The sequence below is a fragment of the Aquicoccus sp. SU-CL01552 genome (assembly GCF_040365005.1).
GTDB lineage: Bacteria > Pseudomonadota > Alphaproteobacteria > Rhodobacterales > Rhodobacteraceae > Antarcticimicrobium.
Genome location: NZ_BAABWV010000006.1, coordinates 57,672 through 165,797 on the forward strand (window position 1 = coordinate 57,672; position 108,126 = coordinate 165,797).

Sequence of the window (108,126 nt, forward strand, 5' to 3'; positions counted from 1 at the left end):
GCTGGTGCCGGTACTGACCCGGCTGACCGACAATGCGATCCCACGTTCATGGATGACCTGACATGCAATTGACCCCCCGCGAGAAAGACAAGCTGATGGTGGCCATGGCCGCCGAGGTCGCCCGCAAGCGGCTGGCGCGTGGCGTCAAGCTGAACCACCCCGAGGCGATCGCGCTGATCACCGACGCGGTGGTTGAAGGCGCCCGCGACGGGCGCAGCGTGGCCGAGATGATGGAGGCCGGCGCCCAGGTCATCACCCGAGACCAGTGCATGGAGGGCATCCCCGAGATGATCCACGAGGTCCAGGTCGAGGCCACTTTTCCCGACGGCACCAAGCTCGTCACCGTTCACAACCCGATCCGCTAAGGAGATACCCCATGAAAACCATTGCCCCGCTTGCCGCCCTGTCCGTCCTGACCCTCGCCGCCCCGGCACTGGCCCACGAGGGCGCGCATATGCACCCCCACGGGATCGGCGTCGGCACGATGCTGTTGCTTGGCTCGGTGATCGCGGCCGGGCTGGTCGCGGTCGCGGTCAAGGTCCGAAAATGATCCCGGGCGAGCTTTTCCCGGCCGAAGGCAGCCTGACCCTGAACGCCGGCCGCGAGGCGATCACGCTGATGGTGGCCAATACCGGCGACCGCCCGGTTCAGGTCGGCAGCCATTACCATTTCGCCGAGACCAACCCCGCGCTCGACTTTGACCGCGCGACGGCGCGCGGGATGCGCCTTGATATAGCAGCGGGCACCGCCGTGCGGTTCGAGCCGGGCCAGAAACGCGAAGTTCAGTTGATCCCGATGACCGGTGCGCGGAAAGTCTACGGGTTCAATCAACGGGTGATGGGGGTGCTCGACTAGATTCGGCCCCGGCCTCTGGTTGGACCCAACAGAGAGGTTAGCGGAAAGGACAAATCGCTATGTGCAATATCTGCGTAATGAACTCGGTAAAGGAAAAGATGCTTTCGCGGCGCCAGTTCTTCAAGGCGAGCGCGCTGAGCGGCGCGGCGGTGGCCACGCTGGGGATGACGGCGGCAAAGCCTGCATTGGCCGAGGCCATGGGCAAGGTGGTGGACATGACCCACACCTTCACGCCCGAGTTCCCGACCTTTGGCGGCGCGCCCGGGATTTCCATGGAAAAGACCGTGAAATTCGAAGAATCGGGCTACCAACTGTTTCGCGTCACCTATGACGAGCATTCGGGCACCCACCTCGACGCGCCGCTGCATTTCTCCGAGGACGGCGTTTCGATCGACGAAATGCCGGTCGAGAACTTCGTCTGTCCGCTCTGCGTCATCGACATCAAGGCCAAGGCGGCAGAGGATGCGAACTGCATGCTCGAACCCGAGGACATCGCCGCCTGGATCAGCGCCAATGGCGACATTCCGGCAGGGGCCTGCGTGGCGATGAACTCGGGCTGGGAGCACAAGCTGGGCGATCCTTCGTTCCGCAATGACGCGGACGGAAATTTCGCCTTTCCCGGCTTTTCCAAAAGCGCGACCGACATGCTGGCCGAGATGGGCGTTGTCTCGATCGGGGTGGACACGCTTTCGCTCGATCCGGGCAGTTCGGCGGATTTCGCCGTGCATTACGGCTGGCTGCCCTCGGGGCGCTACGGCATCGAATGCCTCGCCGGGCTCGACAAGCTGCCCGCCAAGGGGGCGACGATCTTCGTCGGGGCGCCCAAGATCGGCGGCGCGACCGGCGGACCGGGCCGCGTGATGGCCGTGGTCTGACGGCTGCACCTTCGGGGATGGCCCGGCGCTGGCCGGGCCGTTCCCACTCGACCCAATTCCTGACACCAAACGGATACCGGATATCGCCATGCCCACCTCCATAAGACGCGCCGATTACGCCGCCATGTTCGGCCCCACCATGGGCGACCGGCTGCGGCTGGCCGATACCGACCTGATCATCGAGGTCGAACGTGACCTGACCGCCGAGGCCGCGGGCCGCGCCCAGACCGGTGGTTCGGGCGACAACGCACTGGTCTACGGAGAAGAGGTCAAGTTCGGCGGCGGCAAGGTGATCCGCGACGGCATGGGACAAAGCCAGGTCACCCGCGCGGATGGCGCAGTGGACACCGTCATCACCAACGCGCTGATCGTCGACTGGACCGGCATCTACAAGGCCGACGTCGGCCTGAAGTCCGGCCGCATCGAAAAGATCGGCAAGGCCGGCAACCCCGATACCCAGCCCGGCGTCGACATCATCATCGGCCCCGGCACCGAGGTGATCGCGGGCGAAGGCCGGATCCTGACCGCCGGCGGTTTCGACAGCCACATTCACTTCATCTGCCCGCAACAGATCGAGGATGCGCTGCATTCGGGCCTGACCACCATGCTGGGTGGCGGCACCGGCCCGGCCCATGGCACGCTGGCCACCACCTGCACACCGGGGCCCTGGCATATCGGGCGGATGCTGCAGGCTGCCGATGCCTTTCCGATGAACCTGGCCTTTGCCGGCAAGGGCAACGCCTCGCTCCCCGCCGCGCTGGAGGAACAGGTGCTGGGCGGAGCCTGCGCGCTGAAGCTGCACGAGGACTGGGGCACCACGCCCGGCGCCATCGACTGCTGTCTCTCGGTGGCTGACGACATGGACGTGCAGGTGATGATCCACACCGACACGCTGAACGAATCCGGTTTCGTCGAACACACCGTCGGCGCGATGAAGGGGCGTACGATCCACGCCTTTCACACCGAGGGCGCCGGCGGCGGTCACGCCCCCGACATCATCAAGATCTGCGGCGAGGATTTCGTCCTGCCCTCCTCGACCAACCCGACCCGGCCCTTCACGGTGAACACGCTGGAAGAGCATCTGGACATGCTGATGGTGTGTCACCACCTCGACAAGTCGATCCCCGAGGACGTGGCCTTTGCGGAAAGCCGCATCCGCCGCGAGACCATCGCCGCCGAGGACATCCTGCACGACCTTGGCGCGTTTTCGATCATCGCCAGCGACAGCCAGGCGATGGGCCGGGTCGGCGAGGTGCTGATCCGCACCTGGCAGACCGCCGACAAGATGAAGAAACAGCGCGGCCGCCTGTCCGAGGAGACCGGCGACAACGACAACCTGCGGGTTCGACGCTATATCGCCAAATACACCATCAACCCCGCCATCGCGCACGGGATCAGCCACGAGATCGGAAGCATCGAGGTGGGCAAGCGCGCCGACCTGGTGCTCTGGTCGCCCGCGTTCTTCGGGGTGAAGCCCGAGATGGTGCTGTTGGGCGGCACCATCGCCATGGCGCAGATGGGCGATCCCAACGCCTCGATCCCGACGCCGCAACCGGTTTATTCCCGGCCGATGTTCGGCGCCTATGGGCGCAGCGTGGAGAACTCGGCCGTCACCTTCGTCTCGGACGCGGCGCTGGCCAGTGGCATCGGCGCGCGGCTGGGGCTGGCCAAGGACACGGTGGCGGTGCGCGGCACCCGTGATATCGGCAAGTCCGACATGAAGCTGAACGATGCCACCCCGAGGATCGAGGTGAACCCCGAGACCTACGAGGTGCGCGCCGACGGCGAATTGCTGACCTGCCAGCCGGCCGAGGTGCTGCCGATGGCGCAGCGCTATTTCATGTTCTGACAAAAGGGGCGAATGATGCGGATCTTCTCGAACGACCGACGGATCGGGGGTGCGGCATGAACGTGCTGCCCGTGGCGCGCACGGTGCGCCAACATCCCGCCGAGCCGGCGGACGATACCGTCACGCTGACCTATGACGACCGGTTCCTGCGGCGCAAGCGGCTGGTGGGCGATGGCGGGCTGACCTTCCTTCTGGACCTGTCGAAGACCACCTCGCTCAATGCCGGAGATGCGCTGATGCTGGCGGACGGGCGGCTGATCTCGGTCTGCGCGGCCCGAGAGCCGCTGCTGGAGGTGACCGGCCCGGACCTGCCGCGGCTGGCTTGGCACATTGGCAACCGCCATACCCCCTGCCAGATCGAGAGCGGGCGGCTGCTGATCCAGCGCGACCACGTGATCCGCGACATGCTTCAGCTGATCGGCGCCACCCTGCGCGAGGTCGAGGAGCCCTTTACCCCCGAGGGCGGCGCCTATGGTCTTGGGCGCACCCACGGCCACGATCACGGCCAGTCCCACGGCGGGCACGATCACGGCCATTCCCATGACCACGCCCACTGACAGCCAGGTCCTGAAGCTGGCGCAATGGTTGTCGCCCGCCTATCCGGTGGGGGCCTTCAGCTATAGCCACGGGCTGGAATGGGCGGTCTCGGTCGGCGATGTCTTTGATACCGACAGTTTCCGCGACTGGCTCGAGGACGTGCTGCGCCATGGCGCGGGGCGCTCTGACGTGACCTTTCTCGCAGCGGCGTTCGAGGCCGAGACGGCGGAGGCCGTGCTTGCGATTGATGCGCAGGCCCGCGCCTTTGCCCCCTCGGCCGAGCGTCTGCTGGAGACCGAGGCGCAGGGCCACGCCTTTGCCAAGACCACCGTTGCCGTCTGGCCGGAAGAGGACGTGCCACGGCTGTGCCATCCCGTCGCCCTCGGGCATGCCGCAAACCTGCATCGCCTGCCGCTCCTGCTGACGGCGCGGATGTATCTGCACGCCTTTGCCTCCAACCTGGTCTCGGCCGGCATCCGCCTGATCCCCATCGGCCAGACAGACGGGCAAAAGTTGTTGAGCGCGCTGACACCGCTGATCGAAGCCCTCGCCGAAAAAGCAATCGGCGAGTCGCCAGAGGATCTGTCCAGCACCGCGTTTCTGGCCGATATTGCCTCTATGAAACACGAAACCCAGTATTCAAGGTTGTTCCGCTCATGAAATCCCCAAACGGCCCCCTGCGCGTGGGCATCGGCGGCCCGGTCGGCGCCGGCAAGACCACGCTGACCGCCGCGCTGGCCCGCGCCCTGTCGCCCCACCTCTCCGTCGCGGTCGTCACCAACGACATCTACACGCGCGAGGATGCCGAGGCGCTGATGCGCCAGCAGGTGCTGCCCGCTGACCGGATCAAGGGGGTCGAGACCGGCGGCTGCCCGCACACGGCGATCCGCGAGGACGCCTCGATCAACCTTGCCGCCATCGCCGACCTGACCGAACGGTTTCCCGACCTCGATGTCGTGCTGATCGAATCCGGTGGCGACAACCTGTCGGCCACCTTCAGCCCGGAACTGGCCGACGTGACGCTTTACGTCATCGACACTGCCGCCGGCGAGGACATCCCGCGCAAGGGCGGCCCGGCGATCACCAAGTCCGATCTGTTGATCGTCAACAAGACCGACCTGGCCCCCCATGTCGGCGCCGACCTCTCGGTGATGGTCCGCGATGCGGCGCGCATGCGCGGCGATGGCAAGACCGTCTTCGCCGCCCTCAGAAAGGGAGAGGGCGTATCGGACATCGTCGCCAACCTGTGCGAGATCGGCGGGCTGCTGATCCCCGAAGACGCCTGAGCGGAACATCGCTCAGGCGCCGCCTGGTGCCGGCCAAACCACCCGGACACGCGCAGGCCCCACGTTGCAGGCAATGAGCGGGTTCCCGCCACCCGCCCGATCGTGCTAGGGTGTAGGAAGCCCGGAGGTGCCGCATGCCGTTTTACCGCCCGCACGTATTGTTGTTTCTGGTTCTTTCGCTTTCACTGGCCCTGCCGGCGGCGGCAAGCAACGATAACGGGTACGGCGGAGGCACTGACGGTGCCAGCGCAGGTGGCGCCGGCGCTGGAGGCGAAGGTGGTGGATCGACATCCGGCCTGTCGACACGGGCGACCGCGGCCGTGACGCGCACCCTGAAACGGGATTTCATGCGCTGTCAGAAGCTGACGGAGGTCTATCGGTTCGACTGTTACCGTATCGTCTATCGGCTGTCCGCTCGAAAACTTGTTGGAAACCAGGCCTATCGGCCGGCCCGTCAGGTTCTGGAGAGCGTCGAAAAGTCGATTGACAAGGTTGTCCGCACCTATGCCGACCCGACGGCCCCCCGCAAGCGGGCAGGGTTTCAAGCCTACCGCGCCATCAAGCCGGCGGCGGTGTCACAGGCCAAGCGCGATGTCACAAAGGTGCTGGCCGAGGCGGAAACGACGCTGTTGCGGTCGGCGGGCAAGGACAACAGCCATTTCGCCTCGATCGCCCAGGCGGTGAACTCCAACAAGGTGCTGTTGCGCTCGGCCTTGTTGGAAATCTTCAGGCCGGTGCTGGCCCTGCTAGATTGACGCACCCCCCTTGCATCCGGCGCGATTTTCTCCGATTTTTCCCGCGTCGGGGCCGTAGCTCAGTTGGGAGAGCGCGTCGTTCGCAATGACGAGGTCAGGGGTTCGATTCCCCTCGGCTCCACCAAATCTCGCTCTTATGTTGAAGAAACCACTAACGCCTTGAATGGAAAGGCGGTTTCAACGCCTGACAACCTCCACCAAGATTGCATCGCACAGGCTCTGCGGAAGTCGGCTTCAGCACAGTTCACCTCAAGGCGATTCCACTTTTTTCACGTATCGACCAAGGGTTCTCTCGACCTCATGGCATTACCCCGCCAAATCACGCGATCCTGGCGTGTGGCGCTTTGACATGCGTTTCTTCAATCCCCGCGGCACAGTCGGGATGTCAGGGGGCAACGCGCGCCGAGGTTGCCCCTTACGCGGCCTCGTGCATCAGGATCGCCGCCTCGGATCGCGTCAGGTTGCGGCGCGCGAAGGGGCCGTAGAGATGCGGGTCGGCTTCCAACCCCGGAAGCTGCCCGACCAGCCGCGCACGGTCCGCCCCGGCCAGCGTGGTCAGATCGGCGTTGGCGGGGTGAAAGCTCTCGGTCTCCACCCCGTTGGCGACCAGGATCTCGTGGTTGGGCAGCAGCAGGTGCACATAGCTCACCTCGCGCACCGAATGATCCTCGATCACCGTGGTGCCGTTGACCAGGTCACGGGCGGCAACCAGCACCTCGTCGGTGTTGAACAGGGCATGCGCCGCCCTGCCCCGCACCAGCATCCGGTGTTCGGGCGAGACCAGCAGGGATTGATCCGGGCGCTCGATCCCGAGCGCGCCGGCACACAGGCGCACCGGGCGCAGCTGCGGCATGACCTGAAGCCGCGCGCCGGTGATCCGACGGCGACCGATCCAAAGCACCGGCTGCGCACCGCTGTCGCGGGTCTGCACCAGGTCGCCCTCGCGCAGCGCCTCGACCGGGCGCGATCCCTCGGGCGTTTCCAGGCGGGTTCCGGGGGTGAAACAGATCACGCCGCCACGGGTTTCGTCCACCATGCGTGACGGCTGATCGGACAGGCTGTGGCGCACCACCCAGAGGTCGGTGTGCCGAGGCGGCATCTCGTCGAGGAACATCAACAGCGGCGGGCGCCCCGGCCCGGTCTCGATCACGGTCACGGTATAGCTTCGGGCGCCGTCGGTCGCGACAAAGGACCGCTCCATCAGCGGGTCGTCGACCTCGACTGCCGACAGGTCGGTGGTATTGCGCACCGCCGCGCCCACGAGGCGCCGCACCGTGCGCGCCGCCCGTTTGCGTATCTCGGCTTCTCCGTCCGCCCCGCCCAGCCGCAACAGCCCGTTCGGCCCGTCCACGCGCACGACATCGCCGCGCCAGGACCACGCCGCGCCCACCTCGAGCGCACTTACCGGCGGGTCATCGAGCCCGTCGATCTCTGTTTGCGACCAGGAAATGACGAACGTGCCACGAAAGCCCGTTTCCATCTGCCTGTATGCCTGCCTTGCTATTATTTTTTTCAAACATTAACAAACGAGGCCCGGCAAAGGAAGACCTTTTGATTTCCGTTGGTTAGATTGTATTCTTTATGTACCGCACGCGGGGCGCGGCACCGGTCTTCAGGACGACCGCTTGACGCGGCCCGGTCCACCCGACGGAAATTTCCAATGAAATCAAGGGCTCGGGATTATGCGCGCGGCGCGGCGTCAGGAGGGCAATTTGGCCACGCCCCCATGACGTGATCCAGGAGGATGGTGGGCGGATGGCCCACCTCCCTGCCCGCACCGACCGGCTCAATGGCTCGACTTTCCCCGCCGCTTCACCCCGCCGCGCTGTCCCGGTCGGCCGGCGGTGGAGCGGCCGCGCGATTGCACTGCCGCCTCGCTTGCGGCCTCGACCGCCGATTGTCGCGCCAGCGGGTCGTCGGCGATGGCAAGGTCCACCGCCTCCAGCCGCTTGACCTCGTCGCGCAGGCGCGCGGCCTCTTCGAACTCCAGGTTCTCCGCGGCCTTGCGCATTTCCAGCCGCAGCCCGTCCAGATGCGCCTCGAGGTTGGCACCGTGCAGCGGCTTGTCGACCTTGGCGGTCACCCGGTTCATGTCCACGTCACCCTTGTAAAGACCGGCGAGGATGTCCTCGACGTTCTTCTTCACCGTCGCCGGGGTGATGCCGTGTTCCTCGTTATAGGCGATCTGCTTGGTGCGGCGCCGCTCGGTCTCGGACAGGGCGCGTTCCATGCTGCCGGTGATCCGGTCGGCGTACATGATGACACGCCCCTCGGCGTTGCGCGCCGCCCGCCCGATGGTCTGGATCAGCGAGGTTTCCGAGCGCAGGAACCCCTCCTTGTCGGCATCCAGGATCGCCACCAGCCCGCATTCGGGGATGTCCAGCCCCTCGCGCAAAAGGTTGATGCCGATCAGCACGTCGAAGGCGCCAAGGCGCAGGTCGCGCAGGATCTCGATCCGCTCGATGGTGTCGATATCCGAGTGCATGTAGCGAACCTTGATCCCCTGCTCGTGCATGTACTCGGTCAGGTCCTCGGCCATCCGCTTGGTCAGGGTGGTGACCAGCGTGCGGAAGCCGTCGGCGGTGACGCGGCGCACCTCGTCCAGCAGGTCGTCCACCTGCATCTCCACCGGTCGGATCTCGACCTTGGGGTCCAGAAGGCCGGTGGGGCGGATCACCTGTTCGGTGAACACGCCACCGGTCTGCTCCATCTCCCACTTGGCGGGCGTGGCGCTGACAAAGACCGATTGCGGCCGCATCGCGTCCCATTCCTCGAACTTGAGGGGGCGGTTGTCCATGCAGGAGGGCAGCCGGAACCCGTGTTCGGCCAGCGTGAACTTGCGCCGATAGTCGCCCTTGTACATGCCGCCGATCTGCGGCACCGAGACGTGGGATTCATCGGCAAAGACGATGGCGTTGTCGGGGATGAACTCGAACAGGGTCGGCGGCGGCTCGCCCGGGGCGCGGCCGGTGAGATAGCGCGAGTAATTCTCGATCCCGTTGCAGACGCCGGTCGCCTCGAGCATTTCCAGGTCGAAGTTGGTGCGCTGTTCCAGCCGCTGCGCCTCCAGCAGCTTGCCCTCGCCCACCAACTGGTCAAGCCGCTGGCGCAGCTCTTTCTTGATGCCCTGGATCGCCTGCTGCATGGTCGGTTTCGGCGTGACGTAGTGGCTGTTGGCATAGACGCGGATGCGGTCGAAACTGCCGGTCTTTTCGCCGGTCAGCGGATCGAACTCGGTGATCGCCTCCAGTTCCTCGCCAAAGAACGAAAGTTTCCAGGCGCGGTCCTCAAGGTGGGCCGGAAAGATCTCCAGCACATCGCCGCGCACCCGGAAACTGCCGCGCTGAAAGGCGTGATCGTTGCGCCGGTACTGCTGGGTCACCAGGTCGGCGATCACCGCGCGCTGGTCGTATTCCTTGCCCACCTCCAGGTCCTGCGTCATCGCGCCGTAGGTCTCGACGCTACCGATGCCATAGATGCAGGAAACCGAGGCGACGATGATCACGTCGTCGCGCTCCAGCAGGGCCCGCGTGGCCGAGTGGCGCATGCGGTCGATCTGCTCGTTGATCTGCGATTCCTTCTCGATATAGGTGTCCGAGCGCGCCACATAGGCCTCGGGCTGGTAGTAGTCATAGTAGGAGACAAAGTACTCCACCGCGTTATCGGGGAAAAATCCCTTGAATTCCCCGTAAAGCTGCGCCGCCAGCGTCTTGTTGGGGGCCAGGATGATCGCAGGGCGTTGTGTTTCCTCGATGATCTTGGCCATGGTAAAGGTCTTGCCGGTGCCCGTCGCCCCCAGGAGTACCTGGTCGCGGTCGCCGTCCCGCACCCCCTGGCTGAGTTCGGCAATGGCCGTGGGCTGGTCCCCCGCCGGTTCAAACTCGGTCTCCAGGACAAATCGCTTACCGCCCTCCAGCTTGGGCCGGTCTTTCACGTCCGGGGCCGGCGCGTGCAGGAGGGGGGCGGATTTGTCGGAATGGGCATAGGGCATGGGCGGGAATCCTCTTCGATCCGGATTTTGGTCACATTTTGTTCCAGCGCAAGGGGCCGCGCGGAAAACCCGCACCCGCTTGCGGGACAAAACGCGCCTTGCCGCGCCCGGCGCACTGTCGCATATAGGGGCAACCGACCGGAAAAGAGAGGCTGCAATGCGCGCGCGGATTTACCGACCTGCCAGAAACGCCATGACCTCGGGCATGGCCAAGACCCGCAACTGGGTGCTGGAATATGCCCCGGCCTCGGCCCGTGATGTGGACCCCCTGATGGGGTGGACCTCCTCCTCCGACACCCAGGCTCAGGTGCACCTGCGGTTCGAGAGCAAGCAGGCCGCGCTGGATTACGCCGAGGCGCATGGCATCGACGCCCAGGTGGTCGAGCCGCACCAGCGCAAGTCCAACGTCCGCCCGCGCGGCTATGGCGAGAATTTCGCCACCGACCGCCGCGGCCCCTGGACCCACTGAGCCTTTTGTAAATCGCGGTAAGGTTCCCGCGAAGACGGTTTGGAAGCAACATACGGGGCGCCCGCCGGGCGCCTTTTCCATATGTTGATTTCGTTGCTTTGGCCAAGTGAGATGCCCACAACCACCGCGGCAAAGGCCCCCCGGACAGGGCCGAGACGGCTTGGAAAGCGGGCAGCTTGATAGGCCTCCTGCCAAGGCCCTGGCCGAAATGCGTTCCAAAGCGGCGATGTTGCACAAACTCGGGCTTCCGCGTGAGTCGTCCCTTTCGCTTGGACTCGGGCAGCGACTTCGATGAGGGGCAAGTGGCAGCGGGGATGGTCCTGACGTCGGACCTTCTTCGTCAGTTGTTTAGACATCAGAAAAAATTCAATCCCTGATTGTTTAGCCGAATTGAAGCTCGCGCTGTTTCTGATGATGTCCGCCATCAACAAACCCGCCGCGCACGCATATTTCGATCACGCTGCAAGACGGGGGTTTGCATCTGGCGTGGCCATCCTGTCCAATGCCGCAAGCCATGACTGCATTTCTCGCCCGACTTTCCTTTTCCCTCGTCACACTTGCACTGGCGGTCCCGACGGCACGAGCCGAGGAGCCGCTTCGGATCGGTGTTCTCGACTACCTGTCGACGGAGCATGCGCTCGATCATTGGCACGCGACCGAGGATGCCCTGAACCGGGCCTTGCCCGAGCATGACTTCCGCGTCGTTCCTTTGGACCTTTATGGCCTCGACGCTGCGCTGGCGGATCATGCGCTGGATTTCGTCATTACGAACCCGGGAAATTACGCCGCGCTTGAATACAGCCACCATATCAGCCGGATCGCCACCGCCGAGGGCGATTGGCCGGTGGCCTCGACCCTTGTGACGAACGGGGATCTTGAAACACTGGGCGATCTGGCCGGGCGGCGGCTTGCGATCGTCGCGCCCGAAGCCTTTGGCGGGTTTCAGATCGTCTGGTCGGACATGGCGGACACCGACAGCGCCCTTCCGCGACAGGTCGAACTGGTGATCACCGGCTATCCGATGCAATCCGCGGCAGAGGCGGTGCTTGACGGTCGGGCGGATGCGGCGGTGCTCAGGACCTGCATGCTTGAGGAGCTGCAGGGGAAATCCCCCCGTTTCGACACGCTGCATGCCTTTGCGGTGCAGGGGGATGTCTCTGCCGCCGTTGGATGTGCAAGTTCCAGCGCGGTCTATCCCGGTTGGCCCTTTGCCAAGGCGCCGCAGACCTCGGCCGCGCTTGCCAAGCAGGTCGCGGTCGCGCTGATGCAAATGGAGGGGGCGACCGGCTGGACCGTGCCACTTGATTATCAGCCGGTGCACGATCTGATGCGCAAGCTTCAGATCGGCCCCTATGTGCGTGTCGGTCCGGTGTCGCTGCGCGAGTTCGTTCAGGATTATCGGGATTGGCTGATCGTATTTGTCGTCGCGCTGATGTTCTGGGCGCTTTATTCCGTGCGGATCGAGACATTGGTGCGCCGTCGCACCGCGGCGTTGAAGGATGCCAATGCCGCGCTCAAGACCGAGATGGTGGAACGCAAACACGCCGAAGAGGCCGACCGCCAGCACCGGCGTGAACTTGAGCATGTCGCGCGCCTGTCCATTCTGGGGGAAATGGCCACCTCGATCGCGCATGAGCTGAACCAGCCCTTGAGTGCGATTTCCAGCTATGCGCAGGGCTGCCTGTTACGGCTCAAGGCCGGCAATTTCTCGGAAAGGGACATGACGCTTGCCTCGCAGGAAGTGGCAAATCAGGCGGAGCGCGCCAGCACCATGATCAAGCGCATCCGCGCCTTCGTCGGGAAACGCGAACGGCAGCTGGCCCCGGTTGCCGCTGACGCCCTGATCAGGGATTGCGCCTCGATCTATTCCGCCTCGGCCCACCGGGCGGGGGTGCATGTTCAAACGCAGATCGCGGAGGATTTGCCGAACCTGATGGCGGATGCGGTGCAGCTTCAGCAGGTGATCCTGAATCTTGTTCAGAACGGGATCGACGCCATGGAGCAGACCCCGCAAAACCAGCGCACCTTGACGATCCGCGCAGAGGCCCGCGACGACGGCCCCCGCGGACCGGGCGTCGCGATTTCGGTGCGCGACAACGGCCAGGGCATGACCCCAGAGGCGATGGACCATTTCGCCGAGGCTTTCTATACGACCAAAACCGAAGGCGTCGGTCTCGGCCTTGCACTCAGCCGGTCGATCATCGACGCCCATGACGGCTGGATGCGCGCAAGGCAGCCCGAAGACGGGATCGGGCTGCGCGTTGAGATCTGGCTCCCGGCAGGAGATCGCAGGTGAGTGAAGAAGGCAGCATTCATATCGTGGACGACGACCGCGCGGCACGCGAAGGACTTGGGTTTCTTCTGTCGTCCCTGGGGCTCGAGATCCGGCAACATGGCTCTGCCCTCGATCTGCTCGGCACGCTGGGCGATCAGGCCGAGGGCTGCATTCTGGCGGATGTACGGATGCCCGGCATGACCGGTCTGGAGTTGTTGGACGAGTTGAAAGCCCGCAATTGCCCGCTGCCGGTGATCATGATCACCGGCCATGGCGATGTGCCCATGGCCGTGCGTGCGATGCGCTCGGGCGCCATCGACTTTTTCGAGAAACCTGTCGATGGCATGGCCTTGGTCGACCGTATCAAGGAGGCCCTGAGCAAAAGCCGCCAACAGGCGGATGCTGCACGCACGGCGGCGGCCCTGCGCGAAAGAACGCAAAGCCTGACCGCGCGCGAGACGGAAATCGCCCGCGCGGTTCTGGCAGGCCGCCAGAACAAGCAGATCGCCGACGCTCTGGGCATCAGCCTGAAAACCGTGGAAATCCATCGTCATAACGTGATGGACAAGATGGGGGCCAGCTCGGCGGCGGATCTTGTGCGACTGCTTGTCGCGGCGGGTTGGGCCGACTCTTAGGGGTTAACCCCTAGGCGCTTCGGGTTTCCGCCGATACCGCCGCCCCCCGGGACACGACTATCCTCTGGTTGACCTTGAACAGAAAGGATCAGCCAAATGGACACGACACGCCGTGGCTTTCTTGGGACCGTCGGAAAGGTGACCATCGGGGCCGCCGCCTCGGTCGCGGGGGCCAGCCGGTCCGCAACGGCCGCCCCACAATCCAGCACGGCGGACGGCACTGCCGCCCATTGGGGGATGGTCGTCGATCTGCGCAAATGCATCGGGTGTCAGGCCTGCACCGTCGCCTGCATCATGGAAAACGATGTGCCCGAGGACGCCTTTCGCACCCATGTTTCCGTCTATGAACTGGTGAAGGACGGCCAGGACCCGGCAATGGTGATGTTGCCCCGTCTGTGCAATCATTGCGACGATCCGCCCTGCCTACCGGTCTGTCCGGTCGAAGCGACATTCAAGGCCGAGAATGGCGAGGTGCTGGTCGATGCCTCCAAGTGCGTCGGCTGCGCCTATTGCGTGCAGGCCTGCCCCTATGACGCGCGGTTCATCAATCACGAAACCCAGGTCGCGGACAAATGCACCTTTTGCTTCCACCGCACGCAGGCGGGGCTTTTGCCGGCCTGTGTCGAGACCTGCGTCGGTGGCGCGCGCAATTTCGGCGATCTGAACGATCCCGAAAGCGAAGTCTCGAGAATGCTGCGCGAGAACGAGGTCTCGGTGTTGCGGCCCGAAATGCACACCAATCCCAATGTCTACTACATCGGCCTTGATGACGTGCTCGACGGGCGGGTCGCAGGTGAAGCCGCGTATAAACCGCCGCTGGAAACCGCACATGGGGCCACTCATGAGGAGGGCGCGTGATGGGCTATCAGGTTCATGAACTTGTCGGCGCAGTGCACGAGGCGGCATGGCTGCCCTGGGCTGTGCAATATTTCTTTCTGATTGCCGTCTCTTCCACGGCGCTGCTGATTGCCTTGCCGGGGTTCGCCCTTGGTCGGGAGGGCGCGCTGCCCGCCTCGCGCCTGGCGTTGATGGTCGCGGTCACGACCGGGATCACGGCCCCCATCGCCCTGCTGGCGGATTTGCACCAGCCGTTCCGCTTTTGGGAATTCTTCGTCTATACGCACCGCACGTCCTGGATGGCCTGGGGCGCATGGGTGGTGCCCAGTTACGTGGCCTTGACGCTGGGTTTTGCATGGGCCGTGCATCGCCCCGCCTTTTTCCAGATGGGGCAAGACACCTGGCGTTTTGCATGGCTGTTTCGCCTTTTGAGCCTTGGGGGTTCGGGCAATGCCTTTGCCCCGCTGATCGGGATCGGCGCCGGCATCGCGGCCCTGGGCATTCTGACCTATACCGGGATGGAGGTCATGATCGTGCGGGCGCGTCCGCTTTGGAACACGCCCTTCCTGCCGTTGCAATTCGCTGCAACCGGGGCCGTGGGGGCGCTGGGCGTCATGCTCGTTCTGGAACGCAGCCTGAGCCGTGACGGGGATCTCGAGGCCGCGTTGAACCGCCGTCTGGCTATCGCACTGGGCCTCGTCTCCGTGCTTGGTGGGCTTTGGTTCGCCTTGGCGATTTCGGGCCTTTCGCCCCGCCATAGCGAGGCTTTGGCTTCGGTGGCCGGGTTTCCGACATGGCAGAAGATCGCCGCTTGGGGGGCCCTGTCCATTGTCGTGCCCTTCGTGATCGCGCTTGTCCTCCCGCGCCGGTCCGGCTGGGTCACGGGCCTGATCGCCATCCATGCCGCGTGGATGTTCCGCTGGACCGTGTTCATGGGCGGGCAAGCCGTGCCCAAGGTCGGATCCGGCCTTTACGACGCGCTGATGCCGTCCGGGCTGTCGGGGTTGATGGGGGTGATCGGCACCTTCGGGCTCTGGCTGTTCCTGCTCATCGCCTACACCACCTTCGTGCCATGGACCCTGGCCGGTCGACCCGACAACGCTCGGACCGCCGCCGACCCAGCCCGTTCCATCTGAGGAGAACAAGAAAATGACCAACCGTCGCAACATCCTCAAAGGGGTCGCCGCCGCAGGGGCCCTGGGCACATTCGGTGCGGGATACGCCGATACCGTGAAAAAGCTCGCCAAGGGCAAATGGTCCGGCGAGACCCCGCGCAACCAGCATCTGACCGGCAATTCGGTCCCCCCCGAGTTCGCCATCGACCCCGTGACCGGCGATGTCACGCCGAACCCCGATCAGGCGATGAGCTATACGATGTGCATCGGCTGCACGACCATGTGCGGGGTGCGTGTGCGCGTCGACAAGACGGCCAACAAGGTGCTGCGCGTTGCCGGCAATCCCTATTCCCCGATGAGCACGGACCCCTTCATCCCCTATGAGTCCTCGGTGGCCGAGAGTTTCGCCGCGATGGCCCAGGCGGGCAAGGGACAGGGGCTGACCAGCCGCTCCACCGCTTGCGGGCGCGGCAACGCCGTTCTCGAACAGGTGGACAATCCGCGCCGCGTGCTGCAACCGCTCAAGCGCGTCGGTCCGCGCGGGTCGGGCAAGTGGCAAACCATCAGTTTCGATCAGCTGCTCGAAGAAGTGGTCGAAGGTGGCGACCTGTTCGGCGAAGGCCCGGTTGCCGGTCTGCGCGAGATCCGCGATCTCGAGACACCCGCGCTTGAAGGCGCGCCGGAATTCGGCCCGCGCGCCAATCATCTGGTCTGGATGAACTGTGTCGATGACGGGCGGGACAGTTTCGTGTTGCGCTGGCTCAAGCAGAGCTTTGGCTCCAACAACTTCACCCGCCACGGCAGCTATTGTGGCGGGGCCTATCGCTCTGGCTCGGGGGCGATGTTCGGCAACTTCAAATCCATGCCGCACGCCAAGCCCGACTTTTCCAATGCCGAGTTTATCATTTTCGCCGGCACCGCCCCGGGCAACGCGGGCAACCCGTTCAAACGGATCGGCACCCTTGTCGCCAAGGCGCGCTCGGACGGTGATCTGAGCTATGTGGTGGTCGACCCTGTGCTCAACCATGCGCAGAACGGCCCTTCGGGCGAGCGGTCGCGCTGGCTGCCGATCAGGCCGGGCACGGATGGTGCGATGGCCATGGCGATGATGCGCTGGATATTCGAGAACGACCGCTATGATGCGGGCTATCTGGCGAACCCTTCGAAAGCGGCGGCAGATGCGGCGGGCGAGGCCAGTTGGTCGAACGCCACCCATCTTGTGATCACCGACCCCGACCACCCGCGCCACGGCCATTGCCTGCGCGGCTCCGACCTCGGGCTGCCGATCGAAGGCGAGGCCTATTCCGGTGCCGATCCCTTCATGGTGGCCTCGCCTGCCGGGGCCGTGCCAGCGGGCGCTGCGGCCGCGCCCTTGTTCCATGAGGGGATGGTCGAGACGGAGACCGGGCCGGTGGCGGTCAAGACCGCGCTCACCCTGCTGCGCGAAGAGGCCCTGTCGCGCGACATCGCGGATTATGCCACGGATTGCGGCATCCCCGAGGACAAGCTTATCGAACTGGCGCGGGAATTCACCAGCCACGGGCGCAAGGCCGCCGTCAGCAGCCATGGCGGCATGATGTCCGGCACCGGGTTCTATAATGCCTATGCGCTGATGATGCTGAACACGTTGATCGGCAATCTGAACTGGAAGGGCGGCACGATGATCGCCGGCGGCGGCTTCCCCGAGACCAAGGGGCCGGCCTATGACCTGAAGTCCTTCCCCGGCGCGGTGAAAGCCAAGGGGCTGCCATTCGGGCGCAACGTCCCCTACGAGAAAACCTCCGAATACAAGGCAAAGAAAGCCACGGGCGCTGCTTATCCGGCGGATGGGCCGTGGTATCCCAACGCGCCGGGTCTTGCGACGGAATGGATGTCGTCTCTGGTCAATGGCTATCCCTACAAGGCCGAGGCACTGATCTTCCGCAATACCAACCCGGTCTACGGCGTTCCGGGCGTGGCGCACCTGGTGGACAAGCTGAAAGACCCCGCCGTGGTCCCGCTGATCATCTCGATTGATCCGTTCATCAACGAAAGCTCGGCGATCTCGGATTACATCGTGCCGGACTCGGTGATGTACGAGACATGGGGCTTTACCAAGCCTTGGGGCGGGGTGGCGACGAAGGCCACCTGTGCCCGCTGGCCGGTGATCGAGCCGAAGATGGCGCAAAACGCCGAAGGCCAACGCATCGGCCTAGAGACATTCCTGATCGGTGTGGCCAAGCGCATGGGCTTGCCGGGCTTTGGCGACGAGGCCATTCCGGATGCGCAGGGCAAGATGCATCCGCTCAACCGCGCCGAGGACTGGTATCTGCGCGGGGCGGTGAATGTGGCCATGACCGGCGAACCCGTGTCTGATGCCACGGACGAGGATATCGAGTTGTCCAATGTCGCGCGTATTCTGGATGATCTGAAAGCCACGCTGAAACCTTCGGAATGGCGCAAGGCTGCGACGATCTATGCCAAGGGCGGGCGCTACGAGAACATCGAACACAGCTATCAGGGCGACCGGGCCAGCCATGCCTTTGACGCGCCGATGCTGGTCTGGAACGAGCAATTGGGATCGTTCCGCCGCGCCACCACCGGCACCGGGCTTCCGGGCACGCCGGCATGGCGCGCGCCGGAATTCGCCGATGGCACGAAAGTGAGCGACCACTACCCCCGCGAAGACTGGCCGATCCAGATCGTCAGTTTCAAATCCCCGTTGCAGAACTCCTACTCGGTCGGGGCGAAATCGCTGCTGCGGATCGTCGCCTCGAACCCGGTGAACGTGGGGCGGGCGCTGGCCGAGGCCCATGGCATCAAAACCGGCGACATGGTGCGGTTGACGACGCCCGGCGGCAGGCTTGAAAGCGTGGCCGTGGTGCGGGACGGCATCGCCGCAGACACGGTTGCCATCGAACACGGCTTTGGCCACCGGGGCTTTGGCGCGCAGGACATTACCATCGACGGCGCGACACTGGCGGCCGATCCGCGACTCGCGGCAGGCGTTTTGCTCAACGATATCGGGATGTTGGACCCGACACGGGAGAAGGCCGGCGTCTGGGTGGACCCGGTGTCAGGCACCGCCGTTCGGCAAGGGCTCCCGGCCCGGATCGAGCGTATCTGAAGGCGCGGAAATTCGATCTGCGCGTGCGGCCGGTCCGTTTATTTCCCTGGCGCCGGCCGCATTCTCAGAGCGGTTCCGGCTGAATCGTCCCGGTTTTCCGGATACCTGTTGCTTCTCGTCACGCGATCATATCGAGCGCGTGGCGCCGCGCGCAGAAGGTCTCTTCAGCCTCGGTCGGCGGGATGTTTCCAATCGGCCCGAGCGGGCGGCGGGTGTTGACCCAATCGACCCAGCCGAGGGTTCTTCCCCTGTTTCCGGCCGAGACCGGAGGGCGCGCCACCGAGATGGCTCTGGCAAGACGCCCCGCCCGAAACGGTGGGGCGTTTTGGGTAGTGGGGACTCAGAATGGGCCCCGCCTTACGCCCGGCCATGGCACAGCCGGTGCATTCAGCAGTTGGAAATCCTTCATAGTATGACGTTTCCTCCGCAATCCCGTGTATGAAGGCCCCGTGCACAGAAATGGATATTATCAAACCTTTCCGTGGCTTGGTGGCGGGGAGACAGGGATTCGAACCCTGGGAACGCTCTCACGCTCAACGGTTTTCAAGACCGCCGCATTCGACCACTCTGCCACCTCCCCGGCATCGCGGGGTGTAAGACGCGCGGCGCGGTCAGGCAAGGCCCCGCAGGGGAATTCTTGCCGAGTGCGCCGCGCCGTGCTTTTCATACCGCCGTGGCCGCGTTATGATCTGGCCAACGGTCGCTTCCCGCCGGCGGGTGGGGGTGGCTGCACGACCGGGACAACCGGCGCGGGGCGCACGCACGCTTGGGGGCGTCGGTCCGCCGACAGGCAAGGAACATGAAGATGGATCGAGTATTTCGTGCGATCGGGCGCCCGTTTTGTACAGGTGGCCGTCGCGTGCGTTTCGCGCTGTTTCTGGGCGTCGCCGGGGCACTGGCCGGCTGCGAGGAGGGCGCGCAGATGCCGGCCTTCCTGCAATCCAAGGACGCCGCCGAGGAAAGCGCGCCGGCCCAGAACACCCGCACCAAGCTGATCGAGCGCGACGTCGAGGCGCCCGAGGTGTTCCAGGTGACCGAAGCCGGTCTCTGGGACGGGCGGCCGTCGCTGGGCGGGGTCTGGGTCGCGCACCCGGACGTCAAGGACCCCGAGCGGGTGATCATCCGCAATTCCGCGAACGGCAAGTTCGTGATCGGCGCCCTGTTCCGGCGCGAGCGCGCGATTCCCGGCCCGCGCATCCAGGCCTCCTCAGATGCCGCCGCAGCGCTGGGGATGCTGGCCGGTGCGCCGGTCGAGTTGAACGTGACCGCGCTGCGCCGGGAAACCGTCGAGCCCGAACCCGCCCCCGAGGCGACCGAGCCGGACGCCCCAGAGGCCGCCGCAAAGGTCGAACAGACCACGCTTGACCCGGTCGCCGGAGCGGCGGCGGCAATCGAGGCCGCCGCGCCGACGAAGAAAACATCGAAGAAAACGGCGAAAAAGCCGGCGGCCAAAGCGAAAACACCTCCCGCGAAACCGGCCGCAGCCCAACCGGCCAAGCCGAAAGCCTCGAAGCTGAGCAAGCCCTTTATCCAGATCGGCATCTTCAGCGTGAAGGCCAATGCGGAACGGACCGCCAACCAGATGCGCGGGGCCGGCATGGTGCCCACCGTGCGCGAACAGGAATCGAACGGAAAACGCTTCTGGCGGGTTGTCGTCGGCCCCGCGCGGAACACCTCGGAACGCGCCACCCTCTTGAAGAAAGTGAAGGAAACCGGATTCTCGGATGCCTATGCTGTCACCAACTAACCCCCGCCTGACCCGGATCGCCGGGGCGCTGCGCCTGACCTCGGTCGCGTTCGCCGCCGCGCTTTTCGCCCTGCCCGCCTTGGCCTTCGAGACGCGCGGCAGCGCGGCCTATGTGCTCGACGTCGGCACCGGCACGGTACTGTTGTCGAAGGACGCGGACCAGCCGCGCCCGCCGGCCTCGATGTCCAAGCTGATGACGCTCTACGTCGCCTTCGAGGCGCTGCGGGACGGGCGGCTGACGCTGGACGAACGGCTGCCGGTCAGCGAACACGCGATGAGCTACAAGGGCTCGACCATGTTCCTCGACACCACCGACCGGGTCCGGGTCGAGGACCTGCTGCGCGGTATCATCGTGTTGTCGGGCAATGACGCCTGCGTGGTACTCGCCGAGGCGCTGAGCCCCGATGGCACCGAGGCCGGCTTTGCCCGCTACATGACCGAACGGGCACGGCAGATGGGCATGATGCACTCGACCTTTTCCAATGCCAACGGCTGGCCGGCGGCAGGGCACCTGATGTCCGTGCACGATCTGGCGATCCTGGCCACTCACATCATCACCGATTTCCCCGAGTATTACCCGCTATTCTCGGAAACCGAGTTCGCCTTTGACGGCCGCGCGCCCTCGAACACGCGCAACCGCAACCCGCTGCTGGGGCTGGGGATCGGCGCCGACGGGCTCAAGACCGGCCATACCGAGGAGGCCGGCTACGGCCTTGTCGGGTCAGCCAGCCAGGGCGGCCGCCGGGTGGTCTTCGTGGTCTCGGGTCTGAGCAGCAAGGAGGCGCGCGCCGACGAGGCCGAGGCCGTGGTTAACTGGTCGTTTCGCCAATTTGCCGAAAAGACTGTCCTCAACGCCGAAACGCCGATCGCCCAGGCCGAGGTCTTCATGGGACGCGACGCGACGGTAGGGCTGGTGGCGCCGGAGGACGTGAAAACCCTGCTGCCCGCCATCTCCGGGTCCGAAGTGCCGGCAGAGGTTGTCTATTCGGCCCCGATCAAGGCGCCGGTCACCCGGGGTCAGCAACTGGCCGAACTGGTGTTCGCCCCCGGCGACCTGGCCGAGGTGCGCTTTCCACTGGTGGCCGAACGTGACGTGCCGGTGGGCGGTTTCCTGGTGCGGGTGCAGACCGCGGCCAGCGCGCTCATCACGCGGTTCATCAACGGCCCCAAGGAGGTGATGTGACCGCGTCCGGCTGTTTCGTCACCTTCGAGGGGATAGACGGCTCCGGCAAATCCACCCAGGCCCGCCGCCTGGCCGAGGCGCTGCGCGCCGAGGGGCATGAGGTCGTGTTGACGCGTGAGCCCGGCGGTTCGCCCGGGGCCGAGGAGATCCGCCGCCTGGTGCTCGAGGGCGACCCGGACCGCTGGTCGGCGGAAACCGAGATCCTGCTGTTCACCGCCGCCCGCCGCGACCACCTGGAACGCACCATCACCCCGGCGCTGGCGGCGGGAAAGATCGTGATCTGCGACCGTTTCGCCGACAGTACCCGGATGTACCAGGGGCTGTCGCGTGGCGATCTGCGCGCGCAGGTGGACCAGTTGCATACCCTGATGATCGGGCGCGAACCGGACCTGACCCTGCTGATCGACATGGATCCCGAGACCGGGCTGGCCCGCGCCAGGGGCCGCCAGGGCCACGAAGAACGGTTCGAGGATTTCGGCCCCGAGTTGCAACGGCGGATGCGCGCCGGTTTCCTGGCCCTGGCCAAGGAATTCGCCGACCGTTTCCGCGTGATCGACGGCGCCCGCCCGGAGGCAGAGGTCGCCGCCGACGTGCTGGCCCGCGTGCGCGAGGCACTGGCATGAGCGACACGCCCCCGCCCCCCGACCAGATCGACGGCGCGCCACACCCCCGCGAGACCGTGCGGCTGTTCGGGCAGGACGCTGCCGAGGCCGCCTTCCTGTCGGCCTTCAATGCCGGGCGACTGCATCACGGCTGGCTGCTGACCGGCCCGCGCGGGGTCGGCAAGGCGACGCTGGCCTGGCGCATCGCGCGGTTCCTGCTGGCCACCCCCGAGGCCGAGGAGGACGGGCTGTTCGGCGCCCCGCCCCCGCCCGAGACGCTGGACGTGGACCCCGAACACCCGGTTGCGCACCGGCTGCTGGCGGGCTCTGATCCCGGGCTGGCCAGCATCACCCGCAGCGTCAACGAGAAGACCGGGCGGATGCGCGATGAGATCGTGGTCGAGGATATCCGCGCGCTGAACCGGTTTTTCGGGCTGTCGGCAGCGGATGGCGGGCGCCGCGTGGTGATCGTGGATTGCGCCGACGAGATGAACGTCAGCGCGGCCAACGCCCTGTTGAAGATGCTGGAAGAGCCGCCCGAGCGCACCACGCTCCTGCTGATCTCGCATCGGCCCTCGGGGCTGTTGCCGACGATCCGCTCACGCTGCCGGACGCTGCGCCTGTCGCCGCTGACGCCCGAGGACATGCGCGCGGCGCTGGAACAGGCCGGGGCCGAACCGCCGGAACATGCCGAGCACCTCGCGGCGCTGGCCGCCGGCTCGGTCGGTGCGGCACTGCGGATGACCGCCCTGAATGGCCTGGGGATCTATGCCGAGCTGATGGCGGTGCTGAACAGCCTGCCCCGCCTTGACCGGCCGCGCGCGCTGGCGCTGGCCGAGGCCGCCGCCCAGCGCGGCGCGGCGGACCGGTTCGAGTTGCTGCTCGACCTGATCGACACCGCGCTGGTGCGACTGGCCCGCACCGGCGCCACCGGCCAGCCCCCTGTGCCGGAGGCGGCCAGCGGCGAGGGCCAGATCCTCGCGCGCCTGTCGCCGGATGCCTATCGCGCGCGCGCCTGGGCCGATGCGGCGGCCGAGATCACCGCCCGCAGCCGCCACGGACGGGCGGTCAACCTTGACCCTGCCGCCCTTGTCCTAGATACGGTTTTCAAGATGCAGCACACCGCCGCAGGCTGAATCCGGCCACGGCAGGACGCGGCGCGCAGGAACCGAGCAGAAGCCGATGACCGAGACCACACAGACCCAGCCGCAGATCACCGACAGCCATTGCCACCTGGACTTTCCCGATTTCGAGGGACAGGTCGACGCGGTGATCGCGCGCGCCGCCAATGCCGGGGTCACCCGGATGGTGACGATTTGCACCAAGCTGCGCAACGAACCCGCCGTGCGCGCCATCGCCGAGGCCCATGCGCCCATCTTCTACGCCGCCGGCACCCACCCGATGAGCGTGGCGGAAGAGCCGATGGCCACGGTCGAGGAACTGGTCTCGTTGGCCCAACACCCGAAGTTCGTCGGCATCGGCGAGACCGGGCTTGATTATCACTACTCCGCCGAAAGCGCCTCGGTGCAGCAGGACAGCCTGCGCCTCCATATCGAGGCCTGCCGCCAGACCGGGCTGCCGCTGATCATCCATGCCCGCGCCGCCGATGACGATATGGCCCGCATCCTGACCGAGGAATACAGGAACGGCGCCTATTCCTGCGTGCTGCACTGTTTCTCCTCCGGCCCGGAGCTGGCGAAAACAGCTTTGGAGCTGGGCTTTTACCTGTCGATGTCGGGCATCGCCGCCTTCCCCAAGTCGAAGGAGCTGCGCGAGATCTTTGCCGCCGCCCCGATCGACCGCATCCTGGTCGAGACCGACTCTCCCTATCTCGCCCCGCCGCCGCATCGCGGCAAGCGCAACGAGCCGGCATTTTCCGCCCTGACCGCCCGCGTCGGCGCCGAGGTCTTCGGGCTGGACTATGCCGATTTCGCGGCCCGGACCCAGAGCAACTTCGACCGGCTGTTCACCAAAGTCGCCGCCTACGGGGCGACAGCATGACGGAGGGGTTGCGCTTTACCATCCTCGGCTGCGGCTCTTCCGGCGGGGTGCCGCGGCTGGGCGGGCACTGGGGCGATTGCGATCCCGGCAACCCGCGCAACCGCCGCCGCCGCTGTTCCATGCTGGTCGAGAGGGACGGACCCGAAGGCACCACCAGCGTGCTGATCGACACCAGCCCCGACATGCGCGACCAACTGCTCGATACCAATACCGGGCGGCTTGACGGGGTGGTCTATACCCATTCGCACGCCGACCATGTCCACGGCATCGACGACCTGCGGATGATCGTGTTCAACATGCGCGCGCGGGTGCCGGTCTGGGCCGATGGCGATACCCAGAACGCCCTGCTGGGCCGCTTCGGCTATGCCTTCGTCCAGCCCGAGGGCTCGCCCTATCCGCCGATCCTCGACCTGCGCACCATCAAGGGGGCGTTCGAGATCGACGGCCCCGGCGGTGCGATCCCGATCCTTCCGTTCCGGGTCGGCCACGGCTCGATCGACGCGCTGGGGTTCCGCATCGGCGGGCTGGCCTATCTGCCCGACGTGGCCGAGATCTATGACGACGCCTGGGCGGCGCTGCAGGGGCTCGATGTCTGGGTGCTCGACACCCTGCGCCGCGCGCCGCACCCGACCCATTCGCATTTCGCGCAATCGCTGGACTGGATCGCCCGCGCCGCCCCGAAACAGGCGGTTCTGACCAACATGCACATCGACATGGATTACGACACGGTCGAGGCCGAGACACCGGACCATATCACCCCGGCCTATGACGGCATGGTGATCCACCTGCCCGCCCCGAAACCGTGACCTTGACCGTGGTTTCGCCCCAGCTCCGCCCGCAGGCCCGTACCCGATGCTCCAGACCCTGATCGACGTCATCCTGCCGGTCTTCCTGGTGATCGGCGCCGGCTATGCCGCCACCCGGGCGGGATACCTGGCCAGCGACCATATCGACGGGCTGATGCGCTTTGCCCAAAGCTTCGCGGTGCCCTGCCTGCTGTTCGCGGCGATCTCGCATATCGACCTGAAGGCCGGGTTCAACCCGCGCCTGCTGGTCAGCTTCTACACCGGGGCGCTCACCTGTTTCGGGCTGGGCGTGCTGGGCGCGCGGGTGTTCTTCAAACGGGACTGGGAGGATTGCATCGCCATCGGCTTTGCCTGCCTGTTCTCCAACTCGGTGCTGATGGGCCTGCCGATCACCGAGCGCGCCTACGGGCCCGACAACCTTGTCGGCAACTATGCCATCATCGCCTTTCACTCGCCGTTCTGCTATGGCGTCGGCATCACCACGATGGAGATCGTGCGCAATCGCGGCAACGGCGGCCCCCGCATGGTCCGCGCGGTGCTGACCGCGATGTTCCGCAACGTGCTGATCCTCGCGATCCTGCTGGGGTTCATCGTGAACCTTTCCGGCATCCGCCTGCCCGGCGCCGTCGATGACGCGCTGGCGCTGATCATCCGCGCAGCACTTCCCACCGCGCTCTTCGCGCTGGGCGGCGTGCTGGTGCAGTACCGCCCCGAGGGCGATCTGCGCGCCATCCTCATGGTCTGCGCGCTGGGGCTGCTGGTGCACCCGGCGATCACCTGGACCCTGGGCCGCAGCCTGTCGGTGCCGCCGGACCTGTTCCGCTCGGGCGTGCTGACCTCGGCAATGGCGCCGGGGGTCAATGCCTATATCTTTGCCAATATCTATGGCCGGGCCAAGCGCGTCGCCGCCTCCTCGGTGCTGATCGCCACCGGTGCCTCGCTGTTTACCGTCTGGCTCTGGCTCTACGTGCTGGGATAGCCGCGCCCGGCGTGATCCCAGACAAGGGTCAGCCGACGATCCCGTAGCCTCCGTCGATCAAGTGAACACCGCCGGTCACGTTGGCGGCCTCGCGGCTGGCCAGAAAGACGGCATAGGCCCCGACATCCTCGATGCTGCTCAGGTGATGGGTGGGCGCGCGTTCGGCGGCGGCGTCCAGCAGCGCGTCGAACTCGGCCAGCCCCGAGGCCGCGCGGGTCTTCAGCGGTCCCGGCGACAGCGCATGGACCGAGATGCGCTTTGGCCCCAGCTCGGCGGCGGCATACCGCACCGAGGCCTCCAGCGCCGCCTTGACCGGCCCCATCAGGTTGTAATGCTCGACCACCCGCGTGGCGCCCTGGAACGAGACCGTCATGCAGGTGCCGCCGATCTCCATCAGCGGTTCGGCGCGGCGGATCATCCGCAGGAAGGAATGCACCGAAACGTCCATCGCCAGCCCGAAGCCCTTGGCCGAACTGTCGATCACCCGCCCGTGCAGGTCGTCGCGCGGCGCAAAGGCGATGGAATGCAACAGCGTGTCCAGCCGCCCCCAGCGCTTGGTGATCGCCTCGAACACCGCCGCCTCCTGCGCCGGGTCCTGCACGTCGAGCGGCAGGATCAGCTCGGCGCCCAGCTCCTCGGCCAGCGGCCGCACGTAAGGTTCTGCCTTGTCGTTGAGATAAGTGATGGCCAGATCGGCCCCGGCTTCGCGCAGCGCCCGCGCACAGCCATAGGCGATCGAATGGTCGTTGGCGATGCCGACCACCAGCGCTTTCTGACCTTGAAGGGAAAACATCGGCCCACTCCTGTGCTGTGTTTCGCTGCACTGCAGCACGACCATGTAACGCCGGACCGCCCCGCGTGCCAAGCCATCCGGGGCCGGGGCGGGCTGCGGCAAGCTGCCTCGCCCGTCTGTCGCTTGACTTGCCCCCGCCTGCCTGCCAAATGAGCGGTACACCATAACCCGCAACCGGGCGTTCCGTGGGCGCCAAACTGACGAGGAGTGCCAGACATGGCCCAAATCTCACTCACCTTTCCCGATGGCAATTCACGCAAGGTCGACGCCGGCATCACGCCCGCGCAGGTCGCTGCCGACATATCGACCTCGCTGGCCAAGAAGGCGATCAGCGCCACGGTGAACGGCCGGCACTGGGATCTGCAATGGCCCATCGAGGCCGACGCCGAGATCGCCATCCACACCATGAAGGACGAGCCGCAGGCGCTGGAACTGATCCGCCACGACCTCGCCCACATCATGGCCCGCGCCGTGCAGGAGATCTGGCCCGGCACCAAGGTCACCATCGGCCCAGTGATCGACAATGGCTGGTACTATGATTTCGACCGCGACGAGCCGTTCACGCCCGAGGATCTCGGCGTGATCGAGAAGAAGATGAAAGAGATCATCAACCGCCGCGATCCGGTCACCACCGAGATCTGGGAGCGCGCGCGCGCGATCGAGTATTACAAGGCCAACAACGAGCCCTACAAGGTCGAGCTGGTCGAGGCGATCCCCGGCGACGAGCCGCTGCGCATGTACTGGCACGGCCATTGGCAGGATCTCTGCCGGGGTCCGCACCTGCAGCACACCGGCCAGGTTCCCGGCGATGCCTTCAAGCTGATGAGCATCGCCGGTGCCTACTGGCGCGGCGATTCCAACCGCGAGATGCTGCAACGGATCTATGGCGTGGCCTTCCAGAACAAGGAAAAGCTGAAAGCCTACCTGCACATGCTGGAAGAGGCCGCCAAGCGCGACCACCGCAAGCTGGGCAAGGAAATGGACCTGTTCCACATGCAGGAAGAGGCCCCGGGCCAGGTGTTCTGGCATCCCAACGGCTGGACCGTCTACACCACGCTTCAGGATTACATGCGTCGCCAGCAGAAGCGCGACGGCTATGTCGAGGTGAACACGCCGCAGGTGGTCGACCGCAAGCTGTGGGAAGCTTCGGGCCACTGGGAGAAATACCAGGAGCACATGTTCATCGTCGAGGTCGACGAGGAGCACGCGCGGGAGAAATCGGTCAACGCGCTGAAACCGATGAACTGCCCCTGCCACGTGGAAATCTTCAAGCAGGGGCTGAAATCCTATCGCGACCTGCCCCTGCGCATGGCCGAGTTCGGATCCTGCAACCGCTATGAACCCTCGGGCGCGCTGCACGGGATCATGCGCGTGCGCGGCTTTACCCAGGACGATGCGCATATCTTCTGCGAAGAGGACCAGATCGCCGCGGAAACCGAGAAGTTCATCAACTTCCTCAGCGGCATCTACCGCGATCTCGGCTTTCCCAGCTACAAGATCAAGTTCTCGGACCGCCCCGACATGCGGGCCGGCTCGGACGAGGTCTGGGACCGTGCCGAAGAGGCGCTGCTCGCGGCCACGCGCAAGGTCACCAATGACATCGAACTGAACCCGGGCGAAGGCGCCTTTTACGGGCCCAAGCTGGAGTTCGTCCTGACCGACGCCATCGGGCGCGACTGGCAATGTGGCACGCTGCAGGTGGATTTCGTCCTGCCCGAGCGGCTGGACGCCACCTATATCGGCCAGGACGGGGCCAAGCATCGCCCGGTCATGCTGCACCGCGCCACGCTGGGCAGTTTCGAACGCTTCATCGGCATCCTGATCGAGGAACACGCCGGCAAGCTGCCGTTCTGGCTGGCCCCGCGTCAGGTCGTGGTCGCATCGATCACCTCGGAGGCCGACGATTACGTCGCCGAGGTGGTGACACAACTGCAGGCCGCCGGTGTCCGCGCCGAGGCCGATATCCGTAACGAGAAGATCAACTACAAGGTCCGCGAACACTCCGTCGGCAAGGTGCCGGTGATCCTTGCCGTCGGCCATCGCGAGGTCGAGGAGCGCACCGTCTCGGTCCGCCGCCTCGGCGAGAAGCAGACCAGCGTTCAATCGCTTGAGGATGTTACAGCCGCGCTCGGACGCGAGGCAACGCCGCCCGACCTTCTGTAACATTTGCCGGTCACAGCCTGTCATTCGGCCCGCTTCGGCGGGCCGAATTGTAACGTTCGGCCGCTTTTTGCCGAAAATCGCCCCCGATTCCCCCCGAAACCATCACATGCCCTGACGCCAACGTGACGCACGCCGTCGTGAGTTCACTGGGGCCGGGTCCCCGCGCTACAGTCTCCCTGCGACATCGAAAGCCACTTGCGTGAAACAGAGGAGACTCGCAATGAACACCACCATCAAGACTCTCGCCGTTGCCGGCGCCGTCGCCGCAGCCATGACCGCGGCCACCAGCCACGGTGCCTCGGCGCAGGCCAAGGAAAAGTGCTATGGCGTGTCGATGGCCGGTCAGAACGACTGTGCCGCCGGCCCCGGCACCACCTGCGCCGGCACCTCCAAGGTCGACTACCAGGGCAATGCCTGGAAACTGGTCGACGAGGGCACCTGCGCCTCGATGGAACTTCCGGCGATGGCTGACGGTTCCGCGCGCATGGGCTCGCTGGAGCCGCTCGAGCGCGACATGCCGGCCTCCTGAGCCGTTTCCCGGGTGGCGCGCCGTGATGCGCCGCCCGGTTTCCCTTTCCGCAGGAGATCCGCCATGCTGGACCAGACCGCCCGGCCCTCGCGCCTGCCCCATGCCGCCGGCGTCGGCTACAAGCCACAGCATTTCGCCGCCCTCACCGCCGATCCCGGCGCCGTGGGCTGGCTGGAGATCCACGCCGAGAACTACATGGGCGACGGTGGCCGCCCGCTGGCGCAACTGCGCCACCTGGCCGAAGACTTCCCGATTTCGGTGCATGGTGTCGGCCTGTCCATCGGCGGCGAGGATGCCCTCGACCCCGCTCACCTGGCGCGACTGAAGCACCTGTGTAACTGGCTGAAGCCGGCCAGCTTTTCCGAGCACCTGGCCTGGTCCACCCATGACAGCGCCTTTCTGAACGACCTGCTGCCCCTGCCCTATACCGACGCCACGCTGACGCGCGTTGCCGATCACATCGACCAGGTCCAACAGGTTCTGGGCCGTCCCATGCTGCTGGAAAATCCCTCCAGCTACCTCGCCTTTGCCGAGAGCACCTGGTCCGAACCCGATTTCCTGGCCGAGATCGCCCGCCGCACCGGCTGCGGGCTGCTGCTGGACGTCAACAACGTCTTTGTCTCGGCCACCAACCTCGGGTTCTCGCCACAGGGGTATATCGACGCCTTTCCGCTCGACCCGGTGGGCGAGATCCACCTGGGCGGCCACGACGAACAGACCGACGACCACGGCGCGCCGCTGTTGATCGACAGCCACGGGCGCGAGATCGCCGATCCGGTCTGGGCGCTGCTCGACCATACCCTAACCCGCTCCGGCCCACGCCCGGTGCTGATCGAATGGGACACCGACGTGCCCGACTGGTCGGTGCTCGAGGGTGAGGCCGCCCGAGCCCATGTCGCGCTGCACCGGGTGCCGGCATGACTGTCACCCAATCCGAGTTTCGCGCCGCCCTGACCGACGCGCAGCTGTCCGTCCCCGAGGGGCTGCGCGATGGTGCGGCCCGTCCCGCCGGGCGCCGCTTCGACGTCTATCGCAACAATGTCGCCGTCTCGCTGACCGAGGCGCTGCACGAGGGGTTCCCGGTGATCGCCAGGCTTCTGGGCAAGACCAACATGGACGGGCTTGCCGGGCTGTTCCTGCGCGCGCACCCGCCGCAATCGCCGCTGATGATGCACTATGGCGACGCCTTTCCCGGTTTCCTCGCGGACCTCGAGCAACTGTCGCATCTCGGCTACCTGCCGGACGTGGCGCGGCTGGAGCTGGCCCTGCGGCGCGCCTATCACGCCGCCGACGCCGCGCCGATCGACCCCGCCCGCCTTGCGCAGATCGCCCCCGAGGACCTTCTGAGCGCGCGGCTGGGGTTTGCCCCGGCGGTTACCCTGCTGCGCTCGCCCTGGCCGATTTTCGACATCTGGCGCTTCAACACCCAACCCGATGCGCCGCAACCGCGCGCGGTGGCGCAAGACGTTCTGATCACCCGCCCCGACTTCGATCCCGCGCCGCACCTGCTGCCGCCCGGCGCGGCGGCCTGGATCGCGGCGCTGATCGCCGGCGAGACATGGTCGGCCGCCGATGACGCCGCCCGCGCCGAGGTGCCCGATTTCGATCCCGCCGCCCCGCTGACCCTGCTGGTTCAGGGCGGCGCGATCACCCATCTGACCCTGAAAGGATAACCCGATGCAGGCGCTGCTCCGGCTTCACGACATGGCTTTCGACATCATCGACCGGGCCGCCGGCACATGGCTGATGCCGTTGCTGGCGCGCTTTACCTTCGCCGCGACGCTGCTGGTCTACTTCTGGTCCTCGGCGATGACCAAGCTGGGCGATGGGCCGCTGGGCCTGGTTCGCCCCTCGGTCGGCGCCTATGCGCAGATCTTTCCACGGCAGTTGGAGGCGGCAGGCTATGACGCCGGTCAGCTTTCCATACTGCACTGGCTGGTCGTCATGGCCGGCACCTGGGCCGAGTTCCTGTTGCCGACGCTGGTGGTGCTGGGGCTGGCGACGCGGCTGGCCGCGCTCGGCATGATCGGATTCATCACGATGCAATCGCTGACCGACATCTACGGGCACGGGGCCGATGCCGCCACCATCGGAGCATGGTTCGACCGGCTGCCCGACGGGGTGATCCTCGACCAGCGGCTGTTCTGGGGCTTCACCCTGGTCTACCTGGTGGTCCGGGGCGCCGGGGCGCTCTCGCTCGACGCGCTGCTGCGGTGGCGCACGGTCCCCGTGCCGGCCTGATCGGCGCGGTCGAAGGCGCCCTAGAAATGCGCCTTGGGTTCGTCAGGCTTGCCGGCGGCCAGCGCCAGCACCCCGCCCAACCCGACAAAGGCGATCGGGAACATGGTAAAGACGTTGAAGCCGAAGGCGTAATACATCCCCCCCGTCGACAGCAGCATCAGGATACCGCCCCAGAGCGCCCGGGCCCGCGCCATCGCGCCACCGGCAATCGCCAGCAACGGAGACAGCAGAGAGGCAGCGCGGATCACCTCGACATCGGCGACCTGCTCGGCCAGCCCCTCGATCTCGCCGAAATGCTCGACCGCCTGGGTATAGCCATAGCTGAAAAAGCCCACGATCATGCCGACGATCCCGCCGATCAATCCAAGGACAAGGGCCGCGTTGCGCATCCGTTCTCTCCTGTCATTTGTCCCGACATAAGCGCGGTGTCAGTCCACGCCAAGCCCCGCCCGCACCTGCGGCCCCCAGCCAAGGTGCAGCGTACCCTCCGCGTCGATCAGCGGCCGCTTCATCAGCGTCGGGTGATCGGTGAGCAATTCCAGCGGATCGCGGGCGCGCTCCGACTCGTCCAGCCCTCGCCAGGTGGTCGAGCGGGTATTGAGCAGGTCTTTCCCGAACTGGTCGAAAGCCGCGCGCAACACGGCCTCGGGCACCCCCTCGGCGCGGACATCGACGAATCGCGCGTCGGGCAAGGATTTCAATGCCTTGCGGCAGGTATCGCAGGTTTTCAGCCCGTACAGGATCATCTTTCGCCCCCATGCATTTCTGCGGAAATATCCGGCGGGGCTGCGAAAATCATCCCCTTTTTCTTGATTTTTATACAAGCCGTGCAATCCTGAGGCTGCGCTGCCGCCGATCAGACACCCGCCTATGACGCCATACGCCGGTTTTCTGTGAGACCGGCGCGCCCCCGTGCGATTGCGACGCGCGGGGACCAGTGCAAGTCAGAAGGAGACACGGGACATGCCGACAGGCACCGTGAAATGGTTCAATACCACCAAGGGTTATGGCTTCATCGCCCCGGACGAGGGCGGCAGTGATGTGTTCGTGCACATCTCGGCCGTCGAACGATCCGGGCTGACGGGTTTGGCGGACAACCAGAAGGTTTCGTTCGAACTTCAGGACGGGCGGGATGGCCGCCAGATGGCAGCGGATCTGAAACCCCTGTAGATCCAGCCTCTTGTTTCAAAAAGGAATTGCCCCGTCCCGACCGTCGCCGGGGCGGGCGCCCGGCCCGGTGTTGTCGGACAGTGTACCGGGGCATCCCGGAAATGGGCGCCGCCCCACCGCCGGGAGGATTGGCAGCAGCGCAACGCCCTGGGGCAGGAGGAGAGATCGCCCTTGGATGCGTCGAATATAGCAGATTTCCGGCATTCCGTGTAGCCCGGCGCTATACACCCTGCGCCAACACCTCCCGCGTGCGCGTGCAGCGCCGCCCACCATGGAACCCGTCAAGCAGGGCCGCGAACGCTGCGCCGCCCCCGGCCGCCTCGAACAGCGTTGCCGAGGATCGCAGCTTCATCGCGTCGACCGGACCGAGAATCGCCTCGGCCGCCGCACCTTGATGGGCCAACAACGCCTCGGCGCAGGCGCGCAGCCGCGGCCCCAGCACCGGATCGGCCAGATAGGCCCGCGCCTCGTCCAGCCCCGAAATACCGTAATACTGCGCCGTGGCCGACCGCCCCAGCCCGCGCAACTGGGGAAAGATGAACCACATCCAATGGCTGACCTTGGCCCCGGCGGTCAGCTCCGCCAGCGCGGTCTCATAGGTTTCGGCCTGGGCCTGGTGGAACCGGGACAGATCGGACATGGAAGAAGGATAGCGCGAAACCGCGCCGCCCCAAAGCCCCGGGGCGAACTTGGGCAGACGACCGCATCGACCGTCTCGCCTTTAAGGCCGACCTTGCCCTCCATGGCCCCCGTTTCACCGTTACCGACCGGGAGGTTGCGGATCGCCTCGCGGCCCGTGCCTGGTCGGTTTGATCGGATCAGGGGGCTCCCCTTCGGCCCGTGCGCCGGTCGCTGACACTGCGGTCAGGACATGCGCACGGCGCGGAGAGGCCCTGGCAGGACGCAACAGGATTCAACATTCTTTTTGGGTTTTGTTGGATTTATGTTGGTTATCACTTGGCTTTCCGTCGCTTTTCATGCCCTTTCAGGCAGGAACCGCATGGTTCTCGGGTCCAAACAGAGCGAGGCCATGGAAAGGCGATCGAACCACAGGCAGAAAGAGATTCTCGAAGAGCTGCGGCGTTCGGGCGGTTCAATGCGAATCCACGCCCTGGCTGAGCGGTTGCAGGTCACCGAGGAGACAGTGCGCCGAAACCTGCGCAGGCTGGCCGATGACGGGATCGTCGAACGCGTGCACGGCGGCGTCCGCCTCATCCGGGAAACCGGCGAGGCCGACTTCAACGCGCGTTTCCGGGAAAACCCCGAGGCGAAACAACGGATCGCCCGCCACGTCGCCGCCATGCTGCCGCACGAGGCCTCGCTGTTTCTGGACATCGGCAGCACCACCGCCCATATCGCCGACGCCCTGCGCGATCACAGGCGGCTGGTCGTCGTCACCAACTCGGTCTATGTCGCCTTCCGCCTGGCCACTCGCAACGAGAACCGCGTCTTCATGGCCGGCGGGATGCTCAGACCGCATGACGGCGGCGCCTTCGGGAGCGACGCGATGACCTTTGCCACGAACTTCAAGACGGATTTTGCGGTCCTGTCCTCGGCCGGGATCACCCCCAAGGGATTCATGCTGTTCGACCTGGACGAGGCGCGGTTCTCGCGCCTGATCATGCAGCAGGCCACCACCTGCATCATGGCCGCGGATTCCAGCAAGTTCGGACGCGAGGCCCCGGTGGATATCGGTCACCCGTCACAGGTCGATTGCCTTGTCTGCGACACACCGCCCCCGGCCGAAATCGAAACCGCCGCCCGAACGTCATGGGGCACAGAAATCCAGATTGCGAAATAGGAAAGCCGATGTCCCCCTCACTCGACCAGGTCCGCGAGATCGCCGAACACATCACCCAACAGGCCAGTTCCATTCCGATGGCGCATTTCCGCGCCCCGCTGGACATCATCGCCAAGGCCGACGCCAGCCCGGTCACCATCGCCGACCGCAAGACCGAGGCCTTCATCCGCGAGGAATTGGCGCGCCACTTTCCCACGCATGGAATCTTCGGCGAGGAATACGGGATCTCCGGCTCGCTCAAGGGCGAAACCTGGATCATCGACCCGATTGACGGAACGCGGTCCTTCATCACCGGCAGCCCGCTGTTCGGGATGCTGCTGGGCTATCTCGTCGAGGGGGTGCCGAAACTGGGGCTGGTCCGCATGCCCGCGCTGGACGAAACCTATGTCGGCATCCCCGGCCAGGGCGCAACCCTCAACGGCCAGCCGATCCGCTGTCGCGACACCACCGCGCTGAACGAGGCGATGGTCTACGTCAACGAGGCCGAGCGCATTCACGCCGCCGCCCCCGAGCTGTTCACGCGCCTTTGCAACGTGGGGCACACCCGGCGCATGGGGTACGATTGCTACCCCCACGCGATGCTGTCCGCCGGCCTGATCGACAGCGTCGTCGATTACGGGCTGGAACCCTATGACTTCCTGCCGCTGGTCGGCCTGGTCCGCGCGGCCGGCGGCGTCATCACCGATTGGGACGGCAAGGACTTGAGCCTGGAGTCCGATGGAAAGGTTGTGACCTCGGCCACGCCGGAACTGCATGGCCAGATGCTGGAGCTGCTCAACCGCTGACCGACCGGGGTCGGGACAAGCGGGTGATCTTTGCGGTCGACCACTCGAAATTCGTGGATGAGGAGGGCGCCGGATTGCTGGGCCTGGGCACCATCGCGCCACGGCCGGTCATCGTCACCGATCGCCCCCCCGCCAGGGGCGCCCCGCAAATCGCCGAACTGGCCGAGGTCATCGTCGCCGGCTGACACCAATGGGTCGGCCCGCCCCCAAACGCGAGCTCCCCCAACGGCGCGGGGTCATCACCCGCCGATGCCCCCTGCCCCCTCCGATTGACAGTCGAGCGCCACGCAACTTAAAGGAAAGTAGAGCAGGAGGGTAAGACCATGGCCGACGATTTCGCATATGGAATGGCGCGGGGAACCGTGAAGGTCCTCCAATCAGCGCTGGATAAAGCAAATGCCAAGATCCGCGATCTCACTGATCAATGCTGGGATCACTTTAGGACTACTTGGGAGTGGAATATCGTCGCAAAGGGGAGGGAGGCGGAAAACGAGTACCTTCTGAAACTTCTGTACGAGGCGCATGGAGGTCCGGAAAACAACCCGGCCCGAAAGCAGGCCTACAAGGACAGCGATCCGTTCCGAATACCGAACGGGCCGCGGGCCGGCCAGAGGGCTCAAATGCGGGACCACATACTCATGATGGGCATGGTAAAAGCTGCTAAGAAAGCTCCCGACAGCGTGCATTCAGTAAAGCGCATACGGTCTTTCATAAAAACGATACAAGTGTTCAAGTAAGGAGGGGATCCCCTCCTTACTTCCTTTCTGGGGAGGAACTGCTAGAATTTGGGTCACCACCTGCGCCGCCGCCATTATTGGTGGCTTTCAATTCACTCGCGGCACCTTTAGCAGCCGTACTACCAGTAACTTGCTGGATCCGGCTCTCAGCCTGGCTGTTGAGAATTCCGACAGCGTATTGGCTATCACGCTCTTCGTTGAGCTGTTCACCACCTTGGCCGAACCAACGGGTCACGCGATCAGGAACCTGAGTGATCAATTGGAAGGATCGAATGGCCAACCGGCCCCGCGCGACCGCCCGGATCAGTCCCGCCAATCGCCCCGGCACTTGCCCCCGTTCCACCCGGGCGGCGTTTCCCCGGGGGCAAACCCGACACAAGGGACGTCGCATCGCAGGCGTTTCTGCATCGCACCGGGCATCGCAGCCAGGCTGAACGCCACCGCACAAGGGCCGGCGATCCGGCCCCGTCACGAGGAGTCACGATTACTGTTCCGGGGGGTGATGGTGCGGTCGAGAAGACTCGAACTTCCACGGGTGTTACCCCACAGCGACCTCAACGCTGCGCGTCTACCAATTCCGCCACGACCGCACATCGGGCTGGTGTGCGGGCGATATAGACGAGCCTCCCGGTGATGTGAAGGGCAAATCGCACCGATCTTTCACCTCGGGGATGTTCCGGTGCATGGCCCTGTGCTAGCGGTGCCCGCGAACGCCCGAAACCCGCACCCGGAGCCCGCATGACCCAACCCAGCCCCGCCACCGCCCTGCAGATCGACATCGCCTCCGACGTGGTCTGCCCGTGGTGCATCATCGGCTTCCTGCAATTGCGCCGTGCCCTGTCCGACAGCGGCAGGTCGGTGCGGTTGCGCTGGCACCCGTTCGAGCTCAACCCCGAGATGCCGCCCGAGGGGCAAAACCTGCGCGAGCACGTGTTCGAGAAATACGGTGCCAGCCCCGAGGACAGCCGCAAGTCGCGCGAGACCCTGGTCGCGCTGGGGCAGGAGCTGGGCTTTCCCTTCCGGTTCAGCGACGACAGCCGCATCGTCAATACCTTCGCCGCCCATCAACTGCTCGACTGGGCCGAGGGCGAGGGCCGCCAGCACGACCTCAAGATGGCGCTGTTCCAGGCCTATTTCTCGAACGGCGAGGATGTCTCGGACCCCGCCGTGCTGGAACGCGCCGCCATCGCCGCCGGATTGGACGGGCCAGCCGCCCGCCGCGCGCTGGACAGCGGCGCCCATGCCGGTGCCGTGCGCGCGAAACAGCGAATCTGGGCCGAGCGCGACGTGCACAGCGTGCCCACCATGGTGTTCGGACAGAAATACATGGTCAGCGGCGCACATGGGGTGGACGGGTTCGCCACCCTTCTCACCCGGCTGGCGGACGAGGGGCTCTGATCCCCCTCACTGGTGGCGCAGCGCCTCGATCGGGTCGAGCCGCGCCGCCCGCCGCGCCGGGAAATACCCGAACACCACCCCCACCAGCGCCGAAAAGGCAAAGGCCCCCAGCACCACCACCGGGTCGGGGGTGAAGGGAATCACCATGAACCGCGCCGCCAGCGCCGCCAGCGACAGGCCCAGCGCGATTCCCATCAGCCCGCCCATCAGCGACAGCACGATCGCCTCGACCAGGAACTGCTGCAACACCTGCCGCGCCTGCGCCCCGACCGCCAGGCGAATGCCGATCTCGTGGGTGCGCTCGGTGACGCTCACCAGCATGATGTTCATGATGCCGATGCCGCCCACCAGCAGGCTGACCGCCGCCACCGCCGCCAGCAACCCGGTCAGCACGTCGGTGATCCCGGTCAGCATGCTGGCCAGCTGCTTCATGTCCATCACGTTGAAGTCATCCTCTTCGCCCGCCCCGATCCGCCGGATCTCGCGCAGCACCGCCTCGATCTCGCCCTTGGCCAGATCGGTCGAGGCGCCGTCGCGCACCGCCGCATAGATCATGTTGACGTTGCTGTTGCCCGCGATCCGGCGCTGAAAGGTCCGGATCGGGATCATCACGATGTCGTCCTGGTCGCTGCCGAAGCTTGACGCCCCCTTGGCCTCGAGCACGCCGATCACCTCGCAGGACATGGATTTCAGGCGGATCTTGTCGCCCACCGGATCGGTGTTGCCGAACAGCTCCTGCCGCACCGTCTCGCCCAGGATGCAGACGGCGCGCCCGCCCTGCTCCTCGCCGGTGGCAAAGCGGCGCCCCAGCACCACCGGCCAATCGGTCGCGTCCAGATAGGCATTGCTTACCCCCCAGACCGCGGTGCGATAGTTCACGTTGCCAGCGACCGCGCTCATCTGGCTCTGTTCGGCGGCGCTGGCGGTCTCGACCGCCGGCACCTCGCGAATCAGCCGTTCCACGTCGCGCAGGTCGAACGGGCGCTCGCTGGTGCTGGAACTGCGCGGTCCCATGGCGGCCTGCCCCGGACGGATCATCAGCACGTTGGTACCCAGCTTGGCCACGTCCTGCGTCACCTGCGCCGAGGACCCCTGCCCGACCGTGACCATGGCGATTACCGCCGCCACCCCGATCACCACGCCCAGCACGGTCAGGAACGAGCGCAGCGCGTTGCGCCAGATCGCCCGCACCGCCAGCCGGATCGTCTCACCCAGCATCGCGCGCCCCCCGCTCCGTCGGCCGATCCTCGGCGATCCTGCCATCGACCATCCAGATCAACCGGTCGGCATAGGCGGCCATGTCCTCCTCGTGGGTGACCATGACGATGGTCAATTCGCGCTCGGCCCGCAGCCGCACCAGCAGGTCCATGATCTCGGCCGAGCGGTGGGTGTCGAGGTTGCCGGTGGGCTCGTCCGCCAAGAGCACCTCGGGCGATCCGGCCAGCGCCCGGGCGATGGCGACGCGCTGTTGTTGCCCGCCCGACAGCTCCGAGGGCTCATGATCGGCGCGCTGCGCCAGCCCCACCTGTTCCAGCGCCTCCAACGCCCGCGCGCGCCGCTCGGCCGCGCCCATCCCCTTGTAGATCAGCGGCAGCTCCACGTTCTCCAGCGCCGGCGTGCGCGGCAACAGGTTATAGCCCTGGAACACGAAGCCCAGGTAATGCCGCCGGAGCAGCGCCCGCTGATCCTGGTCCAGCCCGGCCACGTCGACCCCGTTGAACAGGTATTCGCCCGATGTCGGGCTGTCGAGGCAACCGATCACGTTCATCGCGGTCGACTTGCCCGAGCCGCTCGGCCCCATGATCGCCACGAACTCGCCGGCGCGGATCGTCAGGTCGATCCCGTCCAGCGCCCGCACCTCGGCCTCGCCCCGGCCATAGACGCGGGTAATGTCGCGCAGCGCGATCACCGCCGGGGTGTCTCCGGGCACCGGCTCAGCCCCCCTCGCCGAGGATCACAAGCTCACCCGCGCTGAGCTCACCGCTGCGGATCTCGGTCAGGCTGCCGTCGCTTTGGCCCGGCTCCACCGGCACCTCCACCGGCGCACCGTCGCGCAGCACCCAGATCGACTTGCCGCTGGCCCGCGCGCCCGCGTCGGGCCGGTGCGGCATGATCATGCTCAGCAACCCGCCACCGCCTTCGCTGTCCTCTTCCACCTCCACCACCGGGGCATAGCGCAGCGCTGCGTTGGGCACCGCCAGCACACCCTGCAGTTCCGCGACGATGATATCGGCGGTTGCCGTCATGCCGGGCCGCAGCGACAGGTCGTCGTTGCGCACCGCCAGCACGGCGGTATAGCTGACCACCCCCTCGACCGTCTCCGAGGCATAGCGGATGGTCTTGATCTCGGCCGGAAAGCTGCGGTCGTCATAGGCATCGACCGTGAACACCACCCGGTCCCCCTCCGAGATCGCGCCGATATCGGCCTCGTCCACCGCCACCTGCACCTCCATCTCGGTGAGGTCCTCAGCCACCGTGAACAGCACCGGCGCGGTCAGCGCCGAGGCGACGATCTGGCCGACGTCCGCCGCCCGGTCCAGCACCACCCCGTCGATCGGCGAACAGATACAGGCCTTGTCCAGGTCGGCCTGCACCAGCCCGCGCTGCGCCCGCGCCAGCTCCAGGTTGGCCTCGGCCACCGTCACCTCGGCGGCGGCGCGGTCAAAGGCCGCCCGCTGCGCGATCAGGCTCTGGTGGCTGGTCACCCCGCGCGCGTCCAGTTCGGCGGCCCGGTCATAGTTGTCGCGCGCCTCGACCAGCGTGGCGCGGGCGCGCTCCAACTGCGCCTGCGCGGCGGTCACATTGGCCTCGGCCACCGCCAGCTCCGCCTCCAGCTTGGTGGTGTCGAGCGTGGCCAGAACCTGCCCGGCCTTGACCATGTCGTTGTAATCCACCGCGACCCCGCGCAACGTGCCCGACAGCTCTGACGAGATTTCGACCAGGTTGGTCGGCTCCACCGTGCCCGTCGCCGTCACCGTCACCACCAGGTCGGCCAGGCTCGCCGGCGCGGTGCGATAGGCCGCCCCATCCTCACCCGGACCCAGGGCGCGCCACAGGGTGACCCCGCCGACCACGACAACCGCCAGCCCCAGCCCCCAAAGCCATCCGCGCCACCGCCCCCGGCGCCGCCCAAGCCCCAGCCGCGCCTCGATCTCGGCCGCCTTCACCGTGTTGTCCTTCGCCTCACCTGTCGCCATCGGCCTCGCCCCGTTGCTCATTCCCTTTTGCCGCACCGTCGCACCGACCGCGTTGATCTGTATCACCTGCAGGTTCGGGCCTGACATTTCCCTCGCCCAAGGGTATCACCACCCCCCGACCCCAAGGCAAGCGAGGCGCAGAATGGTCGAATGGAAAATCACCGACGGTCTGACCGGCTATGCCGAGGCCGTGGCCTTCATGGAGGCGCGCGCCGCCGAGATCGCCGCCGGCACCGCCGAGGAATGCATCTGGCTGCTGGAACACCCGCCCCTCTATACCGCCGGCACCAGCGCAAGGCGCGAGGATCTGACCGATCCCGACCGCTTTCCGGTTTTCGAGAGCAAGCGCGGCGGCCAATACACCTATCACGGCCCCGGCCAGCGGGTGATCTACGTGATGCTGGATCTCAACCGGCGCGGCCGCGACGTGCGCCGCTTCGTGCAATTGCTGGAAAACTGGGTGATCGCCGCGCTGGCCGAGTTCAACGTCACCGGCCACATCCGCGACGGGCGCGTCGGCGTCTGGGTCGAACGCCCCGAGAAACCGCGCACGGTTACCGGCGCCATGGCCGAGGACAAGATCGCCGCCATCGGCATCCGCCTGCGCAAATGGGTCAGCTTCCACGGCATCTCGATCAACGTCGATCCCGAGCTGGAGCATTTCACCGGCATCGTCCCCTGCGGCATCACCGAATACGGCGTCACCAGCCTGGTCGACCTCGGCCTGCCTGTGACGATGGACGATCTCGACGTCGCCCTGAGGCGCAGCTTCGAGCAGGTGTTCGGCGACACCGACTGACAAGGGCCGGAGGTGTCCCCCGGCCCGCCGTATTCCTCAGGTCTCAGGCGGCGCGCCGCGCCGCGTCCGAGAACGAGACCAGCTTGCGGCGGCTCTCGTCCCACAGGTGCAACCGCGCACAGCGGAAACTTTCCAACAGGGTCACGCGCTTGGATTGCGCCAGCGTATCATGGTCCCGGATCACCTCGCTCAGCCGGTAGAACGGGATGCGGCTGGCCATGTGATGCACATGGTGCACCCCGATGTTCCCGGTGATCCAGCGCAGCACCCCCGGCAGGTCATAGTGCGAACTCCCGTTCAGGGCGGCCTCCAACACGTTCCAATCCGCCTCGCGCTCCCAGACCGTCTCTTCGAACTGGTGCTGCACGTAAAAGAACCACACCCCCGTGGCCGCCGCCAACAGCATCGTCGGCAGGAACACGAACGCCAGAACCTGCCAGCCCCCCAGCCACAGGATCACGCCCAGGATCGCCGCGACCGCCGCATTGGTCGCCATCGCGCTGCGCCAGTACAGCCAGCCCGAACGCATCTGCCCGACCGGCAGCCGGTTTTGCAGGAAGAACATGTAGAACGGAACCAGCCCGAACAGGAACACCGGGTTGCGAACCACCCGGTACAGCGCCCGGCCGATCCACGATTTCTCCCGGTACTCCCGCACCGTCAGCGTCGGCAGGTCGCCGGTGCCGCGCCGGTCGAGATTGCCGGTGGTGGCGTGGTGAACCGAATGGTTCTTGCGCCAGACGTCATAGGGCGTCAGCGTCAGCACCCCCAGCACCCGGCCAAGCCAATCGTTCCAGCGCCGGTCCTTGAAGAACGAACCATGGCCGCAATCGTGCTGGATCATGAACAGGCGCACGAGGAACCCCGCGTTCACCAGTGCCAGCGCCACCGCCAGCCATGCGCTGATCGACAGCGCCGCCCAGGCCAGCGCCCAGATCGCGAGGAACGGTACAAGGGTCACGGTCAGCTCGAACAGGCTGCGCGAAAGGATCGGCGCGCGATAGGCGGCGAGGATCCGGGTCCAGTCAGTGGGTCGCAAAGGGGTCTCTCCTTGGGGGGGCGTCCATCCGGGACCGTCCGGGTCCGGGGCCGCCTGTAGATACATAAGGGGGTCAGGTCTCGCCCGCGGGACTGGCCCGGGACGTCTTTTTCGCCGGCTTCGGCGCGGACGCCGGCGTGCCGGCCTCCCGCTCGAGCCGCGCCTTGCGCAGGCGCGCGGTCTTGATCTCGCGTCGTTCGGATTCATCGTCCAGGATCTCCCGCGCCGCGCGCGTCGTCCTGTCCATCAGCGTTTCCGCCTTGGGCTTGGGATCCTCGAACAATGTGATCTTGGTGGGTTTCGCCATCCTTCGCTCTCCTCGTCGGGATGTGGGCCGGATCTCGCACCGGCGGTCTGCACGCGCCGTGGTGTCAGGCGACGGCAGCGGGTCCGGCGGCGGGTTCAGCCGCCACGCGACGCGGCACGAATCCCGCGCTCCGGGCGGCGGACAGAAAGGCCCCGCGCGCCGCATCGACCGTTGCGAGGCAATGCATCGCGTCATCAATCCGGTCCAGCGCCAGGTCGCGCTTGTCATCGGCCACCGGCCATTTCTTGCGCAGCCAGAAAAAGGCCTGTTCGATCGTACTGATCTGTTTGGTGTCGCCCTGCGGTGAAACGACAAGAGAAATGGGGTGGCCCCAGTGTAGTTCTATCAAGTTGTGAGTGTCCGTTCATAATCGGAGTGGCCGGCCCGCAGATCGGCGGGACCGGGAAATAAGATGGCGGCGTCCCCTCGGGACGCGCCTGCCACATGGTGTCGCCGGCGGTTTACGCCAGCGCCAGGTTGATCGCGGATTCGCGACCGTCGCGACCGCTTTCGATGTCAAAGGTCACCGCCTGCCCGTCGTCGAGGTGTTGAATCCCCGCACGCTCCAGCGCCGAGATGTGAACGAAGATGTCCTTCGTCCCCTGCTCCGGTGCGATGAAGCCGAACCCTTTTTGGCTGTTGAACCATTTCACGGTGCCATTGGCCATCGTGATCCCTCCCGTTTGGTCGTCATCCACGCGATGCGATGACCCGGCCCAGTGTCGTCGTAAGATCAACTGAGGCCGCCAGGAACAGAAGGTCGAAAGAGGATGCTTTGCCAACCGAATATGGGGTCCCGCGACCCCGATCACAAGTGTCAGAAGCGAACAATCGCGAAACCGCCCCGAACCCCGCCTGCCCCGCCATCCGGGACACGACGTCAGGGCACCCGGGCCTGGCCGTCGCCGAAGCGCGCCGCCCCGTCGCAGGCATGGCGCGCGCATTCCATCTCCAGCGTGCTGTGACCGATGCCGAACCGCTCGGCCAGCACCGCCTTTACCGCCGCCTTGACCGCGTCGGCCCGCGCCCAGTCCCCCGCCGCGATCACCAGGTGCCCGTCCAGCGCCGCCGCCTGCTCCTGCATCGCCCAGAGATGCACGTGATGCACCTCCTGCACCCCGTCGACCGCCTCGATCGCGCCGGCGACCTCCTCGGCGACCAGCGACGGCGGGCTGGCCAGCATCAGCACCCGGATCACCTCGCCGATATCGGCCTTCACATGCCACAGGATATAGCCCGCGATCAGCAGCGTCGCCGCCGGGTCGACCCAGGTCCAGCCCTTCAGGATCACCAGCGTACCCGCCACGATCACCGCGACCGAGCCCATGGCATCGGCCAGGTTGTGCAGGAAGGCGGCGCGGATGTTCAGGCTGTCCTTGCTCATCGCATAGGTCAGCGCCGCCGTCACCAGGTCCACCGCCAGCGCCAGCACCGCGATCCAGACCACCAGCCAGCCGTCGACCGGCTCGGGCTGCAACAGGCGCATGATCCCCTCGTAGATCAGGTACAGCGCCAGCACCACCAGCGTGGTATAGTTGATCAGCGCCGCCACCACCTCGGCCCGGCCATAGCCGAAACTCATCGCCGGGTTCGACGGACGCCGGGCGATCCGGCGCGCGCCGAAGGCGATGATCAGCGAGATCGCGTCCGAGAAATTGTGCAGCGCATCGGCGATCAGCGCCAGCGACCCCGACAGGATCCCCCCCACGATCTGCGCCAGCGTCAACACCATGTTCACCGCCACCGCCCAGGCCACCCGCGCGTCGCCGGTCTCGGCGCTCACGTGGTGATGGTGGTGGTGATGCTGGGTCGGATGGTCCTGCGGCATGCCCGCGCTCCTTGTCTTGAGTCGCCTGCCACCCTAATCTCTCCAGTCGCTAGAGCTTCAAGGGGATAATCGTGCTATCCATCGGCGAAATGTCGCGGCGCACCGGCGTCAAGGTGCCCACCATCCGGTTCTACGAGGACAAGGGCCTGCTGGAACCCGCCGCCCGCACCACCGGGAACCAGCGCCGCTACAGCCATGCCGCGCTGGACCGGCTCGCCTTCATTCGCCACGCCCGCGACCTCGGTCTGCCGCTCGGGGATATCGCCACGCTGATCTCGCTCGAGGGGGCAACGGGGGCAACGCTCGACCGCGCCCACGTGATCGCCCAGCGCCAGCGCGACCGCCTGCGCGCGCGGATCGTGAACCTCGGGAAACTGGAACGCGAGTTGGACCGCATCGCCGGTGCCTGCGACGGCCACCACGACGGCCCCTGCGCGGTGCTGCATGCCTTCGGCGATCATGGCCCCTGCGCCGGGGATCACCGGAATAACGACCAAGGCAACGACCAGGGCGCCCCGCGCGGAACGCGGTAAGGCGGCCGCCCCGATCTTTTTTTCGCCGTCACAGCGCTCGGCAGGGGCGCGACAGGGGGCGGGCGGCCCCCCTTTCTCACATCTGCGCCAGTGCCGCGCGGATCTTCTCGGCCTGGCCGGCCAGCACCTCGTTGTCCGCCATCTGCCCCGGCGGACGCAGCCGGTCACCCTCCTGGCGCGGCAACAGGTGGAAATGCAGGTGGAACACCTCCTGCCCGCCGGCGGCCTCGTTGAACTGCTGCACCGTCACGCCGGGCGCGTCGAAGGCGGCCATCAGCGCCCGCGCCATCTTCTGGGTGGTCCGCATCACCGCCGTCATCTGCGCCTCGCTGGCGTCGAGAATGTTGCGGCAGGGCGTCTTGGGAATCACCAGGCAATGGCCGTCGGCGCGCGGCATGATGTCGAGAAAGACAAAGGTCTCCGCGTCCTCATACAGCTTGTGGCACGGCAGTTCGCCACGCAGGATCTTGGCAAAGATGTTGTCGGGATCATAGGTCATCGGTCGGCTCCGGCTGCTGCGGGTTGTCCTTGTTCGCGCCTGTTCTGGGCGCCCCCGCCCGGTCCGTCAAGCCGCCGGATCGCCGCTCCCCCGCCCGGCGCGCTCCGCAAAATACCCCGGGGGGCGCGACAATTAATCTTGATCTAGATCAAATTCTGTCATTGATGCCCCCCACTCGTCATTCTAAAACCTGCATGAATACGTGCGCTCTCAAGAGCGTCACGCTGTCACACGCAACAGGAGGCACCAAATGGCAGACGCGGCCATTCATGGTCACGAACACGAGGACCAGCGCGGTTTCTTTACCCGCTGGTTCATGTCGACGAACCACAAGGACATCGGGCTTCTCTACCTGATCTTCTCGGCCCTCGTCGGCCTCATCTCCGTGACCTTCACCGTTTTCATGCGCCTGGAACTTATGGAACCGGGCGTCCAGTACATGTGCCTCGAAGGCTTCCGCCTGTTCGGCGCTGGCGCCGGGGAATGTACCCCCAACGGCCACCTGTGGAACGTGCTGATCACCTACCACGGCGTGCTGATGATGTTCTTCGTGGTCATTCCCGCGCTGTTCGGTGGCTTCGGCAACTATTTCATGCCGCTGCAGATCGGCGCGCCGGACATGGCCTTCCCGCGGATGAACAACCTGTCGTTCTGGCTCTACGTCGCGGGCACCTCGCTGGGTGTCGCCTCGATGCTCAGCCCGGGCGGCAATGACCAGCTCGGCTCCGGCGTCGGCTGGGTGCTCTACCCGCCGCTGTCGGTGAACGAGGGCGGCATGTCGATGGACCTGGCGATCTTTGCCGTGCACGTTTCGGGCGCCAGCTCGATCCTCGGCGCGATCAACATGATCACCACCTTCCTGAACATGCGCGCCCCGGGCATGACCCTGTTCAAGGTGCCGCTGTTCTCCTGGTCGATCTTCGTCACCTCCTGGCTGATCCTGCTGTCGCTGCCGGTGCTGGCCGGCGCCATCACCATGCTGCTGATGGACCGCAACTTCGGCTTTACCTTCTTCGATCCCGCTGGCGGCGGTGACCCGATCCTGTACCAGCACATCCTGTGGTTCTTCGGCCACCCGGAAGTGTACATCGTGATCCTGCCCGGCTTCGGCCTGGTCAGCCACGTGATCTCGACCTTCTCGCGCAAGCCGATCTTCGGCTACCTGCCGATGGTCTGGGCGCTGATCGCGATCGGGGTGCTGGGCTTCGTCGTCTGGGCGCACCACATGTACACCGTCGGCCTCAGCCTGAACCAGCAGGCCTACTTCATGCTGGCCACCATGGTCATCGCGGTGCCGACAGGGGTCAAGATCTTCTCGTGGATCGCCACCATGTGGGGCGGCTCGGTGGAGTTCAAGGCGCCGATGCTGTTCGCCTTCGGCTTCCTGGTCCTGTTCACCATCGGCGGCGTCACCGGCATCGTGCTGTCGCAGGCCGGCGTGGACCGGGCCTATCACGACACCTACTACGTCGTGGCCCACTTCCACTACACCATGTCGATGGGGGCGGCCTTCACCATCTTTGCCGGGGTCTACTTCTACTTCGGCAAGATGACCGGGCGCCAATACTCGGAACCGCTGGCGAAACTGCACTTCTGGCTGTTCTTCATCGGCGTCAACCTGACCTTCTTCCCGCAGCACTTCCTCGGGCGTCAGGGCATGCCGCGCCGTTACATCGACTACCCGGAGGCCTTTGCCTTCTGGAACAAGATCTCGTCGACCGGCGCGCTGATCTCCTTCTCCTCGTTCCTGCTGTTCTTCGGCATCGTGATCTACGCCCTGCTCAAGGGTCGCCGCGTGACCGAGAAGAACTACTGGAACGAATACGCGGACACGCTGGAATGGACCCTGCCCTCGCCGCCGCCCGAACACACGTTCGAGCAGCTGCCCAAGCGTGAGGACTGGGACAAGAGCCACGCGCACTAAGCGCCCTGCTCACCAGACCATCAAAGGCCCCGGCACCCGCCGGGGCCTTTTTCGTTGCGTGCCTCGCAATCGCGCGACTGTCACATTCCGGTGACCTGGACCCTCTATCGAACCCCCGCACCCGGTCGGCCCTTCGCCGTCAACGGGTCCGAAACTGAATGACGATGCAATTTCGCGGGGACAGGATGACCACCAGCACAGCTCACAACCCGATCGCGGCCTCGACGGCCACCAGCGCCACCAGCGCCACAAGCACGCTGCGCAAGACCTTCGGCTTCGACAAGACCGGCGCCTTTGACAGCACCGCCGGCGAGGGCGGCTCTGAGGTCGTCTCGCATCACGACGGCCGTCTCTATGTCACCAATGGCGCGCAGGACCGCATCGACGTCTTTGACATCGCCACCGGCACGCTGGTCACGTCGCACGACCTGACCGGCATCGACGGCTATGACGGCGTCAACTCGGTCTCCGCCTCCGCCTTCGGCATCGCGGTGGCCTTTGAGCGTGACGGCGAGGACGGCGGCGTTGCCTTCTTCGGTCTCGACGCCGGGGCGGGCGATGCCCCGACCGCGGTGGTGACCACCGGCAACCTGCCCGACATGGTGACCTTCTCCAAGGACGGCACCCGGGCCTTCATCGCCAACGAGGGCGAACCCACCGACGCCGGCGATCCCGCCGGCTCGATCTCGGTGATCGACCTCGCCGACATGAGTGTCACCACCGTGGGTTTCGACGCCTTCGACGACCAGGCCGAGGCGCTCGAGGCCACCGGCGTGCGCCTGTTCCCCGGCAAGCTGCCCTCGACCGATTTCGAACCCGAGTACATCGCCGAGGGCGCGGACGGAAACCTCTACGTCACCCTGCAGGAGGCCAACGCCGTCGCGGTGTTCGACCCTGCCTCGATGGCGTTCACCACGATCCTGCCGCTGGGCACCTCCGACCACGGTGCCAAGGGCTTCGGCATCGACCCCTCGGACAAGGACGACGCCATCGACATCCACCGCGTCCCGGTCGAGGGCCTGCGGATGCCCGACGCCATCGCCACCGCCGAGTTGAACGGCAAGACCTATTTCCTCACCGCCAACGAGGGCGACGACCGTGGCGATTACGACGAAGGCGGCGATGCAGCACGGGTCGGCGACATCCTCGACGGCGAGGTTGCCGGCGTCTCGATCGACCCCGATGCCTACACGGCGGCGGAACTGGCCGACCTCGCGCGCCTGAACGTCTCGATCATCGACGGCGACACCGACGGCGACGGCGATATCGACCAGTTGCATTCCTACGGCGCGCGCTCCTTCACCATCTACAATGCCAAGGGCAAGGTGGTGTTCGACTCCGGCGACGACTTCGAAAAGATCATCGCCAGGGAACGCGCGCCCAACGCCTTCAACAACGATGACTTCCCCTCCGGGGACGCCGACGTAATCGACGAGAACCGCTCCGACAACAAGGGACCGGAGCCTGAGGCCATCGCCGTGGGCGAGGTCGACGGCAAGACCCTGGCCTTCATCGGGCTGGAGCGCGACGGCGGCATCATGGTCTATGACGTCTCCAAGCCGAAGAAAGCCGCCTTCGTGGACTATATCGACAGCACAGTCGAGGGCGACGCCAGCCCCGAGGTCATCACCTTCATCGCCCCCGAGGACAGCCTCGACGGCACCGCCCGGATCGCCGTGAGCTATGAGGTTTCGGGGACCACCGCGCTCTACGACATCGCTTACGGTCGCAAGATCAAGGGCAGCATGGAGGCCGATGACCTGACCGGAACCGTCGCCGATGACATCATCAAGGGCAAGCGCGGTGCCGACGTGATCGAGGGGGGCGCCGGCAACGACCGCCTGAAGGGCGGCTACGGCGCCGATACCTTCGTCTTCGACCTGGGCGACGGCAACGACACCATCGTCGGGTTGAACAAGCGCGACAAGATCGACCTCGGCGCCACCGGGCTGGACTTCGCGGACCTGACGATCACCGACAACGGCGGCGGCAATTTCACCGTCGCATACGGCGACGCGGGCGACAGCATCGACCTCACCCTGACCAGCGGCAACACCGATTTGACCGCCGACGACTTCCTGTTCTGACCGGACACCCCGAACCCCTGGCCGCGGCCCCCGGGCCGCGGCTTTTTCATGACCGCATCCTCGCCCCCCGCGCCCGTGTTTTCGGCAGCCGGCCGGCGCCGCCGCCGCTGCCCCGATATTTCCGCTCCGCCCGTCTCGACAACCCCCGGTGACATGATAGATCCTGAAGGCATCACCATGCCGTATTCCTGGACCGATCCCGACCACGCGGGCCAGCCCCGCGAACTGCACCTCTGGCCGCACAACTCGCTGCCGCCCCGGGGGCTGGCGATCTTTGTGCTGGCCACCTTCGCCCTGCTGATGGTTCCGCTGCTGGCGCTGCTGGGCACGGTGCTGCTCTGGGGCATCCTGCCCTTCATCCTGATGGCGGTAGGCGGCATCTGGCTGGCGCTGTCGCGCAGCTATCACAATCACCGCATCCTCGAGGTGCTCACCCTCACCGACGACCACGCCCATCTGACCCGCCACAATCCCGACGGCGCGGTACAGGAATGGGACTGCAACCGCTACTGGGTCATCCCCGAGATGCACGGCACAGGCGGCCCGGTGCCCTATTACGTCACCCTGCGCGGCGGCGGGCGCGAGGTCGAGATCGGCGCCTTCCTGTCCGAGGACGAGCGCCGGGCGCTCTACGACGAGCTGCGCAGCGCGCTGCGGCCCTGATCGCTGCGGGGCCGCTTCCCAAGCGAGCCGCGGTTAACCTGTCTTGCCGCAACGCGCGCGGCAAGCGGCATTATCCTGCAAGAATTGTACGAAACGCTGGGCAAATCCCCCAATCCGCGCTCAAAGCGCAGAGTCCGTCGCGGCCAGTTGTACAAAACGGCCCCGAACTTCCCCGATCCGGGCGCCATACGGCCCAGCTAGAGACCGGGTTTCCTCATATTTTTCAGCGCGTTAACCCAAGTGAACGCGGCGCGCGGTCCTCAGCAACCGCCGCCGGCGCAGAGCTGGTCCTTGACCTGCGGGCCGGCCTTGCCGAAATCCATCTGCCCGGTATAGCGCGCCTTCAGCGTCGCCATCACCTTGCCCATGTCGCGGATCGAACTGGCCCCGGTCTCCGATACCGCCTCGCGCACCGCCTTCTCGACCTCGTCGTCGCTCAGCTGGCGAGGCAGGAATTCCTCGATCACCGCGATCTCCTGGCGCTCGCGCTCGGCCAGGTCCAGCCGCCCGCCCTCTTCGTAGGCGCGCGCGCTCTCCTGCCGCTGCTTGGTCATTTTCCCAAGGATCGCAAGCACTTCGGCGTCGCTCACGCCGCCGTCATCCTCGCCGCTGCCACGCGCGGCGATATCCCGGTCCTTGATCGCGGCGTTGATCAGGCGCAGCGTCGACAATCGCGCGACCGCCTTTTCCTTCATCGCCTGTTTCAGGGCCGTGTTGACCCGAGTACGCATATCCATTCGTTTCGCCCATCCCCATGGAATCGAACTCTCGACTTTATAGGACGAAAAAGCCTGCGACAACCCGGGTGAAATCCGTTAACCCATTGATTTTTAATAAACTCCCAAAAATTGACCGGACTTGACCCCAAAGGCGGCGACCCTTACCTATCCTTCAATTTGACCGCAAGGAGAGTCGCGCCATGGCCCAGACCACCCAGACCAAGCCCACCGCCTGCCTGGCGCTTGCCGATGGCACGGTGTTCTACGGCACCGGGTTCGGCGCCACCGGCCAGACCGTCGCCGAACTGTGTTTCAACACCGCGATGACCGGCTACCAGGAGATCATGACCGACCCTTCCTATGCCGGCCAGATCGTCACCTTCACCTTCCCCCATATCGGCAATGTCGGCGTCAATCCCGACGATGACGAAACCGGCGATCCGGTGGCGGACGGCATGGTGGTGAAATGGGATCCGACCGAACCCTCCAACTGGCGCAGCGCCGAGGAACTGACCGGCTGGCTCGAACGCCGCGGCCGCATTGCCATCGGCGGCATCGACACCCGCCGGCTGACCCGCGCGATCCGGCAGCAGGGCGCGCCGCATGTGGCGCTGGCCCATGACCCCGAGGGCAACTTCGACATCGAGGCGCTGGTCGCCGCCGCCCGCGGGTTCTGCGGGCTCGAGGGGCTCGACCTGGCCAAGCAGGTGACCTGTTCCCAATCCTATCGCTGGGACGAGATGCGCTGGGCTTGGCCGGACGGCTACAGCCCGCAAAAATCACCTGAATTCAAGGTGGTGGCACTGGACTATGGCGCCAAGCGGAACATCCTGCGCTGCCTTGCCAGCTCGGGCTGCGACGTCACCGTGCTGCCCGCCACCGCCACCGCCGAAGAGGTGCTCGCGCATGAGCCCGACGGCGTGTTCCTGTCCAACGGGCCGGGTGATCCGGCGGCCACCGGGAAATACGCGGTGCCGATGATCCGCACGGTGCTGGAGCAGACCGATCTGCCGGTCTTCGGCATCTGCCTGGGCCACCAGATGCTGGCGCTGGCGCTGGGGGCCAAGACGGTCAAGATGAACCACGGCCACCACGGCGCCAACCACCCGGTCAAGGACCTGGACACCGGCAAGGTCGAGATCACCTCGATGAACCACGGCTTCGCCGTCGACGCCCAGACCCTGCCCGAGGGCGTGGTGGAAACCCACCGCTCGCTGTTCGACGGCTCCAACTGCGGCATCCGCCTGCAGGATCGCCCGGTCTGGTCGGTGCAATACCACCCCGAGGCCAGCCCCGGCCCGCAGGACAGCTTCTACCTGTTCGAACGCTTTGCCGAGGCGATGTCCGCGCGCAAGCAACCGGCCTGATTCGGTCTGGTTAACCACTCGTTAAGGCTGACGTCCGACACTGCACAACCAGTACGTGTTTTGTGTTTGGTGTGGACATGCAGCAGCTGCGCAGCGGCGGCTCGGTTACGTCTCTGGGCGCGACCCAGGTCGCGCGGCCGCTCGGGCGGATCCTTGTCGAGATGGGGGCGATCACGCCCAGGCGCCTCGTGGCGGCGCTGCACCTTCAATCCCGGTTCGACGCGCGCATCGGCGACATCCTGGTGGCCGAGGGCTGGACCAGCCGTCACAGCGTGCTGGCGGCGCTGGCACGACAAACCGACCTCCCCCTGATCGACCTGGACCACGCCCACCCCGATGCCACGCTGATCGCCCAGATGCCGGCCCGGTTCTGGGCCGTGCACGGGGTGATTCCGTGGAAACGGGCCGAGGGGCGCACCCGGATCGTCACCGACGATCCGGCCGGCTTTGCCCGCCTGCGGAGTGTATTGTCCGCCGTGTTTGGCCCGGTGCAGCCGGTGCTGGCGGACCCCGAACAGATCCGCCACACCCTCGCTCGCGCCTGTCGGACCGAACTGGCCGAGGGCGCGAGCACCCGGGTCCCCGCGCATCTGAGCTGCCGTGGCTGGACACCCGCAAGCCGGGCCGTGATCGCACTGGCCTCGGCCATCGGGATCATCCTGCTGACCCTGGCGCCGATGGCCAGCCTGTCGCTGGCCAGCGCCGCGGCGATGATCACTCTGGCCCTGTTCATGTCGTTGCGGCTGACCGGGGCGCTGGCCCATTTGCTCGGGCGCGGCCTTCCGGCGACATCGCCCCCCCCATCCCCCTTCCGCGCCACCGCCGCAGCGGTCGGCCCACCCGCCGCCGCGCCTGCCCACTGTCTCGGTCATGGTCCCGCTCTATCGCGAGAGAGAGATCGCGGACGCGCTGGTACAGCGGTTGTCGCGCTTGACCTACCCCAAGGCGCTGCTCGAGGTGCTGCTGGTGCTGGAAGAGCATGACGACACCACCCGCCGGGCGCTGGCGCAGGCCGAACTGCCCGCCTGGATGCGCATCGTCGAGGTGCCCGCCCACGCCGGGCTGACCACGAAACCACGGGCGATGAACTATGCGCTGGATTTCTGCCGTGGCGCGTTGATCGGGGTCTGGGACGCCGAGGATGCGCCGCAGCCGGACCAGATCGAACGCGTCGTCGCCCGCTTCGCCGAGGTGCCGCCGGAGGTCGCCTGCATCCAGGGCATCCTCGATTTCTACAATCCGCGCACCAACTGGCGCGCGCGCTGTTTCACCATCGAATACGCTGGCTGGTTCCGGGTGATCCTGCCCGGCCTTGCCCGGCTGGGGCTGGTGGTGCCGCTGGGCGGCACGACGCATTTCTTTCGCCGCCGCGCGCTCGAGGAGCTGGGCGGATGGGATGCCCATAACGTCACCGAGGATGCCGACCTGGGCGTGCGCCTTTATCGTGGCGGATATCGCACCGAAATGCTCGACACCGTCACCTTTGAAGAGGCCACCTTTCGCCCCTGGCCCTGGGTCCGGCAAAGATCGCGCTGGCTCAAGGGGTTCATGGTCACCTACCTGGTGCACATGCGCAGCCCCCGCCGGCTGTGGGCCGATCTCGGGGCGGGTCGGTTCCTGGGGATCCAAGCCTTCTTTCTCGGCACCTTGGGGCAATTCCTGTTGGCACCGTTGATCTGGTCGTTCTGGATGCTGGCGCTGGGTCTGCCGCATCCGATCGGGCCACTGGTGCCCCATTCGGTGCTGAGCGCGGGGATCACCCTGTCGGTCTCGGCCGAGATGCTGTCCATGGGGATCGGCATGGCCGCCGTGGCCCGCCCCGAACGGCGCTTCCTGCTGGGTTGGGTGCCGACTCTGGCCGCCTATTACCTGCTGGGCATCATCGCCATCTACAAGGCGATGTACGAGCTGTTTCTCAAGCCATTCTACTGGGACAAGACCCGCCACGGCCGGGCCCGGCCCGACGACCCCACCGCGTGACCGGGTCCATCGCGTGACCGGGCCGGCGGTCAGCGGCCCCTTTCGCGCGCATCGGCGTCCTGTTTCAGACGGGTCATGAAGGCAACCGAGATATGCTCCCTCAGCGCCTTGTCCGCCGCCGCCTCGTCACGGGCCGCGATCGCCGCGACGATGCCGGCATGTTCGTTCTGCGCGATCTCGCCGCGTCCCTCGGCAGCCAGCGAGGTGGTCGCCATCAGCGCCATGGTCCGATGCACCAGGTCAAGCTGCTGCACCAGGTAGCGATTGTGCGAGGCCAGGTGGATCTGCTTGTGAAACCGCCGGTTGGCACGCGCCAGCGCCACCGGGTCGCCGACCAGCGCATCGTCATCCTTGACCATCTCGCGCAGCACGCGAATCTCTTCCTCGGTGGCATGACGCGCCGCCAGCCCCGCCGCCAGCCCCTCCAGTTCGCGCCGGACCACGTAAAGCTCGGCCATCTGGTTGTGATCCAGAGACGCGACGATCAGCGACCGCCCGTCCCGTTCCAGCAGCGATTGCGTCTCCAGCCGCTGCAACGCCTCGCGGATCGGCGTGCGCGACATGCCGAACCGTTCGGCCAGCTCACTCTCGACCAACCGGTCGCCGGGCCGGTAGACGCCGATGTCGATCGCCTCCAGGATCAGGGAATAGGCGTCTTTGGTTGGGGGTTTTGGCTGGCTCATGCGGCAATCGCTCTCCTTGCGGTGGTAGATGCATACAGTCCCGGTGTCCTCCGGATCAAGCACGCCATTGTCACAGCCCGGCGCCGGGACTACATCGGGGGGATGGTCAAACACGCCTTCAGCCACGTGTCGCACTGGGTCTTTGACCTGGACAACACGCTATACCCGCCCCACGCCCGCCTGTTCGACCAGATCGAGGTGCGCATGACCCGCTTCGTGATGGAGGCGCTGAACGTCACCCGCCCCGAGGCCGACCGGCTGCGCAAGGTCTATTGGGCGCAATACGGCACCACGCTGGCCGGGCTGATGCGGGTGCATGGGGTCGATCCTGCCCCCTACCTGACCGAGGTGCACGACATCTCGCTCGATCACCTCGACCGCGACACCGAACTGGCCGCGCATATCGCCGACCTGCCGGGGCGGCGCATCGTCTATACCAACGGGTCCGCCCCCTATGCCGAGCGGGTGCTCGAGGCGCGCGGGCTGGCCGGGCTGTTCGACGCGGTCTACGGCGTCGAACACGCCGGGTTCCTTCCCAAGCCCGAGCGCGCCGCCTTCGAGGCGGTGTTCACCCGCGACGGGGTCAATACTGCCCGCGCCGCGATGTTCGAGGACGATCCGCGCAACCTTGCCGCGCCACACCAGATGGGGATGCGCACGGTGCACGTGGCCCCCGACCGGCACGAGGCGGATCACATCCACCATCACACCGACGATCTGACAGCCTTCCTGTCTCAACTGGTCTGAGATTCCGCCCGAAACCGGCGATTCCCCGCGTTGCGTCAATTCGCGCGTTTCTTTTGCGGCAGCATTTCATACCTAAGCAGTTCGGAACTCCACAATCGAAAGGCTGACCATGTCTTCTGCGCCCGACCACCACGGCTCCAACCAACCCAGCAACAAGACGGCCGCTTGGCTGCTCGTCGCCGTTGTCCTCTTTCTCGCGCTCTGGGCCACCTCGGTGGCGCTGTTCGGCGTGCCCGGCCTCTACCTCCCCGCGCTGGCGCTGGTGCCGGTGGTCTGGGCGGTGCTGATCCTGGTCTCGCGGGGCTAGCCACGCCCCGGCGGCAGGATGTCGTCTGGTCTCTGCCCCACCGGCGCACTAGGTAAGGGAGCAAAGGCTGGAGGCATGCCATGAGCGACACCTGCGACATCCTGATTTCCGGCGGCGGCATCGCCGGGCTGACCGCGGCGGCGGCCTTTGCCCACGCCGGCTTCGACGTGATCTGCGTCGACCCCGCCCCGCCGGTGACCGAGCGCGACGCGCAGGGCTCCGACCTGCGCACCACCGCGATCCTGCAACCGGGTCAGGCGCTGATGGCGCGCTGCGGGCTGTGGGATCGGCTGGCCGACGAGGCCGCGCCGCTGCAGATCATGCGCATCGTCGATGCCGGCGGCGAACAGCCCGAGCCGCGCGTGGTGCGCGATTTCCGTGCCGCCGACATCTCGGACCAGCCGTTCGGCTGGAACCTGCCCAACTGGCTGCTGCGGCGTGAACTGGTGGCGCATCTGGCCACCCTGTCCAACGTCGATTTCCGCCCCGGCATGGGCACCACCACGCTGTTCACCCGCACCGCCGAGGCCCGCGTCGGCCTGTCCGACGGCGCCCGCGTCACCGCCCGGCTGGTGCTGGCCTGCGACGGGCGCGCCTCGCCCATGCGCGAGGCCGCCGGCATCCCCGTGCACACCACGCGCTACGGGCAAAAGGCGCTGGCCTTCGCCGCCACCCACCCCACCCCGCATGACAATGTCTCGACCGAGATCCACCGCTCCGGCGGGCCGTTCACGCTGGTGCCGCTGCCCGATTACAAGGGCAGCCCCTCTTCCGCCGTGGTCTGGATGGAGCGTGGCCCGCGCGCGATGGAACTGATGCAGATGGAGGAAGAGGCGTTCAACGCGGCGATGACCGAACGCTCCTGCGGCCTTTACGGCCCGCTGACGCTGGCCTCGCGCCGCACCGTCTGGCCGATCATCAGCCAGCGCGCCGAGCGGATGGCAGGCGAACGGCTGGCCCTGATGGCCGAGGCCGCCCACGTGGTGCCGCCGATCGGCGCGCAGGGGCTGAACATGTCGCTGGGCGATCTGCGCGCGCTGCTGGAGCTGGCCGAGGCCCGGCCCGAGGGACTGGGCGATGCGCAGATGCTGGAGGCCTATCACAAGGCCCGCCACTCCGAGGTAACGGTGCGGGTGACCGGCATCGACATGCTCAACCGCGCCTCGATGATGGGGGCGCAGCCCCTGCGCGACCTGCGCGCGGCGGGGCTCAGCGCGCTTTATTCCATGGCACCGGTGCGCAAGACCCTGATGCAGATGGGCCTCGGGGTGCGCTGACCCCCGCCCGCGATTGCGCCACTGCACCCGACCGCAGATCGCTGTCATCCCGGACCCCGATCCGGGATATCATGCCCCAAAGCGCCCGGACACTCACCCGAAGGCCCCGGGTCAAGCCCGGGGTGACAGAAACCGCTGGGCCAGCGCCGCGCGGGTCAGTCCTTTACCCTGCCACATCGGCCCCACACGCCCTGTCATCCCGGACCCCGATCCGGGATCCCGTGACAAAAGCGCCCGGACGCCCAACCAAAGACCCCCGGGTCAAGCCCGGGGTGACGGGTTCAGCGCGACGGGTGCGGCGCGACAGGCGCCTTACAGCACCTGGTCGATCACCGCCTTCAGACGCGCCACAGTGGCGGGCACGTCATACAGCTTGTCCAGCCCGAACAGCCCCAGCCGGAAGGTCCTAAAATCTTCGGGCTCGTCGCATTGCAGCGGCACGCCGGCGGCGATCTGCATCCCCAGCGCGGCGAATGCCTTGCCGGTCTGGATCTCCGGATCATCGGTATAGCTGACCACGACGCCGGGCGCGCCGAACCCCTCGGCGGCGACCGAAACGACGCCCTTGTCCTTCAACAGGGCGCGCACCGCGCCTCCCAACTCCCACTGCGCCGCGCAAAGCTTGTCGAACCCATAGGCGCGCGTTTCGGCCATGGTGTCACGAAAGGCACGCAGTGCATCGGTGGGCATGGTGGCGTGATAGGCATGGCCGCCATTTTCATAGGCCTGCATGATCTGCCGCCATTTCTTCAGGTCCAGCGCGAAACTGTCGCTCTCGGTTTCGGCCAGCCGCGCCTCGGCGCGCTCCGACAGCATTACCAGCCCGGCCGAGGGCGAGGCGCTCCACCCCTTCTGCGGCGCCGAGATAAGAACATCGACGCCGGTCTTGCCCATGTCGACCCAGGCGCAGCCGCTGGCGATGCAATCGAGCACCATCAGCGCGCCGACCTCATGCGCCGCCGCGGCCAGCGCGGTGACGTAATCGTCAGGCAGGATCACCCCGGCGGCGGTCTCGACGTGCGGGGCAAAGACGATGCCCGGTTTCTGATCGCGGATCGCCGCGACCACCTCGTCGATCGGGGCGGGCGCAAAGGGCGCGGGCTGGGCGTTGCCGGTCTGGCGCGCCTTCATCACCGTGGCCGTGGCGGTCAGCCCGCCGGTCTCGATGATCTGGCTCCAGCGATAAGAGAACCAGCCGTTGCGCACCACCAGCGCGTCGGTCCCGCGCGCGAACTGGCGCGCCACCGCCTCCATCGCATAGGTGCCGCCGCCGGGCACCAGCGTCACGCCCTGCGCGCCATACACCTCGCGCAGCATCTCCGAGATGTCACGCATCACCTGCTGGAAGGTGGCGGACATGTGGTTGAGCGAGCGGTCGGTGAACACGACCGAGAATTCCTCGAGCCCCTGGGGGTCGACTATATCGAGCAGCGCCATGTGCAGTCTCCTTTTTCCAATGCTGATAGCGCGCCGGCATCGTTTCGGCAAAGGCAAAGCGGCCGCTCAGCCCAGCGGGCCGGGCCGCCGCTCCTCGCTCAGCACCACGTTGGCCTCGACCTCGCCCGCGCCGGGCAGGGTCATGAGCCGCCGCCGCAGCACCCGTTCGAAATCCGACAGGTCGCGCGCCACCACCCGCAACCGGTAATCATAGCGGCCCAGCACGTGCTGCACCGTTTGCACCTCGGGGATGGCGGTGACCGCGCGCTCGAAATCCTCCAGGCTCGCCCGCCCCTTGGCCAGGAGCTTGACGCCGAGGAACACGGTCACGCCGAACCCCAGCGCCTCCTTGTCGAGGTCCAGCCGCCGACCCTTGATCACCCCCGCCTCGGTCAGCCGTTTCACCCGCCGCCAGGCGACCGACTGGCTGACCCCCACCTGCCGGCCCAGTTCGGCGGCGGTCAGTGTCGCGTCACCCTGCAGCGCGCGCAGCACCGCGCGGTCGGTGTCATCCAGGTCGATCATAGCGGCAGGGTCTCCACGTCCTTGATCGTGGTGACATGCATCAGCGCCTCGACATCCACGATATGCGGCAGGATCAGGATGCGGCGGCGATAGATCTCCTGGTAATGGCGCATGTCGCGGGCCAGCACCGTCAACCGCACATCGACCCGACCAAGAAAGGTCTGGATCTCCGAAACCTCCGGCACCTCGCGGGCGACGGCGATGAACTCGTCAAAGGCGCGCGACTCGGTCTTGTCGAGGCTGACCCGCAGCGACACCTCCACCGCATAGCCCAGCGCGCGCCAGTCAATCACCGCGCGCTGCCCCTTGAGCACGCCCAGCGCCTCCAGCCGTTCCAGCCGCTTGTAGGCCTTGCTCGCCGCGACGCCGGAGGTGCGGGCTAGGTCGGCTACGGATTGCGCCGGGTCGGCCTGAAGATGGCGCAACAGGCGCCTGTCGGTGTCATCGAGCATGAATTTTCCGAAATTTCTGCAAAATGCGAAATGATTTCTAACAGAACCAGCAGAAAAATCAAATTCCGTTGCTGCACTTCTCGGGCAACAGGAGCATGTTGTCGCCAACCTAACCAGAACCGGAGAGACGACATGCGCGTTTACTATGACCGCGATTGCGACATCAACCTGATCAAGGACAAGAAGGTGGCGATCCTTGGCTATGGCTCGCAAGGGCATGCCCACGCGCTGAACCTGCGCGACTCGGGCGCCAAGAACCTCGTCGTCGCCCTGCGCGAAGGCTCCGCCTCTGCCAAGAAGGCCGAAGCCGAGGGGCTCAAGGTGATGGGCATCGCCGAGGCCGCCGCCTGGTGCGACCTGATCATGTTCACCATGCCCGATGAACTGCAGGCCGACACCTACAAGAAATACGTGCATGACAACCTCAAGGAAGGCGCCGCGATCGCCTTTGCCCACGGTCTGAACGTGCATTTCGGCCTGATCGAACCCAAGCCGGGCGTCGACGTGATCATGATGGCCCCCAAGGGTCCCGGCCACACCGTTCGCGGCGAATACGTCAAGGGCGGCGGCGTGCCCTGCCTCGTGGCCGTGGACCAGGACGCCTCCGGTAAGGCATTGGAACTGGGCCTTTCCTACTGTTCGGCCATCGGTGGCGGCCGCTCGGGCATCATCGAGACCAACTTCCGCGAGGAATGCGAAACCGACCTGTTCGGCGAACAGGCCGTGCTCTGCGGCGGCGTGGTCGAACTGATGCGCATGGGCTTCGAAACCCTGGTCGAGGCCGGCTATGCCCCTGAAATGGCCTACTTCGAGTGCCTGCACGAGATGAAGCTGATCGTCGACCTGATCTATGAGGGCGGCATCGCCAACATGAACTACTCGATCTCGAACACCGCCGAGTATGGCGAGTATGTTTCGGGTCCGCGGGTTCTGCCCTATGACGAGACCAAGGCCCGGATGAAAGAGGTTCTGCGCGACATCCAGACCGGCAAGTTCGTGCGTGACTTCATGCAGGAAAACGCCGTCGGTCAGCCGTTCTTCAAGGGTACCCGCCGGATCAACGACGAACACCTCGTCGAACAGGTCGGCGGCAAGCTGCGCGACATGATGCCCTGGATCTCGGCCGGCAAGCTGGTGGACCACGAAAAGAACTGATCCACGCGGAATCGCAGTCCATTTCGGAAAGGTCCCGGCGCTGTGTCGGGGCCTTTTTTCGTACACAGGTTTTCCACAGGAAGATTTCGCAGCAACCCTTTGTTATCTGTGTGAAAAAGAAAACGCGCCTCGGCCTCGGGCGGGCAATCCGGGGCGTCCCGGGGCACGGGATGCGGTCGCACCGCCCGATTCGGGAAATTCATGCGCGTTAACGCGATCAGGGCGGGCCGAAATATTTCCCGGAACCCCGGCGGGACAGGACCACGTTTTTGTACGAATAGTAAAAGAAATTAACCGTCACTCCGGGGATATCACCCTGAAAATACGCCCTTTGTACAATTCGCGCAGGAAACTCCCCAAGCAGATGCGCCCGTTCACCGCTTGGTTTTCGCGCATCCCCCTTGATTTTCGAAGGCTGTCGAACCGTTCACGCCGCGCGCGTTGCCGGAACCCACCGGCGCCGGCCCGGTTCGGGGAATTTGCCCCCGATTCTGTACAATCGGGAAAAAACCGGGGTCAGGCCGATACGGCGTCGGCCACCGCCTCGACCACGGAGTCGACGGTGCGGGTCAGCAGCGCGGCGTCCTCGCTCTCGGCCATCACCCGGATCAGCGGTTCGGTCCCCGATTTGCGGATCAGCAGCCGCCCCTTGCCATCGAGCGCGGTCTCGGCGGCGGTGATGGCGGATTGCACCGATGCCATCTCCAGCGGCGCCTGCCCCTTCGAGAAGCGCACGTTCTTGAGCAGCTGCGGCACCGGCTCGAACTGGCGCAGCAGGGCGCTGGCCGGCTGGCCCGAACGGACCATCTCGGCCAGAACCTGCAGCCCGGCCATCAGCCCGTCGCCGGTGGTGGCGTGGTCGCTCATCACGATGTGGCCCGACTGTTCCCCGCCGAGGTTGAAGCCGCCCTCGCGCATCCGTTCGACGACATAGCGGTCGCCGACCCCGGTGCGCTCCAGCCGCAGCCCCTGATCGGCGAGGAACCGTTCAAGGCCGAGGTTCGACATCACCGTCGCCACAAGCGCGCCGCCGGCCAGCTGCCCCTCGGCCGCCCAGCGCGCCGCCAGCAGGGCCATCACCTGGTCGCCATCGGCCACGGCGCCGGTCTCGTCGATCAGGATAACGCGGTCGGCATCGCCATCCAGGCAGATCCCCACGTGGGCGCCATGCGCCACCACGGCTTCGGCGGCGGCCTGCGGCTGGGTCGAGCCGCATCCCCTGTTGATGTTGAGCCCGTCGGGACTGGTGCCCACCGGCACCACCTCGGCGCCCAGCTCCCACAGGATTTCCGGCGCGGCGCGATAGGCGGCGCCGTTGGCGCAATCGACCACCACCTTGAGCCCGTCCAGCCGCAGATCGCGCGGCAACGAGGATTTGACCCGCTCGCCATACCGAAAGCGGGCGTCGTCGATGCGCTTGGCCCGCCCGATGTTGGCCGCCTGCGCCGGTTCGACGCCGCTCTCTATCAGGGCCTCGATCTCGGTCTCTGCCTGATCCGAGAGCTTGAACCCGTCGGGGCCAAAGAACTTGATGCCATTGTCCTCGGCCGGGTTGTGGCTGGCCGAGATCATCACCCCCAGGTCGGCCCGCATGGAGCGCGTCATCAACCCGACGCAGGGGGTCGGCACCGGCCCCAGCAGCAGCACGTTCATCCCGGTCGAGGTCAGCCCGGCGGTCAGCGCGTTCTCGAACATGTAGCCCGACAGGCGGGTGTCCTTGCCGATCACCACCCGGTGCACGCCGCCGGCATCGCGGCGGAAATAGCGCCCCGCCGCCGCGCCGATCCGCAGCGCCATGTCCGCGGTCATCGGTGCGGTGTTGGCCTGCCCCCGCACGCCATCGGTTCCGAACAATTTGCGCATTGCATGGCTCCCTTTATCTCAGTTGTGCCGCGCGGCCTGCCACAGCCTGATCGCCTGAATGGTGTCGCGCACGTCATGCACCCGTAAAAGTTGCACGCCTTGGGCAAGGCCCGCAAGCCCGACGGCGATGGACCCGGGCGCGCGGGCCTCGGCCCGCGGTTCCTCACCGATGGTGCCGATGAACCGCTTGCGCGAGACGCCAAGCAGGATCGCACAGCCCAGCCCGTGAAACAGCGATAGACCGTTCAACAGCGCGAGGTTGTGGTCCCGCGTCTTGCCGAACCCGATGCCGGGATCGGTGACGATCCGGGCGCGCGGAATGCCCTGCGCCTCGAGCGCCGCGATGCGGGTGGCCAGAAAATCGTAAACGTCGAGCAGCACGTCGTCATAGTGCGGATCCTGCTGCATGGTCTCGGGGTCGCCCTGGGCATGCATGACGCAGACGGGCGCGGCGCGGGTGGCGCAGAGCGGTGCAAGGTCGGCGTCAAAGGTGAACCCGGCGACATCGTTGACAAGGTCGGCGCCGGCATCCAGCGCGGCGCGCGCGACCGGCGCCTTGCGGGTGTCGATGGAAACCGCGATCGGGCTTTCCGCCCGGATTGCCGCGATCACCGGGGCGGTGCGGGCAATCTCTTCCTCCACCGGAACCTCCCGCGCGCCGGGGCGGGTGGATTCGCCGCCGATATCCAGGATGTCGACCCCGGCCGCGATCATCGCGCGGGCGCCCTCCAGCGCGGCCTCGGCTTCGTGGTGCTTGCCCCCATCCGAGAAACTGTCCGGCGTGGTGTTGAGGATGCCCATCACGTTGGGGCGGTCCATCGACAGCCCCGCCACCGGCGCGCGCGGCGCGATCAGCGGCGCAAGGTCGTGATCGGGCAGGTCCCCGGCGGGGATCACCTGCGGCGCATGCCCGCGCGCCAGCGCCTCCACATGGGTGAACCAGAGCGGCCCGCCGGCCAGCGGCAGCGCGTCATCGGGGCGGGCCGGCCCGTGCTGGACCAGCGGACGGTAGTAGAAGGTCATAGGCGCGCCTGTTCCACCGGGACGCTGCGCAGCGGCAGATCACCCCCTTCGGGCGCCCCGGCGCCGATCACCAGCATCTCTTCGGCGGCGAAACTGGCGGCGAACCAGGCCGCCAGCGCCACCGCGTCGCCGGGCTGGGTCGCCGGGCCATCAACCGCGTCGAGCACGATCTTGGAGGGGGCCCAGACGCTGATCTGGCCGTGTTTCATCGCCCAGTCCAGCTCGGTCCGGGTCTCGACCACCACGCAGCGCGGATCGCGGGCCGCCAGCACCCAGGCGTTCTGTTCGATCGCCAAGAGGTCGATGCGCCGCTGGGTCATGCGATGGCCGGTGCAGGGGCGCGGCAGATCGGGCGCGCCGACGCAGAGCACCAGCGGGCTGTCGCCCTGTTCCAACTGATCGAGCCAGCCCGAGAGGTTGCCCGAGGCGATGGCGGCATTGGAGAGGTAGACGAGGCGCGGATGCGGGCGATCATCCTCGACCAGCGGGCCATGGGCCATCTGGTTGCGGGCGCGGACGATCTCGACCCCCAGCGCGCCGGGGCCGCGATCCAGCTTTTCGACCCGGACGAAGGCGCGGATTGCCTGCGGTTCCAGCAGGATGCGTTCGGCGATGCGCTCGGCCAGGGTTTCCAGCAGGTTTAGCCGCTCTTCGGCCAGTTCATGCGCGATCGCCTCGGTCACCCGGTCATAGGACAGGATGCGGTCGACATCATCGTCGATCGGGCCGGTCAGCGGCTCGACCTCGACCACGACGTTGAAACAGACCCGCTGGGTGGTGCCGCGCTCGGCCTGAAAGGCGCCGATCTCGACCTCGACCACGTGATCGCGCAGCGAAATCCGGTCAAGCGGGCCGCGTGGCGCGGTGGCCGCCGCCCGTTCGGAGGGATGCGCGAAGGCGAGGCGGATTTCAGTCGTCATGGGATCGGGCCTTTGATCGGTACGTTCAGCCCGAGGTGTAGGCTGAGGGCGCCCTTGTAACAGGCCCGTTCGCGCCACGCCAGCAGCGGAAAACGGCGCATCGGCGGTTTGCATCCGGGCCGGGCGCCGTCCCGATCCCACCACGGGACAGGATACGCGCGCCCACCGGGCCGGGGCGTCACCGGGCGCCACCGCCCCGCGCACCCTTGGCCTCGGCCCGCTGCGCGCCTATAACGACCCCGCATCACAGGGAGCACCCCATGCGACAGGCCAGGATCGCCCGCACCACGGCGGAAACCGAGATCACCGTCGAGATCGACCTCGACGGTTCCGGCAGCTATGACAACGCCACCGGCGTCGGGTTCTTCGACCACATGCTCGACCAGTTGGCGCGCCACTCGCTCATCGACATGACCGTGCGCGCCAAGGGCGATTACCACATCGACGATCACCACACGGTCGAGGATGTCGGCATCGCACTGGGCCAGGCGCTGGCACAGGCACTGGGCGACAAGAAGGGCATCCGGCGCTATGGCGAATGCCACCTGCCGATGGATGATGCGCAGGTGCGCTGCGCGCTCGATCTCTCCGGCCGGCCCTTCCTGGTGTGGAACCTGGAGCTGCCGACGCCCAAGATCGGCAGTTTCGACACCGAGCTTGTGCGCGAGTTCTTCCAGGCGTTCAGCACCCACGGCGGCATCACCCTGCACGTGGACCAGCTGCACGGCTTCAACAGCCACCATATCGCCGAGGCCGCGTTCAAAGCGGTGGCCCGCGCCCTGCGCGTGGCGGTCGAGACCGACCCGCGCAAATCCGACGCGATCCCCTCGACCAAGGGTGCGCTCTGACCGCACCCGACGACGGCCAATCGCACCCCACCTGCAAGGAAAGCAAACCATGCTGACCGCCATCATCGACTATGAAAGCGGCAATCTGCACTCTGCCGAAAAGGCCTTTCAGCGCATGGCGCGCGAGGTTGGCGGCGGCACCGTGGTGGTGACCGCCGACGCCGACGTGGTGGCCCGCGCCGACCGCGTGGTGCTGCCCGGCGACGGCGCCTTTCCCGCCTGCGCGCAGGCGCTGCGCGGCCAGTCCGGCCTGTTCGAGGCGCTGGTCGAGGCGGTCGAGACCCGTGGCCGCCCGTTCCTGGGCATCTGCGTCGGCATGCAGCTCATGGCCACCTGGGGCCGCGAGTACGAGGATACCCAGGGGCTCGACTGGGTCGGCGGCGAGGTGGTGAAGATCACCCCCTCCGATCCCGTCCTCAAGGTGCCGCACATGGGCTGGAACGACCTGGTGATCGACCATCCCCACCCGGTGCTCGACGGGATCACGACCGGTGATCACGCCTATTTCGTGCATTCCTACCAGTTCCGCGTCGATGCGCCCGAGGAGCGGCTCGCGCATGTGGATTACGGCGGCGACGTCACCGCCATCATCGGGCGCGGCACCATGCTCGGCACCCAGTTCCACCCGGAGAAAAGCCAGAAGACCGGGCTGCGGCTGATCGGCAACTTCCTGCGCTGGCGGCCCTGACCGGACCGCCCCGCGCGCCGCTCAGTTCACCCGCGCCCAGACCTGCGATTTGCACACCGGCCCGAGGCACCCCCTGACGGTCATCCGGTCGCCACGCACCTGCATGGTGCCCTTGATGGTGCGGTTGTGGGCAGGCACGAAAGCGTGCCCCGTCCAGACCCCGGCCCCTGCCGGAGTCATGTCCCAGAACACCCGCACCCCGAGGTTCGGCGTCTTTATCGGGCGCCCCTGACGGTCATAGGTCCGCGCGATCACCCCGCAGGCCGCCGCGCCACAGGGCCGCGCCTCGATATGGGCGACGATTCCCTTTGCGTCCGGCGGCGTCAGCCAGGTGCCCAGCGGCGTCTCGGCCCCGGCCAATGCCGGCACCAGGCCCGCGCAGCAGCACGCGACCAGGACCGTTCTGAAATTTTCCATCATGTGCACCAACATCACTCCATTCAGCGATACTGGCATTTGCTGCCGTCTGTCCCGGCCCGGCAGAACAAAGCCGAGGGCACTCTACACGCCCCCGGCCCCGTCCACCAAACCAATTCCCCGCCCCCGCGCCCATCGGCGCATTGGCGCCGAGGTTCAGTTCACCCGGCTCCAGGTCTGTTTCGAACAGATCAGCCCGCCCGCCACGCAGCCGCGCAGCGCCACGCTGTCGCCCGAAAGATCCATCTTGCCGATGTAGATCTTGTTGTTCGAAGGGCGCCAGACCTTGCCCGCATAATGCCCGTCGCCCTCCGGCACCATGCCGATCACCAGCGTCTTGCCCTTGTTCTCCGAGTCGTATTCGCCGGAACCATTGAAAGTCCGCGCGATCACCCCGCAGAGCGCCGCGCCACAGGGCGAAATCTCGACATGGGCGTAAGAGCCGTCGTCGACCTCGGTCTTCCAGGTCCCCTCCAGCGGATCGGCCGCCAGCGCCGCCCCGGCCAGCCCCAGCGCGGCGGCAACGCCCAGCGCAAGCGGTTTGAATACACGTTTCATCGAAAAAACCTCCCGTTTGCCCCACAGTGGCCCGCCCCCCCCGAGTCGGGCAAGGTTGACCCGGGGTCGCGTTGCAATTTGCCGCGCCCCGGTGCAAGAGGGCGCGAAACCCCGCTGCACCGGAAAGGCCCGCCGATGATCCTCTACCCCGCCATCGACCTCAAGGACGGACAGGCCGTGCGCCTCTTGCGCGGCGACATGGACAAGGCGACCGTGTTCAACGACGACCCCGCCGCCCAGGCCCGCGCCTTTGTCGAGGCCGGTTGCGACTGGCTGCACCTCGTCGATCTCAACGGCGCCTTTGCCGGCGCGCCGGTCAACGCCGCCGCGGTCGAGGCGATCCTCGCCGCCTGCGACGTGCCCGCCCAGCTCGGCGGCGGCATCCGCGACATGGCCACCATCGAGGGCTGGCTCGACAAGGGGCTGGCCCGCGTCATCCTCGGCACCGTGGCGGTGGAAAACCCCGCGCTGGTGCGCGAGGCGGCCCGCGCCTTTCCGGGCAAGGTCGCCGTCGGCATCGACGCGCGCGGCGGCAAGGTCGCGACCAAGGGCTGGGCCGAGGAAACCGACGTCGACGCCACCGATCTGGCGCGCAGCTTCGAGGATGCCGGCGTCGCCGCCATCATCTATACCGACATCCAGCGTGACGGCGCCATGCAGGGCCCCAACGTCGAGGCCACCGCCGCACTTGCCCGCGCGGTCTCGATCCCGGTGATCGCATCCGGTGGCGTCAGCTCCATCGCCGACCTGGTCGCGCTGCGCGACTGCGGCGCATCGCTCGACGGCGCGATCTCGGGCCGCGCGCTCTATGACGGGGCGATTGATCTCAAAGAGGCGCTGTCGGTGCTGCGCGGCTAGGCCGGCGCAACCGCGCATGGCCCGCCTGGTCCACCGCATCTTCGCGCTGCTGGGGCTTGGCCCGATCCTGCTCTGGCTCGGGGCCGCCGCCAGCGTGCTGACGCTGGGCAACCTCTTTGGCTGCGATATCAACGAAGGCTCCGCCGCCCCCTGCATCGTTGCCGGCACCGACCTTGGCGAGACCGCCTATACCCTCGGGATCTTCGCCGCATGGGGGCCGCTTTTCCTGGCCCCGGTAGTGATGGGCGCGGCGATGCTCTGGGCGCTCTTCGCGGCGGTCCGGGCGCTCCTGCGCCGCCGCGCCTGAAACGCACCCGGCCCCGCGCAAAACACGGGGCCGGGCCAAGGGGCCGGCACGGGGGACGGGTCCGGCCCGGAAAAATCAGGTCAACCGGGGGCGATCAGCCCTCGCTCAGCAGCCCGGCCGCCATCGCGGCGTCAGCTTCCGCCGTGTCGACCTCGCCATCGGCATTGACGTCGATCTTGGCAAAGGTCTCGGCGTTCATGTCCGGAAACGCCGCCTTCAGCTCGTCCATCGAATAGGTGCCATTGCCGTCGGCGTCCTGCTCGGCGGTCAGCGCCTGTGCCGCCAGCGGGCTTGCGATCAGTGCGGCCAGCGCGGCGGATTTCAGGGCAAACATCTTCATGACAACTCTCCTTATTGTCCTGTGTCTCTCCGGCCGCCGGACCATCCGGCAGGCCGTGAGGGCAAGCTAGGCGCGGATTTCACCCGCCGCGAGGGCATGGGGCCGGCGCCCCGATTTCCGGCAAGACATTGCCTTTTCAGCGAAAATCGCGCGCGTCCTTTTGCCGGGCGCGGCGCGTGATCCTTTCTCCGCCGGCCCGTCCCCCCGCCCCGCGCAACTTCGCGCCCATGGCGCGCCCCGGCCCGGTCCGGCCATTGACCCCACCGCCGCCGCCTGCCAGCGCGCGCCCGCGCCGATGCGCCCCTTCCCCCTCTGGCCGCCGGGGGGTATGTAGGCGGCAAAGGAGCGGCCCCATGCTGAAAACCCGCATCATTCCCTGCCTCGACGTGGCCGATGGCCGCGTGGTCAAGGGCGTCAACTTCGTCGATCTGGTGGACGCCGGCGACCCGGTCGAGGCCGCCCGTGCCTATGACGCCGCCGGCGCCGACGAGCTGTGCTTTCTCGACATCCACGCCACCCATGAGAATCGCGGCACCATGTACGACCTGGTGCAGCGCACCGCCGAGCAGTGCTATATCCCGCTGACCGTGGGCGGCGGCGTGCGCACCCGCGAGGACGTGCGCGCCCTGCTGCTGGCCGGGGCCGACAAGGTCAGCTTCAACTCCGCCGCCGTGGCCGATCCCGGCGTCATCGCCGAGGCCGCCGAGCAGTTCGGCAGCCAGTGCATCGTCTGCGCCATCGACGCCAAGACGGTCTCGCCCGGCAAGTGGGAGATCTTCACCCACGGCGGTCGCCGCGCCACCGGCATCGACGCGGTCGAATTTGCCCGTACCGTCACCGCCAAGGGCGCGGGGGAAATCCTGCTCACCTCGATGGACCGTGACGGTACGCGGGCGGGCTTCAACCTGCCGTTGACCCGCGCCATCGCCGACGCGGTCGACGTTCCGGTGATCGCGAGCGGGGGCGTCGGCACGCTGCAACACCTCGTCGATGGCGTCACCGAGGGGCACGCCAGCGCCGTTCTGGCCGCCTCGATCTTTCACTTCGGGGATTTCACCATCCGCGAGGCCAAGGAATACATGGCCGCCGCCGGCCTGCCGATGCGGATGGAGTTTGCCTGATGACCGTGCTCGACCAACTCGCCCAGACCATCGCCCAGCGCGCCGAGGCCGACCCCGACAGCAGCTGGACCGCCAAGCTTCTGGCCAAGGGTCCCGAGAAATGCGCCGAGAAATTCGGTGAAGAGGCCGTCGAGGCGATCATCGAGGCGGTCAAGGGCGACCGCGCCCGCCTCACCTCCGAGGCCGCCGACGTGCTCTATCACCTGCTGGTGATGCTGCAATCGCGGCAGGTGCCGCTCTCGGACGTGCTGGGTGAACTGGCCCGCCGGCAGGGCACCAGCGGCATCGCCGAGAAGGCCGCGCGCAAGGGATAGCCGTCGCCGCGTCCCGTGCCAATGCTTGACCCCATGCCATCGCCCCGGATACCCAATCCGCAAGAGCGAGGGGAGACGAGCAGATGACCATCCATTCCGGCGCGCGGGGCGGCCTGCGCCTGCCCGTGATCGAGACCGTCAATGCCTTTGTCGCGTTTCTCTTCGCCGCCTCCGCCCCGGTCGCCATCATCCTCGCCGCCGGCGCCCGCGGCGGGCTCACGGACTCCGATCTCGCCTCGTGGATCTTTGCCGCCTTCACGCTCAACGGGGCGCTGACCATCGGCATGTCGCGGGCGTTTCGCCTGCCGCTGGCATTTTTCTGGACCATTCCCGGCACCGTTCTTGTCGGCGCCGCGCTGCAATCGCTGTCGCTGCAGGAGGTGATCGGTGCCTACCTGCTGACCGCGCTTCTGCTGCTGGTGCTGGGGCTCACCGGCTGGGTGCGGGCGGCGATGGCGCGGCTGCCGATGCCCATCGTGATGGGCATGGTCGCCGGGGTCTTCGTGCAGTTCGGACTGGACTGGATCCGCGCCTTCGAGACCGACTTCACCCTCGTCGCGGCGATGAGCGCGGCCTTCTTCGCCCTGACCAGCCTGCCACGCCTGCAACGGCTGCTGCCACCGATGATCGTGGTGCTGGTGGTCGGGCTGGCGGTGCTGGCCCTGCAGGGCGGTGGCGTGACCCTGCCCGAGACCACCGGCCCGGTGCTGGCCCACCCCACCCTCTACACCCCCGTCTTCTCGCTTGCCGCGACGCTGGAGCTTGTGATCCCGCTCGCCATCACCGTGATCGCCGCACAGAACGCGCAGGGCATCGTGATCCTGCGCAGCTCCGGCCATGAGCCGCCGGTCAGCGCGATCACCACCGCGTGCGGCGCCGCCTCGGCCCTCACCGCGCTGTTCGGCTGCGTCTCCACCTGCCTCACCGGCCCCTCCAACGCGATCCTCGTGTCCGGAGGAGAGCCGGACCGCCACTGGATCGCCGCCGTGCTGCTCGGCCTCTTCGCCATCCTGTTCGGGCTGTTCGCGCCGCTGGTCACCACGCTGCTGCTGGCCACGCCGGCGGCCTTCCTCTCGACGCTGGCCGGGCTGGCGCTCCTGCGCACGCTGCAGGCGGCGTTCCAGACCTCCTTTGCCGGCGCCTTCCCGTTGGGGGCGCTGGTCGCTTTCCTCGTCACCATGGCCGGGCTGCCGGTCTTCAACATCGGCGCGCCGTTCTGGGGCCTCGTCTTCGGCGTGCTGACCAGCCTGCTGTTGGAGCGCGAGGCCTTTGCCAAACACTGAAAGGACCCGCCCCATGCCGGATATCGACATCGCCGTGATCGGCGCCGGGATCGTCGGAACCTCCACCGCGCTCTGGGCAAGGATGCGCGGCCACCGGGTGCTGCTGGCCGACCCCAACCCACCCGGCTCGGGCACCAGTTCCGGCAACGCCTGCACGCTGGCCACCTATGCCTGCCTGCCGGTCAACGACCCCTCGGTGCTGACCGGCCTGCCAAAACTGATGGTCAGCCGCGACAGCCCGCTGGCGGTCTCCTACGTCCACGCCCTGCGCAACCCGCGCTGGATGCTGTCGTTCCTGGCCAATTGCCGCGCCGCCCGCGCCCGCACCATCGCCGGGCAGCTGGCCGACCTGCTGTCGCATGCCGACGCCGGGCTGAACCCGCTGATCGCCGAGGCCGGGGCCGAGGATCTCGTCGTTGCGCGCGGCCAGCTCTCGGTCTGGTCCACCGAGGCCGGCGCGCAGGGCGCCGAAGCCGGCCTTGCCCTGCGCCAACGGCTCGGCATCCCCTTTACCGAACTCTCCCCAGAGCAAGCCCGCGAAATGGAACCCGGTCTGCGCCTGCCCATCGAACGCGCGGTGCATTTTCCTGCCGCCCGCCACATCCGCGACCCCGAGGAACTGGTGCGCCGGATGCACGCCCGTTTCCTCGAGTTGGGCGGCACATGGCGGCAATCCACCGTCACCGGAACCCGCGCCCATGACAGCGGGGTCGAGATCACCCTCGACGACGGCACCTATACCGCCGGGCACGCGGTGCTGGCCGCCGGGGCCTTCTCCAAACGGGTTCGGGGGGCCGGTGCCGAGCGCCTGCCGCTGGGCACCGAGCGTGGCTATCACCTGCTCTACGCCGGTGAGGCCGCCCGCGTCACCCGCCCGGTCGGCTGGGGCGAGGGCGGCTTTTACGCGGTGCCGATGGCGCGCGGGCTGCGGCTGGCCGGCACGGTCGAGATCGCCGCGCTGGAGGCGCCGGAGAACGCCGGGCGGCTGGATTATATCGCCCGCAAGGGGGCCGAGATGCTGGGCCCCCTGCCCGCGCCCGACAGCCATTGGCTGGGCTTTCGCCCGACCATGCCCGATGCGCTGCCGGTGCTCGGCCCCAGCCCCACCTCGGAGCGGATCATCCACGCCTTCGGGCACCAGCACCTCGGCCTCACGCTCGGCGGATTGTCGGGGCGCATCGTCACCGACCTGGCCGAGGGGCGCCAACCCAACCTCGACATCACCCCGTTCCGTCCGAGCCGCAGTTTCGCGCCGCTATAGGCGGTGCAGCTCGACGGTGAACCCCTCTTCCAGCGTCGGCGCGACGAAATGGCGGGAGATCTGGTGGAACTGTTCTTCGGTCGCCGCAAAGGGGTGATCGCCCTGCGCGTTGCGGGCGCGCAACCGCTCCAAACACACCGCGTCAGGCACATCCAGTACATGCAGGACATGGCCCGCCCCACAACGGTCGAGGATGCCGCGCATCCAGGCCCGCGTCTCGACCGTGTTGGCCGGGAAATCCAGAACCACCGAGGCCCCGGCGTTCAGCAATGACGCCACATGCGGCCCGAGGACCCCGCGCAGACGCCCCGCGCAGCGCACATAATCCCGGACGGACGACATCTGGTCGGAAAAAAGACCGCTCAGCCAGTCGTCTTCCGAGATCACGACGGTTCCGGGCAAGCGGCCCAGTTCTTCGGTCAGCGTCGATTTGCCCGAGCCGATCTTTCCGCACAGCATGTGCAGTGTAGGAGAGGACATGAAAACACCCGTGTTCGGCGCAATGCGCGCCAGTGACGATCAGATACCAAAACCCGGCCCGGCGTGTCAGGCCGGGACGATAATTCGACAGCGGCGCAGACCGCCGATCATCTGAACAAGGGGTGTCATGCCGGTCAGAAACACGATTCCCGCGCCGCTGTCCACCGCCCGCTGACGCACCCCGCCCCAGGCTGTTGCGCTTCGGCCCCGGGCTTACCGGGGCGCGTCCCAGGTGACCGGCTCCAGACGGAACAGCGCCGCCAGTTGCGCGTAGATCGCCGGCACCTCGCGTTTCAACTCCGCCGGCCTTTCGAAAAACGCCTCGACCGCCACCGCGAAAAACTCTTCCGGCCCCTCCGCGCCATAGGCATCCAGAACCGTCCGGCGCCCCATCTGCACCTGCTGCACATGCGCCTCATAGGCCGGACCAAAGGCGCGCGCCCAATCCGCGAACTTCTGCTCCGGGTCGAGGATCGGAACCCCGTCGGTATGGCCCGAGAGATCGTCGATCTGGTGGGCAAATTCGTGAAACACCACGTTATGGCCGTCGTGATCGTCCAGCGCCCCCTGCTGGCTGTGCGCCCAAGACAGCACCACCGGCCCCCGCGACCAGCTTTCGCCGGTGCGCACGATCTCGCGCTCGGTCACCACGTATCCGTTGTGCTGCGCCTGCCGCGATTTGAACGCCCCGGGATAGAGCAGGATGGTGGTCAGATGCTTGTACCAAGTGTCGCTGTTGACCACGAGCAGGCAGGCCTGCGCCGCGATCGACAGCCGCATTTCCTCGGTCACCTCCAGCCCGTTGCAACCGACGAAATCGACCTGGTCGAGGAACGCGTTGATCTTGCCCTCCAGCCGGTCGCGCAGAGTCGCGGGCAGCTTGCGGGTCAGCGGAACCTCTTCCGCCACGATGGCGCGCTCACTCTCCGACAGCGGCGTCTCGAACAGGGTCTTGCGGACCCTGCGCCGCGACCAGAACCGGTAACCCAGGGCACCGCCCGCCGCGATCAGGAGCATGAGAAGGAGCATGGGGGTCATGGGCGCCGCTCTGACAAGGTGAAGACTCCCTTCAGACCTAGAGATCGGCGCGGGGAAAACAACCGCCGGCTCACCCGCGTTAACCGCCGTGAATGTCCCGCCCGTTGCGCAACGGGCCGAAACCCCGCGTTCGGTACGAAACGGCCTCCGAATCCCCCGGAACCGCCTTTGGGCCGGTTTCGTGGTGGGATCAGATTGTACGAAACGCGGCGAAAATTCCCCGATCCGCACCCGGCGGACTGGCCCGGCCATGGCGCGCGCGACACGGCGGCGTGAAATCCGCCCGCGAAGTACCCGGCGTTAACCGCGCCTTGCGCGCCGCTGTCACAGCTTGGACGAGATCACCCCGGTGGCGAAACCGCCCATCCGCAACTCGCCGAACAGGCGCTGATACTCGATCTTGGGACAGCGATTCTGGATCACCGTCACCCCGCGCGCCTCGGCCTTGGCGGCGGCCTCGGCGTGCTCGACCCCGATCTGCATCCAGATCGTCTGCAACGCGGGAAACCGCTCCAACGCCTCGTCCACGATCGGCGGCACCGCCTCGGAGCGGCGAAAGATGTCGACCATGTCCACATCGCCCTCGATCTCGGACAGGCTGGCGACAACCGTCTGGTCGAACAGCGTTTTTCCCGCGTGCCCCGGGTTGACCGGAACAATGTCATAGCCCTTGAGCGCGAGATAGCGCGCCACGTAATAGCTGGGCCGCACCGGGTTCAACGACACGCCGACCACGGCGATCCGCCGGGTGCGGGTAAGGATGTCTTTCAGGAATGTGTCGGAATACTCGGGCATGGCAGATCCTATAGCCGGGTTGCGGGCCAGAAAAAAGCGCCCAAAGCGAAATTGCTATGGGCGCCCAGTTTGGAACGAGGGACAGTGAAATGACACACGGCAGTTCCGGTCCGTGGTCACTGTGTTATTTGGGCACCATTCCGGAAAAATAAAGGGGCGCTCGCGATTTCGTGAGAATTCCGCCCCTAATGCCCCAACGGCCCCGGCCAAATCTCATCACTCAACGCGATATATTGCGGAATGTCGCGCAGCCACACCTTCATGTAGTTGCGATTGTGGATCAGGTACAATTTTCCATCCACGATTTTCCAGGCCTCCGGATTCGTCCCCGAGGCCATCCCCCTGGACATCGCATAGGCACAATACCCGCCGTATTGCGGCGCATAAGCCCTTGGATTTCTTTCGAAAATCTCGCGGTTCCGGGCGCTCGCGAACAGCCAGACCGCCCCTTTCCACATCACCGCAAGTCCCGGTTTCCCCCGCACCGCCTTGCCAGACGTGAAATAAGCCACCGTGTCATACCCCCCGATTGCCGCCCCCCCGCTGGAATAGAACACCGGCATCTCGGCCCGCGCCACGGTGGTGAGCAGCAGGAAGGCGGCGAGGACAGACAGGATCAGACGGCGGGGCATGGGAATTTCAGTGGTTGTTGAGGACAGCCCCAAGATGCCTTCCGAAACCCGGCCTGCAAAGCCCCGCTGACGCGCTTGTGATGGATGCGGAGCGGCGCGTGCCCCGCGCGCCTCAGTCGAAGATGTCCTCGACGAGGTCCCAGGCCTCGTCCAGCACGCGGGTCATCAACCCCTTTTTTCGCTTGGGTTTCTTGCGTTTCGCCGGTTTCGGACGTCGGGCCGGAACGGCATCCGCGCTGACGGTCCTGTCGGTGCGCAGCATCTTCAACTCGCGCAGCGGCGCGCCGCAGCCCGAGCAGCTTAACTCGTGCCGATCCCTGCCGCTCAGCACCAGCACCGCGCGGGTGCCGCAATAACAGCAGGTGGCGATCTTGGGTCCCTGTGGAATCGGCGGGCCTCGCTTGTCCGGGTCGTTCGATCAGTGGCTCAGAGAGGCATATAGGGCGATCGCCGCGGCGTTGGAGACGTTGAGCGAGCCGAATCCCCCGGCTGCGTCAATCTTGACCAGCTGGTCCACGGTGTCCTTGGTCTTGGGCCGCAGCCCCGGCCCCTCGGCCCCCAGCACCAGCACCACGGGACGGTCGCGGCGCCCCTCCAGCGCGGCCTCGATGGTTTGTTCGGCCTCGCCGTCCAGCCCGAGCACGAGGAATCCCATGCCCTGCAACTCGACAATCGCCTCGGCCAGGTTGCGCACCCGCACATAGGGTTGGCGTTCCAGCGCGCCGCTGGCGGTCTTGGCCAGCGCCCCGGTCTCGGGCGCGGAATGGTGGCGGGTGCCGATCACCGCGCTGGCGCCCAGCACCTCGGCGCTGCGCAGGATCGCGCCCACGTTATGCGGGTCGGTCACCCGGTCGAGCAGGATCACCCGGGGCGGCGCCCCCTCGACCGCGCGCCCGATGCAGACCTCGGTCAGGCTGCCCCAGCTCAGCGGTTTCACCTCCAGCGCCGCGCCCTGGTGCACCGAACCGGGGTCGATCGGCGCGGTGAACTTGCGCGGATCGACCTGTTCGGGTTCGATGCCGGCCTCGGCGATGGCTTCGGCCAGCTTGTCCTGCGCGTTGCGGGTGACGATCAGGCGCAGCTTTTCACGCCGTGGATTCATCAAGGCGTCCCGCACCGCGTGCAGGCCGAACAGCCAGACGGTTTCAGAGCCGGCGGCCTTGCGCGCCTGTTCCTTTTCGACCACCCATTTGGGTTTTTTCATCATCGCCCCCACATCCCGAAATCCCGGACCCGGTCCGGACCCGCAGGGCGGCGGATTTTCCTGTTGACGCCCCTTGAGCGCGCTTGTAATCACGCCCGCACATCCGGCGCAACCGCGCAGGTGGATGGGCGACAGGCCGCAAGGTGTGGCAGGGGACTGTAACTCCCTCGCGGAGACGCACGCTAGGTTCGATTCCTAGGTCGCCCACCATTCCCCCCCTTCGATTATTTGGCCATGCCCTCGCGCAGCCCGGCATTTTCATGACTTAACGTGAATTTAGCGTTTTTCCGTCCCAATCCGAGAAACTCAACCAGGTTTGGACCGGACATTGGGCCCCAAGACGCTGAAACTCATTTCCTGGGCGGCCCTGCTCATGGGCGTGCTGATTTTTGCGACCACGCTGTTGATCGTCAACGCCCGGCTGTCCGTGACCGAGGTCCTGGTAACCCGCGCCTCCGCGGCGATCTCGAATATCTGGTACCAGCGCCATTTCCACGATTCCGCTGCGTTCGAGGCGGTGATCCGCGCAAACGAACAGGACAAAGTCGCCCCCCGCTATCAAACTGGTCTGGATGCTTTCGGAGAGGTCGTTTTCTTTCGGATCTTCGACGGCCATGGGCGGCTGACGCTGGCGGCGACACGGGCCCACGAGCCCGCGCAGGACAACCCGATCCCCGATGGCCCCCTGCCGATCACGGAGCAAGAGCGCAACACGGTGCAGGCGGTACTGGCCTCGGGACAGCAAGCAACCGCTTTCGATATCAGCACCCCGCACGAAGAGAGCACGACGGTGTTCGCCCGCAGCATCCTTCCGATCCGCTACCGGGGGGACATTCTTGGCGCGGCCGAGGTCGTGATCGATGCCAGCGGTCCACTTGGCGAAATCTCTGCCGCCTTCCGCTGGTTCAGCCTCTTCGTGGCTTCGGTCCTGACCCTGGTCAGCCTGATCCCGATCTCGGTCATCGGTTATTCCTGGGTCCGGCAATCCAGGCTGAACGTCGAATTGGCCAAGGCACGCGACAAGGCGCGCCAGGCCGAGGCGATCAAATCTCGGTTCCTTGCCAACATGAGCCACGAGATCCGCACACCGCTGAACGGGATCATGGGCATGGCCGAGCTGCTGAACGAAACCCGGCTGAGCGACGAGCAGCGCGGTTATTCCGCCACGATCCTGAGTTCCTCCTCCGCCCTGCTGACCATCATCAACGACATCCTGGATTTCTCCAAGATCGAGGCCGGACGGGTCACCATCACGCAGGCCCCCTTCGACCTGCACGACTGCGTGCAGGACGCGGCGACGCTTCTGTTTCCCGCCGGCAACGGCAAGGGGGTGGAGCTTTGCGTCGATTTCCAGGTCCCGTTGCCGGCCTGGGTGATCGGGGACGAGGCCCGGCTGCGGCAATGCCTGCTGAACATCGCCGGAAACGCGATGAAATTCACCGACGCAGGGCACGTGACGATCCGTGTCTCGCGCCCCGCCGGAGACCGGATCGAAATCGCCGTCTGCGACACCGGAATCGGCATCCCGCCGGACCAGATCGACGCCATCTTCGTGGATTTCGAACGGATCGAGGGCCCCGGAACCACGAATCGCCCCGGCACCGGGCTGGGGCTGGCGATCACCCGCCGCCTGCTGCGGTTGATGGGCGGCGATATCTCGGTGCAGAGCACACCGGGCAAGGGATCGCTGTTTCGCATGGACCTGCCACTGCCGGAGACCGCTCCGCCCGAGACGGCGCAGAGCGAGACCCCGGTGCTGTTTCCCGACCCGGCGGCCCTGCATGGCAAGACCGCCGTCGTGGTGGACGACCTGGAGGTCAACCGCCGCATCCTGACCGAACGGCTGGCCAGCTTCGGGATGCACAGCACCGCCTATGACGGCGCCGCCGCGACCCTTGCCGCGCTGCGGTCGGGGCGGCAGCCGCTGCCCGATATCGTGGTGTCAGATCACCAGATGCCGGGCATGGATGGCGCCGACCTGTTGCGGGCGCTGCGGGCCGATGCCGGCACGGCCGACCTGCCGGTGGTCATCCTGTCATCGGGCGACCTCGAGACGCTGCGGGCCGCCTTCACCGGGGACAGGCCCGAATTCTTCCTGCGCAAGCCGGTCCGCACCGACCGGCTGTACAAAACCCTGCGCCGCGCCATGGGCGAGACCGGCCAGCCGGCGCACGACACCGCCGGTCCGCCCGAAACCGGCGACACCGACCCGCCCCCGGACACCGCCTGGATGCAGGTCGGCCTGGCCGAGGACAACCAGACCAACCGTTTCATTGTCGAAAAGATGATCTCGGGCCGGGTCGCGCGGGTGATTCCCTGGTCCGACGGGCAGCAGGCGGTCGACGCCTATCTTGCCGAGCGGCCCGACGTGATCCTGATGGACATCTCGATGCCGGGCAAGGACGGGTTGACCGCAACGCGGGAGATCCGCGCGCTGGAGCGTCAGGCCGGGCTTGCGCCTTGCGTCATCCTGGCGTTGACCGCCCATGCCCTGACCGAGGATCGCGACCGCAGTGCCGGGGTGGGCATGGACGGCTTCCTGAGCAAACCGATCCGCAAGGCCAGGCTGATCGAGGCGCTGGAGGCGGCCGGCGCGCGGCTGGCAGAGCGGCGGACGCAAACGCCGGATACCCGCGACACCGGCTGAGCCGGGCTCAGCCGCCCTGCCCCATCCGCTGGATCCGGTCCCAGGTTTCCGAGCCCTCGCGCCCCAACTCGTCGAGCACGTCGAAATGATCGCGCCCGGGACAGCGCGCCAGGCTGATCCGCCGCAGCTTGCGCCCCCAGAGCGCGGCCAGCGCATCGCTTTGGCGGCCGAAGGCCTCGGGCTCGTCCGCCCCAACGACGAGGTGCACCGGACGGTCCGCCGCCGGCCAGTAGAGCAGCGGCGACAACCGCTCCACCTCGCCGGGGGTCAGCCCGACCGCCTCGTTGACATAGGACGCCGCCACCGGGGCAAGGTCATAGACCCCGCTGATCAGCACGTATCCCGCCAGCGCACCGGGCAGATCATCGCCCCCCAGCCCGGCCAGGATCGCGGCGACCAGATGCGCCCCGGCCGAATGCCCGGCCAGAACGATGCGATCCGGGTCGATGCCGTAATCGGCCGCATGGCCGCGCAGGTGGCGCAGTGCCGCCGCGACCTCGTCGACGATCTGTTCGAGCCCGGCCTCGGGCGCCAGCGTATAGCCCACCCCCACATGCGCCCAGCCGGCCTGCGCATAGGCGCGGGCGGCGAACCCCGACCACTGTTTGGACCCCTCCTGCCAGAACCCGCCATGAATGAAGACAAGGCAGGGGCGCTTCGCCCCCGTGCGCGGCGCGGTCACGTCATAACGCTGGCGCGCGCCGGGGCCAAAGGCAACATCGGACCAGTGCGCCAGATCCGTCGCCCCCGCCAGTGCGGCGGTCTTGGCGGCGTGCCGCGACAACACGGACTCGAAATCCTTGGCCGACCGACTGGGCGAAAGCTGCCGGTCCAACTCGGCCCGGCTCAGCCGGGCATAGGGTACGCGCATCTGGTGTCTCCATGCTGCAATCGCCCGTGGGATAATCGCTTTGCGCGTGGCGTGAAACCCTCTCGACGCCCTTGCCGCCAGGAGGCTAGGGTGCCGATATGCAACAGGAAAGGCCGCCGATGACCCCGCAAGACCTGCAACAGCTTTTGTCCGAGAATTTCGCCGAATGGGTCCGGGCGCTGGACCTCACGGTGATCGGCGCGGATGCGGACCACGTGCTGATGCGAATGCCGCTGGGGCCACATCTGGCGCGGGTCGGCGGCATCGTCTCGGGGCAGGCGCTGGCGGCGCTGGCGGACACCACGATGGTGCTGGCCGCGGTGGCGCAGGCCGGGGCGTTCAAACCCTTTGCCACCACCGACCTGCACACCCAGTTCCTGCGCCCCGGCACCGGCAGCGCGATCCTGTGCCGGGCTGAGATCGTCCGGGCGGGCAAGGCGCTGGTCTTCGCGCGGGCCGAGATGACCGAGGCCGACAGCGGCAAGGTGGTGGCGACGGCCACGGCCACTTTTTTCGCGCCCTGACCCGGATGCGCCGCGCGCTGACCCTCCTGTTCTGTGGCGCCGTGGTCGCGCTGGCGGGCTGTGGCCGCCCCCTGACGCCGGGCGAGCGCGCCTTTGCCGAGACCCTGCAGGGGCGCGACATGGCACTGGACCGGGTGCGGCTGGTGCAGGGCGCGCCGGTGGGCACATTCACCTTTCACCGCAAGCCGCGCCCGCCGGTCACCTGCCGCGAGCGGATCATGCCGCCGGAAACCGACGAGATCGTCACCACCCGGCCGGCCGCGGTCACGCTGTTCAACCGCATCTTCTTCAGCGAGGGCTGGTACCTGGAGGATTACACGCCGGGCTATCCCGATCGCCTCTACCTGGTCGAGGCGATGCTGCTGGCGCATGAACTGACCCATGTCTGGCAATGGCAGAACCGGGCGCGCACCGGCTACAGCCCGCTGCGGGCGGCGGCGGAACACGGCAGCAGCGATGACCCCTATCTGTTCGACCTGGCGGGGCCGCCGGATTTCCTGGACTTCGGGTACGAGCAGCAGGGCGCCATCGTCGAGGAATACGTCTGTTGCCGGACCCTGGCGCCCCGGGCGGCGCGCACCGAACGGCTGCACGCCATGTTGTCAAAGGCCTTTCCGGTCACCCCCCTGCCGCGCGACCGGGGCGACACCGCCGTGTTCCTGCCGTGGAAGGACGTCCAACTGGAGGGGATCTGCGACTAGGCGCTTACCCTTCGGCGACCTGGATGCTTTCGAGGTAGGACAAGATCGCGGCCAGCGGGCGCGGCGTGGGGGTCAGCGTGCCCTCGATATCGACCGGCACCAGGTCCCCTTCCAGCAGGGCACCGAATTCCGGCATGATCTCGGGCGTGACACCGCCGTGACCATAGCCGTCGATCTGCGACAACACCGCAGCGCGGGGAAAGGCACCGCCGTTGCGGGCCGCGATCCGGGTCAGGTCCGGCGCCTCCTGCCCACGGGAGAGTTCCCCGCCCTGCCCGTGATAATCGTGGCAGGCAACGCAGTTGTCGGCATAGAGCGCGGCCCCCTCGTCCGGGCCCGGCATTTCATCCACGACACAAGCCGCCAGGCCGGCCAGCACCGGCAGCGAGATCAACAGTTTCCGGGTCATCGGCGCGGTCATTCGGCTTGCAGGGTTTGCAGGTAGGCCATCAGGTCGGCGATCGGCGCGCTGGTCATGATCGGTTGACCGCTGTCGGTCTTGACCGCCTTGCCCTTGCCCTCGAAGAAGAACCCGTAGACCGGCATCGGGCTGCCGTGGCTGACCAGCGGGTCGCGCCCGTCGATACGCTTGACCACCCGTTCGAGCGGAAAGGCGCCGCCGTTGGCCTTGGCCAACTGGGTCAGGTCGGAGGGCTGGATCACCAGCACCCCGGCCATCGGCCCTTGGCCGGTCCCCTCGATGCCGTGGCAGGTGGCGCAATGCACGCGGTACAGCTCGCCCCCCTGCTTCACGTCCTGCGCCAGTGCCGGCACGGCTGCACCGACCAGCGCGAGCCCGGCAATCCATTTCACCATACGCATGGGCTTTCTCCCCTTGATTGACCTGACAGGATCACAATTCCTGAAGCGTTTCAACATGTTCCGCCGATATCCACGGCGCCGGTTCCCCCCGGACCAGGCGCAACGCGGGTCGGCAGATGCATCACGCAAGCCACTGTCACAGCCCCGGTGCCGCAGCTCAATGATACAGATCAACGCGTCGGCGCCGCGCCGCCTATGATGCTGTGACGCGGCCCGCGTCCAGGTGCAACACCCGGTCCATCCGTCCCGCCAGTTCCAGGTTGTGGGTGGCGATCAGCGCGGCCAGCCCGGTTTCCGTCACCAGCGCCATCAGCGCCGAGAACACCCGGTCGGAGGTCTCCGGATCGAGGTTGCCGGTGGGTTCGTCCGCCAGCAACAACCGGGGCCGATTCGCCAGCGCCCGGCAAAAAGCGACGCGCTGCTGTTCGCCACCCGACAGCGCGGCGGGGCGATGATCGGCCCGCGCCGAGAGGCCGACCCGGTCCAGCAATTCGCCCGCCCGTGCGGCGGCCTGTGCCCGGCCCGCGCCATTGGCCAGTTGCGGCAGGATCACGTTCTCGGCCGCCGTGAACTCGGGCAGCAGGTGGTGAAACTGGTAGATGAAGCCGACATCGCGCCGCCGCACGGCGGTGCGCGCCCGGTCGCCGCGCCCGGTCATATCCTGCCCGCCGATCGCCACGGTGCCGGTATCGGGGGTGTCGAGCAGCCCGGCGATATGCAGCAGCGTCGATTTTCCCGCCCCCGAGGGCGCCACCAACGCCACCGTCTCGCCCGCCGCGAGCGACAGGTCGATGCCGCGCAGAACCTGCACCTCGCCCGGGGTATCAGGGTTGTAGCGTTTCGCGACCGCCTCCAGCCGCAGCACCGGCTCACTCATAGCGCAGCGCCTCCACCGGGTTGAGCCGGGCGGCGCGCCGGGCCGGGAATATGGTCACGAGGAAGGACAGCCCCAGCGACAGCCCGACCGCCTTGAGCACATCGGACAGGTGCAGTTCGGCCGGCAGCGCATAGATGCCGCGAATCGCCGGGTCCCAGACCCCGCCGCCCATCACGAAATTGACGAAGGAAAAGATCGGGTCGATGTAGATCGCGAAGAGGCAGCCCAGAATCACCCCCAGCGCGGTGCCGATCAGCCCGGTGAAGGCGCCGCAGATGAAAAAGACCCGCAGCACCGAGCCCTCGCTCAACCCGATGGTGCGCAGGATGCCGATGTCGCGCCCCTTGTTCTTGACCAGCATGATCAGCCCCGAAACGATGTTCATCGCCGCGATCAGCACCAGGATCGAAAGGATCACGAACATCACGTTGTCCTCGACCTCCAGCGCGCGCAGGAACCCGCCCGAGGCATCGCGCCAGGTCCAGACCTGGGCACGCTCACCGGCCGCCTGTCGCAGCGCGGGGATCATCGCCTCGACCGCCTCCGGCTCTTCGACCATCACCTCGACCTCGTCCGCCACCCCCTCGCGGTTGAAATACGTCTGCGCCTCGTCAAACGGCATGTAGACGCGGGTGCGGTCGATGTCGTAGCGGCCGGCGGTAAAGATATAGACCACATCATAGGCGTTCACCCGCGGGCTGGTGCCGAAGGGCGTTTTCACCCCTTCGGGCGAGATCAGCTTGATCCGGTCCCCCACGACGACGCCCAATTCGCGCGCCACGCCCGACCCGATGGCGACGCCGGTGCCGAAATCGGCCAGGTCGCCCTGCGCCTGTTCGCCCGCGGCAATCGCCGGCAGCGAGGCCAGGTCGCCGGCATGAATGCCAAAGACCTCTACGCCGGAGTTGCGCCCGCGATGCGCCGCCATGACCTGTCCGCGCACCAGCGGCGCCGCCCGGGTCACGCCCGGCACCTGCGTCAGCCGCGCGGCCATGGCCTCGTAATCCGGGATGGTCCGGTCGATCCGGCCCTGGTCGGTCACCTGTCCGAGGTTGTAGACGGTGACATGGGCATTGGCGCCCAGGATGGTGCCGACGAACTCGGACCGGAAGCCCGAACGCACCGCCAGCGTGGCAATCAGGGCAAAGACGGCCAGGGTGATGCCGATCAGGCTGATCCAGGTCATCACGCTGACGCCGCCCTCGGCGCGACGCGCGCGCAGGTAACGCCAGGCGATCATCCATTCAAAGGGGGCAAAGGGCGCGGGGGTGCCGGCCATCGGTGGGCTCCTGCTCGTTTCGGGGAAAGTGCGCGCTGGACCGGGGGTGGTCAAGCCGGAAAACCGCCCGCCCGGCGGCGCCTTTCCGCGCAAGATCCGGGGGCGACGGGACGGGTCGGGCCTGTGCACAACCTGTGGGCAAAATCGGGGTCATCGCCACATTTGATCACAATTCAGCCCCATAATCCACGGAATCAGCACCGTAATATTGTCCATTGCGCCAGCTCTTGCGAACTTTCCAAAACCGAACCTGGGGGGCCAGGACCACGGAATGGAGAAGAAGATGCGCCCGATCCCGACTCTGCCATCCGCCCCGACGCGGATGCCTCCCCCTGCCCCGGCTCACGTCGAGATGCGTGACCTCGACAGCCCGCCCATCGACAGTGAAACGGCCGCCCTGCTGCGCTGTTGGTTGCAGCCGCTGATCGCCCGCGCCACGAGCTGGGAGGGGCTGAACCACGCCCTCGCCCGGCACGGCCATGCGCTGGCCTTTCGTGGCGGGCGGCTGTGCCTGATCGCCGGCCCGGAGGGCACCTGCATCTGTTCGATGCGCTTTCTCGGCGTCGGGCTCAAGGACCTGGTCGCGCGGCTGGGCCGCCCGGCGGTGCGCCCGCTGCCCGGTCACAGCGGCGAGGGCGAGCTGTGCTGCCCCGCCGCGCGTCCCGCCTGAACCCGGTCTGAACCGGGTTTCAGCCCGGTTTACAGCCAGGTGTGAAAGGACCGCTGCGCCATCGGTTCCGCGTGGGCACCGGTGCGGTGGTGCGGGGCATAGATCTCGGCCACCTTCTTCACCGCCTCTTCCGGGCTGAGTTCCACGCTTTCGCCGGTGCGGCGGCAGGTCAGTTCCACCACCCCGTTCTTCAACCCGCGCGGTCCCACGGTGATCCGCCACGGCAGGCCGATCAGGTCCATGGTGGCGAACTTGCCACCGGCGCGTTCCTTGGTGTCGTCGTACAGCGGCTCCAGCCCCGCCGCCGAGAGCGCGGCATAGATCTTGTCGCTGGCGGCGTCGGTCTCGGCGTCGCCCTGCTTGAGATTGACGATGCCACAGTGGAACGGCGTCACCCCCTCGGGCCAGATGATGCCCTTGTCGTCGTGGCTGGCCTCGATGATGGCCCCCAGAAGGCGCGACACGCCGATCCCGTGCGAGCCCATGTGGATCTGCACCGGCTTGCCATCGGGGCCTTGCACGGCGGCATTCATCGCCTCCGAATACTGCGTCCCGAAATAGAAGATCTGCCCCACCTCGATGCCGCGCGCGGTGCGGCGGCGCGCCTCGGGAACCTTGGCGAACTCCGCTTCGTCATGGGTTTCGTCGGTGCGGGCGTAACGCGAGGTGAACTCCTCCAGCACCGCCTGGCACTGCTCGACATTGTCATAATCAATCTCGCGGTCGCCGAATGTCAGATCGGTGATCTCGCTGTCATAAAAGACCTCCGATTCCCCGGTTTCGGCCAGCACCAGGAACTCATGGGTGTAATCGCCGCCGATCGGGCCGCTGTCGGCGCGCATCGGGATCGCCTGCAGCCCCATCCGCTCATAGGTGCGCAGGTAGCTGACCAGGTGGCGGTTGTAGGCATGCAGCGCGGCCTCTTTCGACAGGTCGAAGTTGTAGCCGTCCTTCATGTAGAATTCGCGGCCCCGCATCACGCCGAACCGCGGCCGGATCTCGTCGCGGAATTTCCACTGGATCTGGTACAGTGTCAACGGCAGATCCTTGTAGGAGCTCACGTTGGCGCGGAACACGTCCGTGAACATCTCTTCTGCCGTGGGCGAATAAAGCATGTCGCGCCCGTGCCGGTCCTGCATCCGCAGCATTTCCTCGCCGTAGCCGTCATACCGGCCGGATTCGCGCCACAGGTCGGCCGATTGCAGCGTCGGCATCAGCATCGGGATGTGCCCGGCGCGGATCTGTTCCTCGTGCACGATGTTTTCCAGCTTGCGCAACACCTTGAAGCCCAGCGGCAGCCAGGCATAGACGCCCGCGGATTGCTGCTTGATCATGCCGGCGCGCAGCATCAGCCGGTGGCTGACGATCTGGGCCTCGGCGGGGTTTTCTTTCAGGACAGGCAGGAAGTAGCGGCTCAGGCGCATGTGGGATCCCTTCCGGATAACGGCTTTTTGCCGGGTCTAAGGCAATCGGCGCGGTCAGGCAATCGACAAGGCGGACCGGGGCGAGTGCCATTGCGGGTCTTGCAACGCGGGGCGCGATGGGCCAAGGAAAAGGCTGGTGCAAAAGGGGCGCGCATGTCACTTCCGGTCCGGGACCAGCTCAGGTATTGGGGCATCGCCCTGGCGGCAACCGCGCTTGTGCTGTGGTTCCTCGGCGATGTGCTGATGCCCTTCGTTCTGGGCGGCGCCATCGCCTATTTCCTTGATCCGGCCGCCGACCGGCTGGAGCGCGCGGGTTGTTCCCGCCCGCTGGCCACCGGGATCATCACGGTGTTCGGCGTGCTGATCTTCGTGGTGCTGGCGCTGCTGGTGGTCCCGACGCTGATCAGCCAGACCGTCGACCTGATCAACATCGCGCCGCAACTGTTCCGCGACCTGCATACCTTTCTGACCGAGCGGTTCCCCGACCTTGTCGAGCCGGACTCGACCCTTCGAAAATCGCTGAACACGCTGGGAGAGACGATCCAGTCGCGCGGCGGCGAACTGCTGAACACGCTGCTCAGCTCGGCGGCCTCGATCGTCAACCTGGTGCTCATCTTCGTGATCGCGCCGGTCGTGGCCGTCTACCTGCTGGCCGACTGGGACCACATGATTGCCGAACTCGACCAACTGCTGCCGCGCGACCATGCGCCGGTGATCCGTAATCTGGCGCGCGAAATCGACAAGACGCTTTCTTCCTTCGTGCGCGGCATGGGAACCGTCTGCCTGATCCTGGGCACCTATTACGCGGTGGCCTTGATGCTGGTCGGGCTGCAGTTCGGCCTTGTCGTCGGGTTCGTCGCCGGCATCCTGACCTTCATCCCCTATGTCGGGGCCATCGTCGGCGGCGCGCTGGCGATCGGGCTGGCGCTGTTCCAGTTCTGGGGCGAATGGTGGTGGATCGTGGTGGTCGCGGCGATCTTTCAGGTCGGGCAGCTGGCCGAGGGCAATTACCTGACCCCGAAACTGGTGGGCAAATCGGTGGGGCTGCACCCGGTGTGGCTGATCCTGGCGCTGTCGGTGTTCGGCTCGGTCTTCGGCTTCGTCGGCATGCTGGTGGCGGTGCCGGTCGCGGCGGCGCTGGGGGTCCTGACGCGATTCGGCATGACCCAGTACCGCGACAGCCGCCTCTACAAGGGCATCACCGAGCAGGACGACGACTGACATGGCCGAACAGTTGAGTTTCGATCTGCCGGTCCGGCAGGCCCTTGGGCGAGAGGATTTCTTTGTCTCGCCCGCCAACGCGGTGGCCGTGGCGATGATCGAGAGCGCCCTGCCCTGGCCCGGCGGGCGGCTGGTGCTGAGCGGCCCGGCCGGTGCCGGCAAGACCCACCTGGCGCATGTCTGGGCGGCGCGCACCGGTGCGCGGATCGTCTCGGCCCGCAGCCTTCGGGCGGCGGATGTGCCGCAGCTGGCGCATCAACCCGTCGCGGTCGAGGACGTGCCCGAGATCGCCACCGATCTCGACGCGCAAAAGGCCCTGTTCCACCTTTACAACCTGATGCTCAGCGAGGGGTACGCGCTGCTTCTGACCGGGCGGCTGGATCCGGCGCTGTGGCAACTCAGCCTGCCCGACCTGCAAAGCCGGGTGCAATCGGCCCAGCACGCCGCGCTGACCGCGCCCGACGACGCCCTGCTGATGGCGGTGCTGACCAAGCTGTTTGCCGACCGGCAACTGGCCCCGAAACCGGACGTGATCCCCTATCTGGTCACCCGGATGGACCGCAGTTTCGCCGCCGCCGGCGAGATCGTCGACCGGCTGGACCGGATCGCCCTGGCCGAGGGGCGGACCCTGACCCGCGCGCTGGCGGCCCGCCTGCTCGACCGCGCCCCGGCCGAGGACGGGACGTCACGGCATCCGGCCCGCTCCGGTTCCCATGATTGACCCGCCGGACCCGATCCCGCATCCTGCCCCCGACATCTGCCAAGGGACGCCATGACCCCCGACCCGAATCCCGACCCGCAAGACTGGGGCCCCTTCGGCCGCCCGCTGTTCAACGATCCGAGCGCGCGGGCGCTGTCGCGGGTCGGTGTCGTCGACGTCGGCTCGAACTCGGTCCGGCTGGTGGTGTTCGATGGCGCGGCGCGCTCGCCGGCCTATTTCTACAACGAAAAGATCATGTGCGGTCTGGGCGCCGGGCAAACCGAAACCGGTCGGCTGAACCCCGAGGGGCGCCGCCGCGCGCTGGCCGCGCTGCAACGGTTCCAGCACCTCGCCGAGGGGATGGGCCTGCCGCCGCTGTCGGCGGTCGCCACGGCGGCGGTGCGCGATGCCGAGGACGGGCCGGAGTTCTGCGCCGAGGTGCTGCGCGAGACCGGCCTCTACATCTGGGTGATCGACGGCGAGGAAGAGGCGCGACTTTCGGCGCAGGGCGTGCTGTTGGGCTGGCCCGGTTCCTACGGTCTGGTCTGCGATATCGGCGGCTCGTCGATGGAACTGGCCGAGATCTCCGACGGCCGTGTGGGCCGGCGCCTGACCTCGCCGCTCGGGCCGCTGAAACTGCGCGACATCAAGGGCGGGCGGCGCGGACGCAAGGCCCATATCAAGACGGTGCTCGAGGACCTGAAAGAGCGCATGGGACCACAGCGCGACCGGCTGTTCCTGGTCGGCGGCAGCTGGCGCGCCATCGCCCGGATCGACATGGCGCGGCGCGGCTACCCGCTCAAGGTGCTGCATGAATACCGGATGACCGCCCAATCGGTGCGCGACACCGTCAAGTACATCGAGGCCAGTGATCTGGACAGCCTGCGCAGCGCGGCCGGCGTGTCCTCGGCGCGGATGGCGCTGGTGCCCTACGCGATCGACGTGCTGAACCGCTTGGTGCGCTGCTTCAAGCCCAAGGACATCGCCATTTCCAGCTATGGCATCCGCGAGGGACTGCTTTACGAGCAGATGCCGCAACGGTTGCGCGACCGCGATCCGCTGATCGAGGCCTGCTATTTCGCCGAGGACAAGGATTCCCGCCTGCCCGGCTTCGGCAAGACGCTGTTCCGCTATGTCATGCCGCTGTTTTCAAACGCCCCGCCGGCGCGGGTCCGGCTGATCAAGGCCGCCTGCCTGCTGCATGACGTCAGCTGGCGCGCCCACCCCGACTACCGCGCCGAGGTCTGTTTCGACTACGCCACGCGGGCCAACCTGGGCGGGATGAAACATTCCGAACGGGTGTTTCTGGGGCTCGCGCTGCAGCACCGCTATCGCAACAAGCGGGAAGGCACCCGCTTTGCGCCGCTCTATGAGCTGCTGGACGAGAAGGACCAGAAACAGGCCGAGATCCTGGGCAAGGCGATGCGGTTCGGCGCCATGCTGGTGATGGAGCCGGATGCCGACATGGGCCATCTGAAGTGGTTCCCGAAAAAGCGGCACCTCGACCTGATCCTGCCGGAAAAGGTCCGCCCGCTTTATGGCGAGGTCTGCGAGGCCCGGCTGATGTCGCTGGCGCAATCGCTGTCCGCCACGGTCACCGTCAAGACCCGCGGCTGATCACCGGGCGGACCGTCGCGCTCAGATGTCGGTGGGGCCGGTGGGCGGCGCGTCCTCGTCCTGGTCCGGCGCCGGGGCGTCCTCCGGAGCAGGATCCGGATCGGGGCGGCGGCGAATGAGGATGTCGCCGTTGGGCAGCATCTCGGGCGGGTAATAGAGGGTCCAGTCCTGGACCTCGTCCATCATCTCGGCCAGCGCCGGCCCCATCTCCTGGAAAAAGCTGCGCATCGACGGCCCCATCCGCTCGGCAAAGCCGCGCAGGTCCTCGACCGCCGGGGCCATCTCCTGGCGCAGCCCCTCCATGAACAGCTGCAACCCCTGCTCCATCATCGAGGGGGGCTCGTCCCCCTCCTGGGCCAGCGCGGGGGCAGCGGGAACGGCAAGGGCAAGGGTGAGGGCAAGGGCGCGGGCGTGTTTCATACCGGCAATATAGGGCCTTGGAGCGGTTCGCGTAAGGGTCAGATGTCGATATCCAGCGTCACCGGGAAATGGTCCGAGGCACACAACAACGCCTCGCGCAATTCCCGGAACGACCAACAGGTTTCATCCTCGAACGGATGCCAGATCCGCCACGACGGGCGGCGCGACATCAGGTCCTGCGACACCATGATGTAATCCAGCAGCGCCTGCAGGTATCGCCCCTGGTCCCGCAGGTGGAACCGGGCCGTGGTGGGCGCCGCTCGGGCCCGGGTCGCGAAGGCCTCGCGCGCGTGGGGGTCATACATGTCCTCGCCCAGCAGAACCTCGACCGAGGACCGGCCGAACAGCCCCTCGAACTCGTCCAGCCCGGGGCCGTCGTTGAGATCGCCCAGCAGGATCACGGACTCGCCCTCGGCCAGATGCGCGTCGATGCGGGCGCGCAGCCAGATCGCCTGCGCCAGTTGCTTGCGCCGGTTCTCGATGGCGCTGCGCAGCATCTGGTCGCGGCTGCCCGCACCGTGCGGCGCCTTCGACTTCAGGTGCGCGCCGATCAGGCGCAGCCTTGTGCCCGAGGCGGTCTCGGCGGCCAGTTCCAGCGGCGGCTTGGAAAAGACGACCCGGTCCTCGGTCCCGTCATTGTCCAGGTCGATCCGGAATACCCCGTCAAAGCGCGGCGCACCGGTGCTCCCCTTCTTGCCGGTCTCCTCGCCCCGGGGATCGTGCCGCACGGAGATCTTGTCCGGGTCGTAAAGCAGCGCGATCTCCTGGTGGGTTTCGTTGGCAAAGCCGATCACCGCCCGGCGCTGGCGCAGGTCAAAGGCGCGCGCGAACCCCTCCAGCGCCTTGACCGTATCCTGCCGCCGCCCGGTGTTGGGGGCCTCGACGATCATCACCGCGTCGGCCTCCAGCGCGGAAAAGACCTTGCCCAGCGCCTCGATCTGCTGGGCGCGTGTCACCCCCTCGCGCCCGGACCAGCCGTCATCGACCAAGAGCTGGTCCTCGTTGTCAAAGAGGTTGGCGAACCACTCGACGTTATAGCTGGCCAGCCGCATCAGCCGCCGTGGGTGTCACTGTGGCTGTCGCCGTTGATCTCGGCCCAGGCGCGGTTGATGTCGACCATGCGCCTTTCGGCCAGCCGGATCGCCTCCTGCGGGACACCGCGGGCGATCATCCGGTCGGGATGGCATTCCTGCACCAGCCTGCGCCAGGCCTTGCGCGCCTCGGGCAGTGGCGTGCCCGGCGCAATGCCGAGAATGGCATAGGGATCGGGCTCGGCCTCGGGGACGAAGCGGGCCTTGAGCGCGCGGAACTCGGCTGGCTTCAACCCGAAGATCGCGGCCACGTCCTGCAGGAAATCATTCTCGCTCGGGTGATAGAACCCGTCGGCCATGGCGATGTGAAACAGCCCCTCCATCAGGTAGCACAGGGCCTGGCGATCGGTGTCGAACATGCTGCGGATGCGCCGGGCGTATTCCTGGTAGCCGGCGACATCGGTGCGCGCCATGTTGAACACACGTGCCGCCCCCGCCTCGTCGGCGCGGGCGATCTGGAACACCTCGCGGAAGGCGGTCACCTCGTCGCGAGTCACCTGCCCGTCGGCCTTGGCCATCTTGGCCCCCAGCGCGATCACCGCGATGGTAAAGGCGACGCTGCGCTCGGGCGGGGTGCGCAAACGGTCGAACACCTGCGCCAGGCCTTCACCCTGGCGCAGCGCCTTCAGCGCGTCGGAGATGCGGTTCCAGATCGACATGGGTCAGTGTACCCCGCCAGTAGGGGAGAGTCAGGTGCGGCCTAGCCCGGGGGTCTGAAGGATTTTCTGCATCAGCACAAGGTCCAGCCAACGCCCGGCCTTGCGCCCCACCTCGGGCAGGCGACCGACCTCGGAAAACCCCATGGCGGCATGAAACCCGATGCCGTCCGGGTTGGCGCCGCTGATGCCCGCCACCAGAACATGCACGCCCTGTTCCGCCGCGATCCCCTCAAGCCGCGTCATCAACGCCCGGCCCATCCCCCGCCCGCGCGCCTGCGGGGCAAGCTGGATGCTGTGCTCGGCGCTGTGGGCATAGCCGGGACCGGCGCGGAACCCACCGTAGCTGGCAAAGCCCAGGACCCGCCCGTCGACCTCACCCACCAGGTAGGCCGGCCCGCGCGCGGCGATCTCGGCGGCGACGCCCTCGGGCGTCTTCTGCTCGGTGGTGAAGGTGATCAGCGTGTCGCGGATGATCGGGTTGGCGATGGCACAGATCGCCCCGGCATCCCCCGCCCGTGCCTGACGCAGCCTCACCGCAGCACCCGCACCCCGTGCGGCGTGTCGAATTCCGCGCTGAGCGCGGGCGCGCCCGGCTCGAACACCACGCGGGGATCGGCCAATTGCGGCGCCAGCAGGTCGCGCAACGCCACCGCCTCCGGATGCGCCACCACCAGCCGGCGCAGCCTGCAGCCCGAGGGCGGCAACATCCGCGCCGGGTGAAGATCGCATTGCCACTGGATCAGCGGCGGAAACAGGTTGTCATAGGGCAGCTTGCCATCCGCAGGCACGGCCATCCGCCAGCGCAATTCGCCCCGGCTCAGCGCCACCGGCGCGCCGGCCTGCACCGGCAATGCGGCCAGCAGCGCGTCGAGATCGTCACAGCGGCAGATCCAGTTGGTCAGCCGCGCGGGGCCCGCGAAGCTGTCCAGGTCGAACCAGCGCGGCCGGTCGGGCGCGGGACGCGTCGGATCCGTGGCGATCGCCTCGAGATAAAGCCCGTCCTCCAGCCCCAGCAGCCGGTTGTGGGTGATGAAGACGTCGTGCTGCCCGCCCGGCCCCATCGGCACGCCCAGCGCCGCCTCGACCGCTTCGGCGGCCTCTTCCAGCGTCTCGCCCGAGACCGCGATGTGATCCAGTTCCATGTTCGCCTCCGCCGGTGTCGCGGGCCAACCCTAAGCGGCGTCCCGGGGCCGGGCAAGCCCCGGCACCAGATCGTACGAAACAGCGGTCAAACCGCCCAATACACCAGCGCCCAGACCCCGGCCAACACGGTCGGATAGAAGGTGCCGGCAAAGCCAAGGGCGCGCAGCGGCGGCGACAGGCGATACCCGATCCAGAACAGGAGGCGCATCAGCGCAAAGGACAGACCCAGCGCGATCGCCACCGCACCGCCCAGCGTCAGCGCCGCAAACGGCCAGACCGCCAGCGCCAGCGCCAGTTGCTCCAGCGTGTTGGCCAGCACCTTTTGGTCGACCCAGGCGGGCGAGCCCGGCACCGGGTCTGCGCCGTCGATCAGATCGTCGTCAAAGAACCGCCGCGCCGCCAGCCGTCCGATCATCGCCGCCAGCACCAGCCCCGCCGGCAGGAAGGCCCCCGGCAGCGCCGCCGCGGCAGGCAGGTAGGGCAGCCCCAGAAACGACGGCGCAAACACCACCGCCAGCGCCCAGAGGGCGCCGGCGGCCATGCCGATCAGGATCATCATCCGGCGTCGGGGTGTCACCCCCGCGCCTCGCGGATCAGGCGCAGGATGTCCTGCGCCGCCTCGGGGATGTTGGTGCCCGGGCCGAAGATCGCGCTGACCCCGTTGTCATAGAGGAACTGGTAATCCTGCTGCGGGATCACCCCGCCGCAGATCACGATGATGTCGCCCGCGCCCTGGTCCTTGAGTTCCTGGACCAGTTGCGGCGCCAGCGTCTTGTGCCCCGCCGCCTGGGACGAGATGCCGATCACGTGCACATCATTGTCGATGGCGTCCTGCGCGGCCTCTTCGGGGGTCTGGAACAGCGGGCCCACGTCCACGTCGAACCCGATATCGGCAAAGGCGGTGGCGATCACCTTGGCGCCCCGGTCGTGGCCGTCCTGGCCCATCTTGACCACCAGCATGCGGGGGCGGCGCCCCTCCTGCTCGGCGAAATCCTCGACCGATTTCTGGATCGCGGCAAAGCCTTCGTCACCCTCGTAGGCGGCGCCGTAGACCCCCGCCAGCGTCTTGACCTCGGCGCGGTGACGCCCGAACACCTTTTCCATTGCCATGCTGATTTCCCCAACAGTTGCGCGGGCGCGCGCGGCCTCGACCGCCGCCTCCAGCAGATTACCCCCGTCTTTCGCGCGCCGGGTCAGTTCCTCCAGCGCCGCGTCGCAGGCGGCCTGGTCGCGGCTGGCGCGGATCTGTTCCAGCCGGGCGATCTGGCTTTCGCGCACCGCGACGTTGTCGACGTCGAGGATGTCGATCGGGTCTTCCTTGTCCTTGCGGTACTTGTTGACGCCGACGATCACCTCTTCGCCACGGTCGATCATCGCCTGGCGCCGCGCGGCGGTTTCCTCGATGCGCAGCTTGGGCATGCCCGAGGCAACGGCCTTGGTCATGCCGCCCATCTCGTCGACCTCCTCGATCAGCTTCCAGGCCTCCTCGGCCAGTTGCGCGGTCAGGCTTTCGACGTAGTAGGAGCCGGCCAGCGGATCGACCACGTTGGTGATCCCGGTCTCTTCCTGCAGGATCAGCTGGGTGTTGCGCGCGATCCGGGCCGAGAAATCGGTCGGCAGCGCGATCGCCTCGTCCAGCGCGTTGGTGTGCAGCGACTGGGTGCCGCCCAGGACTGCGCTCATCGCCTCGTAAGCGGTGCGGATCACGTTGTTGTAGGGGTCCTGCTCCTGCAGGGAGACGCCCGAGGTCTGGCAGTGGGTGCGCAGCATCTTGGAGCGGTCGTTCTTGGCGCCGAATTCAGTCATGATACGGTGCCAGAGCAGCCGCGCCGCGCGCAGCTTGGCCGCCTCCATGAAGAAGTTCATGCCGATGGCGAAAAAGAACGACAGCCGCCCGGCGAACTTGTCCACGTCCATCCCGGCCTCGATGGCGGCCTTCACGTATTCCTTGCCGTCGGCCAGCGTATAGGCCAGCTCCTGCACCAGGTTCGCGCCGGCCTCCTGCATGTGATAGCCGGAGATCGAGATCGAGTTGAACTTGGGCATCTCGTTCGAGGTGTACTCGATGATGTCCGAGATGATCTTCATCGAGGGTTCGGGCGGATAGATATAGGTGTTGCGGACCATGAACTCCTTGAGGATGTCGTTCTGGATGGTGCCCGCAAGCAGCGATTTGTCGTGGCCCTGTTCCTCGCCCGTGACGATGAAATTGGCCAGGATCGGGATCACCGCGCCGTTCATCGTCATCGAGACCGAAACCTTGTCCAGCGGGATGCCGTCGAACAGGATCTTCATGTCCTCGACGCTGTCGATGGCCACGCCCGCCTTGCCGACATCGCCGACGACGCGGGGATGGTCGCTGTCATAACCACGGTGGGTGGCCAGGTCGAAGGCGACCGAGACCCCCTGCTGGCCGGCGGCCAGGTTGCGGCGGTAAAAGGCGTTGGATTCCTCGGCGGTGGAGAACCCGGCGTATTGCCGGATGGTCCAGGGGCGCCCGGCGTACATTGTCGCCTTGACGCCACGGGTGAAGGGGGCAAAGCCCGGCAGCGTGCCCATGTGGGGCAGATCTCCGGTGTCTTCCTCGGTATAGAGCGGTTTGACCTCGATGCCTTCCAGCGTGGTCCAGTCCAGCTCTTCCAACGGGCGGCCGCGCAGCTCTTTCTCAGCCAGTGCCCGCCAGTCGTCGGTCGTTTTGCTCATCACGTCTTCCTCTCGTCAGGTCGGATTGCGGCGGGGCGGTGCCCGCCTGTGTCTTGTCGGGATCGCGGGCCAGCCGCGCGAGGCCGTTCGCCCCGCCCGCCAGCCACATGATGTCGTCGGCATAGGCCTCGCGCAGGGCCTCTCCCTGGGCCGGCGTGAACGGCTGCCAGCGCCCGGCCCCCTCGGGCAGCGCCGCGGCCTCGGCGCCAAGCCAGGCCCGCAGTTCCGGCAGGCGCGGCGTGGCGGCGATCCAGCCCCGGGCATGCTGCGCCGGGGCGGCAAGGGGCACCATCTGTTCCAGCTGCGCCTCGGGGCGGCCGCCGAAGGTCTCGAACGGCAGAACCGTCACCTCCGCCCCGGGCACGGCGCAGGCCACCTCCTCGACCACCTCGCGCCAGCCGGTCCGGCTGCTGGCCAGCCGCGCCAACCGTTGCGCCGCCGGCAGCCCCGCCCCGCGCGCGATCGCCTGCGCCAGCCCCGAGGCCCAATAGGCATCGAGCGCCCTTATGTTCAGCATCACCCGCAGCGGGTAGCCCTCGAACGCCCGGGCCAGCCGCGCCATCCGCTCGCCCACCCCGCAATAGAGCGAGCCCAGCCGCAGGTTGGCGCGCAGCGTGCCCATCATGTCCGGGTCGGACACGATCAGGTAGCGTGTCCCGGTCCCGGACTGCGCGGCCAGGTTCAGGCGGATGCGGCCGATCGCCCGCTCCACCGCGCCGGGTCGTGGCGGAGACGTGCGCTCGGGCAGCAGCCCCGCGAACAGGGCGTGCCGGGTGCGCCGTGGCCCCCAGACCGCGCAGCCCGCCGCAGACACCCGCGCGTGGTTGCGCGAGAGGTAATCCTGGAATGTGGAAGTGGCGCACAGATGCGCGCCGATATGCAATACAACGTCCATCGCCATGCCGGTCCTTTGTCACCGGGCCGCGCCGACCGGCGGCCCCTCGGGTCATGGGCCGATCATCGCCCCCACCCCTGACAAAGCGATTAACGCCGCATTTTTCGCGCCCCGTCGGGAAATCGGCATTCGCTTTCCCGTTGCGCCCCCCTATATTCGTCCAGACAGGAGACCGCATGACACCACGTACCCTAGCCCTTGTTCTGTCGGCCCTCTTGCCGGTTTCCGCCTGGGCCGCGGACGGCACCGCGACGGCAGCAGACACATTGGTCCGCCCGGCCGGCGACACCGAGTTGAGCAGCTTTCTCTGGGTCAACCGGCCGATCGTCATATTTGCCGATACCCCGGCCGACCCCCGGTACCAGGAACAGCTCGACAAGCTCACTGCCGAGGCCGAGCGGCTGGTCGACCGCGACGTGGTGGTGCTGACCGATTCCGATCCCTCGGCCCGCAGCCCCGCCCGCCAGCAATTGCACCCGCGCGGGTTCCAGTTCGTGCTGATCGACAAGGACGGCTCGGTCATGCTGCGCAAGCCGTACCCGTACAGCGTGCGCGAGGTCACCCGTACCATCGACAAGACGCCGATGCGGCAACGCGAGGTCGAGGAACGGCGCGAATCGCAATGACGGTGCCCCGGCCGAAGCCGGGCCACCGAAGCGATCTGAACCTGCGCCGTCACCGGTGTCATGGGGTCGCCTGCTCCGATCTCACTCGAATTCCATGATCACGTCGTCTACCGCCAGGCTGTCGCCCGCGGCGGCGTTGATCTTGGAGACAACGCCGGTCCGTTCGGCGCGCAGGATGTTCTCCATCTTCATCGCCTCGACGGTGCACAGCGGCTGACCCTCCTGCACCTCCTGGCCGACCTCGACATCGACCTTCACGATCAGGCCGGGCATCGGGCAGAGCAGCATCTTGGAGGTGTCCGGCGGCAGTTTCTCGGGCATCAGGCGGGCCAGCTCGGCCTGGCGCGGGTTGCGCACATGCACCTTGAGATCGGCGCCACGGCTGCGGATGCGGAAGCCATGGGTGATCTTGCCCACCTTCAGCACCAGCGTCTCGCCGTCGACCGCGATCTCGGCAAGCTGATCGCCCGGGGTCCAGTCGCTGGCCACGCGGTGCATGCTGCCATCCTCGAACCGGACCGTCGAGCCCTCGTGGTCGGCGGAAATGCGCACCGGGTAATCCTTGCCCTGCAGGCTGACCACCCAATCCTCGCCCACGTGGCGTTCGTGGTTATCCATCCGTCCCGACACCCGGCTGCGCCGGATCTCGGCCACCCGGTGCATCGCGGCGGCGCTGGCGGCAATCCGGCGCAGCGCCAGTTCCGGCAGTTCGACGCCCTCGAACCCCTCGGGGTACTCCTCGGCGATGAAGGCGGTGGTGATGTCGCCCGAGACGAACTTGGGGTGATCCATCACCGCGCTGAGGAACGGCAGGTTGTGACCGATGCCCTCGACCTCGAACCCGTCCAGCGCATCGCGCATCGCCTCGATCGCCTCGGAGCGGGTCGGCGCCCAGGTGCAGAGCTTGGCGATCATCGGGTCATAGTACATGCTGATCTCGCCGCCCTCGAAGACGCCGGTATCGTTGCGCACGGCGGTCTCGCCTGCGGGGGCGTCACCCTGCCACTTGCCGTTGACCTGCAGCGGGCCGGCGGCCATCTCTGACGGCGGACGATAGCGGGTCAGCCGCCCGATCGACGGCAGGAAGTTGCGATAGGGATCCTCGGCATACAGCCGGTTCTCGATCGCCCAGCCGGTCAGCTTGACGTCATCCTGGGTGATCGACAGCGGCTCGCCGGCGGCGACGCGGATCATCTGCTCGACCAGGTCGACACCGGTGATCAGCTCGGTCACCGGGTGCTCCACCTGCAGCCGGGTGTTCATTTCCAGGAAGTAGAAGTTCTTGTCGCCATCGACGATGAATTCCACCGTGCCGGCGCTGGCGTAATCCACCGCCTGCGCCAGGGCCACGGCCTGTTCGCCCATCGCCTTGCGCGTCGCCTCGTCGAGGAAGGGGCTGGGCGCCTCTTCGACCACTTTCTGGTTGCGGCGCTGGATCGAGCATTCCCGCTCGCCCAGGTAGACGCCGTTGCCGTGGCTATCACACAGCACCTGGATTTCGATGTGGCGCGGTTGGGTCACGAATTTCTCGATGAAGATCCGGTCGTCGCCAAAGGAACTGGCCGCCTCGTTCTTGGAGCTTTGAAAGCCCTCGCGCGCCTCTTCGTCGTTCCAGGCGATCCGCATCCCCTTGCCGCCGCCGCCGGCGCTGGCCTTGATCATCACCGGGTAGCCGACCTCGCCCGAGATCTTCACCGCCTCGTCGGCATCCTCGATCAGCCCCATGTAGCCGGGCACGGTGGAAACGCCGGCCTCCTGCGCGATCTTCTTCGAGGTGATCTTGTCGCCCATTGCCTCGATCGCCTTGACCGGGGGGCCGACAAAGGCGACGCCCTCGGCCTCCAGCGCCTGGGCGAACTTCGGGTTCTCGGACAGGAAGCCATAGCCGGGATGCACCGCCTTGGCCCCGGTCGCCCGGATCGCCTCCATGATCTTGTCGATCACGATATAGGACTGGTTGGCCTGCGGCGGGCCGATGTGCACCGCCTCGTCGGCCATCTCCACGTGCAGGGCGTTCTTGTCGGCGTCGGAATAGACCGCGACCGTGCCGATACCCATCTTGCGGGCGGTCTTGATAACGCGGCAGGCGATCTCGCCCCGGTTGGCGATCAGGATCTTGTTGAACATGTCTCGTCCTTCGTTCTTGGGTCTCTGGCACGCAAAACGCCGGCCCGGGCACACTGGCCCGAACCGGCGTTCAGCTCATCACGGGTCGGCCCACGGTCGGGCCGGGAAATCATCTGGCGCGGGCGCAGGCCCTGCTCGACACGGGTCTCAGCACTGGTCCGGGTGTTCCTGGCAATAGAGCACGTTGGCCGCAGCCCCGGCCGCAGCCCCGACGCCACGGTTGGTGTCGAGCACGGCCGCGCCAAGATACCCGGCACCGGCGCCATAGAGGATCTGTTCGGTCGGATCATCGCCGCAGGCCGCAAGGCCCGCGCAGGCCACAAGGGCCAGGAAAATCGGTTTTGCCAACATGGTACTGCTCCTTCTCGTTCCGCGACCGGTCCTGCTTCGCGCCGCAGCCGAACAGAACCGCCAGTCGCCTGCGCGGGCAAGCGCAAAGCGCCCGCACCCTCGGCTTTGGCGGAACACCGCCGACGGGCGATCACCCTGTTTTCAAAGAAGAAAACGGGCAGGCCGGCGAAATGCGCCTGCGCCTGCCCGAGACAGGAAGGGGTCCGGAACCAGTGGTCCGTGGCATCCCGGCGAATGGGGTCTCCGGAAGCTGAGAACAGGCTGCCGCAGGTCAGGCCCAAGGCCAACCCACCCGCCGCACGCGGCCCGATTTGGGCCGGATTTCGCCGGTTTTCCGACCCCACGCGCAAGACCCCGCCGATGCTCATCCGAACACCTCGGGGAAACTGGCCCGGGCGGTGGCGACATCTATGACCAGAAGCGCCTCGTAGCTTTCGGGATCGAACGGATCCTCGGCCGGGACCACCTCGCGCCCGAACAGCCAGCTCAGCCGGCCGGCGTCGAGGTTGCCACGCTCGAACGGCTGGTCGCCGAAATGCTCCCACAACGCGCGCATGAACCTGGCATCGGCACGCTTGTCGGGCGGCCGGCGGTCGCCGAAGCGGTCACGCCGGACCAGCCGAGTGACGCCCTTGGGGTTCGGGCGGCGGATGGTGAACTGGAAATCGGTGCCGGGAAGGCGGCCGGGAAAACCGCGGTGTTTCATCATCGCCGCATCCCCCGGACCGGGCGCGACGTGGCAGGCGGGACCGACCCAAGGGCCAGCCCCGCGCGCGTGTTACTTGTACTTGCCGGTAAAGGCCGGCTCGACCGAGATCGGCTCCGGCTCGACAATGACATACTCTTCTTTCGGCGAGTTGTCGCAAGCAGCCACGGTGGCGACGAAGCCGACCATGGCAAGGAATTGGATGCTCTTCGACATCTGTTTCTCCTGATTAACGTACTGAAACCAACAGGACACGGGTGCCCTGCCTGCCTCAAACTCGTGGTTTCAGCCGCAGGTTCGCGGCCAGCGCCGATCATAGCGGAAAATCGGGCGGAAATACATCCACGGCCTGTCAACAGGACGTCCTGTGGCGACAAAGCCTCAACTCCCTCCGTGGATGAGCTTTTACCCGCAAGATATTGTAGCATCGTCAAAACCCATCCCAAATGCAGGCCCCACCCTCGGGGCGGTACAGGTCAAAGAACTGGGGAACATCGGGGGCGGCCGTGCCAAAGGGCACCGCGCGCTCCGACAAAGAGATCACCACGCGCGCCGCCTCGATCCCCTGTTCAGCGAGATAGGGCAAGGCGAACTCGGCGCAAAGATGGTTCATGTCCGCACCGGCGATCTCGCGCAGCGCGGGGACACCGGCGCGGGGCGCGACGAACCGGAACCGGACCCAGCGCGCGCCCGGTGCGTCGTCGATCAGAACCTCGTGCAGGGTCACCTCTTGCCCGGAGGGCACGGCGATCCGGCCCTGCGCCCCCTGCTCGACGGCCAGCGATGCAGTCGCCCCGGCCAGCATCGCAACGGCAATGCCGCAGCCCCGGCCCCACCGCGAACGGTAAGCTCCTCCTGCCGGGGCTGCGTGCGCAGCGGAAATCAACCGCCGCGCTGTCTCATATGCTCTGGATGCAATCATGGGGCGTTTCCCCCCGGTTTGTCAAATGTTGCGGCCCGCCGCCCGGCATGGCGCAGCCAGCGCTGGCGGTTGGCCGGCGATTCCAGCACCTCGGCAATGCGCGCGACCGCCGCCGGCGGAACCGGTGCCGCCACCCGGCCACCGGCCCGCACCAGCAACCCGCCGTCGCGGGCCTCCAGCCGGACCACCGGGGAAAACCCGCGCAGCTTTTGCAGCGCCCGCCACATGTCCTGGCGGATCTGATGGGCCAGCCGCAGCGGATCGGCCATCGGCAGCACGGTCTCGGCGCCGATGTCGAACCGGGCCGGAACCGCACGCGTCAGCGTCAGCGCCGCCTGCTCGCGCAGGATATGCCAGCGCGCCCGGCTCATTCCGGCGCGGCCTCGTCGCGGGTGGCGAACTCGGCCGGCGAGATGATCTCGATCAGTTCCATGTCGTCGGAATGGCGGCATTCGCGGTGCCGGATCCCCGGCGGCTGCAGCACGCAGGAGCCCTCGCGCAGGATCTGCTCGCCCTGCCCCTCGTATTCGAACACCACCCATCCGCGGGTGACATAGACCATCTGGAAGTCGAGGTCGTGACTGTGCCAGGCGCCCGGGCTCTCCATCCCCGGCACCGCGCGGATCACATGGGCGCCGAACCGACCCTGCGTGGCCTGCTTGATGCCAAGGTCGCGATACTCGAAGAACGCGCGCAGCCCCTCGCCCACGAACTTGCCGTCGTCGGCGTGGGAGATGGTGAAAGCCTGGTTTTTCCAAAGCTGGGTCATGCAGACGCCCCGGGTTCTGAAACGCCCCGCCAAAGGCCCGATGTCGGTGCCTCCGGCGGGGGTATTATTCGGCCAGGAAAGGCCGGATCACAGCGGAATGTTGTCGTGCTTCTTCCACGGGTTGGTCAGCTGCTTGTTGCGCAGCGAGGCAAAGGCACGCGCCACCCGCTTGCGGGTCGACTGCGGGCGGATCACCTCGTCGATAAAGCCCTTCTCGGCGGCCACGAAGGGGTTGGCGAAACGGTCCTCGTAATCCTTGGTGCGCTGCGCGATCTTGTCCGGGTCGCCCAGCTCGGAGCGATAGAGGATCTCGGTCGCGCCCTTGGCCCCCATCACCGCGATCTCGGCGGTCGGCCAGGCATAGTTGAAATCGCCGCGGATATGCTTGGAGCTCATCACGTCATAGGCGCCGCCATAGGCCTTGCGGGTGATCACCGTGACCTTTGGCACCGTCGCCTCGCCATAGGCGAACAGCAGCTTGGCACCATGCTTGATCACGCCGCCGTATTCCTGCGAGGTGCCGGGCAGGAAGCCGGGCACGTCGACCAGCGTCAGGATCGGGATCTCGAAGGCATCGCAGAACCGCACGAAGCGCGCCGCCTTGCGGCTGCTGTCGATGTCGAGGCAACCGGCCAGCACCATCGGCTGGTTGGCCACCACGCCCACGGTCTGCCCCTCCAGCCGAACGAAGCCGGTGATGATGTTCTTGGCGAAATCCTCCTGGATCTCGTAGAAATCGCCCTCGTCCGCGATCTTCAGGATCAGTTCCTTCATGTCGTAGGGCGTGTTGGGGTTTTCCGGCACAAGGGTGTCCAGGCTGGGCTCGATCCGGCCCGGCTCGTCGAAGAACGGGCGAACCGGCGGTTTCTCGCGGTTGTTCAGCGGCAGGAAATCCACCAGCCGGCGCACCTCGGCCATCGCCTCGACGTCGTTCTCGAAGGCGCCGTCAGCGACCGAGCTCTTGCGGGTGTGAGTCGAGGCGCCGCCCAACTCCTCGGCGGTAACCTGTTCGTTGGTGACCGTCTTGACCACGTCGGGGCCGGTCACGAACATGTAGGAGGTGTCCTTGACCATGAAGATGAAGTCGGTCATCGCCGGGGAATAGACCGCGCCGCCGGCGCAGGGGCCCATGATCACGCTGATCTGCGGCACCACGCCCGAAGCCATGATGTTGCGCTGGAACACGTCGGCATAGCCAGCGAGCGACGCCACGCCCTCCTGGATGCGGGCACCGCCCGAGTCGTTGATGCCGATCACCGGCGCCCCGTTCTGAACCGCCATGTCCATGATCTTGCAGATCTTTTGCGCGTGGGTTTCGCTGAGCGAGCCGCCGAAGACGGTGAAATCCTGACTGAACACATAGACCATGCGGCCGTTGATCGTGCCCCAGCCGGTCACCACCCCGTCGCCATAGGGGCGCTGCTCCTGCATGCCGAAATCGGTGCAGCGATGGGCGACGAACATGTCGAACTCCTCGAAGCTGCCCTCGTCCAGCAGCAGGTCGATCCGTTCACGCGCGGTCAGCTTGCCGCGGCCGTGCTGCGCGTCGATCCGCTTTTGCCCGCCACCCAGCCGGGCGGCTTCGCGGCGGTCTTCCAGCTCGGAAAGGATGTCCTTCATGATGCGTATCCCCTTTAAGATTTCGGCAAACCATACCGGTCGGCGCGCCCTGACCAAAGCAAAATTCGGCAAATTTGCAAAGTCAGGAAATCCACCGACTGCATATCTGAAAACCTGCAAATTTCGCGCCGGACACGGTTCGCCTTCTTGGCGTCGGCAGGTTTTGCTATGGTGGCCGGATAATCGAGCACAACGACATATCGAGGCACGCCATGGTTTCCAAACCCGACATTCTTGCCGACATGCAGTTCTATCTGTTCAACACGTTGGACCCGATCAACGGCAGTGACGACCCACGCTATAAGCTGACCTACCAATATGCCGGCACCAGCGAGCCCGCGGATATGCCAACCGGAAGCACATATTCCGGATGGACGGCGTTCGAGGCGGAAGAGAAGGCCGCCTTCGAGGAGGCGCTGGCGCATATCGAGAGCATTCTCAATGTCGAGTTCGTGGAAGTGTCCGGCAGCGTCGATCCGGACATCAACGTGGGCAAGGTCACTCTGCCCGGCACCACCGCCGGGTACGGCGGCTACTCCGCGTCGTATAACGGCAACACGTTCAGCACCGTCGACAGCTTTGTCGTTTACGACAACACGCTGGATCTGTCCGTCTCCCCCGATCTGCTGCTGCACGAGTTGGGCCATGCGCTGGGGCTGAAACACCCGTTCCAGGATGCAATCGACAGCGACAGGAACCCGGTCCCCGACACGACCCTGCCGGATGCCTTCGACAACAACAAATACTCGATCATGTCCTACACCACGAACCCGGACACCGGGAGCCACGCCGATGCGATGATGCTGTTCGACGTCTTTGCGCTTCAGGACATCTGGGGCGAGGCGGACTACAATGCCGGCAACACCAGTTACAGCGGTCCGCGCACCGAGACGGTGGACCCGATCTGGGATACCGGCGGGACCGACACCTTTGACGCCTCCTCGCGGACCGGCGACGTGACGCTGAACCTCAAGGCCGGGAAATTCTCCAGCTTCGACTCCACCGACGACGTGGTGATCACTTTTGGAACCGTGATCGAGAACGCCATCGGCGGCACGGGCGACGACACGCTGATCGGCAACGGCACCGGCAACACGCTCAAGGGCGGCAACGGCAGAGACACCCTCAAGGGCAATGGCGGCCGGGACACCCTCAAGGGCGGCAACGGCTGGGACACGCTCAAGGGCAATGGCGGCGCCGACACCCTCAAGGGCCAGAAGGGCCGCGACATCCTGCTGGGCGGAAACGGCGACGACACCCTCAAGGGCGGCAACCAAAAGGACACGCTCAAGGGACAGGGCGGCGACGATACGCTTTTCGGGCAGGGCGGCGCCGACAAGTTCGTCTTTGCCAAGGGGGGTGGCAACGACACCGTCGCCGATTTCACCGACGACAGGGATTCCATCCGGTTCAACAACCTGGGCGACCTCGACACGGTCCTTGCCGCCGCCACGCAGGTGGGCGACGACGTGCTGTTCGATTTCGGTGGAAGCGGTACCCTGACTGTTCTAGACACAACCGTGAGCGTGTTAAGCGATGACATCATCGCCTGACGCGAAGGGAAGAACAGTCAATAGCGGCACAGAATGGAAAAGCGACAGGGCCCTGCCCGGCGTGATGCGCGAAACGCGCGCGCCCGCACACCGCCCCATATCGGCACCCTGATCCTGCTGTCGGGCCTGTCGGCGCTGGGCATGAACATCTTTCTGCCCAGCCTGCCGGGCATGACCGCCTATTTCCAGACCGACTATCGGTTGATGCAGCTTTCCGTCGCGCTTTACCTGGGGGTGAACGCGGTGGTGCAACTCCTGATCGGGCCGGTCGCCGACAGCATGGGACGCCGCCCGGTGATCCTGTGGGGGCTGGTGCTGTTCCTGATCGCCACGCTGGGCTGCCTGTTCGCCCCCAGCGTCGAGATGTTCCTGCTGTTCCGCATGTGCCAGGCGGTGGTGGTGGCCGGCATGGTGCTGGGCCGCGCGGCGGTGCGCGACATCTACCCGGAGGAGAAGGCGGCCAGCATGATCGGCTATGTCACCATGGGCATGGCCATCGTGCCGATGATGGGCCCGGTCGCCGGCGGCTTTTTGGACCAGATCTTTGGCTGGAAGGCGAATTTCTGGCTGCTGATCCTGCTCGGGGCGCTGACCCTGGTCCTGACCTATGTCGACTTCGGCGAGACCGGCCGCAAGAGCGGCAAGACCCTGATCGCGCAGTTTCGCGAATACCCCGAACTGCTGCGCTCGCCGCGGTTCTTGGGCTATACTCTGGCCGCCGCCTTCTCCTCGGGCTGTTTCTTTGCCTATCTGGGCGGCGCGCCGTTTGTCGGCACCGAGGTTTATGGCCTCGACGCGGGAAAGCTGGGCATCTATTTCGGCGCCCCGGCGCTGGGCTACCTGGTCGGCAATTTCTTCTCGGGCCGGTTCTCGGCGCGGGTCGGGATCAACCGCATGGTGCTCTGGGGCTGCCTGATCTGCACCGCCGGGATCGCGGTCTCGATCGCCGTGATGGCCGCCGGCGCAGGCTCGGTCGAGACCTTTTTCGGCTTCATGACCTTCGTCGGCCTCGGCAACGGCATGGCCCTGCCCAACGCCACCGCCGGTTCGCTCTCGGTGCGCCCGCACCTGGCCGCCACCGCCTCGGGGCTGAGCGGCGCGACCATGCTGGGCGGCGGCGCCGGGCTCAGCGCGCTGGCCGGCGCCCTGCTGACCCCGGCGACGGGCGCCTGGCCGCTGCTGGTCATCATGCTGGTGGTCGCGGGTCTCAGCGTCGCCGCCATCCTGCTGGTGATCGCGCGCGAACGCCAACTGGGCCTGTAGGTCGCGACGGGGGCTTGCCCCTCCGGGTTTGCAAACCTAATCTGCACCAAACGCGAAGCTGCAAAGGCACCCGATGGCAACGCAGAAACTCTATGCCGGGGCGAAACTGCGCGAGATGCGCACGCGGCTTGGTCTGACGCAAAAGGATTTCGCGGCCAAGCTGGGCGTCTCGCTGCCCTATCTGAACCAGATGGAGAACAACAACCGCCCGGTCAGCACCACCGTGGTGCTGGCGCTGGCGCAGGAATTCGGCATGGACGTGACCGAACTGTCGACCGGCGACAGCGAACGTCTGGTCAGTGACATGCGCGAGGCGCTGGCCGACCCGGTCTTTGCCGATGCCGCGCCGCCCTTGGCCGATCTGCGGCTGACCGCCTCCAACGCCCCGGCGCTGGCGCGTGCCTTTCTCGCCCTGCACCGCAGCTATCGCCAGACGCACGAGCGGCTGGCCTCGCTGGACGAGGCGCTGGGGCGCGAGGATGCCCGCCTTCAGGCCAGCCCCTGGGAAGAGGTGCGCGATTTCTTCCACTATTGCGACAATTACATCGACGCGGTGGACCGGGCGGCCGAGAATTTTGCCGCACAGGGCGCCGGGCCGGGCCGGATGGGCGAAACCGCGCAGGCGGTGCTGGAGGGGATGGGCATCGGCATCGAGCTTGCCGACATCACCCCGCTGCGTCAGTTCGACGCCGAGGCCGGGCTGCTGCGCCTGTCGACCCGGGCCAGCCCGGAAACCCGGCTGTTCCAGATGCTGTTGCAACTGGCGCTGTTGCGGCAGGACAAGCTGTTGGAGGCGACACTGGATTTCGCCCGGTTCCGCAGCGACGAGGCGCGCGCCATCGCCAAGATCGGGCTGGCCAACTATTTTGCCGGGGCGGCGCTGTTGCCCTATGGTGCCTTTCTCGAGGCCGCCCAGACCCACCGCCACGA

Annotated in this window: 120 protein-coding genes and 4 tRNA genes (2 of these 124 running past the window's edge); 67 read left to right on the forward strand and 57 right to left on the reverse strand. The window is 66.7% G+C overall.

Translation table 11 applies throughout. The annotated features are described in order from the left end of the window. The 11 genes from ABWV23_RS08550 to ABWV23_RS08600 form a co-directional block, all read left to right on the forward strand. Positions 1 to 61, forward strand: partial view of an urease accessory protein UreD gene (locus ABWV23_RS08550; RefSeq protein WP_353346972.1) — the 3' portion only. The gene continues 851 nt to the left of window position 1, outside the view; only the last 61 of its 912 coding nucleotides appear in the window; its start codon lies off the left edge, out of view; its stop codon occupies positions 59 to 61. A 1-nt stretch (position 62) separates the two neighbouring features. Next, positions 63 to 365 (forward strand): urease subunit gamma, encoded by a 303-nt coding sequence (locus ABWV23_RS08555; protein WP_353346974.1) that lies wholly within the window; start codon positions 63 to 65, stop codon positions 363 to 365. 11 nt (positions 366 to 376) lie between these two features. Beyond that, positions 377 to 550 (forward strand): hypothetical protein, encoded by a 174-nt coding sequence (locus ABWV23_RS08560; RefSeq protein WP_353346976.1) that lies wholly within the window; start codon positions 377 to 379, stop codon positions 548 to 550. After that, positions 547 to 855 (forward strand): urease subunit beta, encoded by a 309-nt coding sequence (locus ABWV23_RS08565; RefSeq protein WP_353346978.1) that lies wholly within the window; start codon positions 547 to 549, stop codon positions 853 to 855. The genes ABWV23_RS08560 and ABWV23_RS08565 overlap by 4 nt, the downstream gene beginning before the upstream one ends. A gap of 59 nt (positions 856 to 914) precedes the next feature. Continuing rightward, positions 915 to 1,730, forward strand: coding sequence for a cyclase family protein (locus ABWV23_RS08570; protein ID WP_353346980.1), 816 nt, complete (start codon positions 915 to 917; stop codon positions 1,728 to 1,730). An 88-nt stretch (positions 1,731 to 1,818) separates the two neighbouring features. Continuing rightward, a complete protein-coding gene (gene ureC / locus ABWV23_RS08575) occupies positions 1,819 to 3,579 on the forward strand; it encodes an urease subunit alpha (protein ID WP_353346982.1) in 1,761 nt (586 codons plus the stop codon). 56 nt (positions 3,580 to 3,635) lie between these two features. Continuing rightward, entirely contained in the window at positions 3,636 to 4,136 is a 501-nt protein-coding gene (ureE, locus tag ABWV23_RS08580) for an urease accessory protein UreE (protein ID WP_353346984.1), read from the forward strand. Beyond that, entirely contained in the window at positions 4,120 to 4,776 is a 657-nt protein-coding gene (locus ABWV23_RS08585) for an urease accessory protein UreF (protein WP_353346986.1), read from the forward strand. The genes ureE and ABWV23_RS08585 overlap by 17 nt, the downstream gene beginning before the upstream one ends. Continuing rightward, positions 4,773 to 5,402 carry an urease accessory protein UreG gene (gene ureG / locus ABWV23_RS08590; protein ID WP_353346988.1) on the forward strand — a complete coding sequence of 210 codons (630 nt, stop codon included), beginning with the start codon at positions 4,773 to 4,775 and terminating at the stop codon, positions 5,400 to 5,402. Before ABWV23_RS08585 ends, ureG begins: the two co-directional genes overlap by 4 nt. Before the next feature lie 134 nt (positions 5,403 to 5,536). Then, positions 5,537 to 6,157, forward strand: a complete 621-nt coding sequence (locus ABWV23_RS08595; protein WP_353346990.1) for a hypothetical protein — start codon at positions 5,537 to 5,539, stop codon at positions 6,155 to 6,157. Between the two features lie 48 nt (positions 6,158 to 6,205). Beyond that, positions 6,206 to 6,281, forward strand: a tRNA-Ala gene (locus tag ABWV23_RS08600). A gap of 291 nt (positions 6,282 to 6,572) precedes the next feature. On the opposite strand, the gene ABWV23_RS08605 is transcribed toward ABWV23_RS08600, so the two are convergent. Continuing rightward, positions 6,573 to 7,637, reverse strand: coding sequence for a Hint domain-containing protein (locus ABWV23_RS08605; protein ID WP_353346992.1), 1,065 nt, complete (start codon positions 7,635 to 7,637; stop codon positions 6,573 to 6,575). A 306-nt stretch (positions 7,638 to 7,943) separates the two neighbouring features. Next, positions 7,944 to 10,148 (reverse strand): excinuclease ABC subunit UvrB, encoded by a 2,205-nt coding sequence (uvrB, locus tag ABWV23_RS08610; protein ID WP_353346994.1) that lies wholly within the window; start codon positions 10,146 to 10,148, stop codon positions 7,944 to 7,946. Positions 10,149 to 10,305: 157 nt separating this feature from the next. On the opposite strand from uvrB, the gene ABWV23_RS08615 reads away from it, so the two are divergent. The 6 genes from ABWV23_RS08615 (at position 10,306) to ABWV23_RS08640 (ending at position 18,585) form a co-directional block, all read left to right on the forward strand. Beyond that, the gene (locus ABWV23_RS08615; protein ID WP_353346996.1) at positions 10,306 to 10,617 is read left to right on the forward strand and encodes an ETC complex I subunit; all 312 of its coding nucleotides are present in this window, start codon (positions 10,306 to 10,308) and stop codon (positions 10,615 to 10,617) included. 514 nt (positions 10,618 to 11,131) lie between these two features. Then, entirely contained in the window at positions 11,132 to 12,913 is a 1,782-nt protein-coding gene (locus ABWV23_RS08620; protein WP_353346998.1) for a sensor histidine kinase, read from the forward strand. Then, positions 12,910 to 13,527: a response regulator transcription factor gene (locus ABWV23_RS08625; RefSeq protein ID WP_353347000.1), complete on the forward strand. Its 618-nt coding sequence runs from the start codon at positions 12,910 to 12,912 to the stop codon at positions 13,525 to 13,527. Before ABWV23_RS08620 ends, ABWV23_RS08625 begins: the two co-directional genes overlap by 4 nt. Positions 13,528 to 13,623: 96 nt before the next feature. Continuing rightward, positions 13,624 to 14,385, forward strand: a complete 762-nt coding sequence (dsrO, locus tag ABWV23_RS08630) for a sulfate reduction electron transfer complex DsrMKJOP subunit DsrO (protein ID WP_353347002.1) — start codon at positions 13,624 to 13,626, stop codon at positions 14,383 to 14,385. Further along, complete coding sequence (gene nrfD, locus ABWV23_RS08635) at positions 14,385 to 15,500, forward strand: NrfD/PsrC family molybdoenzyme membrane anchor subunit (RefSeq protein WP_353347004.1); 1,116 nt, start codon at positions 14,385 to 14,387, stop codon at positions 15,498 to 15,500. The genes dsrO and nrfD overlap by 1 nt, the downstream gene beginning before the upstream one ends. A gap of 13 nt (positions 15,501 to 15,513) precedes the next feature. Continuing rightward, positions 15,514 to 18,585, forward strand: coding sequence for a molybdopterin dinucleotide binding domain-containing protein (locus ABWV23_RS08640; protein WP_353347006.1), 3,072 nt, complete (start codon positions 15,514 to 15,516; stop codon positions 18,583 to 18,585). 490 nt (positions 18,586 to 19,075) lie between these two features. Here ABWV23_RS08640 and ABWV23_RS08645 read toward each other — a convergent pair. Continuing rightward, positions 19,076 to 19,165, reverse strand: a tRNA-Ser gene (locus ABWV23_RS08645). A gap of 225 nt (positions 19,166 to 19,390) precedes the next feature. Between ABWV23_RS08645 and ABWV23_RS08650 the strand changes: the two genes are divergently transcribed. Genes ABWV23_RS08650 through ABWV23_RS08680 form a run of 7 tightly spaced genes read left to right on the forward strand, consistent with a single transcriptional unit; the run spans position 19,391 to position 25,903 of the window. Continuing rightward, positions 19,391 to 20,332 (forward strand): SPOR domain-containing protein, encoded by a 942-nt coding sequence (locus ABWV23_RS08650; protein ID WP_353347008.1) that lies wholly within the window; start codon positions 19,391 to 19,393, stop codon positions 20,330 to 20,332. Next, a complete protein-coding gene (locus tag ABWV23_RS08655) occupies positions 20,316 to 21,515 on the forward strand; it encodes a D-alanyl-D-alanine carboxypeptidase family protein (protein ID WP_353347010.1) in 1,200 nt (399 codons plus the stop codon). Before ABWV23_RS08650 ends, ABWV23_RS08655 begins: the two co-directional genes overlap by 17 nt. Next, the gene (gene tmk, locus ABWV23_RS08660; RefSeq protein WP_353347012.1) at positions 21,512 to 22,138 is read left to right on the forward strand and encodes a dTMP kinase; all 627 of its coding nucleotides are present in this window, start codon (positions 21,512 to 21,514) and stop codon (positions 22,136 to 22,138) included. Before ABWV23_RS08655 ends, tmk begins: the two co-directional genes overlap by 4 nt. Continuing rightward, positions 22,135 to 23,253, forward strand: coding sequence for a DNA polymerase III subunit delta' (locus tag ABWV23_RS08665; protein WP_353347014.1), 1,119 nt, complete (start codon positions 22,135 to 22,137; stop codon positions 23,251 to 23,253). Before tmk ends, ABWV23_RS08665 begins: the two co-directional genes overlap by 4 nt. Before the next feature lie 46 nt (positions 23,254 to 23,299). Next, positions 23,300 to 24,118 carry a TatD family hydrolase gene (locus ABWV23_RS08670; RefSeq protein WP_353347016.1) on the forward strand — a complete coding sequence of 273 codons (819 nt, stop codon included), beginning with the start codon at positions 23,300 to 23,302 and terminating at the stop codon, positions 24,116 to 24,118. Beyond that, entirely contained in the window at positions 24,115 to 24,924 is an 810-nt protein-coding gene (locus ABWV23_RS08675) for an MBL fold metallo-hydrolase (RefSeq protein ID WP_353347018.1), read from the forward strand. Before ABWV23_RS08670 ends, ABWV23_RS08675 begins: the two co-directional genes overlap by 4 nt. Positions 24,925 to 24,970: 46 nt before the next feature. Next, positions 24,971 to 25,903, forward strand: a complete 933-nt coding sequence (locus tag ABWV23_RS08680; RefSeq protein WP_353347020.1) for an AEC family transporter — start codon at positions 24,971 to 24,973, stop codon at positions 25,901 to 25,903. A 28-nt stretch (positions 25,904 to 25,931) separates the two neighbouring features. Here the strand turns inward: ABWV23_RS08680 and fabI are convergent, their stop codons facing one another. Further along, complete coding sequence (gene fabI, locus ABWV23_RS08685) at positions 25,932 to 26,696, reverse strand: enoyl-ACP reductase FabI (protein ID WP_353347022.1); 765 nt, start codon at positions 26,694 to 26,696, stop codon at positions 25,932 to 25,934. Positions 26,697 to 26,912: 216 nt separating this feature from the next. On the opposite strand from fabI, the gene thrS reads away from it, so the two are divergent. From thrS to ABWV23_RS08710, 5 genes are all read left to right on the forward strand, one after another. Then, a complete protein-coding gene (thrS, locus tag ABWV23_RS08690; protein WP_353347024.1) occupies positions 26,913 to 28,859 on the forward strand; it encodes a threonine--tRNA ligase in 1,947 nt (648 codons plus the stop codon). Positions 28,860 to 29,079: 220 nt separating this feature from the next. Further along, positions 29,080 to 29,388, forward strand: a complete 309-nt coding sequence (locus tag ABWV23_RS08695) for a BufA1 family periplasmic bufferin-type metallophore (RefSeq protein ID WP_353347026.1) — start codon at positions 29,080 to 29,082, stop codon at positions 29,386 to 29,388. Positions 29,389 to 29,451: 63 nt separating this feature from the next. After that, positions 29,452 to 30,309, forward strand: a complete 858-nt coding sequence (gene bufB, locus ABWV23_RS08700) for an MNIO family bufferin maturase (protein WP_353347028.1) — start codon at positions 29,452 to 29,454, stop codon at positions 30,307 to 30,309. Next, a complete protein-coding gene (locus ABWV23_RS08705) occupies positions 30,306 to 31,061 on the forward strand; it encodes an HvfC/BufC family peptide modification chaperone (protein WP_353347030.1) in 756 nt (251 codons plus the stop codon). The genes bufB and ABWV23_RS08705 overlap by 4 nt, the downstream gene beginning before the upstream one ends. A gap of 4 nt (positions 31,062 to 31,065) precedes the next feature. After that, positions 31,066 to 31,629 carry a DoxX family protein gene (locus ABWV23_RS08710; protein ID WP_353347032.1) on the forward strand — a complete coding sequence of 188 codons (564 nt, stop codon included), beginning with the start codon at positions 31,066 to 31,068 and terminating at the stop codon, positions 31,627 to 31,629. 20 nt (positions 31,630 to 31,649) lie between these two features. On the opposite strand, the gene ABWV23_RS08715 is transcribed toward ABWV23_RS08710, so the two are convergent. Both ABWV23_RS08715 and ABWV23_RS08720 read right to left on the reverse strand, forming a co-directional pair. After that, complete coding sequence (locus ABWV23_RS08715) at positions 31,650 to 32,018, reverse strand: hypothetical protein (protein WP_353347034.1); 369 nt, start codon at positions 32,016 to 32,018, stop codon at positions 31,650 to 31,652. Between the two features lie 39 nt (positions 32,019 to 32,057). Then, positions 32,058 to 32,375 carry an arsenate reductase family protein gene (locus ABWV23_RS08720; protein WP_353347036.1) on the reverse strand — a complete coding sequence of 106 codons (318 nt, stop codon included), beginning with the start codon at positions 32,373 to 32,375 and terminating at the stop codon, positions 32,058 to 32,060. A 217-nt stretch (positions 32,376 to 32,592) separates the two neighbouring features. On the opposite strand from ABWV23_RS08720, the gene ABWV23_RS08725 reads away from it, so the two are divergent. Further along, a complete protein-coding gene (locus ABWV23_RS08725) occupies positions 32,593 to 32,799 on the forward strand; it encodes a cold-shock protein (RefSeq protein WP_353347038.1) in 207 nt (68 codons plus the stop codon). Positions 32,800 to 33,019: 220 nt separating this feature from the next. Here the strand turns inward: ABWV23_RS08725 and ABWV23_RS08730 are convergent, their stop codons facing one another. Next, positions 33,020 to 33,439, reverse strand: coding sequence for a DUF1810 domain-containing protein (locus ABWV23_RS08730; RefSeq protein WP_353347040.1), 420 nt, complete (start codon positions 33,437 to 33,439; stop codon positions 33,020 to 33,022). Between the two features lie 390 nt (positions 33,440 to 33,829). Here ABWV23_RS08730 and ABWV23_RS08735 point away from each other — a divergent pair, with 390 nt between their 5' ends. The 4 genes from ABWV23_RS08735 (at position 33,830) to ABWV23_RS08750 (ending at position 36,122) form a co-directional block, all read left to right on the forward strand. Continuing rightward, positions 33,830 to 34,600: a DeoR/GlpR family DNA-binding transcription regulator gene (locus ABWV23_RS08735; protein WP_353347042.1), complete on the forward strand. Its 771-nt coding sequence runs from the start codon at positions 33,830 to 33,832 to the stop codon at positions 34,598 to 34,600. An 8-nt stretch (positions 34,601 to 34,608) separates the two neighbouring features. Further along, the gene (locus tag ABWV23_RS08740; RefSeq protein WP_353347044.1) at positions 34,609 to 35,385 is read left to right on the forward strand and encodes an inositol monophosphatase family protein; all 777 of its coding nucleotides are present in this window, start codon (positions 34,609 to 34,611) and stop codon (positions 35,383 to 35,385) included. 23 nt (positions 35,386 to 35,408) lie between these two features. Continuing rightward, complete coding sequence (locus tag ABWV23_RS08745) at positions 35,409 to 35,570, forward strand: hypothetical protein (RefSeq protein WP_353347046.1); 162 nt, start codon at positions 35,409 to 35,411, stop codon at positions 35,568 to 35,570. Positions 35,571 to 35,708: 138 nt separating this feature from the next. Beyond that, entirely contained in the window at positions 35,709 to 36,122 is a 414-nt protein-coding gene (locus ABWV23_RS08750) for a hypothetical protein (RefSeq protein ID WP_353347048.1), read from the forward strand. Positions 36,123 to 36,138: 16 nt separating this feature from the next. Here the strand turns inward: ABWV23_RS08750 and ABWV23_RS08755 are convergent, their stop codons facing one another. Continuing rightward, positions 36,139 to 36,438, reverse strand: coding sequence for a hypothetical protein (locus ABWV23_RS08755; protein WP_353347050.1), 300 nt, complete (start codon positions 36,436 to 36,438; stop codon positions 36,139 to 36,141). Between the two features lie 187 nt (positions 36,439 to 36,625). Then, a tRNA-Leu gene (locus ABWV23_RS08760) sits at positions 36,626 to 36,712 on the reverse strand. A 148-nt stretch (positions 36,713 to 36,860) separates the two neighbouring features. Between ABWV23_RS08760 and ABWV23_RS08765 the strand changes: the two genes are divergently transcribed. Continuing rightward, a complete protein-coding gene (locus ABWV23_RS08765) occupies positions 36,861 to 37,520 on the forward strand; it encodes a DsbA family oxidoreductase (RefSeq protein WP_353347052.1) in 660 nt (219 codons plus the stop codon). 6 nt (positions 37,521 to 37,526) lie between these two features. On the opposite strand, the gene ABWV23_RS08770 is transcribed toward ABWV23_RS08765, so the two are convergent. The 3 genes from ABWV23_RS08770 to ABWV23_RS08780 are packed head-to-tail and all read right to left on the reverse strand — an operon-like array spanning position 37,527 to position 40,717. After that, positions 37,527 to 38,738: an ABC transporter permease gene (locus ABWV23_RS08770; protein WP_353347054.1), complete on the reverse strand. Its 1,212-nt coding sequence runs from the start codon at positions 38,736 to 38,738 to the stop codon at positions 37,527 to 37,529. Further along, positions 38,728 to 39,450, reverse strand: a complete 723-nt coding sequence (locus tag ABWV23_RS08775; protein WP_353347056.1) for an ABC transporter ATP-binding protein — start codon at positions 39,448 to 39,450, stop codon at positions 38,728 to 38,730. Before ABWV23_RS08775 ends, ABWV23_RS08770 begins: the two co-directional genes overlap by 11 nt. 4 nt (positions 39,451 to 39,454) lie before the next feature. Further along, positions 39,455 to 40,717, reverse strand: coding sequence for an efflux RND transporter periplasmic adaptor subunit (locus ABWV23_RS08780; protein ID WP_353347058.1), 1,263 nt, complete (start codon positions 40,715 to 40,717; stop codon positions 39,455 to 39,457). Positions 40,718 to 40,802: 85 nt separating this feature from the next. Between ABWV23_RS08780 and lipB the strand changes: the two genes are divergently transcribed. Continuing rightward, entirely contained in the window at positions 40,803 to 41,516 is a 714-nt protein-coding gene (lipB, locus tag ABWV23_RS08785; protein WP_353347215.1) for a lipoyl(octanoyl) transferase LipB, read from the forward strand. Between the two features lie 43 nt (positions 41,517 to 41,559). Here the strand turns inward: lipB and ABWV23_RS08790 are convergent, their stop codons facing one another. The 5 genes from ABWV23_RS08790 to ABWV23_RS08810 form a co-directional block, all read right to left on the reverse strand. Beyond that, positions 41,560 to 42,555 (reverse strand): fatty acid desaturase, encoded by a 996-nt coding sequence (locus tag ABWV23_RS08790; RefSeq protein WP_353347060.1) that lies wholly within the window; start codon positions 42,553 to 42,555, stop codon positions 41,560 to 41,562. Between the two features lie 73 nt (positions 42,556 to 42,628). Then, positions 42,629 to 42,862, reverse strand: a complete 234-nt coding sequence (locus tag ABWV23_RS08795) for a hypothetical protein (RefSeq protein ID WP_353347062.1) — start codon at positions 42,860 to 42,862, stop codon at positions 42,629 to 42,631. A gap of 64 nt (positions 42,863 to 42,926) precedes the next feature. Further along, a complete protein-coding gene (locus tag ABWV23_RS08800) occupies positions 42,927 to 43,211 on the reverse strand; it encodes a DUF982 domain-containing protein (protein ID WP_353347064.1) in 285 nt (94 codons plus the stop codon). Positions 43,212 to 43,323: 112 nt separating this feature from the next. Further along, on the reverse strand, positions 43,324 to 43,530 hold the full coding sequence (locus ABWV23_RS08805) for a cold-shock protein (RefSeq protein WP_353347066.1): 207 nt from the start codon (positions 43,528 to 43,530) through the stop codon (positions 43,324 to 43,326). A gap of 212 nt (positions 43,531 to 43,742) precedes the next feature. After that, a complete protein-coding gene (locus ABWV23_RS08810; protein ID WP_353347068.1) occupies positions 43,743 to 44,690 on the reverse strand; it encodes a cation diffusion facilitator family transporter in 948 nt (315 codons plus the stop codon). Between the two features lie 71 nt (positions 44,691 to 44,761). On the opposite strand from ABWV23_RS08810, the gene ABWV23_RS08815 reads away from it, so the two are divergent. After that, on the forward strand, positions 44,762 to 45,223 hold the full coding sequence (locus ABWV23_RS08815) for a MerR family transcriptional regulator (RefSeq protein WP_353347070.1): 462 nt from the start codon (positions 44,762 to 44,764) through the stop codon (positions 45,221 to 45,223). A gap of 76 nt (positions 45,224 to 45,299) precedes the next feature. On the opposite strand, the gene ABWV23_RS08820 is transcribed toward ABWV23_RS08815, so the two are convergent. Further along, positions 45,300 to 45,722: an HIT family protein gene (locus ABWV23_RS08820; RefSeq protein ID WP_353347072.1), complete on the reverse strand. Its 423-nt coding sequence runs from the start codon at positions 45,720 to 45,722 to the stop codon at positions 45,300 to 45,302. 250 nt (positions 45,723 to 45,972) lie between these two features. On the opposite strand from ABWV23_RS08820, the gene ctaD reads away from it, so the two are divergent. The 3 genes from ctaD to ABWV23_RS08835 all read left to right on the forward strand — a co-directional run bounded on the left by ctaD (position 45,973) and on the right by ABWV23_RS08835 (position 50,396). Continuing rightward, complete coding sequence (gene ctaD / locus ABWV23_RS08825; protein ID WP_353347074.1) at positions 45,973 to 47,646, forward strand: cytochrome c oxidase subunit I; 1,674 nt, start codon at positions 45,973 to 45,975, stop codon at positions 47,644 to 47,646. Between the two features lie 185 nt (positions 47,647 to 47,831). Beyond that, entirely contained in the window at positions 47,832 to 49,733 is a 1,902-nt protein-coding gene (locus ABWV23_RS08830) for a choice-of-anchor I family protein (protein ID WP_353347076.1), read from the forward strand. Positions 49,734 to 49,910: 177 nt separating this feature from the next. Next, on the forward strand, positions 49,911 to 50,396 hold the full coding sequence (locus ABWV23_RS08835; protein WP_353347216.1) for a DUF2244 domain-containing protein: 486 nt from the start codon (positions 49,911 to 49,913) through the stop codon (positions 50,394 to 50,396). Positions 50,397 to 50,656: 260 nt separating this feature from the next. Here ABWV23_RS08835 and ABWV23_RS08840 read toward each other — a convergent pair whose 3' ends face one another. Then, positions 50,657 to 51,133, reverse strand: a complete 477-nt coding sequence (locus ABWV23_RS08840) for a GatB/YqeY domain-containing protein (RefSeq protein ID WP_353347078.1) — start codon at positions 51,131 to 51,133, stop codon at positions 50,657 to 50,659. Positions 51,134 to 51,315: 182 nt separating this feature from the next. On the opposite strand from ABWV23_RS08840, the gene carA reads away from it, so the two are divergent. The 3 genes from carA (at position 51,316) to ABWV23_RS08855 (ending at position 54,462) form a co-directional block, all read left to right on the forward strand. Beyond that, complete coding sequence (carA, locus tag ABWV23_RS08845) at positions 51,316 to 52,482, forward strand: glutamine-hydrolyzing carbamoyl-phosphate synthase small subunit (protein WP_353347080.1); 1,167 nt, start codon at positions 51,316 to 51,318, stop codon at positions 52,480 to 52,482. 77 nt (positions 52,483 to 52,559) lie between these two features. Next, positions 52,560 to 53,465 carry a cyclic di-GMP-binding domain-containing protein, MshE-related gene (locus tag ABWV23_RS08850; RefSeq protein WP_353347081.1) on the forward strand — a complete coding sequence of 302 codons (906 nt, stop codon included), beginning with the start codon at positions 52,560 to 52,562 and terminating at the stop codon, positions 53,463 to 53,465. Further along, entirely contained in the window at positions 53,353 to 54,462 is a 1,110-nt protein-coding gene (locus ABWV23_RS08855; RefSeq protein WP_353347082.1) for a glycosyltransferase family 2 protein, read from the forward strand. The genes ABWV23_RS08850 and ABWV23_RS08855 overlap by 113 nt, the downstream gene beginning before the upstream one ends. A 29-nt stretch (positions 54,463 to 54,491) precedes the next feature. On the opposite strand, the gene ABWV23_RS08860 is transcribed toward ABWV23_RS08855, so the two are convergent. Further along, the gene (locus tag ABWV23_RS08860) at positions 54,492 to 55,145 is read right to left on the reverse strand and encodes a GntR family transcriptional regulator (RefSeq protein ID WP_353347083.1); all 654 of its coding nucleotides are present in this window, start codon (positions 55,143 to 55,145) and stop codon (positions 54,492 to 54,494) included. Between the two features lie 102 nt (positions 55,146 to 55,247). Between ABWV23_RS08860 and ABWV23_RS08865 the strand changes: the two genes are divergently transcribed. From ABWV23_RS08865 to ABWV23_RS08875, 3 genes are all read left to right on the forward strand, one after another. Continuing rightward, the gene (locus ABWV23_RS08865; protein ID WP_353347084.1) at positions 55,248 to 55,892 is read left to right on the forward strand and encodes a pyrimidine 5'-nucleotidase; all 645 of its coding nucleotides are present in this window, start codon (positions 55,248 to 55,250) and stop codon (positions 55,890 to 55,892) included. 109 nt (positions 55,893 to 56,001) lie between these two features. Beyond that, on the forward strand, positions 56,002 to 56,199 hold the full coding sequence (locus ABWV23_RS08870; RefSeq protein WP_353347085.1) for a hypothetical protein: 198 nt from the start codon (positions 56,002 to 56,004) through the stop codon (positions 56,197 to 56,199). An 80-nt stretch (positions 56,200 to 56,279) separates the two neighbouring features. Further along, positions 56,280 to 57,476 (forward strand): UbiH/UbiF family hydroxylase, encoded by a 1,197-nt coding sequence (locus ABWV23_RS08875; RefSeq protein ID WP_353347086.1) that lies wholly within the window; start codon positions 56,280 to 56,282, stop codon positions 57,474 to 57,476. Positions 57,477 to 57,788: 312 nt separating this feature from the next. Here the strand turns inward: ABWV23_RS08875 and ABWV23_RS08880 are convergent, their stop codons facing one another. From ABWV23_RS08880 to ABWV23_RS08890, 3 genes are all read right to left on the reverse strand, one after another. Then, positions 57,789 to 58,913, reverse strand: a complete 1,125-nt coding sequence (locus tag ABWV23_RS08880) for an aminotransferase class V-fold PLP-dependent enzyme (protein WP_353347087.1) — start codon at positions 58,911 to 58,913, stop codon at positions 57,789 to 57,791. Between the two features lie 66 nt (positions 58,914 to 58,979). Continuing rightward, positions 58,980 to 59,438, reverse strand: coding sequence for an Lrp/AsnC family transcriptional regulator (locus ABWV23_RS08885; RefSeq protein ID WP_353347088.1), 459 nt, complete (start codon positions 59,436 to 59,438; stop codon positions 58,980 to 58,982). After that, on the reverse strand, positions 59,435 to 59,890 hold the full coding sequence (locus ABWV23_RS08890; RefSeq protein WP_353347089.1) for an Lrp/AsnC family transcriptional regulator: 456 nt from the start codon (positions 59,888 to 59,890) through the stop codon (positions 59,435 to 59,437). Before ABWV23_RS08890 ends, ABWV23_RS08885 begins: the two co-directional genes overlap by 4 nt. Before the next feature lie 132 nt (positions 59,891 to 60,022). Here ABWV23_RS08890 and ilvC point away from each other — a divergent pair, with 132 nt between their 5' ends. After that, the gene (gene ilvC, locus ABWV23_RS08895; RefSeq protein ID WP_353347090.1) at positions 60,023 to 61,045 is read left to right on the forward strand and encodes a ketol-acid reductoisomerase; all 1,023 of its coding nucleotides are present in this window, start codon (positions 60,023 to 60,025) and stop codon (positions 61,043 to 61,045) included. Between the two features lie 516 nt (positions 61,046 to 61,561). On the opposite strand, the gene glmM is transcribed toward ilvC, so the two are convergent. The 3 genes from glmM to ABWV23_RS08910 are packed head-to-tail and all read right to left on the reverse strand — an operon-like array spanning position 61,562 to position 64,851. Beyond that, positions 61,562 to 62,908 carry a phosphoglucosamine mutase gene (gene glmM / locus ABWV23_RS08900; RefSeq protein WP_353347091.1) on the reverse strand — a complete coding sequence of 449 codons (1,347 nt, stop codon included), beginning with the start codon at positions 62,906 to 62,908 and terminating at the stop codon, positions 61,562 to 61,564. 18 nt (positions 62,909 to 62,926) lie between these two features. Then, the gene (gene folP / locus ABWV23_RS08905) at positions 62,927 to 63,931 is read right to left on the reverse strand and encodes a dihydropteroate synthase (RefSeq protein WP_353347092.1); all 1,005 of its coding nucleotides are present in this window, start codon (positions 63,929 to 63,931) and stop codon (positions 62,927 to 62,929) included. Then, complete coding sequence (locus tag ABWV23_RS08910; protein ID WP_353347093.1) at positions 63,928 to 64,851, reverse strand: dihydroneopterin aldolase; 924 nt, start codon at positions 64,849 to 64,851, stop codon at positions 63,928 to 63,930. The genes folP and ABWV23_RS08910 overlap by 4 nt, the downstream gene beginning before the upstream one ends. Before the next feature lie 260 nt (positions 64,852 to 65,111). Here ABWV23_RS08910 and hisB point away from each other — a divergent pair, with 260 nt between their 5' ends. Together hisB and hisH are read left to right on the forward strand one after the other, a co-directional pair. Next, positions 65,112 to 65,699 carry an imidazoleglycerol-phosphate dehydratase HisB gene (gene hisB / locus ABWV23_RS08915; RefSeq protein ID WP_353347094.1) on the forward strand — a complete coding sequence of 196 codons (588 nt, stop codon included), beginning with the start codon at positions 65,112 to 65,114 and terminating at the stop codon, positions 65,697 to 65,699. A 49-nt stretch (positions 65,700 to 65,748) separates the two neighbouring features. After that, complete coding sequence (hisH, locus tag ABWV23_RS08920; RefSeq protein WP_353347095.1) at positions 65,749 to 66,387, forward strand: imidazole glycerol phosphate synthase subunit HisH; 639 nt, start codon at positions 65,749 to 65,751, stop codon at positions 66,385 to 66,387. Between the two features lie 21 nt (positions 66,388 to 66,408). Here the strand turns inward: hisH and ABWV23_RS08925 are convergent, their stop codons facing one another. Together ABWV23_RS08925 and ABWV23_RS08930 are read right to left on the reverse strand one after the other, a co-directional pair. After that, positions 66,409 to 66,843, reverse strand: coding sequence for a DUF2147 domain-containing protein (locus ABWV23_RS08925; RefSeq protein WP_353347096.1), 435 nt, complete (start codon positions 66,841 to 66,843; stop codon positions 66,409 to 66,411). Between the two features lie 117 nt (positions 66,844 to 66,960). Next, positions 66,961 to 67,362, reverse strand: a complete 402-nt coding sequence (locus ABWV23_RS08930) for a DUF2147 domain-containing protein (protein WP_353347097.1) — start codon at positions 67,360 to 67,362, stop codon at positions 66,961 to 66,963. 135 nt (positions 67,363 to 67,497) lie between these two features. Here ABWV23_RS08930 and hisA point away from each other — a divergent pair, with 135 nt between their 5' ends. Next, positions 67,498 to 68,220: a 1-(5-phosphoribosyl)-5-[(5-phosphoribosylamino)methylideneamino]imidazole-4-carboxamide isomerase gene (gene hisA / locus ABWV23_RS08935; protein ID WP_353347098.1), complete on the forward strand. Its 723-nt coding sequence runs from the start codon at positions 67,498 to 67,500 to the stop codon at positions 68,218 to 68,220. Positions 68,221 to 68,236: 16 nt separating this feature from the next. Further along, positions 68,237 to 68,527 carry a hypothetical protein gene (locus ABWV23_RS08940; protein WP_353347099.1) on the forward strand — a complete coding sequence of 97 codons (291 nt, stop codon included), beginning with the start codon at positions 68,237 to 68,239 and terminating at the stop codon, positions 68,525 to 68,527. A 94-nt stretch (positions 68,528 to 68,621) separates the two neighbouring features. Here ABWV23_RS08940 and ABWV23_RS08945 read toward each other — a convergent pair whose 3' ends face one another. Further along, complete coding sequence (locus ABWV23_RS08945; protein ID WP_353347100.1) at positions 68,622 to 68,867, reverse strand: EF-hand domain-containing protein; 246 nt, start codon at positions 68,865 to 68,867, stop codon at positions 68,622 to 68,624. A 353-nt stretch (positions 68,868 to 69,220) separates the two neighbouring features. On the opposite strand from ABWV23_RS08945, the gene hisF reads away from it, so the two are divergent. The 4 genes from hisF (at position 69,221) to ABWV23_RS08965 (ending at position 72,846) form a co-directional block, all read left to right on the forward strand. Continuing rightward, on the forward strand, positions 69,221 to 69,988 hold the full coding sequence (gene hisF, locus ABWV23_RS08950; RefSeq protein ID WP_353347101.1) for an imidazole glycerol phosphate synthase subunit HisF: 768 nt from the start codon (positions 69,221 to 69,223) through the stop codon (positions 69,986 to 69,988). Continuing rightward, positions 69,988 to 70,302: a phosphoribosyl-ATP diphosphatase gene (locus ABWV23_RS08955; protein WP_353347102.1), complete on the forward strand. Its 315-nt coding sequence runs from the start codon at positions 69,988 to 69,990 to the stop codon at positions 70,300 to 70,302. The genes hisF and ABWV23_RS08955 overlap by 1 nt, the downstream gene beginning before the upstream one ends. An 83-nt stretch (positions 70,303 to 70,385) precedes the next feature. Then, positions 70,386 to 71,585, forward strand: coding sequence for a benzoate/H(+) symporter BenE family transporter (locus tag ABWV23_RS08960; protein WP_353347103.1), 1,200 nt, complete (start codon positions 70,386 to 70,388; stop codon positions 71,583 to 71,585). Positions 71,586 to 71,598: 13 nt separating this feature from the next. Continuing rightward, entirely contained in the window at positions 71,599 to 72,846 is a 1,248-nt protein-coding gene (locus tag ABWV23_RS08965; protein ID WP_353347104.1) for an NAD(P)/FAD-dependent oxidoreductase, read from the forward strand. Here ABWV23_RS08965 and ABWV23_RS08970 read toward each other — a convergent pair. From ABWV23_RS08970 to rlmB, 6 genes are all read right to left on the reverse strand, one after another. After that, a complete protein-coding gene (locus tag ABWV23_RS08970; protein ID WP_353347105.1) occupies positions 72,841 to 73,326 on the reverse strand; it encodes a P-loop nucleotide/nucleoside kinase family protein in 486 nt (161 codons plus the stop codon). The genes ABWV23_RS08965 and ABWV23_RS08970 overlap by 6 nt on opposite strands. A gap of 213 nt (positions 73,327 to 73,539) precedes the next feature. Further along, the gene (locus ABWV23_RS08975) at positions 73,540 to 74,364 is read right to left on the reverse strand and encodes a M90 family metallopeptidase (RefSeq protein WP_353347106.1); all 825 of its coding nucleotides are present in this window, start codon (positions 74,362 to 74,364) and stop codon (positions 73,540 to 73,542) included. Positions 74,365 to 74,688: 324 nt separating this feature from the next. After that, the gene (locus ABWV23_RS08980; RefSeq protein WP_353347107.1) at positions 74,689 to 75,159 is read right to left on the reverse strand and encodes a CoA-binding protein; all 471 of its coding nucleotides are present in this window, start codon (positions 75,157 to 75,159) and stop codon (positions 74,689 to 74,691) included. A 185-nt stretch (positions 75,160 to 75,344) separates the two neighbouring features. Next, entirely contained in the window at positions 75,345 to 75,791 is a 447-nt protein-coding gene (locus ABWV23_RS08985) for a YHS domain-containing (seleno)protein (protein ID WP_353347108.1), read from the reverse strand. A gap of 112 nt (positions 75,792 to 75,903) precedes the next feature. Then, positions 75,904 to 76,179, reverse strand: a complete 276-nt coding sequence (locus ABWV23_RS08990; protein WP_502901642.1) for a hypothetical protein — start codon at positions 76,177 to 76,179, stop codon at positions 75,904 to 75,906. A 30-nt stretch (positions 76,180 to 76,209) separates the two neighbouring features. Further along, the gene (gene rlmB / locus ABWV23_RS08995) at positions 76,210 to 76,995 is read right to left on the reverse strand and encodes a 23S rRNA (guanosine(2251)-2'-O)-methyltransferase RlmB (RefSeq protein ID WP_353347110.1); all 786 of its coding nucleotides are present in this window, start codon (positions 76,993 to 76,995) and stop codon (positions 76,210 to 76,212) included. A 126-nt stretch (positions 76,996 to 77,121) separates the two neighbouring features. Between rlmB and ABWV23_RS09000 the strand changes: the two genes are divergently transcribed. Beyond that, positions 77,122 to 77,205: transfer RNA gene (locus ABWV23_RS09000), tRNA-Tyr, on the forward strand. 106 nt (positions 77,206 to 77,311) lie between these two features. Continuing rightward, positions 77,312 to 79,642, forward strand: a complete 2,331-nt coding sequence (locus tag ABWV23_RS09005; protein ID WP_353347111.1) for a response regulator — start codon at positions 77,312 to 77,314, stop codon at positions 79,640 to 79,642. Between the two features lie 7 nt (positions 79,643 to 79,649). Here ABWV23_RS09005 and ABWV23_RS09010 read toward each other — a convergent pair whose 3' ends face one another. Next, a complete protein-coding gene (locus ABWV23_RS09010) occupies positions 79,650 to 80,513 on the reverse strand; it encodes an alpha/beta hydrolase (protein WP_353347112.1) in 864 nt (287 codons plus the stop codon). Between the two features lie 119 nt (positions 80,514 to 80,632). Here ABWV23_RS09010 and ABWV23_RS09015 point away from each other — a divergent pair, with 119 nt between their 5' ends. Beyond that, positions 80,633 to 81,037, forward strand: a complete 405-nt coding sequence (locus ABWV23_RS09015; RefSeq protein WP_353347113.1) for a PaaI family thioesterase — start codon at positions 80,633 to 80,635, stop codon at positions 81,035 to 81,037. A gap of 5 nt (positions 81,038 to 81,042) precedes the next feature. Next, positions 81,043 to 81,738 carry an eCIS core domain-containing protein gene (locus ABWV23_RS09020; RefSeq protein ID WP_353347114.1) on the forward strand — a complete coding sequence of 232 codons (696 nt, stop codon included), beginning with the start codon at positions 81,043 to 81,045 and terminating at the stop codon, positions 81,736 to 81,738. Between the two features lie 4 nt (positions 81,739 to 81,742). On the opposite strand, the gene ABWV23_RS09025 is transcribed toward ABWV23_RS09020, so the two are convergent. The 4 genes from ABWV23_RS09025 to ABWV23_RS09040 form a co-directional block, all read right to left on the reverse strand. Next, entirely contained in the window at positions 81,743 to 82,147 is a 405-nt protein-coding gene (locus tag ABWV23_RS09025) for a c-type cytochrome (protein ID WP_353347115.1), read from the reverse strand. 8 nt (positions 82,148 to 82,155) lie between these two features. Next, a complete protein-coding gene (locus ABWV23_RS09030; protein WP_353347217.1) occupies positions 82,156 to 82,554 on the reverse strand; it encodes a c-type cytochrome in 399 nt (132 codons plus the stop codon). Between the two features lie 199 nt (positions 82,555 to 82,753). Further along, on the reverse strand, positions 82,754 to 83,437 hold the full coding sequence (locus tag ABWV23_RS09035; protein ID WP_353347116.1) for an ABC transporter ATP-binding protein: 684 nt from the start codon (positions 83,435 to 83,437) through the stop codon (positions 82,754 to 82,756). Beyond that, on the reverse strand, positions 83,430 to 84,716 hold the full coding sequence (locus tag ABWV23_RS09040; protein WP_353347117.1) for a lipoprotein-releasing ABC transporter permease subunit: 1,287 nt from the start codon (positions 84,714 to 84,716) through the stop codon (positions 83,430 to 83,432). Before ABWV23_RS09040 ends, ABWV23_RS09035 begins: the two co-directional genes overlap by 8 nt. Before the next feature lie 271 nt (positions 84,717 to 84,987). Between ABWV23_RS09040 and ABWV23_RS09045 the strand changes: the two genes are divergently transcribed. Then, a complete protein-coding gene (locus ABWV23_RS09045; RefSeq protein ID WP_353347118.1) occupies positions 84,988 to 85,386 on the forward strand; it encodes a hypothetical protein in 399 nt (132 codons plus the stop codon). 29 nt (positions 85,387 to 85,415) lie between these two features. Here ABWV23_RS09045 and proS read toward each other — a convergent pair whose 3' ends face one another. Then, positions 85,416 to 86,810: a proline--tRNA ligase gene (gene proS / locus ABWV23_RS09050; RefSeq protein WP_353347119.1), complete on the reverse strand. Its 1,395-nt coding sequence runs from the start codon at positions 86,808 to 86,810 to the stop codon at positions 85,416 to 85,418. Between the two features lie 153 nt (positions 86,811 to 86,963). Here proS and ABWV23_RS09055 point away from each other — a divergent pair, with 153 nt between their 5' ends. Genes ABWV23_RS09055 through ABWV23_RS09065 form a run of 3 tightly spaced genes read left to right on the forward strand, consistent with a single transcriptional unit; the run spans position 86,964 to position 90,348 of the window. Next, entirely contained in the window at positions 86,964 to 88,031 is a 1,068-nt protein-coding gene (locus ABWV23_RS09055; protein ID WP_353347120.1) for an AI-2E family transporter, read from the forward strand. Between the two features lies 1 nt (position 88,032). Beyond that, positions 88,033 to 88,752: a P-loop NTPase family protein gene (locus ABWV23_RS09060; RefSeq protein ID WP_353347121.1), complete on the forward strand. Its 720-nt coding sequence runs from the start codon at positions 88,033 to 88,035 to the stop codon at positions 88,750 to 88,752. A gap of 51 nt (positions 88,753 to 88,803) precedes the next feature. Continuing rightward, positions 88,804 to 90,348 carry a Ppx/GppA family phosphatase gene (locus ABWV23_RS09065; protein ID WP_353347122.1) on the forward strand — a complete coding sequence of 515 codons (1,545 nt, stop codon included), beginning with the start codon at positions 88,804 to 88,806 and terminating at the stop codon, positions 90,346 to 90,348. Between the two features lie 21 nt (positions 90,349 to 90,369). Here the strand turns inward: ABWV23_RS09065 and ABWV23_RS09070 are convergent, their stop codons facing one another. The 8 genes from ABWV23_RS09070 to ABWV23_RS09105 all read right to left on the reverse strand — a co-directional run bounded on the left by ABWV23_RS09070 (position 90,370) and on the right by ABWV23_RS09105 (position 97,259). Beyond that, on the reverse strand, positions 90,370 to 90,768 hold the full coding sequence (locus ABWV23_RS09070; protein WP_353347123.1) for a hypothetical protein: 399 nt from the start codon (positions 90,766 to 90,768) through the stop codon (positions 90,370 to 90,372). 38 nt (positions 90,769 to 90,806) lie between these two features. Beyond that, positions 90,807 to 91,820, reverse strand: a complete 1,014-nt coding sequence (locus ABWV23_RS09075) for an endonuclease/exonuclease/phosphatase family protein (RefSeq protein WP_353347124.1) — start codon at positions 91,818 to 91,820, stop codon at positions 90,807 to 90,809. Further along, positions 91,820 to 92,518 (reverse strand): TerB family tellurite resistance protein, encoded by a 699-nt coding sequence (locus tag ABWV23_RS09080; protein WP_353347125.1) that lies wholly within the window; start codon positions 92,516 to 92,518, stop codon positions 91,820 to 91,822. Before ABWV23_RS09080 ends, ABWV23_RS09075 begins: the two co-directional genes overlap by 1 nt. A 30-nt stretch (positions 92,519 to 92,548) precedes the next feature. Further along, positions 92,549 to 93,052, reverse strand: coding sequence for a GNAT family N-acetyltransferase (locus ABWV23_RS09085; protein WP_353347126.1), 504 nt, complete (start codon positions 93,050 to 93,052; stop codon positions 92,549 to 92,551). Next, positions 93,049 to 93,660 carry a VOC family protein gene (locus tag ABWV23_RS09090; RefSeq protein ID WP_353347127.1) on the reverse strand — a complete coding sequence of 204 codons (612 nt, stop codon included), beginning with the start codon at positions 93,658 to 93,660 and terminating at the stop codon, positions 93,049 to 93,051. Before ABWV23_RS09090 ends, ABWV23_RS09085 begins: the two co-directional genes overlap by 4 nt. Before the next feature lie 86 nt (positions 93,661 to 93,746). Next, entirely contained in the window at positions 93,747 to 94,238 is a 492-nt protein-coding gene (locus ABWV23_RS09095; protein WP_353347128.1) for an MAPEG family protein, read from the reverse strand. Then, the gene (scpA, locus tag ABWV23_RS09100) at positions 94,235 to 96,364 is read right to left on the reverse strand and encodes a methylmalonyl-CoA mutase (protein WP_353347129.1); all 2,130 of its coding nucleotides are present in this window, start codon (positions 96,362 to 96,364) and stop codon (positions 94,235 to 94,237) included. The genes ABWV23_RS09095 and scpA overlap by 4 nt, the downstream gene beginning before the upstream one ends. Then, a complete protein-coding gene (locus ABWV23_RS09105; protein WP_353347130.1) occupies positions 96,327 to 97,259 on the reverse strand; it encodes a hypothetical protein in 933 nt (310 codons plus the stop codon). Before ABWV23_RS09105 ends, scpA begins: the two co-directional genes overlap by 38 nt. A 176-nt stretch (positions 97,260 to 97,435) precedes the next feature. Between ABWV23_RS09105 and ABWV23_RS09110 the strand changes: the two genes are divergently transcribed. Beyond that, positions 97,436 to 97,885, forward strand: coding sequence for a DUF4174 domain-containing protein (locus tag ABWV23_RS09110; RefSeq protein ID WP_353347131.1), 450 nt, complete (start codon positions 97,436 to 97,438; stop codon positions 97,883 to 97,885). A gap of 81 nt (positions 97,886 to 97,966) precedes the next feature. Here the strand turns inward: ABWV23_RS09110 and ABWV23_RS09115 are convergent, their stop codons facing one another. From ABWV23_RS09115 to ABWV23_RS09150, 8 genes are all read right to left on the reverse strand, one after another. Next, positions 97,967 to 100,012 (reverse strand): acetyl-CoA carboxylase biotin carboxylase subunit, encoded by a 2,046-nt coding sequence (locus ABWV23_RS09115; RefSeq protein ID WP_353347132.1) that lies wholly within the window; start codon positions 100,010 to 100,012, stop codon positions 97,967 to 97,969. A gap of 147 nt (positions 100,013 to 100,159) precedes the next feature. Then, positions 100,160 to 100,363: a hypothetical protein gene (locus ABWV23_RS09120; RefSeq protein WP_353347133.1), complete on the reverse strand. Its 204-nt coding sequence runs from the start codon at positions 100,361 to 100,363 to the stop codon at positions 100,160 to 100,162. Between the two features lie 364 nt (positions 100,364 to 100,727). Continuing rightward, on the reverse strand, positions 100,728 to 101,072 hold the full coding sequence (locus ABWV23_RS09125) for a hypothetical protein (protein ID WP_353347134.1): 345 nt from the start codon (positions 101,070 to 101,072) through the stop codon (positions 100,728 to 100,730). A 69-nt stretch (positions 101,073 to 101,141) separates the two neighbouring features. Continuing rightward, complete coding sequence (locus ABWV23_RS09130; protein ID WP_353347135.1) at positions 101,142 to 101,285, reverse strand: hypothetical protein; 144 nt, start codon at positions 101,283 to 101,285, stop codon at positions 101,142 to 101,144. A gap of 214 nt (positions 101,286 to 101,499) precedes the next feature. Next, entirely contained in the window at positions 101,500 to 101,874 is a 375-nt protein-coding gene (locus ABWV23_RS09135) for a DUF6497 family protein (RefSeq protein ID WP_353347136.1), read from the reverse strand. A gap of 113 nt (positions 101,875 to 101,987) precedes the next feature. Beyond that, positions 101,988 to 102,362, reverse strand: a complete 375-nt coding sequence (locus ABWV23_RS09140) for a hypothetical protein (protein WP_353347137.1) — start codon at positions 102,360 to 102,362, stop codon at positions 101,988 to 101,990. After that, complete coding sequence (locus ABWV23_RS09145; RefSeq protein WP_353347138.1) at positions 102,359 to 102,760, reverse strand: cupin domain-containing protein; 402 nt, start codon at positions 102,758 to 102,760, stop codon at positions 102,359 to 102,361. The genes ABWV23_RS09140 and ABWV23_RS09145 overlap by 4 nt, the downstream gene beginning before the upstream one ends. 87 nt (positions 102,761 to 102,847) lie before the next feature. Further along, positions 102,848 to 104,380 (reverse strand): acyl-CoA carboxylase subunit beta, encoded by a 1,533-nt coding sequence (locus tag ABWV23_RS09150; RefSeq protein ID WP_353347139.1) that lies wholly within the window; start codon positions 104,378 to 104,380, stop codon positions 102,848 to 102,850. A gap of 212 nt (positions 104,381 to 104,592) precedes the next feature. Here ABWV23_RS09150 and ABWV23_RS09155 point away from each other — a divergent pair, with 212 nt between their 5' ends. The 3 genes from ABWV23_RS09155 to ABWV23_RS09165 form a co-directional block, all read left to right on the forward strand. After that, a complete protein-coding gene (locus ABWV23_RS09155; RefSeq protein ID WP_353347140.1) occupies positions 104,593 to 105,933 on the forward strand; it encodes a M10 family metallopeptidase C-terminal domain-containing protein in 1,341 nt (446 codons plus the stop codon). Between the two features lie 33 nt (positions 105,934 to 105,966). Further along, positions 105,967 to 107,196: a multidrug effflux MFS transporter gene (locus ABWV23_RS09160; protein WP_353347141.1), complete on the forward strand. Its 1,230-nt coding sequence runs from the start codon at positions 105,967 to 105,969 to the stop codon at positions 107,194 to 107,196. 73 nt (positions 107,197 to 107,269) lie between these two features. Next, positions 107,270 to 108,126, forward strand: partial view of a helix-turn-helix domain-containing protein gene (locus tag ABWV23_RS09165; protein WP_353347142.1) — the 5' portion only. The gene runs 544 nt beyond the window's last position; the window shows 857 of its 1,401 coding nt (coding positions 1–857); it begins with the start codon at positions 107,270 to 107,272; the stop codon falls past the right edge of the window.

Coding starts and splice junctions, on each gene's coding strand:
- ABWV23_RS08555 (WP_353346974.1), top strand. CDS start 63: ATGCAATTGACCCCCCGCGAGAAAGACAAGCTGATGGTGGCCATGGCC.
- ABWV23_RS08560 (WP_353346976.1), top strand. CDS start 377: ATGAAAACCATTGCCCCGCTTGCCGCCCTGTCCGTCCTGACCCTCGCC.
- ABWV23_RS08565 (WP_353346978.1), top strand. CDS start 547: ATGATCCCGGGCGAGCTTTTCCCGGCCGAAGGCAGCCTGACCCTGAAC.
- ABWV23_RS08570 (WP_353346980.1), top strand. CDS start 915: ATGTGCAATATCTGCGTAATGAACTCGGTAAAGGAAAAGATGCTTTCG.
- ureC (WP_353346982.1), top strand. CDS start 1,819: ATGCCCACCTCCATAAGACGCGCCGATTACGCCGCCATGTTCGGCCCC.
- ureE (WP_353346984.1), top strand. CDS start 3,636: ATGAACGTGCTGCCCGTGGCGCGCACGGTGCGCCAACATCCCGCCGAG.
- ABWV23_RS08585 (WP_353346986.1), top strand. CDS start 4,120: ATGACCACGCCCACTGACAGCCAGGTCCTGAAGCTGGCGCAATGGTTG.
- ureG (WP_353346988.1), top strand. CDS start 4,773: ATGAAATCCCCAAACGGCCCCCTGCGCGTGGGCATCGGCGGCCCGGTC.
- ABWV23_RS08595 (WP_353346990.1), top strand. CDS start 5,537: ATGCCGTTTTACCGCCCGCACGTATTGTTGTTTCTGGTTCTTTCGCTT.
- ABWV23_RS08605 (WP_353346992.1), bottom strand. CDS start 7,637: ATGGAAACGGGCTTTCGTGGCACGTTCGTCATTTCCTGGTCGCAAACA.
- uvrB (WP_353346994.1), bottom strand. CDS start 10,148: ATGCCCTATGCCCATTCCGACAAATCCGCCCCCCTCCTGCACGCGCCG.
- ABWV23_RS08615 (WP_353346996.1), top strand. CDS start 10,306: ATGCGCGCGCGGATTTACCGACCTGCCAGAAACGCCATGACCTCGGGC.
- ABWV23_RS08620 (WP_353346998.1), top strand. CDS start 11,132: ATGACTGCATTTCTCGCCCGACTTTCCTTTTCCCTCGTCACACTTGCA.
- dsrO (WP_353347002.1), top strand. CDS start 13,624: ATGGACACGACACGCCGTGGCTTTCTTGGGACCGTCGGAAAGGTGACC.
- nrfD (WP_353347004.1), top strand. CDS start 14,385: ATGGGCTATCAGGTTCATGAACTTGTCGGCGCAGTGCACGAGGCGGCA.
- ABWV23_RS08640 (WP_353347006.1), top strand. CDS start 15,514: ATGACCAACCGTCGCAACATCCTCAAAGGGGTCGCCGCCGCAGGGGCC.
- ABWV23_RS08650 (WP_353347008.1), top strand. CDS start 19,391: ATGGATCGAGTATTTCGTGCGATCGGGCGCCCGTTTTGTACAGGTGGC.
- ABWV23_RS08655 (WP_353347010.1), top strand. CDS start 20,316: ATGCTGTCACCAACTAACCCCCGCCTGACCCGGATCGCCGGGGCGCTG.
- ABWV23_RS08665 (WP_353347014.1), top strand. CDS start 22,135: ATGAGCGACACGCCCCCGCCCCCCGACCAGATCGACGGCGCGCCACAC.
- ABWV23_RS08670 (WP_353347016.1), top strand. CDS start 23,300: ATGACCGAGACCACACAGACCCAGCCGCAGATCACCGACAGCCATTGC.
- ABWV23_RS08675 (WP_353347018.1), top strand. CDS start 24,115: ATGACGGAGGGGTTGCGCTTTACCATCCTCGGCTGCGGCTCTTCCGGC.
- ABWV23_RS08680 (WP_353347020.1), top strand. CDS start 24,971: ATGCTCCAGACCCTGATCGACGTCATCCTGCCGGTCTTCCTGGTGATC.
- fabI (WP_353347022.1), bottom strand. CDS start 26,696: ATGTTTTCCCTTCAAGGTCAGAAAGCGCTGGTGGTCGGCATCGCCAAC.
- thrS (WP_353347024.1), top strand. CDS start 26,913: ATGGCCCAAATCTCACTCACCTTTCCCGATGGCAATTCACGCAAGGTC.
- ABWV23_RS08695 (WP_353347026.1), top strand. CDS start 29,080: ATGAACACCACCATCAAGACTCTCGCCGTTGCCGGCGCCGTCGCCGCA.
- bufB (WP_353347028.1), top strand. CDS start 29,452: ATGCTGGACCAGACCGCCCGGCCCTCGCGCCTGCCCCATGCCGCCGGC.
- ABWV23_RS08705 (WP_353347030.1), top strand. CDS start 30,306: ATGACTGTCACCCAATCCGAGTTTCGCGCCGCCCTGACCGACGCGCAG.
- ABWV23_RS08710 (WP_353347032.1), top strand. CDS start 31,066: ATGCAGGCGCTGCTCCGGCTTCACGACATGGCTTTCGACATCATCGAC.
- ABWV23_RS08715 (WP_353347034.1), bottom strand. CDS start 32,018: ATGCGCAACGCGGCCCTTGTCCTTGGATTGATCGGCGGGATCGTCGGC.
- ABWV23_RS08720 (WP_353347036.1), bottom strand. CDS start 32,375: ATGATCCTGTACGGGCTGAAAACCTGCGATACCTGCCGCAAGGCATTG.
- ABWV23_RS08725 (WP_353347038.1), top strand. CDS start 32,593: ATGCCGACAGGCACCGTGAAATGGTTCAATACCACCAAGGGTTATGGC.
- ABWV23_RS08730 (WP_353347040.1), bottom strand. CDS start 33,439: ATGTCCGATCTGTCCCGGTTCCACCAGGCCCAGGCCGAAACCTATGAG.
- ABWV23_RS08735 (WP_353347042.1), top strand. CDS start 33,830: ATGGAAAGGCGATCGAACCACAGGCAGAAAGAGATTCTCGAAGAGCTG.
- ABWV23_RS08740 (WP_353347044.1), top strand. CDS start 34,609: ATGTCCCCCTCACTCGACCAGGTCCGCGAGATCGCCGAACACATCACC.
- ABWV23_RS08750 (WP_353347048.1), top strand. CDS start 35,709: ATGGCCGACGATTTCGCATATGGAATGGCGCGGGGAACCGTGAAGGTC.
- ABWV23_RS08765 (WP_353347052.1), top strand. CDS start 36,861: ATGACCCAACCCAGCCCCGCCACCGCCCTGCAGATCGACATCGCCTCC.
- ABWV23_RS08770 (WP_353347054.1), bottom strand. CDS start 38,738: ATGCTGGGTGAGACGATCCGGCTGGCGGTGCGGGCGATCTGGCGCAAC.
- ABWV23_RS08780 (WP_353347058.1), bottom strand. CDS start 40,717: ATGGCGACAGGTGAGGCGAAGGACAACACGGTGAAGGCGGCCGAGATC.
- ABWV23_RS08795 (WP_353347062.1), bottom strand. CDS start 42,862: ATGGCGAAACCCACCAAGATCACATTGTTCGAGGATCCCAAGCCCAAG.
- ABWV23_RS08805 (WP_353347066.1), bottom strand. CDS start 43,530: ATGGCCAATGGCACCGTGAAATGGTTCAACAGCCAAAAAGGGTTCGGC.
- ABWV23_RS08810 (WP_353347068.1), bottom strand. CDS start 44,690: ATGCCGCAGGACCATCCGACCCAGCATCACCACCACCATCACCACGTG.
- ABWV23_RS08820 (WP_353347072.1), bottom strand. CDS start 45,722: ATGACCTATGATCCCGACAACATCTTTGCCAAGATCCTGCGTGGCGAA.
- ctaD (WP_353347074.1), top strand. CDS start 45,973: ATGGCAGACGCGGCCATTCATGGTCACGAACACGAGGACCAGCGCGGT.
- ABWV23_RS08830 (WP_353347076.1), top strand. CDS start 47,832: ATGACCACCAGCACAGCTCACAACCCGATCGCGGCCTCGACGGCCACC.
- ABWV23_RS08835 (WP_353347216.1), top strand. CDS start 49,911: ATGCCGTATTCCTGGACCGATCCCGACCACGCGGGCCAGCCCCGCGAA.
- ABWV23_RS08840 (WP_353347078.1), bottom strand. CDS start 51,133: ATGGATATGCGTACTCGGGTCAACACGGCCCTGAAACAGGCGATGAAG.
- carA (WP_353347080.1), top strand. CDS start 51,316: ATGGCCCAGACCACCCAGACCAAGCCCACCGCCTGCCTGGCGCTTGCC.
- ABWV23_RS08850 (WP_353347081.1), top strand. CDS start 52,560: ATGCAGCAGCTGCGCAGCGGCGGCTCGGTTACGTCTCTGGGCGCGACC.
- ABWV23_RS08855 (WP_353347082.1), top strand. CDS start 53,353: ATGGTCCCGCTCTATCGCGAGAGAGAGATCGCGGACGCGCTGGTACAG.
- ABWV23_RS08860 (WP_353347083.1), bottom strand. CDS start 55,145: ATGAGCCAGCCAAAACCCCCAACCAAAGACGCCTATTCCCTGATCCTG.
- ABWV23_RS08865 (WP_353347084.1), top strand. CDS start 55,248: ATGGTCAAACACGCCTTCAGCCACGTGTCGCACTGGGTCTTTGACCTG.
- ABWV23_RS08870 (WP_353347085.1), top strand. CDS start 56,002: ATGTCTTCTGCGCCCGACCACCACGGCTCCAACCAACCCAGCAACAAG.
- ABWV23_RS08875 (WP_353347086.1), top strand. CDS start 56,280: ATGAGCGACACCTGCGACATCCTGATTTCCGGCGGCGGCATCGCCGGG.
- ABWV23_RS08880 (WP_353347087.1), bottom strand. CDS start 58,913: ATGGCGCTGCTCGATATAGTCGACCCCCAGGGGCTCGAGGAATTCTCG.
- ABWV23_RS08885 (WP_353347088.1), bottom strand. CDS start 59,438: ATGATCGACCTGGATGACACCGACCGCGCGGTGCTGCGCGCGCTGCAG.
- ABWV23_RS08890 (WP_353347089.1), bottom strand. CDS start 59,890: ATGCTCGATGACACCGACAGGCGCCTGTTGCGCCATCTTCAGGCCGAC.
- ilvC (WP_353347090.1), top strand. CDS start 60,023: ATGCGCGTTTACTATGACCGCGATTGCGACATCAACCTGATCAAGGAC.
- glmM (WP_353347091.1), bottom strand. CDS start 62,908: ATGCGCAAATTGTTCGGAACCGATGGCGTGCGGGGGCAGGCCAACACC.
- folP (WP_353347092.1), bottom strand. CDS start 63,931: ATGACCTTCTACTACCGTCCGCTGGTCCAGCACGGGCCGGCCCGCCCC.
- ABWV23_RS08910 (WP_353347093.1), bottom strand. CDS start 64,851: ATGACGACTGAAATCCGCCTCGCCTTCGCGCATCCCTCCGAACGGGCG.
- hisB (WP_353347094.1), top strand. CDS start 65,112: ATGCGACAGGCCAGGATCGCCCGCACCACGGCGGAAACCGAGATCACC.
- hisH (WP_353347095.1), top strand. CDS start 65,749: ATGCTGACCGCCATCATCGACTATGAAAGCGGCAATCTGCACTCTGCC.
- ABWV23_RS08925 (WP_353347096.1), bottom strand. CDS start 66,843: ATGCCAGTATCGCTGAATGGAGTGATGTTGGTGCACATGATGGAAAAT.
- ABWV23_RS08930 (WP_353347097.1), bottom strand. CDS start 67,362: ATGAAACGTGTATTCAAACCGCTTGCGCTGGGCGTTGCCGCCGCGCTG.
- hisA (WP_353347098.1), top strand. CDS start 67,498: ATGATCCTCTACCCCGCCATCGACCTCAAGGACGGACAGGCCGTGCGC.
- ABWV23_RS08940 (WP_353347099.1), top strand. CDS start 68,237: ATGGCCCGCCTGGTCCACCGCATCTTCGCGCTGCTGGGGCTTGGCCCG.
- ABWV23_RS08945 (WP_353347100.1), bottom strand. CDS start 68,867: ATGAAGATGTTTGCCCTGAAATCCGCCGCGCTGGCCGCACTGATCGCA.
- hisF (WP_353347101.1), top strand. CDS start 69,221: ATGCTGAAAACCCGCATCATTCCCTGCCTCGACGTGGCCGATGGCCGC.
- ABWV23_RS08955 (WP_353347102.1), top strand. CDS start 69,988: ATGACCGTGCTCGACCAACTCGCCCAGACCATCGCCCAGCGCGCCGAG.
- ABWV23_RS08960 (WP_353347103.1), top strand. CDS start 70,386: ATGACCATCCATTCCGGCGCGCGGGGCGGCCTGCGCCTGCCCGTGATC.
- ABWV23_RS08965 (WP_353347104.1), top strand. CDS start 71,599: ATGCCGGATATCGACATCGCCGTGATCGGCGCCGGGATCGTCGGAACC.
- ABWV23_RS08970 (WP_353347105.1), bottom strand. CDS start 73,326: ATGTCCTCTCCTACACTGCACATGCTGTGCGGAAAGATCGGCTCGGGC.
- ABWV23_RS08975 (WP_353347106.1), bottom strand. CDS start 74,364: ATGACCCCCATGCTCCTTCTCATGCTCCTGATCGCGGCGGGCGGTGCC.
- ABWV23_RS08980 (WP_353347107.1), bottom strand. CDS start 75,159: ATGCCCGAGTATTCCGACACATTCCTGAAAGACATCCTTACCCGCACC.
- ABWV23_RS08985 (WP_353347108.1), bottom strand. CDS start 75,791: ATGCCCCGCCGTCTGATCCTGTCTGTCCTCGCCGCCTTCCTGCTGCTC.
- rlmB (WP_353347110.1), bottom strand. CDS start 76,995: ATGAAAAAACCCAAATGGGTGGTCGAAAAGGAACAGGCGCGCAAGGCC.
- ABWV23_RS09010 (WP_353347112.1), bottom strand. CDS start 80,513: ATGCGCGTACCCTATGCCCGGCTGAGCCGGGCCGAGTTGGACCGGCAG.
- ABWV23_RS09015 (WP_353347113.1), top strand. CDS start 80,633: ATGACCCCGCAAGACCTGCAACAGCTTTTGTCCGAGAATTTCGCCGAA.
- ABWV23_RS09020 (WP_353347114.1), top strand. CDS start 81,043: ATGCGCCGCGCGCTGACCCTCCTGTTCTGTGGCGCCGTGGTCGCGCTG.
- ABWV23_RS09025 (WP_353347115.1), bottom strand. CDS start 82,147: ATGACCCGGAAACTGTTGATCTCGCTGCCGGTGCTGGCCGGCCTGGCG.
- ABWV23_RS09030 (WP_353347217.1), bottom strand. CDS start 82,554: ATGGTGAAATGGATTGCCGGGCTCGCGCTGGTCGGTGCAGCCGTGCCG.
- ABWV23_RS09035 (WP_353347116.1), bottom strand. CDS start 83,437: ATGAGTGAGCCGGTGCTGCGGCTGGAGGCGGTCGCGAAACGCTACAAC.
- ABWV23_RS09040 (WP_353347117.1), bottom strand. CDS start 84,716: ATGGCCGGCACCCCCGCGCCCTTTGCCCCCTTTGAATGGATGATCGCC.
- ABWV23_RS09045 (WP_353347118.1), top strand. CDS start 84,988: ATGGAGAAGAAGATGCGCCCGATCCCGACTCTGCCATCCGCCCCGACG.
- proS (WP_353347119.1), bottom strand. CDS start 86,810: ATGCGCCTGAGCCGCTACTTCCTGCCTGTCCTGAAAGAAAACCCCGCC.
- ABWV23_RS09055 (WP_353347120.1), top strand. CDS start 86,964: ATGTCACTTCCGGTCCGGGACCAGCTCAGGTATTGGGGCATCGCCCTG.
- ABWV23_RS09060 (WP_353347121.1), top strand. CDS start 88,033: ATGGCCGAACAGTTGAGTTTCGATCTGCCGGTCCGGCAGGCCCTTGGG.
- ABWV23_RS09065 (WP_353347122.1), top strand. CDS start 88,804: ATGACCCCCGACCCGAATCCCGACCCGCAAGACTGGGGCCCCTTCGGC.
- ABWV23_RS09070 (WP_353347123.1), bottom strand. CDS start 90,768: ATGAAACACGCCCGCGCCCTTGCCCTCACCCTTGCCCTTGCCGTTCCC.
- ABWV23_RS09075 (WP_353347124.1), bottom strand. CDS start 91,820: ATGCGGCTGGCCAGCTATAACGTCGAGTGGTTCGCCAACCTCTTTGAC.
- ABWV23_RS09080 (WP_353347125.1), bottom strand. CDS start 92,518: ATGTCGATCTGGAACCGCATCTCCGACGCGCTGAAGGCGCTGCGCCAG.
- ABWV23_RS09090 (WP_353347127.1), bottom strand. CDS start 93,660: ATGGAACTGGATCACATCGCGGTCTCGGGCGAGACGCTGGAAGAGGCC.
- scpA (WP_353347129.1), bottom strand. CDS start 96,364: ATGAGCAAAACGACCGACGACTGGCGGGCACTGGCTGAGAAAGAGCTG.
- ABWV23_RS09105 (WP_353347130.1), bottom strand. CDS start 97,259: ATGGACGTTGTATTGCATATCGGCGCGCATCTGTGCGCCACTTCCACA.
- ABWV23_RS09110 (WP_353347131.1), top strand. CDS start 97,436: ATGACACCACGTACCCTAGCCCTTGTTCTGTCGGCCCTCTTGCCGGTT.
- ABWV23_RS09115 (WP_353347132.1), bottom strand. CDS start 100,012: ATGTTCAACAAGATCCTGATCGCCAACCGGGGCGAGATCGCCTGCCGC.
- ABWV23_RS09120 (WP_353347133.1), bottom strand. CDS start 100,363: ATGTTGGCAAAACCGATTTTCCTGGCCCTTGTGGCCTGCGCGGGCCTT.
- ABWV23_RS09125 (WP_353347134.1), bottom strand. CDS start 101,072: ATGATGAAACACCGCGGTTTTCCCGGCCGCCTTCCCGGCACCGATTTC.
- ABWV23_RS09130 (WP_353347135.1), bottom strand. CDS start 101,285: ATGTCGAAGAGCATCCAATTCCTTGCCATGGTCGGCTTCGTCGCCACC.
- ABWV23_RS09135 (WP_353347136.1), bottom strand. CDS start 101,874: ATGCTGGCCGGGGCGACTGCATCGCTGGCCGTCGAGCAGGGGGCGCAG.
- ABWV23_RS09140 (WP_353347137.1), bottom strand. CDS start 102,362: ATGAGCCGGGCGCGCTGGCATATCCTGCGCGAGCAGGCGGCGCTGACG.
- ABWV23_RS09145 (WP_353347138.1), bottom strand. CDS start 102,760: ATGACCCAGCTTTGGAAAAACCAGGCTTTCACCATCTCCCACGCCGAC.
- ABWV23_RS09150 (WP_353347139.1), bottom strand. CDS start 104,380: ATGAAGGACATCCTTTCCGAGCTGGAAGACCGCCGCGAAGCCGCCCGG.
- ABWV23_RS09155 (WP_353347140.1), top strand. CDS start 104,593: ATGGTTTCCAAACCCGACATTCTTGCCGACATGCAGTTCTATCTGTTC.
- ABWV23_RS09160 (WP_353347141.1), top strand. CDS start 105,967: ATGGAAAAGCGACAGGGCCCTGCCCGGCGTGATGCGCGAAACGCGCGC.